This window comes from Waltera acetigignens (assembly GCF_025567015.1).
GTDB lineage: Bacteria > Bacillota > Clostridia > Lachnospirales > Lachnospiraceae > Acetatifactor > Acetatifactor acetigignens.
Genome location: NZ_JAOQJO010000002.1, coordinates 173015 through 288357 on the forward strand (window position 1 = coordinate 173015; position 115343 = coordinate 288357).

A 115343-nucleotide genomic window follows, 5' to 3' on the forward strand; every position below is an offset into this window, starting at 1 on the left:
AGTATCATATCTATAGATTTTATCCAAATGCCTGTCCAAGGTATTGGTATTAAGGCTGTCCAAATTTAATGCTTCGATTATAGTCACAGACAAACCGTCTTCTTCAATTAAAATATCAACTTCTCCAGCACTTTTTCCAATAGCTGATATTCCTCTTCTGGTTTGATCTTTCACATCATGCTTCTCTGTTTTTAGTAAATCTCTTATGTAATCATTTCTTTGATTTTCAGACGCATCGAAATACATTGAATTTGACTGCAGATTGACACATGCTGTTAATAAATCCTGCAATATTGTTACTTTACTATTCTTTCTTCTTTTTCTTCCCCTTTCCTTCATTACGCTTTCTAAATCATTCCATATTGAATTAAATTCATTTTCAATATCATGTTCTTTTCTTTTCAACTCCAAATAATTCTTTTTACTAGCATCATCTTTTTCAAAGGAATTAAAATATTGCCTTTTCCATTGCCCAATCCTCTTCAAATCCTTTTTTATTTCAGAGTCGCAAATATCCTCTTTAACTTCCTTATATGATTGTGCCTCGCCAAGTACTCTCCGAATAGCTACACATTGTTTTGAATTTCCCTTTTCCGCCTCACTTTCCAGTTTTTCATATAAGCAATAATATTGCTCAATATTTCTATACTTTTCTAACTGCTCTCCAATATTTTCTCTGTCTTTTTTGTATTCCGCTATCTCCTCAACCATAGCCTTTATCATTGCATAAATGTCCGTATCTTTTCCTACAGGTATTACCTTGTATCTGTTTTGCATTAGGTCATACAAAAACAAACACGGAATTTCTTCCTCTGATATATTATAATTCATAGCAAAGTCCGTAATTGTCTGTGAATGTTTTTGTTTCCAATTAATTTTATCATAGCCATCATATAGATATTCAAATGGGCCATTATTTTGCTCTACATTTCTGCCATCCAGCAACTCGACAAATGGACACATTACTCCTTCATAGGGTTCTTTTCCCGGCATATGAAAAAAGGATGCTCTTTTTCTGACTTTCGGTGTAGAAAACACAAATAGGATTTTATCACCGGTTAGATCATTCAGCGATGCCCAATCTTTTTCTAATTTTTCATAAAGATCTTGTGCATCAGAATACCTTGCAATTAAGGATATAATAAACAAATACCCTTCTCTTTTTGCTTGCGGAATACATCTTTCAAAATATTCACTTAACCCTATATACGTAACTTGCATAAGTTTTCCCTGCCATCTCATTACTGCTATTTTTCCCAAAACGGTATGCAATAATTTTCCCAAAATCCTTCCACTTTCTCTGCATCGATCGCCCAATACAATGCCTGTCCTGCTTTGGTAAAAAGAACATTTCCTACTTGCAGATCTCTTTTATCCTTTAGTTCTTTTTCCATATCATAATATATAATCTTGTTAGGAAGTGGATCAATTTCCATCTTATATCCCGCCGAAACTGCTGCCAAATCAGTCTCTATCAGTCCTAATGCTGTAAGACTGACTATTTTATCAAAGGTAATACCTACCAGTTCTTCATACTCTGCAAATCTCTCCCTAATTACAATGGGCGAAGCATCTTTTTCTACACTTACTGAAATTCTGCATAACGCAGTAAATGCTTCTGCATCCTCCCTATCCATTTTTTCCAATGTATACAGCAATGCCGGCGGTATACTTCCCGGTTCATTGCATTCTCTTGCAAGGATCTTCCCCCATATCCATTGAAATTCTTCTGATGATACCAATTGTGCTTTGTCCATAAAGCGTGCCAGCCAATCATCCTCAAGCTTTTGAGGATCTGCATTGTTTTGCAGAGAAGACCTTGCGATTTCGACAATGTTACTCTGATTATAATATCCTTTAATAATTTTCTTTGCATTACTGATTAAGGCGGCCTTCGTTACAGGATCATAATTTTTCTCCTGTATTTCCTTAATGTATGTGTTTATCGCTATTTTTTCAGGTGTTTCTTTGTTTGCAATCCACCCAACAGCAGTGGCTAGTTTATCATTTAAGTCAATCAGTACATCTTTTAATCCATTACCATCAATATTAATCAGTGATTGCATCGTCATCGTCATCTTCTCCTTCATCTTCCTGTTCCCATTTTTCCAACAGTTCTTCCAGGTCATAACCATGCGCTTTTGCAATACCTCTTGCCGCATCTTCATTTCCACACTTATATATCATATATATAGCAAAACTTACCCTGCTCTCATATATCTCCCGATCAACTATTCCACAGTCATACTCTCTGTTGGCCTTTTCCAGTTCATAACGCCATTCTTTCCATCCCATAGTTCGTACCTCCCTATATAGTCTCTTTTTTCATCAGTGCCTCTTCCATTTTTGCATAATTAGTTACTGATATTAAAGGTATAGGCTGCTTTTGGCGCCTACATATATCCCTCTACTTACTATATGACATTAATCGACAATATCTTACAAACTTTTATTGGAGGACTTTTATAGGCGTCAGACCCTATTTAAGTAACTCCCGCAAGCCGGGCGACATCACATCCTCTATGTTTTCCAGCATTCCGCACACCACCGCCTTATTGTGGATATATTCCTGCCATCTATCACGCTCTGTGGATTGCTCAAGCATTTCCAGGAACTGATTCATTACGTTTTTATCCTTAGGGAATCGTAAAAGCAAAACATATGCCCTTTCTACAATCTCCCGTGGAACATCTTTCTTATATCGTACTTCGTAGACAGTTTTCCATAACTGAATTGCTTTTTCTGCCAGAATAGCGTTATCCGGATATCTGTCCAAAAGTGGTTCTGTCTCTCCGAGATACCCTTGTATCATCTCATCCGTTACGGTATCATCATATCTCACTTTCAATGCCCTGGTCCCCACAAGCAATCCGGCAAAATCAGATATCATCATATTGCCTTTCAACTCATCAAGCAGTGCATCAATATGTCCGATCCCGTAAGAGTCCATTCCCGCTATGGCTGCTGCCATTGCAGTAGCCGCAGTACTGAAATATTTCGCATGGAGATAGTAATAATGCGATTTATCATTAAAATAGATGTTACGTTTTCCGCTGGCATAATCCACTGCGTAATCTTGAAGCCAATTTGTAAACATCAGCAATTTGCCGCCCAGTTCCATGGTCTCCCAACATTTTTGAGCTCCGGAAAACACAATATAGGCATACTGCTCAGACTGATGTTCCTTTTTCCAGTCAACTTTCCGGAATATTTTCCGATGTCGTCTCCTGATGTCCCACCATTTTTTATAGTAAACATCCGAAACAATAATTTCCCGCTGCAAACTTAGCCCTAATTCTTTCTTTTCCTCGCCTTCGGCTACTTCTCGCAAAGCCTTCTCCGTCTTTTTAATAATGTCCTGCGCTGAATCTATGCAGTTTTTTTCCACCAGATAGTGAATTGTCTCCAGAAGATATTGTACTTTTCTGGCTGACAGATCCCTGTTCACCGGAAAAAAAGCGATCCGGTCTATCGCCTCATAAAAATTTTTATGAGACCATCCCAACATCTGCCGGACACACAAATACATGCTCTGGAGATAAATTGCCTGAAGCTCATTGGTGACAGGCATGCTTTTCCAATATTCATATTCCTCCAGATCTCTGTTCAGAAAGTACAGGCCATCCTCTTTCGTGCTAATAACCTTAAATGCCAGCAAAGCCTGTCTCACTATCATTGCATTAGCATTCGTATAGTCCGCAGAAGCCTCCCTGATGACCCGAACCAGGGACTCCTTCCGCTGAAAATCTGTCAGGCACCGGCTCAGAAAAGCATTATACTCAGCGGGACAGCTTCTCCATAGCAATCCGGATACCTCCCGAATATCCTCTTCCTCAAAGTAATACAAAAACATATATTCTTTAACAATATCCGGGTATAACACATGCAGAACTTCAGTGCCCTCCAGAATATCCTGTGACGCATCCTTTAACAAGCCTGTCAAAAAATCTTTTCTCTGCGTTCCTGTTATCGTATGTGTCTTCGTAAAATTACGTACCGTTTCCCACTCTGCCGGATGTTGCATCGCCAGTTCTCTCACAGATATCCCTTCTGCCACTCCTGCACATATGATCATGCGGATCAAAGCATTGAATACATCCATCCTGTGATCGACCACCTGCAAAATGCGTTCCTGCTCTCTGCTTACCACATTTTTCAACAGGCTTTTATAATCATCATATTCTACAGCCATGCATCCATTGGCAATCCAGGCTTCTACAAACATCTGTAAAAACAAAGGTCGGAACTTCAGCTGTTCAAACTTCCTGCCGTACTCTTCCTTCAGTCGGCGATCCCGGTAGCGGTCTGCGGGCAGTCCGTTTTTCTCGCAGATAGCGCCGATCAGTTCCTCCACTGCAGCCCCGTCCAGATCATCCAGGTATAAAAATCTGTGGTTTTTCGTGCTTAATTCCAGATTATATTCCGCATCATTGCATTCCTGCCTGTAATAAGGCGCCATCGCCGTTATCAGATCGTGGTGCCAGGATCCGAACTCTGTTGTATTTTCTCTCTCCAATAGCAGAATCCGTAATTTATATGGCCCGGATGAAAATTTATCTATTAATATTGCAAAAATAACTGCTATTTCTGCCTCATTTCCTTTAACATAATCCACTATCGCCACGGTATCATTGAACGGTTTGAAACGACGTACTTCCTCCGGATCCACAGCATAGTTCAGAAAAAAGCCAAAGAAATCCCGATGGCTTCTTTTCAAAAATTCCAGTGCCAGTCGGCTTTTTCCGGCGCCTCCCTGCCCGGTAACAGCCCACCATAGGAACATCCTGTCTGCCTCCACAAAATTCTGTAACTGTGCCAGTTCCATTCTGCGCCCACAAAATTTTAAATATTGTTGGGAATAATGATACTCTGCTAATCCGTAAGCATCCATAGTGTTCTTTGTGTATGCTGTCCTGGTAACCATCGGATTGCTCTCTATCTTCGCATATAACCGCAATTGCGCCATATCCTCGAGGAATTCCGGGAGGTCACTATACTTCTCTCCGTAAGGGATCGCCCGAATAAAATCCGGCAATCCCTCCGGTTCTTCCCCCTGCCGATACAGATAATAATACTCTCTGTCAATGTGCAGATAGTCCCGGGCGAACCGGATAAACTGGGCAATATTGGCATCTTCCGTAGTCTGTCCGCAGCCAACAAATATCAGTGTCCTCGTTCCCAGTATCTGCTGAAGGAACTGCGCACCCTTGTCATTGAGGATCGTACGATACTGTTCTTCGTCCGCAATGATATTATCGATGCCCCGTATGGAATCATATTCTCCGTGTATATGCAGTACGGCATTACTTTTTCGCTGATCCAGCATATAGAATGCCTGTTGGGTATCTGCGTAAGACAACGCAGCCAATCCCGTTGTCTGCTCCAATAAATGATCATAATTCGTGGTAGCGAAAACATCCTGGGTAATTAAAAGTTTTTTTAAGGTCTCTGCCAGATTCTGATTTGTTACTCTGTTTACCTCAAAAGATCTGTGCATCCACTGATCATATTTTCTTTCCTGTTTTGTCACCGCTAGAACTGTTTTCACGGCATTCAAAAGATTCTTCGTAGACGAATCCTTCTGAAGACTCTCCGCAATATCATCCGCTGCCTTTCTATCCGAAAAATAGCCTGTCCCGTCCAGAATCCATTTCTTCCAGGAATAATTCTTCCCTGTCAGAGCTGCCGAAATACCGGTGCCGAAGAGGTAGACCAATTCGTTTTGCCGGACAACCTTGCGGAAATCCGGGTAATTTTCAATTATACTTTTCAATTCCGTCCCCCCACCGATAGCCTATTTCAGCGTAGTGTTATTTCGATAAATCATTCCAAGCAAGAAATCCGAAATAACATTCAGTTCCTGAAATAATAAATTTTTTCGTTTCTTTTTCCTTGATGATATGTCCACTTAGTATCCTCTCCAATATAATACCATCCGTAACCACAAACGGCACCATAGGTAAACTACTCTGATTTTGTAACATCTATAATTCATCTCTAATAATTTCTTTCATAATAATTATATATTGTAATTTTCCATAGCATCTGATAGAATTCATATTATCATATTTTAAAGAATATCGCAATAATATTGTCAAGGAGATACCTTACTGCATGAAGCCGAATCCCTATATCAACATTTCTGAAACAGAACTGATTAAAAAATATAATTCCTTCTCTGCCCCTTGCGAAGAATCAAAATCTATCCTCACCTATTTGTGGAATAATTATCAGTCATTTATTGTCAAACAATGCAGACAATATTTTTCTACAAGTTCTTATATTGACTTTGAGGACATCCTACAAACATGTTTTATTACCTTTTGTGAAGTCATCCAAACATATGATTCCAAGCTTGGAAAATTGACAACTGCTTTGTCTCGTCCCCTGCAGCACACCTTCACTCTTTATATTGCAGATGCCCACGGCTTCACGCAGCATGAGAACCTAATGGTAACCCGCTATGCTACGATTTTAAAAGAGAACGACCTCTCTGGCAACGAAGATATTCATCTGTTAACGGCTCTCTACAATAAAAATTATGGCAAGACTCCTATTACCACAAAATCCATGATGCGTTATCGTGACTACTATCTCATGCAGGACATGGTACGTCTTGATCAATACCCTATCGATATTTCGAAACCGAATATCTCACAATCAACAGACTCCGTATGGCAGGGTATCGCTGATCTCAGTACCTACACTACCGTCCGAAATTATATACAAAAAACAGAAGGAAACGATCGTCTCCTCCTGCTCTTTCTGTTCGGCTTTATTCCCTCCATAGAAATTGAAGGGCATCTTTATTCTGTTCATGAAAAACCGCATCCAATCAAGCCTCTGCGGAAAGCCTATGACAGGATTTTTCCGGAACTGTCCCGGTACTTATACGAAAGCGCCTGTATTCCTGACACAAATCCAAAATCACTGATGACTTTCCTTTGCAATTTTGTCGCACTTAAGTTTTAGGGATATCAGGCTTCAATCATCCGTATCCAGTATCTCTTTTACAATATACTGCGGTCGCTGTTTTACCTCGAAATTAATCTTACCTATATACAATGCCATGATTGCCAGATTAAACACAATAATGTCCGTAAATAAAAATCCCCAAAATGCAATGATCATGGTTTCAGTCCGGAAGATTGCCGCCAATATACCAAAAACTATGGCAAAGAGAAACAGAACAACCGCCTCCACCCAGAAAACATCTAACGGTTTACTGCTAAATGCCGTAATTCCATCCGTCGCTAATCGAAGCATTTTAGATAGATTATATTTTGATTTTCCCGCCACTCTTTCATGTACCTCAAAATGCACATAATCATGTCGAAACCCCATAGACGGAAAAATGCCACGCAAAAAAATGCTTTGCTCTCTATACTTGCGCAGCTCCCTCATCACCGTGTTGGATACCAATCTATAGTCCGCATGATTAGGTATCGTCATGCACCCAAGCTTCGTCATAAGTTGATAAAAGAAACCTGCTGACCACTTCTTGAAAAAACCATCTGTCTTACGAGTAGTCCTGACTCCATACACAATCTGATTGCCAGTCTCAAACTTCTCGATAAATTCATCTATCGCTTCAATGTCATGCTGCAAATCTGCATCCAGTGAAATAGCTGCATCACACTTGTCACAAGCATAATGATATCCTGCCAATACCGCTATCTGATGCCCTCTGTTTGCAGAAAAGCTGATTCCCTTTATACGATCCGGCCTTTCTTTATGTAGCCTTGTAATGATTTCCCATGTCCCGTCTGTAGATCCATCATCCACAAAGACCATGCAACTCTTCCTGTCTATTTTCTCTTTCCTGATCAGTTGCTCTATTTTCTCTCCAAGCTTACCTGCTGTTGTAGCAATTGCTTCCTCTTCATTATAGCAAGGCAGTATAAAATAAATTATGCTATTACTCATTTTGTACTTCTTTCGTAATCTTTTTCGATTCACGGAGTCATTCGCAATATATCTGTCCGTAAATCACTTTTTTACCATGACCATGTAATTTCCAAATGTGTAGAAATCAAAATCATTCTCTGTTACACCGTCCATCAGCGACAATACATAGACCTGCGCATAGCTGTAACAAGTCACCACTTTCACATCTTCCCATGAACACTCACCTGTTAAAGCATCTGTTAACTGGACTGTATTTTTCCATTCACCGTTCACATTGGAATATGCCTGAGATCTGTCATGAACTTCCAACCAGCATTCCGTTGCCAGATCTAACTCCTCATCTCCGAAAGCACCCACAATCCGATCTGTCTCTCCCGCGTTATCCAGAATACATTGAAAATATTCCCGGATCCACTCACCATCCTTCGCATAATCTCTTGCTTCTCTCACCGCTCCCGGCACTGTCAGAATCAACAATACCAGCAATACAGCCTGATAAATGCTGTTTCGAAACCTGTCTTTTCTGAAAATATAATTTCCCAGCAGCACAAACAGCAGTGCATAGGCAATAATATACGGGAACAAATATCTGCCCCACATTTCACTTTTTGCGTGAGCCACCAGTTGTATTCCCATGGTACAAAACAAAATTATACATAGACTCACATATCTCCATATATTGTATTTTTCTACTAACTGATAGCATAAAAGTATCATAAAAATCAGCTGTCCTGCTATCACAGTGTTCCATTTCATATTCACAAACAGGCTGTCACTGATTCCATGCAAATATTGGTTCAGACCGGTATCCTGATGAAAACCGGCATAACTGATCCGATCAACTCCTACACGAAACAAAATCATATAAATATTAATCAGAAATGCTGCCAGAATACAAAGATATACCGCCAGATTCTCCTTAACCAACCGGAGCAGTCGCCCTTTTCTACGTGTTCCCAGCCAGGTTTCATCGCATCCATCCCAGTATTCCAGCCAAAGCTTCAACATCGGGAACACCGGCATAAACAAAGTAAAGCTTTCTTTTGCAAATCCGGATAAGATAACCAGAATAACAATAGGGATATTATATACCGGGCTTGTATACCTGCCATGAGCATATTGTGCCGCTATCAGGCAAAGTATCGCTGCGCATAGTAATAATCCGGTACTCTCCTGGTTGGCACTACGATACCAGGGAGTAAACTGCGTTCCCAACATAATTACCATGGGGAAAATAAGGCTTACCGTTCTGCCTGCTTTTACATATCTGGCACTCAGATATAACAGAGCAAATGCTAAAATCCCCTTTACAGCTGTCCATATGTTCCATAGCATCAGGTTGCTTCCCATCAAGTAACTACCTGTCACTCTTTCGATCCAATAAAGAGGGCGGAATCGCTGGTTCATATCGTTTTTTATCCATGCCCTTAAGAGATCATGCAGCGACATCCCCTGTGAAAAACTCTGTTCCATGCGAATCAACTCATGATCGTCCAAAAAGTGATACCCTGACCATATCGTCCGGGCAACACAGAGAATGCCTGCCACAATAATAGTTCCAAACAATATTGCTATCACGGCATCCTGCCACACTACTTTGTTTCTTCTTACCGTTCTTTTACCCATTGCCTGCATAACTCACTTCCTTCTCACATCCCTAATATACTTCTCTATATTATTATGAAAGAACAGTTGCATTTTTCATTTGGTTTTTCTTATTCTATTAATGCATATGCTAGTATATCATCTTGCGGGGATTTTTATTTACCAGAATCTCTTTTTGCTTAGCAAGGTTCACGTGGGTGTATATTTCCGTGGTCTTTATAGAGCTGTGCCCTAATAACTCCTGAATGCAGCGAATGTCCACATCCTGATTCACCAGAAAAGTAGCAAAGGAATGTCTGAACATGTGTGGGGTAAGATGAAGAGGAATCGATGCCTCTCCGGCAATCCGGTTGATCATGTTGCGAACGGACTGATCCGTCAGGCGCCGTCCGCAGTTATTAATAAAAAAGAAGCCGGTGTCCTGAATCTCCTGTGAAAAAGACTTGAAATATTCATTTAATGCAGATATTGTGACAGGTTCCGTCAGCTGAATAATGCGTTCCTTGTTACCCTTACCGCGGATACGGATTTCATTTTCTGCCAGATTCACCGCATCGGTAGTAAGCTCATAGAGTTCCGATATTCGTAGTCCCGAAGCAATCAACAGCTCCATCACCGCTATATCACGCAAAGCGCATTTTTTCTTAAAAGCAGACTGACGCTCAGAGTTATTTCCATATAGTGTAACATAGAAATCTCTCAACATATGAGTCGGAATATAACGGGGAAGCTGTGACGGAAGCCGGAAAGTCAGATCCAACCGGTAGAACGGATCCGATTCCACCAGTTCTTCATAGACAAGATAACGATAGAAAGCATGCAGACTGGCAATTTTACGTTTGACGGTACGAGGAGATTTGTTTTTGTGCAAATCGTTCACATAAGCGGAAATAGAATGTTTATCCAGAAAATCGACATCCTGATCCACTATATACGTAGTGAACTCATTCAAGTCAGAACGATATGCCCGTAGGGTTTTAACATCCAAGTGTTTTCGATAACGACAGTCATTCAGATAATTAGTTATCCAGTGGTCAAGTGTAGCCATAATAGCATCTCCTTTTGTATTATAATATTTATAATCATTGGTGATTACTATTATGGCATAAATATACGAACGGGGAGTTATTATATTATTGTTCCTTATTGAATAATGTGCATTCTTCGAAAGAAATCAACTAAACTTTTTCGGTTTAAATATCAGTATTTTACTAATCACATAATTCAACACAATTACTACTACTTGGGCTATTACTTTCACAAATACGCTAGAGAAGCCAAGCCAGGTGATAAATACTAACAATATTACCTCTTCTACCATCAATGTTATTACTCTACCTGCATAAAATAAAAACAGTTGCTTCACAAATTCTCCTGTGCCATTCGTTCTTGATTGGAATACCCATATTCTATTCGTAAAAAAAGCAAACAGTACTGTAATAATCCAGGAAAAAATATTGGCTATTAACTCATTCATCCCCCAGGATACATTAAACAATACATATGTGCCGATGCTCACCAAAAATGCAAGCCCTCCAAAGAACAAATATAAAAGCACCTCTTTGTTCTTTTTATAGAATCTTTCAGTCTTCCTTAATCCCGGCAAATGCATAATCTTGTCAAATATATCTTCCTGTGCCATCACTATTGTCGTTATCCTTTCACACTTTTCTTGAATTCGTATTTAAATCCTAATTAATCTAAATTTACTCTTTATCATTTTAATAAATAAACTTACTAACATTGAAATTACAAAAGTGATTACAAAAATAAATAACGGATACAACACACTATAAATTGTATCGCCAATAATGTTTAATCTCTGAGAACACAGTTGAATAAATTTACCCTGAAGTCCCATTGAACTGCACTTGAAATAGACAATTACATGGAACAGATAAATGATAAATGTTCTATCACTTATGAATTTTATCATTTTCTTCGTTCTTATACTGATATTATCAAAATTCCATGAATAAAGAAAACAAAACGCTGCCGTTGCACATAGAATTCCGAATATGCTATCCCAATTTAAATAAGTGCTATTATTTGTATCAATAAAATATAAATTTTCCTGTGCTACTAACCGAGCAAAATTAATGGCTATAAATGTAAGCAAACTCACAAAACGAATAACCAAATTACCTTTTATTGAATTTCTTTTGCAGCTTATCTCAAAACCTATTATTCCCAAAAGAATGGATGTATCAAAAAAAGAATAAGTGTTTAGTGAAATATTATACAATAGTTTTGCATTGCTAACGAGAACTGAAATAAGCTGTAAAATAATAAGCAACCGCCTACATAAGTTCTGTTCTTTTCCTTCCTGACAAATCCATTTCAACAAAGGATAAAATAATATCCATTTTATATAGGCAAAAATATACCAAAAATGAAAGCACCCCTGAAGATTCCCTGCGTTTTGTTGTAATATTGAAACGTTTATTTCATTCCAAGGAATGTAAAATGTTATCCCTCCCCATAATGAACTAGAAGAAATCCATGGATAAATAATTTGTGTCACAATAGCTACTAAAAACGCTGGCAACACAATAGATAAAACGCATTTTTTAAACCTATTCCCAAAAGTAGTGCCATTAAACATAAAAAAACCTGAAAGAATAAAAAATATAGAAACGCCATCACCAAATAAACATGCAAAGAATAATCTTGTACTGATTATATGATCATCTTCCCAAAATCCTAACTTTACATGAGTTGCCACAACAATATATGTAGCCAGTATTCTTATCAAATCACATGCATAGTCTCTTTCCTTTTTAGTTTCCATATAACCATAACCCTCTCATATTTTTTCCAGTATAACAGCTATAAACGATTTCACTATATCATTAATCCTTATTTTTTATATTTCAAAGTCTTTTGATCTATAAGTTCCAAAATTCTTAAAAATCAATCAGATATATACCACCTTTGTGCCTTGGTTCCATTTGATTCATACAACTGAACATTGGAACCATTTTCCGCCTGTGCACCACTTAAATCTATGCACATATTCTGGTCTAATGCTGATATGAATTCGAAACTTCCATCTGATTGTTTCACGGCAATCCATTTTTGAGCAGAGGTCTGGTTAAAACTGTATTGATGTATATTGGTTCCATTCGCGGTACCTCCACCACTTACATCAAGGACTTTTCCGCTTCCTTCGTTCGCAATAATCACATATCCCTTTTCATCATGACTGATTATCCAACTCTGGGCTTTCGAGCCATTCTCTGAATATATCTGTACATTAGCCTCATTTTCTGATGAGCCTCCACTTACATCTAATCGGAATTTATGGTTAATTGCGGACTTGATAACATATGTACCATCATCTATATCATTTCTATGGTCCTGTGCGATATTATCTATTGTTAGTTCTTTTTCTATCACCCACCTTTGTGCCTTGGTTCCATTTGATTCATACAACTGAACATTGGAACCATTTTCTGTCTGTGCACCACTTAAATCTATGCACATATTCTGGTCTAACGCTGATATGAGTTCGAAACTTCCATCTGATTGTTTCACGGCAATCCATTTTTGAGCAGAGGTCTGGTTAAAACTGTATTGATGTATATTTGTTCCATTTGCGGTATCTCCACCCCTTACATCAAGGACTTTTCCGCTTCCTTCGTTCGCAATAATCACATATCCCTTTTCATCATGACTGATTATCCAGTTCTGGGCTTTCGAGCCATTCTCTGAGTATATCTGTACATTTGCCTCATTTTCTGACGAGCCACCACTTACATCTAATCGGAATTTATGGTTAATTGCGGACTTGATAACATATGTACCATCATCTATATCATTTCTATGGTCCTGTGCGATATTATCTATTGTTAGTTCTTTTTCTATCACCCACCTTTGTGCCTTGGTTCCATTTGATTCATACAACTGAACATTGGAACCATTTTCTGTCTGTGCACCACTTAAATCTATGCACATATTCTGGTCTAATGCTGATATGAGTTCAAAACTTCCATCTGATTGTTTCACGGCAATCCATTTTTGAGCGGAGGTCTGGTTAAAACTGTATTGATGTATATTTGTTCCATTTGCGGTACCTCCACCCCTTACATTAAGGACTTTTCCGCTTCCTTCGTTCGCAATAATCACATATCCCTTTTCATCATGACTGATTATCCAGCTCTGGGCTTTCGAGCCATTTTCTGAATATATCTGTACATTAGCCTCGTTTTCTGATGAGCCTCCGCTTACATCTAATCTGAATTTATGGTTAATTGCGGACTTGATAACATACCTCCCGTCCTTTATTGCTCCGATATTCTCTGCGGCCAGTTTATCAAGTTCAGATATATCATCATCTTTTTGATCTATTTTAGAATACGTTACCACAAATAAAAAGCTCTTTGGCTCACCTGTTACGTGCAATAATACATTCTGGTTTGCAGTTTCCCATACCTTTTGATTTAAAGCATACGCAATAATCCCATTTTGAATTCCAGAAATACTTGACGGATAGCTTGCATTATCTGTATCAATCACAAATTCTGTTTCCATTGCATCTAAGTGGGTTTGTATTCTATCTTTATAAGTTTCTGCCCAATTTTCAGCATCTCCACTTTTCACAAAATAATTATCTGCTAAATCTGTAGAGCGGGTAGCATATCCATCTGCAGTATAAATATTGGCATGTCCCGGATGCGCTATAGCCATCAATTCATCTGTCAGACCAAAATACAAATGTCTTTGATCAAAATTGTACCAATTGTCATTAGAATCATCCCATGTACAATCCACCTGATACCATTGTCCATCAAGTTTCATTGCATTCCACGTATGGCCATCATAGGTATCCCTTGTTTCGCTATTTTCAATACCTGCAGCAGTTAGCAGCTTTGAATAGGCGCTTTCGTATGCCTGACAAGTACCTAAACCTCGCGTTAATGCACTTTCTGACGAGGACCATTTCAATGAATTATCATATTCTAGCTGATCCAGGAGCCAATCATGCAGCCATAATGCCTTTTGATAATCAGATCCATCTGTTTGAGCATTGCACTGTGAAACAGCTGAATGAACTATACTATTAACACTTGGATATTTTTCATCCGTCACTTGAATATTTGTATTAACTCGGAGATAGTAGACGCCTGCTGTCTTATCCATGATATAAAATTTGAAATTATAAGTACCAGATGCAGTCATTGTAAAATTATAATCGTAAGAGCTGCAGGAATCTGTATAATTTATCCATTCTCCACGGCTCGGATCAGCCACTGATTCAAAGGCCCATTCATCGGGATTGGAATAACTGGGGGCATCCATTCTGAATAAATAGGTACCACTTCCGCCGGTTGCAGAAACATGGAATGTAGTAGCTTGTCCTAACACAGGGTCATTCCATTCCACGGAAAAAGTAAGTCCATTAGATGACGCTGTCTCCTTATAGCTATAAATAGTATTTGTACATATCCCCCGTCTTCAATATTTTGGCTTTCCCGGCCTTCTTCCTTGAAAAAATCTATACCCTCTAAGGCGTCAATATTTATCGAATTAGTCTCCTCAGTTTCACTACTAGTATTTTCATTTGCTTCTACAAACGTAATATTATTGCCATCATAGTCAATTCCTGCAGCCAAAGCGTATATGTTCTGACTGACAATCATGATACATGTAAAAAAAATGAATGCTATTTTCTTCTTCATTATTATCCTCTCATTGCTTTTCCTAGCAATTATATGAATTTTACGACTTTTTACCCATATCTGTTACACTTTTTAATTGCATTTCCGATGTAACCCGATATAATTCCATTTCAAAATCCTGTCTATTCTTTTGATATATTGTTTTCAACACCAACCCTGCAAATAACGACTGAATCGCTGCAATCATGACAAAACCACATACAATCAAAGTTGGGAGTTGCGGTACTAATCCGGTTCTGGAATATGTGATAAGAATAGGTACAAAGAAGATTATGGCTATTAAAGCCAGAATACTAGCAATTACTCCAAAGAATCCTCCCGGTCTGTAAGTTCTAAACAAACGCATAATAGTCATCAGAACTTTAATACCATCAGAATATGTATTTAGTTTAGATTCTGATCCTTCTGGCCTATCTCGATAATCAATAATCACGTTCTCAACAAACATATTTTTATCAACAGCATGAATGCTCATTTCTGTTTCAATTTCAAATCCTTTTGATAAAACCGGAAATGTCTTTACAAATCTATAACTAAAAGCTCTATATCCAGTCATAATATCCTTGATATCATTTTTAAATAATGTATTAATGCTCCACCGGACTATAGAATTTCCAAAATTGTGAAATGGACGTTTGTTTTCTTCGAAATAGGTAGATGAAAGTCTATCGCCAACTATCATATCTGCTTTATCATTCAGAATCTTATCCACCATTTGCGAAGCTGCTTCTGCCGGATATGTATCATCTCCATCAACCATTAAATAACATTCTGCATCAATTTCTGAAAACATTCTTCTGATAACATTTCCCTTTCCCTGTTGATGCTCATATCTAACAATTGCTCCCGCATTTTTTGCAATTTTATCCGTACCATCTTTCGAATTATTATCATATACATAAATAGTTGCTTCTGGTAATGCCTTTTTAAAATCTCTTACAACCTTATCAATTGTTTTGCTTTCATTATAACATGGTATCAAAACTGCAATCTTGTCCATAATTTTGCTCCTTTTCTATTAACATACATACAATTATTACTGGTAAAATTAAAAATACAAAATAAACATATCTTGTTTCACAATAAGATGGTGCCGCTATTAGTAAAGAGACCCATCCCAATATCGCTGGTAAAAACATGAATATCAAGTTATAAAATTCCTGTCCAACACATAATAGTAACAATATAAGCAAAAACATTACTGCCAAACCCGGACTCCAAAAAGCAGATTCAAATATATTCTGACGAACATCTGCAGTTAAAAAATGTTTATATAATGTATTGACAGAATAATGTTCTATTCCAAGCTGATCAAAGAATTGTGTTCTCGTATCATAATTATAACTAATACAGCCTTTGTCGACCCCTGGATACCAATATCCAATAGTTAAATTTAAGCTTGCCTCAAGATAATCTTTAGGATATTTAACAAATAAGCCTACCCATAGTTTCAAATATTCGACCTTATTTTCCTCTATCACGCTTCCATTAAATTTTGAATTGAATTTTAAAGGATCCGAATATCTTACATTGTATGTTTCTTTTATTGTATCAAGAGACATGACATTTTCTATTAAGGTTTTTTCTTGCTCAGTCAGACTTTCATTATGGTTAACTACATTAGCTACTTGATTAATTGGTATGCCAAGTGCTTCAACCAATTCTGTTTGAGGAATCTTAGCTGCATTTAAAATTGGTATTTGTATAATCCAAGCTGTTAAAGCAATTCCTAATATAATATGTAGCTTTTTCAATTTCCTTTTATATATAATTGCCAAAATGAGTGTTCCAACCACTATGATAAAACCATTACTTCTAAAACATATAATAAGTACAGCTATGACAGATTCTGCTATTATTGATTTTATCCTGCCATCATTGTCCTTTTTTATATTGCCATCATACTCCTTAATATCTCTGTAAAGCAAAAAACTCCATAGGAAGCAACATGCGGAAAAAATTATATCCTTTGTCATATATATGCTAAATAATGAATTCATTGGAAATAATACATACCATAATCCGCTTATAATCAAAATTCTTTTTACATATCTTGAACACATCACTGCTTGCTCGGCTATTTGCTTCAAAACATATCCAATAATTCCCGACAGTATAATCATTTGTAAAATACTGTTTATCAAAACAGCCGTTTCTGCAGAAATCTGTCCACAAACAACACCACTCAGCCATTGTGAAAAACGAATTATCATTGTATGAATAACCGGATGATGATTTGTCATTTCACTTTGACCCAACGCCTGAAAATATTGCCATGTATAATCGGATATGATAATCCCTGGATAATTAATCACCAATACTGGTAACCAACACACAAATATGAATATTGATATTAATATCCATTTGCTTTTCTTTATTTTTTCTCTTTTATAAAATCCGATATTATTTCTTGTTTCGCATGCATTCAACTTATTTAATATATATATAAGAATAATCCAAATAAAAGGAACACCACATATAGAAATAAGCAGATTCTTTAATGTAAGAAAACCATCCGGACTTATTTATAAAAAGCGAAAGAAATATATATCGAAATTGCAAGAGCCAATAAACTGTAAAGTTTTTTCCCATTCTTTATTTCTAAACAAATTTTAGAATTAACAATCACTCCCCCTAAAAATATAATCCAAAATAATTCTTTCTCAGATAGTTGAATCAAATTACAAATGTATATCGTTTCTAAAAAAGTAATAAGAAAAGCTATAACATTTTTTATCCTTTTATCAATTATTATCCCCATTTTAATCACTATCCCTTTTCTCCAACACAGTGTTCAAAACAAAGACTTTATTTATCTCTTCATCGGCAATTTCATTTCCGTCTTGATCAACTGCTTTCATAATAATCAAATCTCCTTTGTCTAAATAGCACATTAGTTCGAAGTTATCAATGTCATTATTATCCACTTTTATTTCATTAATCAATGTTTCTGTCACACCATCTGATTTAAATACTTTGATTTTCACCTGTGGTGAATCTTCCCAGTCATAATAGCGACCAGATATAAATGACAAAGTATATTTCCCAGACTCTTCACAAGGTTTTAAACTCAATACTTTTTGCGCAGATATCCACACAGAATTGCCATTTTCACTCTCAGCATCAACCATAACAAGTTCATATATACCAGCCCCAACCTCAACTGTTTTAAATGAATTGACGTACAGTTTATTATTGTTTAACTGCTGAACATATTCCTCTATATCTGCAATATCTCTCTTATGAATATCATAAATAGTATCTGCGTTATTTATTTTATCAATATAATAGTCCTTTGGATCAATACCCTCTTTGTTAGGATAGTTTATATTTATCATATAACATGAATCATCAATAAGTTCCGCAACCCCCATAGTAGAATTGTCTGTTAATATATATGCATCTGCATCTATTCCATAGTCAGTCTTTATATCATTGTCGCTGAATACATTTCTGATCTGCTGGCAAAATGTTCTCCATGAGACTCCTGACCATGACCAGTTTCTTCCTAATGCAGCAGAATAAATATTTATAGTAAAACAAACAACAATTCCTATGAACGCAGCCATTGAAAGCACATACCCTATAGCATTGCGATACCTTTTCACCATAAATAACACAAAAATAAATGCCAATATTCCCCACAAAATTTTTCCAAATATAAAATATCTACTGTATCCTGTAGTAACTGCCCATAATATTGATGAACTAATCGCCAATGAAAGTAATATAATATATTCTGTAGAGACTTGAGTCTTTTTTTCCCTTAAAAAATTAATACCTAATAAAATCGTTATAATAGCAGTACCAACCAAGCCCACTATTAATGTACCTGGAGCAAAATCAAATATCTCACTTTGCCTATAAGATGGTCTAAACGCTGCATATACAATCCAAAAAATTTTTTCTAATAAATTAGTTCCACCCCATCTAACATCTTTAAAATTATTAGCCGAAAAATATACTGATTTAAATATTGAATTGTAATAGGGAAATACCGGATTTCCTGTACACACATAGTTAAATATCAGATACATTCCGAAAGGATATATTCCTCCCAAGACAGCACAAAACCAATCTTTTATTCTTAGCTCTTTAATATGAAAAAATAAATATATAAGTACACAAGGAATTACATATATAATATTAGTCAGTTTTAATCCTACCCATGCGCCATTTAATATTGCAAAATATGCAACGTCCAACGTTGATTGATTTTTATCATAAGCAAGTAGTTGATATAAAATCTCTATTGCTATCGGTACGGCAACAATATCCACATAATACGTTCCACACATAAACATTGCATCCAGTGGTAATAAAATTGCCAATGCCCATATTGTTCTGTTACATACCACTTTATATATAAATTTTTCTTTGTCTATCACTGCTTTTTGAAAGAAAAAATCTATCAATTCATATAGTTCAATAAAAGAAATAATCAGTACTATAGGATTTAATAATGTTCCTAATCGATAACCCAACAACCATCTAAAATAATAAAATAGACGATCCGATAATCTAAATCCCCATACTTGAAAATTTCCATATCCATAATCATCAGTAAAATAATTTTCGAAATGGGGATTTTGCGCAATAAGATGATAATTAAAGGTATCAAAAGACTGATCCGGATATACTGCCATGATGAATCCAAAAACAGCAATAATAAAAATTCCGATTAGCTTTTGATAATCCAAAGTCACTGGCGATATTTCAACTTTCTTTCTATTCATCCAAAAGACAACCAAACATATAATTAATGATATGCCTTCTGCGATACCTACATTTATCTCAACTCCACAAAAATATAAAATAAAATTAATCCATTCTGTTCCAATAATTGTCAGTATATATAATAAGAAAAATACAAAAAAAGAATTACCAATTTTTTGGGGGGAAATATTTTCTCTCATTCCGTTATCCTCTGCACAATAGAGCACTCAAAAATTCAAAGACCAAAAAACCTCTCTTCCAGCATTAAACACAAACAATGATAAACCGGCAGGTGCAATTCCTGAATCTTATAGGTCTCTGTTTCGTCTACCCGGATACATACATCTGCCATGTCCAACAATTTTCCGCCGGTGCATCCCGTCAATCCAATCACTTTAGCGCCTTTCGCTTTTGCAGTGATTGCCGCATACAGAATGTTTTTGGAGTTCCCGGATGTAGAGATTCCCAGGAACACATCCCCTGCTTCCGCATAGCCATTCACCTGCTGGGCATAGGTCATATATCCGTCTACATCATTCAGAAAAGCTGTATTCAATGCATTATGATTATCCAAGGCAATGGTAGGAAGTGCTTCCTGCAATTTTTCCGAGAGGTCTGCCCCCTGCTCGCGATCAATTTCAATCAGCTTCTTTTTCATTTCCTCTGACAGCGGTCTTCTGGAGCAGAATCCTTTCATTAATTCGCCTACGATATGGTTTGCATCAGAGCAGCTTCCTCCGTTTCCGGCGATCAGAAGCTTTCCACCGGCAGCATAGGATTGCTCCAAGGTTTCATATGCTTTTAAAATATCCTCAAAGCTTCCCGCCAGAACAGGATATCTTGTAATCAACTCATCTGCGTATTTCTTGATATTTTCTGCAAGCATTTTCTATTGCATCTCCTTCTGTATCATTGATTCAAAATCATTTTGACAGCGGAACTTAGTTCTGATGAATTCGTATTCACCTTAATAACTCTACATCCGGCAGCCTGACCCGCTTCGATATCATTGTCACTGTCACCGATCATCCAGGATTGTGTCAGATCAATGTTGTATTTTTCAGCGGCAGCTAACAGCATTCCGGGCTTGGGCTTACGGCACTCACATTCAATCTTGTATTCCGGTCTTTCTCCTTCATATCCTTTGTGTGGATGATGAGGGCAGTAGAAGATTGCATCCAGATAAGCTCCCTTCTGACCCAGCAGCGTTTCCATCTTATTATGAATCTCCTGAAGTTCTTCCGGACTGACTTCTCCCCGGGCGATCACCGGCTGGTTGCTGGCTACAATTGCCAGGTATCCGCTTTCATTGATCTGCCGGATTGCCTCCGCAACACCGTCTAGCAATTCAAATTCATCAATATTTGTGAGGAAACCTACATATTTATTAATCGTGCCGTCCCTGTCAAGGAAAATCGCTTTTTGCTTCCGTGCCAGATTTTTCGCAGCGACTTTTCCACTGTGAATATCCTCGATTACAGAATAGTACCGGTCCGGAGTCCCCATATCTTTGATATATTCCGGAGAATCATAGACACTGAGCTCGCGCTGTATAATCAGTGGCTTCAAGATGTCTCTGTCCAAATCCTTCTTCTGTAAATCAGAAAAAAACGAAAAAATTCTGGGAGAAAGCATGTGCAATCCTGCGTTTACGCGATTGCGATACCACAATCTGGGATCTTCCTTATGAAGCCAGTTCGTTGCCCTGCCGTCATTGTCGGCCACAATGATTCCACTGTCATATGGATGACTGTTCGGATGAGTCAGTATGGTAGCCATAGTTCCCTGCGCTTTGTGATATGCCAGGAAGCGTCGGATATCAACATCAAAAATGATGTCTCCGTTCAACAACAAAAAATCATCCTTTATTTGTTCCTTCAAATAGAAAAGTGCTCCCGCAGTTCCCAACGGTGTGTTTTCTTCTATATAGCTAATCTGTACATTCCACTTAGAGCCATCTTCGAAATAATCACGAATCACATGGCCCAAATGTCCGATAATTAAAATGATTTCACAATAGCCCTGTGCTGCAAGAGCATTGATCTGATATTCCAGAATAGGTTTCCCATCAATAGGAATCATAGGCTTAGGGACATCCGAATTGACAGATGCGATTCTGGTTCCCTTTCCTCCTGCCATGATTACAACTTTCATATGTGCCTCCAGCCCTAAGCATTTACAGGTTCATAGCTTTCCGGGGTATAATGAATAACCCGGGTTCCCCCGTTTTCGAATTCAAACGGAACATACAGCAGATTTTCCAGTGCTTTTCGCACATTTTCCTGTTTATCGGGATCTACATAGAACAGCAGAAATCCGCCGCCACCTGCACCTAACAATTTTCCGCCGGTAGCTCCTGCCTGAAGTGCTCTGGAATATACCGCATCTATGGAATCCGTAGACACTTTATCGGTAATTCCACGTTTCAACTGCCAGGTGTAATCCAATAAACGGCCAAACTCTTCCAAATCCGTCTTCGAAGTAAGGATCTTCTCCGCATCATCCACCAGACTTAACATCTCAAGCAACTGGTTCTGCTTACTCTTCAGATTTTTCTCCGCAGCAACCTGGATATCCGAAGAGAAACGGGAGAATCCGGTGAAAAACAACATCAGGTTGCGATTCAGCAGCTTCTTTCTCTCCGGTGATATGATCACCGGGTTCACGGTATAGCCTTCTGCATTAAAATTGATCCGATTCATGCCGCCAAAGGACGCGGCAATCTGATCCTGTACGCCACCGCTTTCATTACAAAGAACACGCTCCAGAAAAATAGCGTCATCGGCCAGCTTTCGTTTATCCGCATATTTACCTTTTAAAGCATAAAAAGCATTCAGCATACCTACTGCAAAAGAACTGCTGGTTCCCAGACCGGATCTTGCCGGGAGATCTGCTTCGTATGTAAGTCGAATCTCATGCATATCCAGATGTTTCATTGCTTCACGAATAGCCGGATGTTCTATATCTTCTACACGTTTTACACGTTCCGTTCTGGCATAGGACAATTCCGTACTGTAATCAAAAAAGCGCGGAAGATGCCGTACATTTACATAACAATATTTATCGAAAGTAGTAGAAATCACGGCTCCGCCATGCTCCCGGTAGAAATCAGGGAAATCTGTACCACCTCCGAAGAAAGACATACGAAACGGTGTCTGTGTAATAATCATGAGATATCTTCTCCTTCTAATAATTAAAATCTTTTGCAATAACACTCCATGCAGCATCGGTACTGAAATGATCGCAAATATATTTTTGACTCTTGTTATGCATTTCTATCAGCGCTGCTTGATTGTCATACAATTTTGTAATTGTTTCAATCAGAGCTTTCTCTTCATCCTGCACCGCCACAATATCATCCACGCCTTCAATACCTTCCGCTCCGACAGAAGTTGTCACAATCGGGATTCCATAATAAAGTGCCTCTACAACTTTTCCTTTTACACCGGCTCCATAGCGCAAAGGTACCACTGCCATACGACAGGAACTGTACAATTGCTGCAATTCTTCCTCAGACACAAAGCCTTTCACTACAACACCTTCTGTCGTCAGTTCAGTAATTTCCTTTGGCGCATTAGATCCGACGATATAAAATGGTGCATGCGTCGTCTGATATACTTCCGGATAAATCTTATCCAGGAACCACTGCACAGCATCCAGATTTGGCGTATGTCCAAAACCACCTACGAAAAGCAAACCGTCTCTTTTTTCCGGCATATATGCGATATTTTGGAACCGGTCATAAACATATGCCGTGATCGCCTTTACCGGAATCTCCGGATCGATCTTATGGATTTCCGTACACTCGACTTCAGAAGGATAGTAGTTCATATCCGCTTTATGCATGATATAGAGTTCCTGCTCCTTCCACTTTTCGGATTCCTCCAAGAGCTTTTTATCACCACTTAGTTCATATTCTCGATGAATACGGAGAAAATGCAGATCATGACCGTAGTAGATGATCCGTCCCGTTGCGTGTTCCTTAATCAAATCAATATATTTGATAGTGATATGTGGACGATTGAGATACACCACATCAAAATAGGGCAAATTCTCTATCAGCCATTCTTTGCAATTTTCCGCATATTTCGGACCGTACAGCACCAGAATTCCCATCTGTTGAAGTACAGAAGTATACGGCTGATGGGGATAGAAATTATCACCCAAGAAAGTAACCTGATATCCCTTCTTCACCAGCATCTTTAAATACATAAATGTCGTTTTGCTTCCGGCATCTTTGTCATATTGTGGAACATAATGGTCTATTACCAGCACATGCTTGCGATTACGGCTTCGTTCTCTTGCAAGAAATACATTGGTTCCGTTTTCAAAATGGTCTTTTTCTAATTCATTTTTCCATTTCTCCAGGAACTTTTGTTGATTGTCCACCTGATATTTCTTCTGTCCGGAAGCCAGATCCGTTCCGTTAGAGATACCCTCGAAGTGAACAACTACCGACTGTGGCTGATACATTACCTTGTATCCGTGTCTGCGTACTTCAAAAGCCAGATCGGAGTCCTCACAGTAAGCCGGCACAAAGCGCTGATCAAATCCTCCGATTTCTTTCCAAAGAGAAGCACGGATCATAATGGCAGCACCGGAAATATAATCTGCCTCGTGGACATAATTAAATTCCGAGTCTTCCGGATTCTGACGGTTTCCATAGTTCCACGCAGAGCCGTCTCTCCAGAGGATTCCTCCCGCTTCTTGCAAATATCCATCCGGGTACAGTAATTTCGATCCAACCATACCGATAGCAGAATCTTTTTCCATAAGCGAGATCAAAGGTCTTAACCACCCTGGTTGAACCTGTGTATCGTTATTCAGGAAAAGAATGTATTCACCCTTTGCATATTCCGCTGCATGATTGCAATTTAATAAGAAGCGTAAATTTTCCTTATTTGTAATCATGCGTACACCACTCACAATTTCTTCCAGGCGAGTAGTGAGATCCGTGGAACAGTCGTTGGCAATGATCACTTCATAGGTACAGTCTTCACTGTTTTTCAAAATAGATTCCAGACAGTGCCAGGTGTAATCAAACTGGTTATATACCGGAATGACTATACTGACCTGTGGCTTGTCCCACTGAGGAAATGTAAGAGACGCGTAATTCTCAAAGTTTAATTCCTTCTGTGAAACTTCTTCTACAGTCAGTGCTTCATTATTTAAAGGAACGGAACGCGATTTCTCATATTCTTCCACCAACTGATAATGGTGTTCTGCGCTTTCCACGCCTTCCGTTTTCAAAATGATTGCTGCATTCCGGATGCGCTTGGGATTGATCATCTTACACATAAGTAAAGGATGACGTAATCCCTTGAGAAAAGCTTTTGCAAAGAAACGACGCTTACTGTTTACCGGGAAGAACCAGAGGCTAATACTGCGGAATTTAAGCGCAAGACGATAAGTGCGGGAATGCTTTTCACGTTCATACTCTCGCTCTACCTCCAATAGTTGCTCGATGTGACCTTCCTTATTGAGAATGGTTTGATTTTTGTCAGCAAGCTGTTGTTCATAAAATTGCTCTTTATCAATAGGCTGTTTTTTGAAAGAAGTTTGTAACTTTTTATTCTCTTCAAGACAGATATTTAACTTAGATGTTGCATCTTCCAATTCTCTGCTATATGATGTTGACTGCTCTCTTAATTGTTCACAAAGTTGCTCAGATTTTGTACAAGATGCATTTAATTGTTTGATATTATCCTGTAAATCTTCAGTTTCTTTCTGCAATGAATTTATCTCACTTTGTAAAGCCGCTTTTTCCTGATTTAAACGAAGCACCTCGTCAGCCCGAACTGCATCCTGATATTCCAGTGTCAACGCGTCATGATACATTCCAGGATCAAACATATTACACTTCCGGACATCCATCATATTCTGAAGCATCATTGTTTCTGCGGAATCGTATTGTTCTACTTCTTCACGTGTAATACCTGCAAGATTTACAAGCAGTTCGAAATCCGAGTTGTTATTTACACAATATTTTAGAGCACGGTATACAATAAAGTTGAGCGGAACATCCTGAAAACGCCATTCCTGATCAAAAAAAGTAATTTGCTCCGCTATATAAAAGCTATTGACAAAAGTCATGTCTATATAGCCATCGATAAGAATTTCTTTTTCGTCATTAAATGAAAATTTATAATTAACCGGTGAACAAACACAACTTTTACTCAGATACATCATCGATGACATCCGTAATTGTTCTTTCAGTTCATCAATTAATAACGTAACTTTTTCAACATCTTGATGATTCAAAGCATCTTTTATAACCTGATCTACCCGTGGAGCTTCCTGCCATTCCTGGACAATCTGATTTTTATCACCGGCAAACGGGATCATTCTGATATTATGTTGTTCCAACGCATCTGCGTTATATTTAAATTTTTCTAAATGTGCTTGCGATTCATCAGTTAGGCACTTCTTTATAACTTTTTTTTGATTACTGATTAGAGTTGCAAGACGATATTCACTTTTATAATCGCGTTTTAATGAGGCATAAATAATTTCAGATTCAGGCATGTGCCCCTTATGTGCTTCCACAAGAAAGGAATTTGCAAAAAAAGGAAAAACCTGATTTCGAAACAGTTCAGGATATACTTTACGCTCATCTGCTACTAATCGTGATTCCTGCGGATAGCTGAATTTTATACCTCCAACATCGGCATTCCCCGGTAAATATTCATCTGAGAAAACCATTGTTGGAAATTTATAATCCGGCATCGGATAAAACCATTTGCTTTGCTGAAAACCACACTTTTCGAGATATTTCTTCAAAGTATCACGGCTGAATGTTTTTACCCCTGACTTGTGGTATCTGGTTGTATAGCTATTTTGTTGATAACCGCTAATACCGTCAAATGGAACACCGGTATGATCTTCTGCTGCACCACACCAATATTTAAGACCAAAACGGTTCTCGATAGCTAATAAAAGAATTCCGTTGGGCTTAAGTAATTGATTTATTTTAAGCAGAATTTCAGAATACGGATCAACCGATGTACTGTTGATTCCCATGTATTCCAGAACCCCAATGAGCATAATATAGTCATATTTTTGTTCGAAGTTATAGGATAAAACATCTCCGCATACGACATTAAGATTAGAATATTCCGGATATCTATATCTAATAATCTCAGCACGCTTGGGAGAATGTTCAAAAGCTGTTACTGAATCACACTTTTGGCATAAAAGTCCTGTCAATGCGCCCATTCCAGCCCCTATTTCAAGTACGGAAGCATCCTTTTCAAAAGGATACCAATTAATCAGATTTTCCCGTGCATCTGTAAAATTATGGAATACAGCACCACCGTTATAAGGAATATCAAAAACATCTTTCCCGGCTTTTAGCGTTTCGATTATTTTGTCCTCGATATCTCCATCTGAATAAAATTCTACTTTTGTTTCCACAGTTTTCCCTCACACATAAAATCAATTTTTGTATTTCTGACCATCCACATCCCAATCATGTGGCATAGTAAAAATTCCGCGTTCATTGTACGGTTTTGTATCTACTTTAAACATCATCAAACTATAAGCAGCGTCGTATTGAACACCTTCGGCTGACTCTATCCAAAGATCAAGAAAATAGTTTCCCTTTAAAAGATTATTTTGAAATGAAAAAACTACGGTTCCATCTTCCTTTAAGTCAGAAGGCTTTTCGTGATTCATATTCACGGAAGTTCCATAGCAGTAAGTTCCATCTTCACGTGTAATACCCATTACAAACTTTGTGTGCATGGATTCCTTCACTGCTTTATATTCGAGAACCAATCGGCAACGCTCACCAGTCATTATGAGATTTGTTTCTTTCCCATTGCTGTCTAGCAATTGCACATTCGTATACCGGATATCACCGTTTCCTTTTCGATGGGCACTGGGATGGGTATATTGGCAAACATCCTTCAGAGTAGCATTTTTCTCTAATTCTTTCTGCTTTTTTTCTAATTCTGCCAGTTCTTCTTTACGTCGTTTTTCTTCTTCCGCCACTCTCCTTTTTTCTTCTTCATGAAGTCGAAATTCTTCCTGACGTTTTTTCTCTTTTTCAGCTTCCTGCCGCAGTCGTTCCTGTTCCGCCGCTATCTTTTTCTCCAGTTCCTCACGTTCCAGCTTTTTCTCCAATTCAATTCGATCCAGACGACGTCCCTCCATGGCTGCAAGATATTCTTCGCCGATGACTCTGGGCAAACCTTCTTCCTTAATCAGTCCTTCTTCCAGCCAAATCAGGCGATCACAAATCTTGTATAGCTGGTCCATGGAATGAGACACAATTACGATTGTGGTTCCGTTCGCCTTGATCTCCTTTAATTTTTCAAAACATTTTTTCTGAAATGCCGAGTCCCCGACAGCCAATATCTCATCAATAAGCAGAATATCTGCGTCCACATTGATGGCAACCGCGAAAGCCAGACGCATATACATACCCGAAGAGTAAGTGCGAACCGGGCTGTCAATGTAATCCTCCAATTCGGAGAACCGAATGATATCATTCAGTCTCTGGTCAACCTCCTTACGGGTAATTCCAAAGATAGACGCATTCGTGTATATATTTTCACGCCCTGTCATGTCAGGGTGAAAACCTGCACCCAACTCAATCAGGCTGGATACACGTCCTTTCATATTGATTATCCCTTCATTCGGATAGAGAATCTTTGTTAACAGTTTTAATGTGGTACTTTTTCCGCATCCATTTTTACCGATAATTCCTATGGCTTCACCGCGCTTTACCTGAAAGCTGATGCCCTTTAGGACCATAACATCCTCATGTTTTCCGCGAGCGGGATTAATAAAACGCTCCTTAAATGAAGTAGCCTTATCCTGATAAGAACGGAATTTTTTCTTTACGTTTTGAACATCAATTACGACTGTGTCATCTGTATTTTGTAAATTAGTCACTATAATTCCTCCGCAAAATTACGATCCAACAAACCAAATACCACAAAGCCGATGACAAATACTGCTACACTTACCCCTGTAGCCAGAATCAGATAATTAGGTGTGGGAGTAATACGATAATAGAGAATCTGGTGATAAACCTCTACTATGGGTGTCATCGGATTCAGCACAATAAGCGAACGATATTTTTCAGGGACATAATCCATGTTGTACATAACGGGGGTTACATAGATCCAGGCCATCATGACAACTCCCATGATCTGTTCCATATCCCTAAAGTAAACAGTAATCGCCGATACAATAAAAGCTACTCCCAGACACAACAGGTATTGGATTACCATAATTAAAGGAAGGTATACCAACGTTCTCAGATGGAATCCGAATCCGGAGACCAGCACCGCCAAAAAGACAATGATAAAACTGAATAACATGTTGACAAATGCACTGGTAACATACGAAATGGGAATAACTTCCCTAGGGAAATATATCTTTTTGACCATATCCGATTGTGCTCGAATACATGTGGTTCCCCCTTGCACTGACGTACCAAAAAAGGTCCACGGCATCATACCAATGATTAGATAGAGGTAAAACTTTTCTATATTTACGCGGAAAATCACAGAGAATACCGCCGAGTATACGATAACCTGGCATAAAGGATTGACATATGTCCACAAAAATCCCAAAACAGATCCCTTGTAACGGCCGCGAAGTTCACGACGCACAAGGCTGTAAATCATATCACGATATTCATATATATTTTTAATTCTGCTAAACATTAAGAATCCAAAGCCTTTCTCGAGGGAGTATACTAACTAATTATCATTCATTGACAAAGTTTTTTCCTTCATCGATATACGACAATTAAGTCCACTTGTTATTGAAGTCTGAAAAAGTCTGATTTTATCAGCGATTCACGTCTTATATATATTAGACTTCTCTTTATCTTAGCATATTTCTATAGTATTTACAAACACAAAATATTTCATTCCTGTTTTAACACCTTATATAAATAATTTGTACATTCAATTGGCATTAGGAAAACCATCCACAACCTCAACTCAACTTGATGCAGTTCTTGATCATCATATAAATCAGGTTTTCGCCGATTTTCTGCTCCCCATGCGTTCAAAATTGTAGGAAATCCAGAGCAATATTATCACCTAGCCCTATCATTCCACTGTACTCCTTCTGAAAGATTTGTTTGATTTAAGTAATCCTTTTGAAATTTTCAGGCAACTATTAACGTGATAATATTATATACTTAATTTCACAAATACTATATAATATACTTAATTAACGCTACTGGGAGATAGGACTATGAGAACCTATTTAGTAACCGGCGGAGCCGGCTTCATCGGTTCCAACTACATTCATTACATGTTTAAGAAATACGACAATGAAATTCGCATCATCAACGTGGATGCACTGACGTATGCAGGCAATCTTGAGAACCTGAAGGATGTGGAAAAACGTGACAATTACACCTTCGTAAAAGCCAATATCTGCGACAAGGAAGTCATCAGCAAGATCTTCGCAGAGAACGATATCGACCGTGTGGTACATTTCGCAGCGGAAAGCCACGTGGACAGAAGTATCCGCAATCCGGAGATCTTCGTACAGACCAATGTACTGGGAACGGCTGTCATGCTGAACTGTGCCAAGGCAGCATGGGAGCTTCAAGACGGCAGCTTCAAGGAAGGCAAAAAGTTCCTGCATGTCTCCACGGACGAGGTATACGGTTCTCTTCCCGATGATGACAATGCATTCTTCTATGAGACGACACCTTATGATCCCCACAGCCCTTACTCTGCAAGTAAGGCAAGTTCGGACATGCTGGTAAAGGCATATATGGATACCTATCATTTCCCGGCCAACATTACCAACTGCTCCAACAACTACGGACCTTATCAGTTCCCTGAGAAGCTGATTCCACTGATCATCAACAATGCATTGCACGGCAAAAAGCTTCCAGTATACGGTGACGGTAAGAATGTCCGTGACTGGTTATACGTAGAGGATCATGCCAAGGCAATCGATATGGTACAGGAGCAGGGAAGACTGTTCCAGACTTACAACATCGGCGGACATAACGAGAAGCAGAATATCGAAATCATTCATATTATCATCGAAACACTGCAGGAGATGCTGCCGGATTCCGATCCCCGCAAGGCACATATAGGTAATGATCTGATCACCTATGTAGAGGACCGTAAGGGTCATGACAGAAGATATGCCATTGCTCCGGATAAGATCAAGGCAGAGATCGGCTGGTATCCTGAGACCATGTTCAAAGAGGGTATCCGCAAGACGATCGCCTGGTATTTCGAGCATGAAGACTGGATGAACAACGTAACTAGCGGCGATTACCAGAAATATTACGATGATATGTACAATAACAAATAGAAAACTGGAGATTTCAAAATCATGGGTAAAATCACAGTAACAGAAGATTGTAACGGAATTAAAGGTCTGAAGGTAATTGAGCCCACCGTATTCGGTGATGCCAGAGGTTATTTCATGGAAACCTACAATTATAATGATTTCAAAGAAGCCGGTATTGACTGTACTTTCGTGCAGGATAACCAGTCTGCTTCCAAGAAGGGAGTTTTAAGGGGTCTACATTTCCAGATTAACTCTCCACAGGACAAGCTGGTTCGCGTTATCCGGGGAGAAGTATATGACGTAGCGGTAGACTTAAGAGAAGGTTCCGATACTTTTGGCAAATGGTTCGGTGTAAGACTTTCCGAGGACAATAAAAAGCAGTTCTTCATTCCCAAGGGATTTGCACATGGTTTTGTAGTACTCTCCGACTATGCCGAATTCTGCTATAAGGTAACGGATTTTTATCATCCGAATGATGAAGGTGGTCTGTTATGGAAAGATCCTGAGATTGGTGTCGACTGGCCTATGCCGGAGGGAATGACAGAGGACGATCTTATTTTATCCGATAAAGATAAAGTATGGGACGGCATCGCAGACTATAAGGAAAAAAGGGGGATTTAAAATGAAAGGAATTATTCTTGCCGGAGGCTCCGGTACTCGTCTCTATCCTTTAACCAAAGCAATCAGCAAGCAGATTATGCCGGTATATGATAAGCCGATGATCTATTATCCGCTTTCTACGCTGATGCTGGCTGATATCAAAGATATACTGATTATCTCAACTCCGAGAGATCTTCCTGTTTTCAAGGAGCTGCTTGGCGATGGAAGTCAGCTGGGCATGCATCTGGAGTATGCTGTACAGGATCAACCGAGAGGTCTGGCTGACGCATTTATCATTGGCGCGGATTTTATCGGTGATGATCGTGTTGCGTTGGTTCTGGGTGATAATATTTTCTACGGTCAGAGTTTCTCTAAGGTGCTTCGTGCTGCTGCCGCAAGAGAAAAGGGTGCTACTATTTTCGGATATTATGTGCGTGACCCCAGAGAATACGGTGTGGTGGAATTCGACGAGAACGGCAGGGCACTTTCCATCGAAGAAAAGCCGAAGCATCCCAGGAGCAATTATGCGGTTCCCGGACTGTATTTCTATGACAACGATGTCGTTGAGATTGCAAAGAATGTAAAATCCTCCGCAAGAGGAGAAATCGAGATTACCAGCATTAACAACGAGTATTTGAATCGTGGAACTTTGCAGGTGGAAACATTGGGACGCGGATTTGCCTGGCTGGATACCGGCAATCACGACGCCCTGTTGGATGCTGCGGATTTCGTAGCTGCTTTCCAGAAGAGACAGGGCTTATATATCTCCTGCATTGAAGAGATTGCCTATAAGCGCGGTTTCATCAACAAGGAACAGCTTCTGAAGCTTGCAGAGCCATTACTGAAGACCAATTACGGTAAATATCTGGTAGAGATAACCGAAGGACTGTAAAAGCAAGGGAGAGAGGATTACCTCTCTCCCTTGCTTTTTACGATTTATTTTTCAAGCATTTTGTTTATATTAAATATCGGAAGAACAACACTATCTGTATCCGGCTGTGCCGTCAATAGCGTAAGTTCACTTCTAAGATAGGGCATTAATATTGCAACCGCATTTTTATTGATCAGATTTTGAAGCAATTGGTCTTCCAGCTGATCCTGATTTTCTATTTCAAAGAACCCCGATAACCCAATAACAATATCATACTCTTCCGCTTTGGTTCCGTTTAAAACAAGCGTCACCTTATACATACCATCTTCCGCTAAGCCTACTTGAACCTGCAGTTTGAAAGTTAATTCATTTTCATTTTTGAAACCTTTTCTGGTGAATTCTATCTTGTCAAACACCATTTTCTGTAAAATCAAAGAGCTGTTATACTTTGCCATCTTCTCTCCTTTATGCTGCATATGCAGATATTTCACTGTTCTCCTTTTCTATTTCCACACTTACTTTTTCTGTATCAGAAGTGACTTTACTACTAAATATCGGCTTAAACTTGCTCTGGTTTATATAATTTCCAACCTTTACAGCAATATCAGTACATAACTTTCCCGATATCTCCACGGTTTTGAACATTTCACCCGGTATCGTACCGATAATTGATGAAAGCGCCGTGATTGAATCCAATAAGGGGTCTATTGTGTTGCCGATTGTACTCAGCTCTTTTATGATAATTTTATAATACTCTTCATTATACTCTACATGTTCAATCGAGGTAAAATAGGCAATTTCTTCATCAAATTCTCCCCCTTCGGCATCAATGTAGGCATCTTTCTTCGGTAAATAATCACTCTCTTCATTCCAATCGGAATTATTATATGCAATAGCATATTCCTGGTTTTTATAATCTACCGATATTTTTTCGGTACAACAATCCAGCAATAATTGACGAATTGTTATTTCATTTTGAAGCATTCTCACAATGAATGAACCGTTGGTTCTTCCGACTAACCACTTACATCCATTTTCATTGCATTGGCAGCACACGCATATAAAAATATCATTATTTTCATTTTTACAGGTAAATATAATCGGAAAATATGTTTCAAATAATATTTTATCGATGTATAATTCACCATATTTATTTAAAGTAATAAATTTTTTCACTTTCTATCATCTCTTTCCTGATTGTAATCTTGAAGATATTTTTCAAAATCAGCTATCAAAGAAAACTCTTCATACGGCGTTGCATCTCTATACAACCACCAGTCTACATGAGAAGTCTTCTTTTTGGTTCTTTCCCTAGTTCTCTGTACCACACCATGTCTTGGATTTGTCTCCCCTACTGCTATCTGATAGGGAACTTTCATATCTGACATAACACCTGCATATCTTTTTACGTCTTTCGGCTTTTCAAAAGAAGATAATGAATATTGTCCCGGATCTTTCCCATCCGCCAATGGATTCAACACAAAATTATTTTGTTCATAGGATGGCAAAAAAGATGCTTTATCGCATTTCCCACTTCTACATGCCCTGTAGACTTTGATTGCTTCACTCCTTGCACCTTCCGGTAATTCAAATCTGTCAAAATAGTCCGGAAATATTTTCGCAATCTGCCTTATTGCTCCCTGTTTTTCCAACGTATTCCCCTCTTTTACAAACAACTGTGACAATCGTATTATCTCATATGCCTTCTCCCTTTGTCCAGTCTATATTGCATATCTGCTTCTAAATTCTATGTGAATTATTTCCGCATATTCCATATTTATACTATCGTTGCTTCACTATTATTACATCGCACACAGCAGTCGCAAGTCTTACATATTTTCTGTTTTTCCATGCATTTTTTATAACTGCACTTATTCTCCCGGATTGTAATGCTGCTTCTCTTTGTTGCATGACGGTTGTTTTCCGGTTCAGTAACAGTTTCGCTGTATGTGTCGCCAGTACCTCTTCTTTTAGAAACTGTTGAAGTATCTGCAGATAATCCCGGATTTCTTTTAATTTGCGGTCTCTATTCAGTAATTTGCGAATATGATGTTCTTCTCCTCCGGTATTGTGGTCGTGTCGTCTGTGATATGCCAATGTCTCATCCAACTGAAAGAATCCTCCCTCCTCTGCTGCTCTTGCCGCAATCAGGAAGTCGTGGGGAATCTGATAATTCCCTTTTGTCCAGCTTTCATACCAGTCTCTGCGATAAGCCATGACCATTCCCGGCCATTGACATTTATAAAAAATTTCCTCTACCGGGACGTTACGTACTTCCCCGGTTTCATGTGCATGTGTCGGTGCCATAATACTGTGAATTTCCTGTTCTTTTTCATCCATGAGATTGAATTTACAACAAACACTTTTGGCTCCGGGATTTTTCTCCATAACACGACACATTTTCTCTATTTTATCGTTTTTCCAGATGTCATCCTGATCTGCAAGGAACACGATTTCCTCATTACACAGACTGCATGCATAGTAGAAATTGGAAGGATATCCTTTGTTTATCTTATTCCGATATAATTTCCATTTACCATCCAAGCCATTCTTCCGAATGAACCGTTCTATGATGGAAACGGTGTTATCCGTAGATCCATCATCGCACAGAATCACTTCTTCCGGTGCTTTAGTCTGCCGGAGTATTGTGTTAAGCTGTTGTTCGATATATGTTTCTCCGTTATAGGTTCCCATGCACACCGATACGGTCATCGTTGCTGTTTCTCCTTCCGTTTTACACGAGTTGTTTGTACACCTTCCGATATTCTGCGATCATTTTTTCCACAGAATTTTCTTTTTGAATGATTTTCGCCAATTCTTCACCCTGCAATAGTTTTCCATCCTGCTGTTTCACACTGTTTAGAGCCAGTCGCACAGCTTCCGTAAATGACTCCTGATCCCCCGTTTTTACCGCAATACCCTTTGAATCTTTCAATTGTTCCGCAATTCCTCCCGCATCAAATCCTACCACAGGGGTTCCGCAAGCCATAGACTCCAGGGATGTCGTGGCATAATTCTCCGCAATTGAAGGTAGTACGAACACATCTGCCATGCTGTAATACTCTGCCAGTATTTCTGTGCTTTGTATGTTGGGAAGCGGAATAACATTGGTAAGTCCGTCCAACATGGAATCATTCTCTTTATTCCATCCGATCAATATGACTTTTGCTTCCTTTTCAAGAGTCTTCGCCATACGCAGAATATATTTTGCCCCTTTTCTGGGATCTCGATATCCTACCGCAATTCCCAACACCAATTTATCTTGTGAAGAATAACCATATTTTTTTCTGCAAGTTCCCTTATTTCTAGGATAAAAAGTATGCGTCACATCAATTCCGTTGTGAATAGTGATACATGGGTATTTTCCGAAGAATGATTTTTCAGTTTCGGCTGTCAACCAGGCAGACGGTGTTACGATCACTTTCCGTTCTCCCACTGTAAACCAGTTCTTTTTGTATTTCCACATATAATGGGTAAAATCAAAGAATTGACTGGTGGGATAATTATGCAGATAAGGGCAGTTGCCACATCCTGTCTTCCATTTTTCACAATCAAAAAAATACCCACAGTTTCCTACGAACGCGTGGCAGTCGTGAAAAGTCCATACGCAAGGAATAGCATGTTCGTTGATGTAATGGAACAGCATCGGAAAATTCAGATAATATCCATGAAGTGCATGCATATGAATAATATCCGGTTGCGTGCTTTCGATATAGGCAATCAGTCGTCTCGTTGCGATTCGGTTCCACCACCCATTCAACCCAACAAGCCGGCTAAGAAAAGCAGACGCATATATCTCCGGAAGTCTGTCAAACTGATATACATTGGGATCATCTGATTTGTTCCCTCTTCCGTAAGCAACGTACGATTCTATTCCTTCTGCCAGAAGCTGTCTGTGAATGCATGCTACGATTCGGGCAGCTCCCCCTTGATCATAATGACTGTTGATCTGTAATATTTTCATATTTCCCTCTACCCCAGCAAATATTTTGCCACCTCGATTACCACACACTCAATCAGATACCATCTGCTGTAGCCATTGATCCGATAGCAATAACGGTATCGATCCATGATACGTTTTCCGGCTGCCTTCAGCTCCTTGTGGTTGCTGGCGCCGCCCATATGAAAATTAGCCAGTACTTTGTCCACGGTGACGATCTTTTTCCCCAGTTTTCGCATCTGTAGGAAAAATCCGTAGTCGTCATGGATGCCCAGCTGGCGGAAGGGGTAGGTCTTGTAGCACTCCGCTTTCACGAAGGTAGTCGGGTGGTTCCAGTCCCTGGAGGTCTGGAATCTACGGCTTCTGGCTGTCTTGACAAAGGTGCTGCCATCCGCCTTGTGCATACGGATATTGGCATACATAAGGTCGCAGCCTGTCATGTGGAAGGTATCGACCGCCGTCTCCACAGCCTCCGGCTCATACCAGTCATCGCTGTTGATAATGCCGATAATTTCTCCGGTTGCCTTACGGATTCCTTTATTCATAGCATCGTAGATGCCGCCGTCCGGTTCACTTAGGATATAATAGTGGATGCCTTTATTCTCCATCTGCACCCGGTAGGATTCTGCGATCTCAACAGTACGATCCCTGCTGTCACCATCAATAATCCAATATTCGATATTATCATAGGTCTGGGTCAATACAGATTCTATCGTGTGGCATATGGTTTTTTCACTGTTGAACGCCACTGTAATGATACTGACCAACGGACTGTTGCTCATGCTATTGTCCTCTTTTCGTAGTAAAGTCAAAAAGTCCCATTATCATTCCCCATGATAATATAGGACTTTCTGATCCCTATTCTGAATAAATCATGTTCATAACTGTCTGAAAATCCGATACATCTATCGTAATTACCTGATCGTATAGCAGTCCCTTTACACGTTGTAATTTGAATTTTAAAGGATAAGAATCCAACGCTGTTACCTTGGAAAACTGCTTCAATTTCTGTGTGATTCCATCCAGACTTTTACTGCTTGCTATATCTGATGTAGCTTCTTCTGCTCCCTTGCCATCATTATACACTACAACCAGCCTTGTCTCTTTGGCAAGGTTATCCAAGCTGTTTTGATAATTCAAATATATTGCCAATTGTCCCAAGCTGTCGAAAGCTTTTTCATGTAATTCGACCATCTCGTTTCCTTTACGCAGATCCGCGGATTTTCTATTCTTAAACTCAATGAGATTATAGTATTTCCCGCTTCGATATAACGCATCGCAGGATCTTGGCTTATGTCCCATACGTACTTTTGCAGCTATCTGTTTTGATATCTCATCAAAATTTTCTGCGGTATGCGGATCCTCCACCAGATACACTACATTACTTAGATCAGAATCGTCTATAGATGTTTCTTTCAAGGTACTTTCTATTTTACTTTTATCATATTGTATATTCATAAGCACTTACAGTCCTTCCAGTGGCTTATACATTGTCCGGTATACAATTTCTGTTTTTCCTGTGACATCCTCTGCGACGAATCTACGAGGAGATACTTCCTTCATAAAGTAATATCTGCCCATATCAGCAAGTTCCTGTTCTGCCAGTTTGGTCTCTATTGCCCTCATGAAATACGGACTATGGGTATTCAGTATAATCCGGATTCCCAATTCTTTATACAAAAGCACCAGAATCTCCGCAAATTTCACCTGCCATTCCGGATGCAGATTCACTTCCGGTTCATCAATTAAGAGTAATGAGTTCGAATTTAAATATCCGTTGTCCAATAATTTCTGTATCGTAAGAATATTTTTTAACCCTGATGCAATATTGGGGCACAGAATCGGATCCTGTAAATCTTCTTCATGATAAGTAATCTCTCTGTTCGTTGTAGAAGATACTAATTCTCCGTGAGTCACCTCATTCATAATCCGGGAGCATATTTCTCGCACTTTGTTTAATTCGTTGTATTTCTCAAGTGTCATTACACCTGTCGCAGACTTATACAACGCAGAAAACGGGATTTTCCCATTGGATGCCGATAGCCTTCTTCTATACTGATTGTTGATTACCATATCCAGCGAGCTGCCGGTCTCTATGTATACCGGCTTATTCATCAGGATCTGTGTTGCTGTGCTTTCAGTCAATTTATTGTTCTGAAAGGCTGCTCTTGCCACCGACTTCCCATACTCAAATTGTATTTCCGCCTGTGTATCCTGTCCCAACGTGTTAAGTTGTCCGCTAAAGCATTGAGAAAACGCCCTTTCAATCACAAAATGTGCATCATCTTCAAAAGGTCTTTTTCGTATTCTACCCAATTCACTGAGCAAATCTTCGTAACCGTCCTCTTCCGGATCAATTCCGGCTCTCTGCAACAGCTTCGGCAGATCCTCATCCGTCAAGTCTTCTAACGACAGCTTCATCTGTTCCAGTAAATTGAAGAAGTTATCACTGCATTCTTCCCAAAATGGATCAGAATCAGTGCGTGATTTGCTTTCCCATTCATCAATGCTGTTTTTAATACTGTTTTCTCTGCTTTGCAGCACTCTCTTATTCAATCGGCCAAATGCCTGACTTGTTGCATACAGTGCTTTGCACACCGTACTTTTTCCGGTACCATTATAGCCGGATATTACTGAAATTCCCTTGATCTCCACTTCTGCGTGCTGCACTCTGGCGACATTGTTTAATATGATCTTCATTCTTTGTCTTATCCTTCCATCTATTCGGATACTACACTACTTTTCATTATACCCAATATTATCAACAGTTTCAATGAATTCGTTAGAAACCATCCGCAGTTTCACCTATATTTCATCCATTTTTCTTATTCATCAGTTTGTTTGAAAAGGAATATACTGCGATATGCAAGACTTTTAAACAAGATATGAATTAATATATTTCATTCATACCATATTTCTCGTCCGTTTTCAAGTCTTTTTGTCTTTCAATCGTCAATGTTCCAAATGCTTTCCTTGCAAGCTTTCCCGGTTTTCCCGGGAGAAAGAATGCCAGCCGGACAAAAGGATTCAGCCACGCTGCCGGAAGGATATGTTTTCCTGCTTTTTCCGCAAGTTCAAAAATCATGTCCGGTGTACTCCGATATGTTTCATCTTGTGGCCAGAAAAGCCCTTCTTCACCGCTGTCCACCAGCATTCTCAGATATTCCGCAAGATGTTCTATCTGAAGGACACTGCGCTCATTATGATAAGTAGGGAACAGTGGCAGCTTTTGTGCCATTTTCTGCAGTGTCCTGTAGTTGCCTTTACAGCCGGGCCCGTAGATCATGGGAAGACGTAAGATTGCCAGACGGGTATCTGCCGTCTGCTTCTGTGCAAACAGTTCCTGTAACTTTTGTTCCGCCTGCCATTTGCTGTCCCCATAGAAATTCGAAGGTGCCGGTTTCGTCTTCGCCGTAATGTGCACTGGTTTCTTGCTGTTGCTGCTGTCACCGTAGACAATAATACTACTCAGATAAATATACTGCTTTGCACCGTCTGCTATGGCTTTTTCTGCGGCCTCCCGTGCAAGATCACAGTTTACGGCATAATATTCCTGTTTCTGTTCCTCCGTAAGACTACTGATGTCCGCATGGGCTTTGCCGGTGACATTCAGGATGCTTTCATAACCGGACCAGTCCATGCGTCTCCATGCGTCTCCACGCAGGCTGCCCGTATCCACAATATATTGTTCCGGATATTCTGTTGTCAGATACTTACGAAAAGAGGTGCCAATATAGCTATTGGCACCTAAAATCAATATTTTTTTCATTTTTCCTCGGAATTCTCCCTATTCTGCATGCTTCCTGTTCCACCTTCCACGACACCGTCTTGTCGCAACACGCTTAAAAAAGTGCCAAAAAAGCACCGTAGATCCATGCTAAATCCATATTTGGCAATATATTCCCCATCCAATTTTGCTTTTACCGGAATCTCCAGTTCATCTCTACCGTTGATCTGTGCCCAGCCGGTCAGTCCGGGAAGGACATCATTGGCACCATACTTATCTCTTTCCGCGATCAGATCATACTGGTTCCACAATGCAGGTCTGGGACCTACAATGCTCATATCTCCTTTGAAGATATTAAAGATCTGAGGAAGTTCATCCAAGCTGGTCTTACGCAGGAATTTTCCTGTTCTGGTAATATATTGTTCCGGGTTGCTCAGCATATGTGTCGGCATATCCTTGGGAGTATCTGTACGCATGGTTCGGAATTTATAGATCATAAAATGCTTCTTATGAATTCCCACCCGTTTTTGCTTGAACAAAATGGGACCGGGAGAATCCAATTTGATCGCAATGCACAGCACAAGCAATAACGGAGACAATACAATGATCCCCACACCACTCAGTACAATATCAATTATGCGTTTGATAGGAGTATACATAATTTATTCCTCCGTCGGATGATACGTAGGTACGATTTTCATAACTTCTTTGCGAATATCTCCGTCTTCATTGACAGCTTCCTGTTCCAACAGATCCAGCTGTCTCCGGAATTCTTCTTCATCAAATTCAATGGGTTTTCCAATAAAGATCATTTTATTGGCAGTTTCCTTCAGACCCTCTTCATTCATGAGAAGTTCCTCGTACATCTTTTCTCCGGGGCGTAATCCGGTGAATTTGATTTCGATATCTTCTCCCGGTTTATAACCGGACAGTTTAATCAGGTTTGTTGCCAGATCCAGAATTTTAACCGGTTCACCCATGTTCAATACAAAAATTTCACCACCTCTGGCATAAGCACCTGCCTGTAACACCAAAGAGACAGCTTCCGGTATTGTCATAAAATAACGGATAATATTCGGATCTGTAACCGTGACCGGGCCTCCCGCCGCAATCTGCTGTTTGAACAGAGGAATCACGCTGCCGTTACTTCCCAATACATTTCCAAAACGCACTGCCACAAAATTTGTGTCTGTTGTATGATTCATCATCTGAATCACCATTTCGCAGATTCTCTTGGAAGCACCCATGATATTTGTGGGATTTACCGCTTTATCCGTAGATATTAATACGAATTTCTTTACACCGTATTTGGCTGCTGCCTGTGCAGTCTTATACGTGCCGAATACATTGTTTTTAATAGCTTCATTGGGACTCGTCTCCATGAGCGGCACATGTTTATGTGCTGCTGCATGATATACAATATCCGGACGGTATGTCTCAAAAATCTTCTCTATACGAGCAGTATTTCGTACCGATGCTATCAGCACAACCTGATTGAGTTCAGGATACTTCCGCAACAGTTCCTGCTGAATCTCGTAAACACTATTCTCATAGATATCCAGGATAATCAGCTGCTTCGGATGATGTGCTGCAATCTGTCTGCACAACTCGCTTCCGATAGATCCTCCTCCACCGGTGACCAGAATCACCTTGTTGTGTACCGAATTCAGTACCTCCTCGGTATTGATCTGAATCGGATCTCTTCCCAGAAGATCCTCGATTTCTACTTCTTTCAGCTTAGATACCGATACATCTCCGTTGATCAGCTGGTAAATCCCGGGTAATGTACGAAGTTTACATCCTGTCTCCTTACAGATATCCAATATTTCCTTACGTACTTTATTGCTGGCAGAGGGAATTGCAAAAATAATCTCATCAATGCTGTACTGTCCCACCGCATCAGCGATTTTCTCTCTTCCGCCTACAATAGGCACACCTCTCAGGAACTTTCCGTGACAGCCGGGATTATCATCAATGATACATTTGATATTCATGGATACGAACTGACTGGATTCCGCTTCTTTCAGGATAGCGTTCGCTGCAGCGCCTCCACCGATCAGCATGACATTATTGCCCGTCTTCTTCTGTGCGATCTCAGTGCGTTTCATGTTAATAATGCGTAGAATACGATAACTGAAACGGATACCACAGGTCATTGCAAACAGCAGGAACAAATAGATAATATAATAGCTCCTGGGCATTTTCTGGTTCGTAAGCTGGCAGAGTACAAATTGGGCAACTGATGCACAACAGGTGGCGAACACAATATTCAGCATTTCTGTTGCACTTGCATAACGCCATACACTTTTATACAATTTCCAGATTACGAAAAACAATATCGTGAATCCAATATTAAACGGTAGAATATATTCGAACTTCGCCATATATTCTTTTGGTATCGCATTGAATTGAAAATCGAAGCGGATATAAATTGCTGCAAACGATGCTATCACTATGGACATGGTGTCCATGATCAGCAACGCAATAATTCTGTTAATCGGTATTTTCAAAAAATTATTTTTCATTTTCATATACTAATGTTTGTCTCCAACACAGGAATAAAAGTATCATGGTGAGAGCACTGCTGCCCCAGGAATACTCTAACATTCCAAATAAAAGAGGAACCAGCATAACAAAAATGCTGACTGCTGCCACTACCGGTCTCCCTTTTTGATAATAGCATTTTACTAATTTCACAATACTGACTAAGCATAAAATAATCAGGCATACTGCGGCCGGTATGCCAAAGTCTGTTGCAAACTGCAAATAAATATTATGCGCATGCCCAATCCAGTAAGCATACGTCAATTGAAATCCCTGATCACTCTGTGTATGTCCTACGAGATTCAAATTGGCAAGATAGTGACTGTATATCGTCTTTCGTACTAGAAATGGATCTGTGTATTCTTCCTCTGTCTTTAAAACAGCCATTTCCTGCAGTTGTTCTTCCTGCGAGGCCGTTTCTTGCAGTTCTGCCGCAAATGCCTTTATTGTAAAAGGATTTGCTCCAAAAATCCCATTTGTGATTTCTGTCGTTCTTCCGACAGCAGTCTCTAACAGTTCATCTATATCTACATATTTCTCGGAATTCCATGGGTCCCAGGAATGCACCTTGTCTTCGCTCCATTCCCCCCAGAACCACACCGGATGATGGAATACCGCCGGCAGATACCTTGTCATGCTAAACGTAAGCGGAAACATCACACATACACACAATACCAACAGCAGACCATTTCTGATATACTGCTTTTTTCGTTTTTCACTCTGGTAGAATCCAAGGAATATCAGTCCTAATACAAAGGAAACCATCCATGCGGTTCGTCCAATCGTCATAAAGAGAAAGGAATACACCACTCCTGCACCGAGCCAGTAATATACTCTCCAGAATTTATGCTTATTTTCCTTCGTCACATACAATATTTTTCCAAATATCGCTGCCAATACCTCCAGATAAAACAAGCCATTCAGATTGCAGTTATTGTAAATGCCTATATATCTTACCTGATCATAGGGTCGAAATACGCAGCAATATCCCTGGAATGCAAAAAAAGCAAGGATAACGCCATTCATGATTCCCTGATACATGTCCTCCTGCTCTTCTGCCGTAAAGTCCGTGAGATAAAAACAGCCAAACATGATAAAATAGCACCACGGCCATATATAATCGCTTTTGGAAAAAATCATCAGGAGCATCATAACTGCCCACAGGCCAAGCATTCGTTTATTCAGCTTCGGATACTTTTTTTCTATCAATACGCTGATCACCGTATGAATCGCCACATAGCCAAATAATAATACATCAAGGCCGACCATCACACGTCCGTTAACATAATATGCTAAGGGCTGCCCTAAAGCAATAAAGAGAATTCCCGCTGTAAGACCTATCACCGTCCAGATCACATACGGAATCTTGTGAGCCATCACTTCTTCCCATTTGTAGTGCGACATGATGATAACAGCCATCAATACTCCCACCATATTTCGGAAAGTCTCTATCGCCCCATCCAATCCGGAACCGGTCTTCGTTCTCTGGTCGATCAGACAGAATAGGAAAAAGCAGATGGTATATAATATCCGCTTCTTTGACCATATGCAGAACGACTTCCCTTTTATAGCAAATTCCATGTCATTATCCTCAATTCTGTTTCCTATTAGAATTTCTATATTTTCCTTTCTATTCTAATCAATTTAAGCTACAAGTACAAGCTTTTATTTATTATCATATAATTTCTTAAAAAAAAATGAAGGAGAGTCTACTTCCTCTTCCGTTTCTCCTATTGTTTCTAATTGCGATATATCATAGTTTGTAACTATTCAGAGCCATGCAAAGCTGGATTCTGCGAATAAAGGCACCGATATTCCACCGATGCCTTCCCTACAACGCAATATGTATCTTCTTCTCCACTATTTTCCGGGCCGCCTCTGCACAGTCCAATGTAATCTCCCGATTGTCTATATCGTAGATTTCAGCTCCAAGGATTTTGATGATTCCATTGTTGCCGGTATCTCCGGTTCACCCGTCTGAAAGCGGCATCTATTTTACCTGCGGCGCCTTTATCATCTGTAATTACGCAAAATTTTCCCTCTTCTTCCGGCAATTTCACAAGAACATGCAGGCATACCGCAAGCATTTCTTCCCCAAGGTTGTCTCCTGTTTCCTTATTTTTTCGCACCCCGGAGAAAAAACACGTATAAAAGTCCTGCGTGTTTTTACTCTTCTCCTCCACAATATTTCGAAGGCCCTCATCTTCAAGAAGCGTCTTTGCAATCGTGCTCACAGGATGGTTGACCATTCTGATTGCCCAGATCAGATAATTATTCACCCGTTGTCTGGAAGCGAAGCAGCTTTCCATAATATCCTGTAATTATTCTCCCGCCATCCCGGCTACCACCGTCACAGATTCCTTCCCATAATACTCCGCGCAGGCCATATTTACCCACACATAGCCATTCTCGGGCTGCAGATCGGTATACATGAGCAGTTCCACATAATTCAGCGGTCGGAATACCGGATTTTTCACGGAATCATCCTTCAGCACCGCGATCCGCTCTTCCCAGCCGGCGCCGTAGGCCTGTGCCCAGCCGTTTCTCCACATGCGGTAGGCACGGTAACTGGTGGTGCTCTGGACATTGCCAAACAGAACGACTGCTGCCAGAAGTGCCCCCGTCACTGCAAAATAACGCAGGAGGTATTTCTGTGCCAACAGGTCTGCCTTTTCGCTCTTTTCCGCTTTCAGAACCCGCTTTGCGATCCAGCCGCACCAGTACAGTACATTGGCCACCATCCACAGCACATAAAAATACCACAGGATAGCGCCCTGCCTTCCGCCGCCCATGGTACCGTCCACGTAGATCGTTGCAGTAGCCTGGGAGGCGTATACTCCGAAAGTCAGCGCAGTAAACAGGCCGGGGAAGCGAAACTCATAGTTCATTTTTCTGACCGCTTTCCAGAAGAAAGGGATCAGCAGAACCAGTAACAGCAGGACCTTCAGATTCGTCCAGCTGATAATATTCAGAAAAGTTCTCTCCAGGGACAGCCAGATGGCCATCAACGGGGAATTGGCTGTGCTGCCGCCAAAATTGCCGTTGAGTCTGGTGGCTGTCAGCGGAGAAGTCACACACATCAATACGCTGAGTGTCTCTAACAGTGTCACGATCCAGGTCCGGCGGAAAGCATCTTTACGGCAGATCAGGAATAAGATCTGCAGACAGATCAACAGGCACATGGTGGATACGCTGGTGGAAAAATTGTTGCCACCCACCAGAATCGCCAGCAGGCAGGCCAGCACGGTAAGCACGACCCGCTTTGCCTTGCCGGTCTCGCGAAGCGCAATTTCCAGATACAGTGTCAGCAGGACCAGTGACAAGCTATACACAAAAGTGTAATTCACCGAACCGTTATACCAATAAAAGCTTTCCTCCGGATAGGGGCAGTAAAGCACCTGGAGAATTGCCATGGGAATACCGATGGGCAGGATCAGCCAGCGGTTCTCCTTTGCCTGGCCCGCAATGCATTCTCTGAGCAGCAGGAACTGGGACAGGATCACGGAACCGATCATCAGATAGGGGGTGATCCGGTAAAAATGTTCTCCAAATGCCGCAGGCTGCAAAGCCGACAGAATCAGTATGGAAAATCTGGCTTCCCACACATTTTGTGCCAATGTCTGGTATATCGCATGAAATACACCGGCGATTCCTTCTCCGGCCTGCATTGCCCGGTACATATATTTTCCGAAAGACCAGTCATCTGCAGAGGGATAATCGTATTTTGCGATCGTAAACAGCGGCCACAGGATCACCGCCAGTGCCAGGATCCACGCGATGTGGATCAATATCATTTTCTTTCGTTCTGTCAGTTTCATTGGTATAAAATATCCTTTCTTACAATAGATCCGGTGTCCAGTCCATATCTACATCACTTCCGCCGCTGTCTCCACCGGAACTGCCGCTGTCACTGCTTCCGCTATCGTTGCTGCCAGAATCACTACTGCCGGAATCACTGCTGCCGCTGTCATCATCGTCGTCATCGTCATCATCCTGCGCAGGTTCCGGGGTCGGAGCCGGTGTGGGCGCAGGGGTCGGAGTGACTGCAGGCTTTGTCGCAGCAGGTTTGGTCGTTGGCTTTGGCGTGGTGCCGGGATTCTGGGTGGCTGCAGGTTTCTGAATACTTCCACCGGTCTTGTCTCCCGACACGGTTCCGCTGCCGGTGATCGTCTGCCCATCGTTACCGGCTGTACTGTTGCCATCTGCACTGCCGGTGATTTTGCCGGTAATGCTTCCTGTGATGCTTCCGGATGCAGTGGTATCATGTTTTTCTTCATAAGCCGCAAAAGGATCCTGTTTTGCCATTTCTCTGACCGCACCGGCGCTGACCCAGTATTTTCCGTCAAACCATTGTACTTCTCCGTCAAAAATACGGATCTGCGGGGTATCACTGTCTATGGCACCCGTGGTGTTGTCCGCTGCGTTGCCTTTCTCTCCGCCGTCCGTGGCGGCACCGGTTCCCTCTGCTGTATTTGCATTGTCCTCTGCTGTCATATCTTCTGTCACCTCATAGGACGTGTATTCCGGACGGGTCTCCAGTCCGATCATTTCCCCGCAAAAACGATACTCCTCTGCGGTAATATCCCCGCCGATTCCCTGCCACAGGCAGTTCTCACCGGTAGCATCATAGGCATAGAGGATCAGATCCGTATAATCTGTTCCCTCCAGCAGTTTTTTCTTGATTTCTTCGGAGGGCTGCTCTGTCAGGATCTTTCCTTCGGAATCAAAACTTCCCGTGTAAGTGATATATTCCATACCCTCCCGGTTGCTCCAGAGGGAATAGACATCCAGCGCACCTTCTCCGGTATGGACATCACAGGTATAGTCTCCCGTGAGCACACCGCCCTGCATGGTTCCCTGTTCATGGGTAATGCTCCCGGTAGCGCTGTCCACGCTCCAGGCTTCGAAGGTACCGTTCCAGTCCTTCATGGTTTCCGGTGTATCTGCCAGAGGCGCTGTTGTATCCGAAATCTCTGTCGTTGTATTTTCCCGGGCTCTGGCTTCTGTGGTTCCCGTTTCCTGTGTGGCATCGGGATTCTCAGTTTCTGCCGGATCCGCGATGTTCTCGTCCGCACCGGCCGCTGTCACTGTTACCAGCCGGATCGTTGCACCCTCCTGGCTCAGAAAACGTTTCGTGTCACTTCCGGTATACCACACCCTGGAGAAGCATTGTCCCTCTTCCGTATAGCCGGTCTCTACATAAAGCAGAGGCTGACTGTCTCTTTCCAGATAGTAGTTTCGCTGTCCTTCTTTCAGTTTGGGCATCATGGTGGTGAACCAGTCCTCGCTGTCGATGAGATTCACGCTCTCACTCAGATACTCGGTCAGCTCCAGATCATTTTGCATTTCCTGTGCACGGCTGCGGATCCCCTCTGTCTCTTCCTCCAGATTCACGCTGAGCTCCTGTAGAGCAGCAAATGCTTCCTCATCCGCATAGAGCCGGTAATCCTGTTCCAGCATATCCCGCTGTTTGCGGATGTATCCCGCTCTGTTGTAGGCATCGGCCAATGACAGATAATCCTCCTGGGTAAACTCTCCTTTATTATATTTTGTCTCCAGATTGAGAATCTCCAGCTCCAGCTCTGAGAGCATCGGCTGTGCCTCTACGGGAGTAACGGCATCCTTCGCATTTTCATCACTGCCATCTCCGCAGGCCGTCAGGGATGTTACCAGAACAGCGCTCATGGCCAGTGCCAGAAATCTTGTTGCTTTTCTTTTCATCTTTTTGTCCTATCTGTTTTTCATTCTTAACTATTGTGCATCACTGATCAGTTTTCGCAGGAAAGCATCCGCCTCCGAGCCCTGTGCATAGGTTCCCATGTTCAGGACCTGCTGTGCCAGAGCATAGATGCTGCGGGCCTGCACCGGACCGTAAATGGTAATGTCCTTGCCATCCTTGTTCAGGATGATGTATCCGCGGAATGCATATTCCACCTTATACTGGTTTGCCGGAAGGCCGACCAGTACGGAAGTGAACCGGTATCTGCCACTCACGGTCTCATAAATACTATCCTGATGGGTGCCGTTGGCATTCGTACCGTAAGCCAGTCCGCTGATGACTTTTTCGCCGCCTTTGATCATGGGATAGCTTGTCCGGTTGGCATTGTTCATGACCAGTGTTCCGTATTCCTTGAGATGATAGCCGTTCACACCATTTCCCAGCAGTTGTGCTCTGAGGTCCGTACTGATACCGGTCTTAAAGCGGATTCCCGCTTTTCCGGTAATCCGGATGGAAAATCCATGGTAGGTCAGCAGATCCGTAAGTCCCGGCTGTTCTGTGGCCACATAGGCATTGTTACGATATTCCAGGGTCCAGACATACATGCCGATAGGCGCTCCATTCTCATTATACCGGTACACGACCGCCGACTGGGCATTTCCGTTCGGCAGTTTGACGATACGGCGGTTATTCCGCACCTGTGGTGTATAGGCAATACCGTCCACGTAGATCGTGGAAGCATCGTAACCCGACGGTACCTGCAATACCACATTGGTAGAGGAAGTCGGCATCGGGCAGGGGCTGGCCGGCATATTTTCATAGACCGGAATCTTGAAGACAAAGGTATTCTCCAGCGCTCCCGCACTTTCATACAGTTTCTTCATGCTCAGTGCCTCACTGGTGGGTGCTGAGATGTTCTGCATATACTGATGGGTATATACCGGATTGCTGGCAGTGGGGGATACATTGAATTTCTGTAAATACAGGGTATCCTGGCCCTTACGTATGTAGCTTGCGGAGATTACTTCCGCTCCTCCAAGGATCGAGTAGTAGGCTCCATGCCAGTCATGATCTTTGGCATAATTCAATCCATTGCGGATCACTTCTTCATTGGTACTGCCGGAAGCTCCCACATTGAAATAATTGTAATAATGTTCATAACCGGGATAGGTGCCGGAGATCAGCGGGGATGTCCCCTCTCCCTGCTCCTGCAGTACTCTGGCTGCCAGATGGAACGGGCTGACCTGCCGGTTCTCCTCCGCACCGATGGACCAGAAAATATGGTAGAATTTCATTGAGGTCTCCGGTGCGTTCTGACTGCTGTTCATGAAGGTTCCCTCGAGGAAATTCTTTACCGCTTCTTCCGTATGATAGCTTGCGTTGTAGGTCAGCTGTTCAAACTGGAAAATAGCATTCTCCTGCAGGGAATTTCTGGGGTCCATGTATAATTTCAGTACATCTTCCGAAGCGAAATACCAGTTTGGGCTGTGCTGTCCTTCCTTGCAATAATCCCCGTAACTCTTATAGACCAGACTTTTTCCGCCCTGCAGTTCGTTGTTGACTGCGGTCTGGAAATCCAGTCCGGTATTCTGTCGTACAAAAGTCCAGTTGGGATGTTTCTGTTTCAAAGCCTGCAATGCCGGCCGGTAGCTCTCCGGGAACTGCTCGATGTCCGCATAGACACCGGTGGCATTTTCCTCTGCCAGCATAACCGCCGCTCCGGGATTCATGCCGTACAGTTCTTCCCATTCCAGAAAACGTTCATCCGAGCATGCCAGATAATCCCGGGGGATATATCCCTCGTAGACCTTGCCCTTTACCTCGGCGGATACTTTTTCCCAGACCTGATAGTCTTCATCCATCGTCACATCCCGGATCTCCACCATCTGTCCACTGGGCACGGTGACCACTTTTGTGCTGTCTTCCGCCGCTTCCGCACGGATCGTCAGATCATCGCACAGATAGACCAGTGCCATGACCTCCCGGTCTTCTACGATATTCTGCAAAGCCCCTCGTGCTTCTTCGATCCATGCCTGATCTTCTTCATCCAATGCATGCGTCTGATAGGTATTGCCCTCGTAGGTGAATATAAATGCCGCCAGGAGAATTGCTCCCAGAAATGCCAATTTTCTCTTCATATAACGTGACTCATTCCTTATTTTATGGTTGCTGTGTTGCCCGTTCTATCCTGCCTCTACGTCGGGCATCACTCTATGTGCTTCAGTTTCTTATGCAGTACCCGGATTCCCTTCGGTGCAATGGCAAACAGTGTATGATAACACTTGTTCTTTTTGGTAAGCCAGGGATTTTTCATGGCTCTCCACCAGCCGTGACGCAAGTCACGCACCACCCTGCGGTAGAATGCGTTGTCCCCGGTCATCTGGGCGATAGGGATGTGCAGCAGATAATCCAGCCGCTGGAAGATCCCGAACCGGAATGCGATTTCCGACAGCTCCGGATATTTTTTATAAACCAGTGCAAGCACCATGTCCGCATTGTCGATATTGTCGGCGAATACTCTGGAGAACCGGTTCTTGTCTCTGGTATTGCTGTCCGGACGATAAAATACATGATACGCCTGTCCGGGAATGCATGCAATCCCCGGAACCGCACTTTCCTCCCGGGTCAGCATTTTTACTAATAAATGAAAATCTTCATTCAGTGCCCCCACCGGAAATTGTTCTATGGTAAACAGGTCCTTCCGCAAAAGCTTGGTACAGAAGGAGCAGTCTCCGCGGTGCATCAGAAGTTCCTTCAGAAAACCTTCTGCCGGGATCACCTGTTCCGTTGCCACCGGCTCGCAGATATTCGGTAAAATATTGCCGTCTTTGTCGATTTCATCTCTGCCGACCTGCGCTACGGGCATCCCGGTCTTTTCGATTGCCCCGTACAGCCGCTCATACATATCCGCATCCACGTAGTCATCGCTGTCCACAAAGCCCACATATTCTCCCCCGGCCTGCTGTAATCCGAAATTCCGGGCGGAAGAAGGCCCGCCGTTCTTTTTATGGAAGACGCGGATTCTCTCATCCTCCGTTGCCAGCCGGTCACATAATGCCGGTGTCTCGTCCGTGGAACCGTCATCGATCAGCAGGATCTCCAGATTTTCGTAAGTCTGTGTCCGCAGGCTTTCCACGCAGCGGGGCAGATACGGTATGATATTGTACACCGGCACGATCACGCTGATCAGCGGTTGCTTGGTTACACTACTGTTCACTGTTTATTCTCCTATACATAGACCGCTCCGGGATTACAGGGGCCGGAGAACAGGGGCCGTCATTCCATAATTGTGGAATCACCGGGGCAGGTGTTGTGATGTCCTGCATCACATCCTGGCCGGCATCCGGCATTTCCTGTTCTTCTGACATTTCTGGCAAGAACTTCATTTTCCGGCACAGTTCGATCAATCTTTCCGCAGCCGTCCGGGCATTCCATTCCCCGACAATGGTCTGCTGTGCGTTTTCTCCCAGTCTGCGGCACTCTCCGGGATCCCTGAGAAGCCGTTCCACGGTCCGAAATAATTCCTGTTCCTCACCGTCCCGGTACATCCTGCCGTTTTCTCCCTGACGGATCAGCCAGGGAGCCGCTCCGATCATATGATCTGCCACCACAGCACAGCCGCTGTTCATGGCTTCATTCACCACTGCCCCCCAGCCTTCTTTGCGGTCACTGGTGACCAGATAGATTTCTGATTTTTCCATGGCCGCCCGGACTTCTTCCGGGCCTTGAAAACCGGGAAAGGTGATCACGTCGGTCACTCCGAGTTCCTCTGCCAGGCGATGCGTCTCTTCCTCCAGTTCCCCTCCGCCGATCATGGTAATATGAAACGTATTTTCTTCCAGATGTTCTTTTAAATAAGATGCTGTTTTCACCACCAGCTCCGGATGCTTCCAGTCGATCATCCGGGCCGCCCACAGGATACTGCCCGGTTCTTTGCGATCGAAGGGCTGCCCTGCCTCGTAATGCCTGGTCTCCGGGAAATAGCCGAAGCGCAGCATTTTGCCGGGGTAGGCATGGATCAGGTGATAATCGCAGGGCACATAAGCTCCTGCGCACAGGAAATACACCGGTGCCTTACGGTATCTGGTGTGATCCTTGTATTTTTGCAACAGGCCTCTCGGAGAAACAGCCTTCCATTGCCCTTCCTTATATAAGCGTTCATTATAACGGAAGATCGGTTTTCCGGCAGTCAGTCTCTCCTGAATATAGCTTTCTTCATCGCATCCGCCGAAGATCACCACATCCGCGGTAAACAATAGTTTCTCAAACTCTTCCGCATCTGTGACGGCGTTGCTGTTCGACTCAGAGCCGGGCGTTTTCTCCACCCCAGACTTATGTGCACACGAATTCTTCGCAGCGTAGCGCACGTAGGGACGTTCCTCGGCCTGCCAGCCCATCTTCACCCGCTCTTCTTCCATGGGCTGTGTCTGCAGGAAACAGAAATCTCCCTCCAGCAATTCATACAGAGCATCACAGAAGGGCAATTGATGATGATTAAAATAGTTTGAGACAAATATCAGCTTCATTCCTTCCTCCCTGCTATGTTTGCATAGATTTCCTGCAGTTTTGCGAAATTTTGCTCTTTATTATGGGTTTTTCTTGCATGTTCTCTTGCATTTTTTGAGTATTCCAGCATTTTCTCCGGAGAACTCCACATTTCGATAATAGAATTTGCCATGGAATTTACAATATTTTCCAATTCTTCTGTTTTTGTCGTTTTATAATTTCGCATGTTATTTTTACTTTCAGAAGCATCTGACGCATATTTGTCATTTTCAGCCACTTCCGACAGCTGATGTCCCCGGCACCACAGGCCGTCCCTTCCGCCATCAAACAGGCTGGGGATTCCCCCTACCTCCGTGCTGATGCAGGGAACTCCCAGAAGCATGGCCTCTCCCAGTGAATTCGGTGAATTTTCCAGAGAGGAACAACACAGGAACAGATGACTTTTCAGAAATCTTTCCTTCATTTCTTCTCCGGTCAGTTTTCCGAGGAAGTGTACCCTGTCCTCCAGCTGTCCTTCCCGGATCAGTCTGCGCAGGTAACGGCCATATGCCGATATTTTCAGCTTTTCCTTTGACGTCCGGTATGCCGTCAGATCATTTCCTGCCACATACACCTGTACCCGGGGATATTTCTCCCGGATCTGTGGCAAGGCCTGCAGCAGATAGTGCAGTCCTTTCAGAGGATAATCCGCCTGACTGACGAAAATGGAATAGGGTTCACAGTGCTCCGGCTGCCATTGTCCTTCATAAAAGGAAGCCCGCAGGGTCTCATTCATCGTATAATAATGTGCCTTGGGATTCCACGCGGTAGTCACTGCCCTGTCCCAGGCGGTTCTTCCGGTGATATTGCCGGCAAGTCCTATTGCTTCCCTCTCCATTACACCTCTGCGGGCAAATTTTTCCTGCTGGCTGCGCAGGGTATCCTTCTTCACCAGATCCCGGAAAGTGGTCTTGTGGATCTCCGATTCCGGCATATCGGCAAAATATGCCTCCGCACACAACGTACAGATTCCCTGAATTCCCACCAGTATCTTCTCCTTGTGGGGAAACACCCGGCATACTGCCAGTGTGTGTGGATATTCCGTGCCGAAGCAGTGGATCACATCCGGTGCAAAGTCTTCCGTGATCCGATGCAGTTCTTCTTCCAGTAACGGCTGATATCTGTCGGGGTGTACGGTGTCTTCGCGGAATCCATAACATGTGATATTATATGTTTCAGCATCTGCACTTGTCTGTAAATGCTCCCGGTCTTCTTTTTCCCGTGGCATTGCTATCTGCAGTCTCCAGGGCACCTCCGTATCTGCCGGCACCGGGAATGCCACAGCCAGCTCCAGGTCACTGGAATTCTCCGCGGCTACCTGCTCCAACAGACCGGACAGCCAGCCCTCTTTATTCGAAGCTTCTTTATGCAATGCTTCGGCTATGACCGGAAGCATGATATTGCAGACCCACAGCACTTTCATAAATTAAATCCTCTTTTAATTAAAGATCCAGTTTAGATACGGAAGCAGCCGTATCTCCACATCATACATTCCCCGCAACAGCATTACGAAATACAATAGATATGCTGCAACAACGCCAATAATACACAGGGTTCGGAACCATCCCTTTTTGGCATCCTTCAGCACACCCGGAATCAGGAAAATCTGGCTTTGGATCAGGTAATATGCTACTCGGGATACTTCCGGGATAAAGGAGCCGCAGGAATAGAGCACCAGTCCCGCCAGATTCAGGTAGAAGTAATAACGGTTTCTGCGATTTTCCTGAACGCTGTCCTTCCAATAGATCAGGCACAGTATCAGCACTGCCAGGCATTTGGCGATGTTGACATAGGATAACTGTCCGTTGTCGAACATGGAATCCTTGTAATATGGATAGAACCGGAAGATAATATTCCGGTACACATCCTGTCCGAAGATCAGAGATAAGATCAGTAATACGCCAACCGCATAGTGCCACTTTTTCAGCTGGATCCGGGACAAGAGATCTATCACAATATATGCCGGGATGACCAGCAGTACCGATTTGTGGATCGTACAGCCCAGCAGCACCCAGAGAAGAAACTTCCCATATTCTCCCCGCAGCACATATTTCTGCGCATACATGACCAGCGCCAGTGCGAAATAGTAACGTACCGAATTCATACTATTAAAGTAAAATCCCTGTGTCAATAACAGAAACAGGGAAAATACATACCAGTCCGCCTGATCATGCAGTGCCTTCAGGAAAAAGAAGACCGTAATCAGGGAAAAGAAGCCAAAGATCGGAAGATAAGATCCTTCTCCGAAAATCAGATGGAAAAATTTCACCAGATACACAAAACCGGTTTCGTAGGAGACATGCCTTCCCTGATCGATCAGCTGAAATTTCAGCCAGTAGACCCAGTAATCACCGCCCACAGCAATGCGGCAGGCAGAAACCCCGGCCAGGAGACAGAAGATGGCGAATTCCGCCACAGCATTGCACGCCTGCTGTCTGTCCGGCCCGGCCGCCATCAGATCCCCGGAGGTATTCCCACGAAAGGAGCGTCTGCCGGACAGATATTCTGTCGTATAGTCACGATTTTTTACCAGAAAACCGAATGCTACGGTAACAGCTGTCAATATGATATACACCAGTGCGCTCTTCTCCATGGAGACCTCCTTTCCTCTTACCATTTTCCCGAAAACAACCATAAGCAAATGCCTTACCGCCGTGATCCGTGTTCCTTTGCTTCTTGGATACCTTCCCGCATCCACTGTCTGGCCTGCTGCAGGCTTACCTCTGTGCACAACATGCCCTTATGCGCATATAAAAACCTCAGCGCCAGCGGCCATTCCAACCATCCATACAGATAATGATACAATACTCCTCTGTCATGGAAAAATTTTTCATTATAGCCATGAAACCAGGTGGATTCCCCGGCTTCCTCTCTGCCGATGGTCACCGGTGCAGTATATACCCGGTAGCCTTTTTTCATAAACTCCGTTAAAAACAGGCTGTCTTCTCCATTGCTGTATTTTGCTCCACCGCCAAACAGCAGGGAGAACGTAATACCAGATTGCAGCAGGCTTTCTCTGCGTACAGCAAAGCTGACTGCTCCATACCGCCCGCAATTATACCAGCGTACCGGTTTCCGTTCCGTAATATGGTAGGTGCGGCGTTCTTCCTCCACCTCGATATTGAAAATGATCATATCGGCCCGGGTATTCCGTTCAAACTCCGCAAGAACAGCCGCCTCATAACCATCTTCATACACAATATCCGCATCCGAAAAAAGGCAGATGTCTCCTTCCGCCCGAAGGATGGCCTCATTGCGGCTTCTGCCGATGCCACGATCGGGAAAACTGCAGAAACGGATTCTTCCGTTCCCCGGAGATATCTGCATTTCCTCCTGCCCCAGCCGGTCGCACTGATTGATGATCACCGCATCCGATTGCAGGTTCATATGTTGTACGGTCTCCGGAAGAGAAGCATTCATTACCGATGCCAGAACTTCTACCTTCATGCCTGCTCTCCTCCGTGTTCTGTATTCTGTGTCTGCATGGCTCCCGGCAGAAAATAATAGCTGCGGATCAGCTGTTCATCCGCATTCCACAGGAAGGCTCCGTCCACAGAGCAGTCCTGGGTATGCAGATACTCTAATACCGCTTCCAGTCTCTTTCCTACCCGTTCTCCGGCCGGCACCGCCAGCAGAAATGCATCTGCCTTACGAAGTGTCTCTCCACTCTCCGGGCATAACAACGGACTGGGAACCGCTACATATTCCACCGGTATTCCCTTCCGGATCTTACCTGTCTTAGCCAGCTTCTGCAAATCCTCCACGACTTCCTTCGGATCCGCTTCCGGCAGTGCCACACATACTGCCACACGGCAGATTTCCGCATTTTCGGACTCCTTTGCCTGCTTTTTATCGTACACTTTCTCCAGCGTATACATCAGATTTTCCGCAAATCCCACACTGCGCACCGTTCCCAGACTGTTCAGTCCGTAGCGTCTGCGAAGTGTTGCCGGCAGCCAGATGCTGTCCTGCGAGATCTCCACCAGCAAAAAGAGGACTACTGCAAAAAACAGAGACAATACCGCCGCCAGAATGACTGCCCGCACCGGGCGCACATCCGGTACCACGACTTCTGCAAAATCTCCGTGATCCAGCACTTTGATCCGGTCGATCTCCACGATACTCTCTGCAAATTCGTCACACATGGTATCCTCCACTGCATGGGCCAGAGCAATACTCATCTCCGGATCCTGAGTTGCCGCCTGTGTCACCGGAACACTGAAATCCGAGGGAAGTGTTGCCGAGAGGTCTGCGATCCACTGATCTCTGCCCAGAGACAGTGCTTCCGAAGCTCCATTGTCTCCCCGTTCCACAGCCTCCTGCAGATGCTTCTCCACACCATCCAGGAATTCTCCCGTATGGATCATAGTGTTCCATGTAGCCTCGTTAATGTAGTACGCACCCGCCGCATTGGGGTTCTCTTTATATTCTACCTTATAAGTGGAAGAAGCCGCATACCCTGGATCGGGCTGCAGCACCACATTTTTTACATAATAACCGCCACCGAACAGTAATGTTCCCACTACTGTCACAGCCAGTATTTTCCACAGATTGCGGCATAGCCGCAGACACATAAGTCTCAGGTCGAAGGGCTCTTTTCCGTAGCTTACTTCCATGCGTCTACCTCCTGCCTTCTCAGTCGTCATCCTTCTCGGCACGACCATCGTAGGTTGCCTTGAAAGCCGTTACCTGTTCGCTCTCCACACCCTCGGTACTGTCCGGCCAGAACAATACCTTCAGTGTCAGAAGCATCAATTTAAGATCCAGCCACACAGAATAATTCTCGATATATGTTAAATCCAGTTTTAATTTATCATACGGAGAAGTATTGTACTTTCCGTATACCTGTGCGAAACCGGCCAGTCCCGCTTTCACCTTCATACGGAATGCGAACTCCGGCATGACTTCCATGTACTGTGCAATAATCTCCGGGCGCTCCGGTCTGGGGCCGATGAAAGACATATCTCCCCGCAGAATATTGATCAGCTGGGGCAGTTCATCCAGTCGGCATTTGCGGATCACCTTACCCACGGGAGTGATACGCTTATCCCCTTTCTGTGCCAGACGTGCCACGCCGTCCTTCTCGGCATCAGTGCGCATACTGCGGAACTTCATAATATAGAATTCCCTCTGTCCTGTGGTGCAGCGCACCTGCTTGTACAATACAGGTCCGCCGTCATAAAGCTTGATGGCAAGCGCTGTCAGAAGCATCAGCGGTGAAGTCACCACCAACAGGATCAACGAGCAGATCACATCGATAGATCGCTTGATGAACCGCTGCTCCATGCTCAGGGAGTACTCTCTGGTCAGCAGGATAGGCGTGTCAAATACATGCAGTTCCTCGGAGCCAACTAAAATAACATCTGATATTTTAGGCATGACATAGACACGGATGGAATGGGCATAGCAGAATTTCAGAATAATATTACGATCCTTTTCATTAATATCCCAGATTACTACCGCATTGATCTCACCGTTCCGGTAATTGTCCAGAATCTCCCGACACAGTTCTGTCGTACCTTTTTTAATGTGCTCACATTTTGTGATCTTATATTTGTCCTTACGGCTTTCAAATTTGTTGACAATGTCTTCGATGGGACGATCACCGTGGATCAGCAGAAGCTCTCTGGGCGGGAATGCTGTACGATAGATCTTGTTGGCAATATTGGCATAGATGATCACCGCTATGATCTGTAAAAATACCATCAACAGGAACATATCCGCCGGAAAAATGCTACGGGCCATCATACACAGTTCCGCATAGATCAGCACATCCGCCATCAGGGTTGCAAACACCTGGGAGAAAATAATCTCCGTGTTTTTCATGTATCCCAGACGCATGCCGCCGTAGGTCACGGAGAAAAATATCAGGATTGCACTGTAGATACCGTTTTCCAGCAGAAAGCCACGATACCAGATCTTCTGCAGGGGATCTACCAGCTGGAACTGGAAATGGAACTGCCACATGTAGGCAAACAGGCTGATCTCCAGCAACAGACAGATCATCGACAACCCTATATTGATCAGACGCTTAAAGGATTCCCTTTTCCGCAGTCGGTTTTCATAATAATTACCGTTTGTATTCAAAACAAACTCCTCCTATACTCTGCGTTTTACGGCGCGTACCGCCCAGAAGCAGAAATGCCAGGCACTGTTCGGCACTGACATGCCTTCCGCCTTACGGTACAGATTCCAGATCCTCCGCAAAGCTTCCAGCTTATTCGATGACAGGGATTTCCCTGCTCTCCGATATTTTACCAAATTTTGATCCAAACCACAAGCTACATAACCCTCCCGCAGTATTCTCCACCACAGGGCAGTGTCCTCACTCTTGATCTGGGGCATCTGCAGTTGTTCTTTCGACAGCTGTTCCATATCGAACATCACGGTACTGGTAAAAATTGTGGTATTTTTCAAAGCTTCTTTATAAGTAATCGTGGCCGGCACACGGACAATCTTTCCGGTGCCCTTGCCATTCTCATCGGCGAATTCATAGCCGGTAAACACAAAGGCTGCCTGTTTCTCTTTCAGAAAAGCCAGCTCTTTTTCCAGCTTGTCCGGTGTCCACAGGTCATCTGCATCCAGATAGGCCAGATACCGGCCTTTTGCTTCGTTGACTCCCAGATTACGTGCTCTCGCCGCCCCCAGATTCGTAGAGTAAGTCAGCATGCGGATTCTCGTATCTCCGGTTCTCTGAATATATTGTTCTATGATCTCCCTGCTGCGGTCCGGGCCGCAATCCTCCACCAGCAGCAGTTCCCAGTGTGGATACGTCTGTGCCCGGACGCAGTCCATCGTTTCTTCTATATAACGTTCTGCCCGGTACACCGGCACCACAATACTGATCAGTTCCTGTTCCATTTTGCTTTCCTGTTCCTAATTCTTACAAATCGTTATAGTTTTCCCTATCTTTCCGCAAGATGCCTACTTACATCACGATCAGGAAATATCCGCCAAAGGACCGCAGTCTGCCGTCCGCAGCCTCTTGCAATTCCTTCTGTACATCCTCCGACAGGTCCTCCGGCAATAAAATGTAGTCTATACCGGCCTTCCCGGCGCTGTCAAGGCACGCAGCAAAATCTATTTTCCTGCCACCGGCTTCTGTCGTGGTATTTTCATCTGTCCGCAGATATTCCGTCTCCCCGGTAGTCTCCAGGTGGCCCATCCACAGATACATATCTTCCTGCCAGGTCTCATAGGTATCATAGGAGTAGCTGCCCAGCGATGCATCCCAGATGCTTCTGCCGTATACCGGGTGGATCTCAGCGCTGTAGGCTCTGGCAGCCTCCATGACCTCCTTCGGCGCCCACAGACTGTATTCCCGTGAGTTTCCTTTTTCCGCATTGTATACAGAAAGCTGCTCCAGAATTTCCCTGGCGGGAGTTCCCTGTTGCTGTCCGGGCATTCCCGTCAGTGCCGGTATCTGCGTTGTCTGTGCCACGGTCCATTCCGACACCGGGTTTCCACCCAGGAACAGGATGCCCAGCAGGATCAGCGCAGCCATCCCGTTTCGCAGGCTTTTCTCTTTTAATAAGTTACACAGAAAGTCCGTTGCCGCCCATGCGATCAATGCTGTCTGGGGCACCGCCGCCCAGATCCATACATAAGAGTAAAAGGCGGTCTGGTATTTTAACAGGATCAGTGCCGTTACGGGACAGATACAGCCAAATGTCACCAGCGCTCCGTAAAGATACAGCCGTTTCCGTGCTTTTTCCGCCCCAGATGCATTGGCTTCTTTTCCGGAACCATAGAGGACAAATCCCAGATACAGGATCGCCAGCAGCAAAAGTGCCGCAAATTTTCCATGTTGTGTATAGTCGGTCCAGCCTGTCAGGGCGGACTGCAGAAGTGTCATCATTCTGTAGCCTCCTCTCCTGACCTGCCATGTGCATCAGTCATTTTCCGTTTTTCCCATCGTTTCCGGAACTGGGAAACCAACGCTCCAAGTATCAGCCATGCCACAGTAACAAGCAGGCAGACTCCCGCGCCATACAGGGTCCAGACTATGCAGGCCTCCGACAGGATACAAAGGATCACGCCCGTATATTTTCTGTCCATCAGACAGGACAGCAGATACGGAAGCAACACCGCCGCCCGGATCGTCACACCGCGGAATCCTCCGTAAAACACATCAAATCCATCCACTCCGGGCATATAGGCCCCTGTACTGAACAGTATTCCCACGATCAGCAAAAACGTCCGTCTTTTCACAGAATTTTCCGGAAAAAGTGCTTTCCCCAGACTTCCGTAAGCTACATAAGACAACAGCAGCGTAATGCAGGGGATCAGACGATACACCACGTCTACGGGTGCCATACCCGTAAAACGGCTGATGGCCCCGTACAGAGTGGGCAGGCACAATATTTTCAGCCGTAAGGACATCCCCATCGAATATGCCGTCCCCGTGAGAGGATTCACGGTATAAACAGCATTTTCCCTGAGAAATGTGTTCACGGTCTCCACCGTCATATCTCCGGTCAGCCACATGCGGTTCCCCGTCAGTATCCGCAGGATCTGCAGCAGGATCAGAAATGCCAGGATGCCTGTGAGAATCTGTGTACTTTTTTCCTTTGCCGTGTCTGTCCCGCTGTTTTGATCCGCAACCGGATCATTTTTACCGGCTGTGGCCCGTTTTCGTGTCTGTCTGGATATTACAGACAATAATATCGCCGCCAGCAGAACGATTCCCACCTCTGCCAGCAGCAGATCCGTTACAGTCAAAAAAGACCACCCTAACAGGCAGCCTGCCAAATGGGCGATCTCTGTCAGCCCGATAATGATCAGGCTCCCCCTGATCAAAATATCCGATGTCCGAAAAGTCATTTCATCTCCCATACCCGCCTTTTTCTTACACGGGCTTTTGTACATCTTACCATATTTATATGGACTTGACAAATATAACAGCATTTCCCTGCAACAAAAAACCGCGTACCGGAAACTTCCCCATTCCGATACGCGGTCTTTCTCAGTCTGCAGAGGAGAATACTGCATCTGCTTAATTAACAAACTCTCCCTGTTCCAAATAATTAAAATTAATATGTTACATAGCCTTATAATCCAGTCGGATGTTGTCGGCGATACGTGCGATGTACTCGCTGTTCGTAGGTCTTGTCCTTCCGGAGGCTACAGAATAGCCAAAAATCTTTTCGAATGTCTCCACATTTCCTCTGGACCAGGACACTTCAATGGCGTTCCTGATCGCGCGTTCCACTTTCTGATCTGTGGTCTTGAAATGTTTCGCGATGGTGGGATATAACAGCTTGGTAACGCTGCTTACTACCTCCATGTCTTTCCCTGACAAAATGATTGCATCACGCAAATAGTGATAACCCTTCAAATGCGCCGGCACCCCTATCTCCAACATGATTTTGGTTACATATCTCTCTAACTCTGAATCTTTTACTGCAACAATATCCAAAACAAGTCCCCCTTTTTACTTGTCGAGTATTGCTCCTCTGCAGTGACTGATAGAGAAATCATATCATAGCTGTCGATATTTGAAAAGACATTTTTCCGTTAAAATATAGTTAAGAAACTAAAAATGTTACATTTTACCCCTATTTTGTAACATTTTTACGTACATAAAAAACGGATATTTATGCGGTTTTTCTTAAATTTCCTCTTTTACCAGGTAAATCGGACGGCGTTTTACTTCCATGTATGCCTTTGCCAGATACTGCCCCAGAATACCCGTACAGAAAAACTGTACGCCGCTGGTCATCAGGATGATGCACACCAGAGAAGGCCAGCCGGACACCGGATCTCCGAAGATCAGCTTCCGCACGATGATAAATATGATCATCAAAAAAGCGATGATACAGAACAGCACACCCACAAAGGAAGCGATCAGAAGCGGTGCCGTGGAAAATGCGGTGATACCGTCAAGGGAATATACCAGAAGCTTCCAGAAATTCCACTTGGTCTCGCCCTTGGCACGCTCTACATTCTCATATTCCAGCCATTTGGTCTTAAAACCGACCCAGCCGAAGATTCCCTTGGTAAAACGATTATATTCCCTCATGGACAGAATAGCATCCACCATCTGTCTGGTCATCAGGCGGTAATCTCTCGCTCCGTCCATCATTTCCGTCTGGGAAATCTTCTTCATCAGATGGTAAAATCTTCTGGCAAAAAAGCTGCGGATCGGCGGTTCGCCCTTGCGGGTCACGCGGCGGGTTGCTACAGAATCAAACCCCTGCCAGATCCATTCAAACATCTCCGGCAGCAAGGAAGGCGGATCCTGCAGATCCACATCCATCATAACCACGTAATCGCCCTTCGACTTTTCCAGTCCGGCAAACATCGCCGCTTCCTTTCCGAAATTTCTGGAGAAAGAGACAATATGCACACGGGAATCCTGTTCGATCAGCTTTTTCACTTCTCTCACAGTGCCGTCTTTGGAACCGTCATCAATATAGAGAAGCTCCAGTTCTATTTCCTTTTCCTTGAAAAAGGGATCATTTTTCGTCAATTCCTGATAAAACAGGGCAACGCTTTCTTCTTCATTATAGCAGGGAACGATCACGCTCAATAAGCTCATTTTGTAATCTCCTTATGTTTTCCTGTCGCTTTTTCAGGCTTATCTGCGCCACTGTGCGACAGATAACAGCTATATTATACTATCCTTCGATGCATCATTTCAAGGTCAACACTGTACTTTTTCCGCTTTTTGGATTATACTGGATTTATATATGTCTGTTCTGCAAACTACAGCATATAGGAAACGAGGTTATTTATGACTTTTTTTGAACAGTTTTTCAGCAATACCATTTTCCTGACTGCAGCCTTCGGCTGGCTGGTGGCACAGATTCTGAAGACGCTGATCCATTTGATTGTCTCCAAGAAATTCGTTGCGGAGCGTCTGGTCGGCAGCGGCGGTATGCCCAGTTCTCACTCTGCTACCGTATGTGCCCTGGTAACAGCGGTCTGCTACGAATACGGTGCGGGAAGCTTTGAATTTGCCATTTCCCTGATTCTGGCGATCATTGTAATGTATGATGCTATGGGAGTACGCAGAGAGACCGGTATTCAGGCACAGGTATTGAACGAAATGCTGAAGGTCTTCGAAGATATGGGCCGCAGTGAGATTTCCGCCCATGATAAATTAAAGGAATTCGTGGGACATACTCCCCTGCAGGTGTTGATGGGTGCGCTGTTAGGCATTTTATGCGGCGTGGTCATTTACAGCTTCTTACTCTGATAACCGATCGAGGTGTGATTATATGTGTAAATATAAATTTCGACGGCAGTTTCTGCAGACTGCGGTGCCTCTTCTGCTGACTGTCTCCATGATGCTTACCGGATGTGGACAGACGGGTAACTCCGATTCCCCGGTCCGTCCGATCCTCCCGGATAACAGCCCGGATTCCTCCACGGTTTCTTCCGGGGAAAAGCTTCCGGATCCCGTAACGATCGTTGTAGAGGATGATTCCACTCCTCCCGCTGAGGGCATGGTCCGCAGCCGTCTTACGAACGAATGGGTGGATGCCGATGTGGCTGCCACACGCCCCATTGCTGTAATGATCCCCAATGAGGCATCTGCAATTCCACAATACAGTCTGTCCGATGCTTCTATTATTTATGAGGCGAATGTTGAAAACCGTATGACCCGGATGATGGCAATCTACGAAGACTGGCAGAATCTGGACAAAATCGGCAATATACGCAGTCTTCGTGATTATTATGCTTACTGGGCATTCGAATGGGATGCTTTTATCGTACATTTCGGCGGTCCGTTTTTCATCAATGAGCTGCTGGCGCAGCCGGATACTCAGGATGTGGACGGTACCTCCGGGAGTGATGAGGCTGCCTTTTTCCGTACTACCGACCGCAACAAGCCCCACAATGCTTATGCTTCCGGTGAAGGGCTGCAAAAGGTGATCGAGAAAAAGGGCTACAGCCTGGAATACCGCGGACTCAGCGATGAGAATCACTTCCGGTTTGCCACCAAGGCGGAACCGAACACCCTTGGGCAGTACGGTGCCAAAGCAAAGGATGCCACCTATATCGATATGTCCGGGTGTTATCCGCTGACAAGGTGTTATTTTGAATTTAACGAGGATGACGGCCTCTATTACCGTTCCCAGCATCTGTCCGGCAGCACAGACGGCCCTCATATAGATGCCGCCACCGGAGAGCAGCTGACTTTCAAAAATATTCTGGTACAGAATACGTTTCACGAGGAACTGGGCGAGGGGTATCTGGCTTTTCAGTGTCATGACACCACCCGGGACGGCTGGTTTTTCACCAATGGCAGAGGAATACATGTGAATTGGGAGAAGACTTCCGATTACAGTGCCACCAGATATTACGATGACAACGGGGACGAGATCATCCTCAATACCGGCAAGACCATGATCTGTATTATCGAAGATGGAGATTCCTTTACGTTCCATTAATGTAAATGGAAAGTTAGTTAAATACATTGGCAAAATCCACGAACTCCCGGAGCATGCGATACACATGTCTCGATGTAAGGTCTCCGGATGTGAATTTTCTACGAAAAGTGATGAGTAGTTCTCGTCATGACGGGGCCGCCTACAGTCGACATCCATGTCGACAATCGGCTGACGCGTACATCGTGTCCGCTTTCCCCCTGCCTTTCAGCACTTTTCTAGAAAATATCAACATCCTCCGACAAACATCTTCGACATGGCACCGCATACGCCGGGAGTTCTGCGTTTTGGAAAGCTTTCAAAAAAACCAGTAGCCCCGGCTGGGTATAAGAATAAGCAGTGCCGTAAGCAGACGTCGGTACCATAGCGTCCCAAGGGACGCATTGCGGTCGTATTGTGACCGCTTATGTACCGCTACGCTCTGCGACAGGAGCGCATCGTACTAAAGTACGAGCGTGCCGCGTTTCTTATACCTTGCCAAGGGCTACGGGGATTTGATAGCATTTCTTTACTAACTTTCCAGTTACAATATAATTACATTCGCGCATTTCACATCATTGGCGAGGTCGTACACTTTGCCGGTGGTGAGACCCAGAACTTTGGGGCGCAGCACCGCATTGGGAACGTTCTCCACAATACGGGCGGTCTCTCCGTTGCTCAATGCCACATCTGTGCCTACCGGATAGAGAATAACGCTCTCCAGGAAGCACCGCATAACTGTAATATCCAGCTCTTCCGTCATGGACATGATCATTTCCACGGCATCTCTGGGAGAAAACGGCTTCTTATACGGCCGCTCCGTCACCAATGCATCATAAATATCCGACACAGAGATCAGTCTGGCAAACAGGTCGATCTTGTCCCCTGTGATCCCCATAGGATATCCTTTTCCGTTCATTTTCTCATGATGCTGTAACACACCCAGCTTGATCTCCATGGACAGATCTTCCTTAGACTGCAGAATACGATATCCGTACACGGAATGCTGCTTCATAATGGCAAACTCTTCATCCGTCAGCCGCGCCGCCTTATTCAGGATCTCATTGGGTACTTTTGATTTTCCGATATCATGTAAAAGTCCTGCGATTCCGATCTCGTAGACCTGCTTGTCATCCAGTCCGTATTTCTGCGCCACGATCATGGACATCGTTGCCACATCCACACTATGTTTGAAAGTGTACTCATCACTGATCTTCAATGCACCGATATCCACTGCTACTGCATCATTATCCTCAATAGCCCGCAGCAGGTCATCCGTAATACTCCGGGAAGCATTGGTAAAATCCGGTGACTGCGTATCCTGATACAAATACTGCACTCCCTGTGCCACGCGGCTTCGCACGCTCTCTGAGATCTGTACCTTGGCAGGATCCTTCACCTTCACCTGTTCATATTTTTTCTGTAATGGTTCCGGCAGTTCCTGCGGCTTGTCCGCATCCGCCGGCTTCACATCCTCTGTACCCTCACAGGTATAGATTCCTGTAACCCCCATTTTCTTCAGCGCATCGATATGGAAATCCTCCAGTCGGGTACGTCTGGCGATCAGTACACGGCCTGCACGGTCTATGATTGCCTGATCGATCATCATCCCCGACTGCACAATGCGCAGTGGAACATATTTTCTCCTGATCATCGGTCCCTTCCCCTTTCCGAATGATTTTGGTCCATGCTTTATTGTAACATATCTTCATGAATTCTTAAAGATATCTGTCAAAAAGCTTAAAACTGCTTAAAAGACTTTTTATGGGACAATCCTTTATACTCTTCTATAGAAAAGACGGTTATTTTGTCAAAAAGGTTCTAACGGGAGGGATTTCTATGAATACAAATGCAGCTTATCAGGTTCCGGTGCAACAACGCCGCCGCAGAATTTCCAGGCAGGAGATGCTCCGCAGGAAGCGGGCGATCCGCAGAAGAAAACGCATAGTCTGCTTCCTCCGGGTCTCATTTGCCATCGTGTTGCTCCTGACCGCAGTCTCTTTCTGGCAGGATTACGGCCATGAGATTCTTCCTGCCGTCAATCATCTGTATTATCAGCTGACTGCCCGGTATGATCTGCCGGTTGTCCAATATGATTTTGCTGCACTGCGGGAAGAAAATGAATCTGACGCTGCCGGAAGTCTCTCTACCACCGCAGATACCGTAAACATCACGGAAGCACTGGCCGAGCTTGCCCAAAATAATGCCGAAGCCGCAGATTTCGTGGCAGACTACCCCAACAGACAAAATTATCTGGGACAGTCCATCGATCTTGCTTCCGATGTTCTCATTGGACAGGTGCCTCTGCTCCTGCAATGGGACAAGCGTTGGGGCTACGAGTCCTACGGTGATAGCATCATCGGTCTCGCCGGCTGTGGTCCCACCTGTCTGTCCATGGTCTATGTCTATTTCACCCACGATTTGAACGGCACCCCGAGAGAGATTGCCTCCTACTGTGAAAAGAACGGTTATTATACGGAAAATGGCACCAGCTGGTCCCTGTGGACCGAAGGGCTTCCTGCCCTCGGCCTGTCCGGCAAGGAACTTCCCCTGGGTGAAAACAGCATGAAAACAGCCCTGGATCAGGGCAAACTTATCGTATGCAGCATGCGGCCGGGGGATTTCACCACCTCCGGCCACTATATCCTGCTCTATGATTATGATGACACGGGCTTTTGCGTCAAAGATCCCAATCGGGTAAGCAATTCTTCCCGCACCTGGGATTATGACACGCTGTCTCCGCAGATCAAAAATCTGTGGACCATCAGCCCCACTGGTTTTTAACAATGTCTGCCAGAATCTTTGCTGTGCCGTCGATGCCGAACCGGCTGCTGTCGATCATGAGATCCTTATGGTCGAAAACGCTCTGCCAGCCGGGAATATAGGCTTTGTGGTAACGGTTTCTGGCAGCATCCACATCCCGCATCATTTTCTTTGCCGTCTGGAGATCCATCTGCAGGTTCTCCACACAGTTTTTCAGCTTTGCCTCATCGGGGGCATAGACATACACATTCAGATGATTCGGGATATCCTCCAGAATATAGTCCGCACAGCGTCCCACAATGATGCAGGATCCCTTGGCTGCGAAATCCCGGATGATATTTTTCTGGGTAAGAAAGATCTCATCCTTGAGGCTGGACATTCCCATTCCGAGCGGATACTGCCTCCGGAAGAAAGTAGACTTCATACTCTCTTCTTCATCGCTGATGACAGATACCGGAAGGCCCATGCGCTTCGCCGTAGCCTCCACAATATCTCTGTCCAGGAATTCTATTCCCAGTATTTCGGACAGTTCCCTGGCAATGGAACGTCCCATACTTCCGAATTGTCTTGAAATCGTGATCACATACTGTTCCATGGATATCCTCTTTTCTTTTCTCGTTTAATCTGCGGTCACATGTACCGGTCTCTTCCGCCGTTTCTGCATGGTACGTACCACGCAGGACAGTGTGTAGTTGATGATAAAATAGATCAATGCAGCTACACCAAACAGCACAAATACATCCGATACGTTTACATTGCCAGTACCATTGTAACGGCTGGCTGCGGAAAGCAGCTGTTTGGTCCGGGCCATCAGTTCGATAGTCGCCACATTTGCCAGATAGGAAGAGTCCTTGATGGTGGTGATCACCTGACTCAACAGGGTAGGAATGACATTCCGGTAAGCCTGCGGCAGAATAATATAGATCATGACCTGTACTACATTGAATCCCTGTGCGTGGCCGGCTTCAAACTGTCCATGTGCGATGGAATTCAGTCCTCCGCGGATGATCTCCGCAATAACGGAAGAGGTAAACAGGATCAGAGCAACTGCTGCCTTGAACAACAGCTTGGTCTCTACTGTGGTCAGCCCGAACAGTTTCCGGTTGAACAGCTCCGGGCAGGGGCAGAATACCAGGCATATGAAAATCCACAGCAGCAACGGTGTATTTCGAAATACTTCTATGTATACGGTGGCAATCATGCCAAATATTTTCGTCTTTTTGCTTGTGCAGTAGTTTCTGCACAGGGCCAGTACCGAACCGATGACGATTCCCAGCACAACAGCGATCAGGGCAATGATCAGAGTGAATACCGTACCTTTGAGAATGTAGGCCATAACACCTTTCTGTCCCAGTATGGAAAAGCTTGCTTCCAGGTTACTCATTGTCCGTCACCGTCCCTTCTGTTCTCTGAAATGTCACCCGCTGGTCTCTTTTCTTCAGATGGATCTCCCAGACACTGGCTGTCTTGGAGAGTGGATAACATATAACGAAAAATAACAGTCCACTGACCAGATAGGCCGGAGCATAGGCTCCACCGGTATTTTCACCGGTGACAAAGCTGTAAGTCAGCGAGATCAGATCCGCTCCGCCGATAATATACAGGCAGGAGGTATTTTTGATCAGGTTTACGATCTGGTTCACCATGGGCGGCAGAATGATCTTGATGCTCTGGGGCAGGATAATATAATACATCCGCTCCACATAAGTGAATCCCTGGGACACAGCCGCCTCGAACTGTCCCTTAGGGACGGCCTCGATGCCCGCGCGCACCACCTCGGCCATATAGGCTCCGGTGTATACGCCCAGTGCAACGATACCTGTCGGCAGGATTCCGATACTGTGACCGGAAAAAGCCAGCGCATAGTAGAAGAAACACAGCTGAAGCAAAATCGGTGTATTCTGCATGATCTCCACATAGACTCTGCTGATGATCTGCAATACCTTTTTTCCGCTGGTAGCCATCAGGCCAAAGATCACACCCAGTGCCAGCGATAACAGGATCGCAAAAAATGCTGTCTCCACAGTATTCAGAAGTCCTAACAGGAATGTGCTCCTGTACGCCCAGACCTTGCCCCAGGCTCTTGCTGAAATAATACCAGACATAGTGTTTCCTCCCAGTTACTTTTTTCTTTTTTACTCTAATCCGTTCTCTGTGATCAGACTGTCAATGGTACCGTCTGCCAGCCAGCCCTGTACCAGTTCATCCACGTATGCAGAGAAGCCGGAACCCTTGGTGGTAGCCACGCCATATTCCTGAGGGGAGAACTTGTCGTCGATGTAGGAACGTCCGTCAGTCTTGTAAATAGCCAGAATGGACTTATCTACACAGAAGGCATCTACTTCACCGGCACTCAGTGCGGTGGAGATTGCAGGGTAGTCATCATACTGCTGGAAAGAGATTCCGGTAGTCCACAGTGCGGGATCAAAGGTATCTGCATCAAAGCCGCTGCCATCGATCAGGCCTGCATCGATCATAGCCTTTACCAGTGCCTTTGCGGAAGTGGATCCGGAGGATACACCGACCTTCTTGTCTACCAGGTCTGCCAGGGAGCTGATGCCGCTCTTATCCTCTACCAGTACGGTTACATAGTCTGTAAAATAAGGAGTGGAGAAATCCCAGCTCTGCTTTCTCTCATCGGTGATGGTGAAAGTAGCCAGCACACAGTCAATATCGCCGGAATCCAGAAGCTCGGTTCTGGTAGCTGCGGTTACGGCGGTGAACTCTACATCCACGCCAAGGCTCTCTGCGATCTTCTCAGCCAGGCTGATCTCCAGTCCGGAATACTCACCGGTCAGGGTATCCTGGAAGCCAAAGCCTACTACTGCATTTTTAACGCCGACTCTCAATACACCACGGTCTACGATTGCCTGTACGTCTGCTGCCAGCTCGCCGTCTGCTGCAGGAGCTTCCGTTCCTGTTTCTGTGGTTGCTGCTGCGGTACTTTCCGCTGCAGGTGCTGTTGCCTCGGAAGCGGGGGCATCAGTGCTGCCGCATCCGGTAAATAAAGTTGCAGTCATTGCCATGACTGCTGCCAATGCAGTCCATTTTCTTAGATTTTTCATAACGTTTTCCTCCTTTAATTCCCTTTACTTATATATCTAAACACGAAGCCTTCTGACTGACATGCTGTAAATATGACTTCGTGGATAGACCTGCTGTTATGTAATGCTGCGGCCTAACGGATGATCTTGCCCAGGAACTGTTTTACACGTTCGTTGGAAGGATTGTCGAAGAAATGATCCGGCGTACCTTCCTCAATGATCTGTCCGTCTGCCATGAATACGATACGGTCCGCCACCTGTCTGGCAAATCCCATCTCGTGGGTAACCACTACCATGGTGATGTTTTCCTTAGCCAGCTTGATCATGACATCCAGTACTTCCTGGATTGTCTCCGGATCCAGTGCGGAAGTCGGCTCATCGAAAAGAATGATCTTCGTCTGTGCACACAGGGCTCTCGCTATGGCGATTCTCTGCTGCTGTCCGCCGGAAAGTGTTGTGGGATACACATGAGCCTTATCCCTGAGTCCTACCACATCCAGATAATGATAAGCCAGATCCTCGGCTTCCTTTTTGCTCTTGTGATGCAGCTTCATGGGTGCTATGGTCAGGTTCTTCAATACCGTCATATGCGGATACAGGTTGAACTGCTGGAATACCATGGAGATGGACTCCCGGATGATCTTGGTCTTGTTCGCATGGGTCAGCTTCTGTCCATCAATATATACTTGACCACTTGTAGGCTCCTCCAGGAAATTCATGCATCGCACGGTGGTGGATTTACCGGAACCGGAGGGTCCGATGATAACCAGCTTCTCGCCTTCTTTTACTTCCAGATTTACATTTTTCAGTACCTGGAGATCTCCGAAATTCTTACATACATTTTCCAGTCTGATCATTTTGCTCCTCCATTCTACGTTCCGGGCAGGAATTTTTAATAATAGAAAAAGGCGCTTTTACCGATCCGGTAAAAACGCCTTTGTTTTTATGGGTTACATATTATACAGTTTTGTGCGCTTTGTCAAGACTTTTATTTCATTAATTCTTTCAGGACCTCTTTTGCCTTCTCCAGCTGATTGTCCACCGGATCATCACTGTTGTAGTATGCTTCCGCGTCAAACTCGCATTCCACATCCGGTTCTATACCGGTTCCGTGGATATTGCGGCCATTGGGAGTATAGTAAGCGCTGATGGTGATCTTGATGGCGGATCCGTCGGTGAAGGGCATGATCTGCTGTACGATTCCTTTACCGAAGGTCGTGGTACCTACCAGGGTTCCAACGCCGTAGTCCTGGATTGCTCCGGCCAGAATCTCGGAGGCGCTGGCACTGTTCATATCCACCAGTACCACCAGAGGTACTTCCAGAGGAGTCTTGCCGTCACAGGTATACTCTGTGCGCTTGCCTGCCTTGTCCTCGGTATATACGATCATGCCTTCCGGGAGCAGCTTTCTGGCAATTTTAACCACTGCATCCAGACTTCCACCGGGATTGCCCCGCAGATCCAGGATCAGGCCTTCCATGCCGGAGCCCTTCACGGTTGCCAGCGCATCGGTAAACTGGTCTATGGTCACATCGTCGAATTCCACGATCTGGATATATGCCATATCGTCATCCAACATTTCGTATTTTACGGTGGGACTCTCTACCTTGGCTCTCTCCACGGTGACGTGCAGATAATCCCCGGCGCCCTGTCTGACAATGGTCAGATCCACTGTGGTCCCGGCTTCTCCGCGGATCATATTCACCGCTTCCGTCAACGTCTTACCTGCAGTGGAGACACCGTCCACTTCATAGATAATATCGTTGGCACGCAGATCCACATCAGCTGCCGGTGCTCCTTCGATCACGCCGCTGATCTTGGGCAGATTGGTCTCGGAATCCATGCTGACATAGGCACCGATGCCAAAGTAAATGCCCTGTGTCTGTTCCGTCAGTTCATTCAGCTCCTCTGCGGTATAGTACTCGGAATACGGGTCATCCAGAGAGTCCATCAGGCCACGGAACATACCGTCTTCCAGCTGTTCATTGGTGACCTCACTCAGATAAAAGTTCTCCTTCACAGTGTCTTCCAGCAATTGCAGTTTTTTAATGGTCTGTGCATTGACCGCGGAATCTTCTCCATAGGATACCTGTGCTGCCACATCATCCTTCATGGTCATGATGTTGTGGATCTGAAAAGCGATAAAGATACCGCCCACGATCAGCAACGTGGCCGCAAAGCCAACGATAAGGCCACTGAGAAATAAGCCTTTTTTCTCGCCATCATTTGCCGCCGGAGTTACAGAAGCCTGTTCTTCGGTGGTGGTTTCTAGTTCCTTATTTTCCTCCATAAATGCTCTCCTTTATTTCCAAGATATTGTCGCAACACGTCGCGCTTCTTGCCGCAACACGTCGTGCTTCTTGTCGCAACACGCATTTCTCCGTGCTCCGCACTCCCGAAATGCTGCATACATTCGCATTCCGGGCTATCGACGCTTCTCCACATTGGTTTGTCGCAACACGTCGTGCTTCTTGTCGCAACACGCATTTCTCCGTGCTCCGCACTCCCGAAATGCTGCATACATTCGCATTCCGGGCTATCGACGCTTCTCCACATTGGTTTGTCGCAACACGCATTTCTACGTGCTCCGCACTCCCGAAATGCTGCATACATTCGCATTCCGGGCTATCGCCCTACTTGCTCATGTATGTTTGTTCTGTTAATCGCCAGAGCACTTTGCCTGCAAGCAGTCACGTGCCCTGCGATTACAGAACTATTGCGACAAGTAGTTCCAGGGGGATGTGTAAGCTCCATCCTTACGCACGCTGAAGTGCAGATGGTTGCCGGTGGAACGTCCGGTGGAGCCCACTGCGGCTATCGTCTCTCCTCTGGCCACAATATCGTCCTTGGATACATATAATGCCGAGGCATGCATATAGATCGTATACAGTCCACCACCATGGTCGAGCATCACGTAGTTGCCCATGGTGTTGCTGTAAGTGGCTGCCACCACCTGTCCGTCATAGGCCGCATAAATAGCCGTGCCCTTGGGCGCCGCGAAATCCACGCCGTTGTGGAACTGTTCGATTCCCAGTGTCGGATGGATACGGTTGCCGTAATCATCCGAGATCCGGGTATAGGTTGCCAGCGGGAACTTAAAGGTACCGCCATCGTAAGTCAGCACAGTACCACTGGCCTCCAGGATCTTTTTTTTCTCTGCGGCAATGGCAGCCTCCAGGGCTGCAATCTCCGCATCCTGATCCGCAATGGACTGCTTGTATTCCTTGATGGCCTGTTCCTTGTTGGTAATATCGGATTCGTAAGCGGTGATATCCCGGTTCTTCTGGTCAATCAGAGCCTCCATATTGGCCTGCTCCTGTTCCACGCCGGCCTTGGCCTCATCCAGAATGGCTTTCTCCTCTTCCAGTTCCTCTTTGCAGAGTTCAATATATTTACGGTTCTCCATGAAGTCTTTCCATTGCTGTCTGTCATAAGCCATGATCAGATCCATGAAATCCGCACGGTTCAGGAAATCACTGAAGCTTTCTGCTTTCAACATCATATCGAGGATGTAGGAATCCCCTTTCTCATACATAATTCTTATGCGGCGGATCATGGCATCTTTCTGATTTTCTTCTCTCTCCAGTGCCGCATCCAGTTCCGCCTGGGTCTTTGCAATTTCTTCTTCTTTTGCTGTGATCTTATTTTTCAGATCCGCAATATTCTGTTCGATCTGGCTCAGATTCTGATCCAGCTGGGTTACATAATTTTTCAGATTGGTCTTCTGTGTCTCCAGGTCTTTCTTGATCTGCTCCAAATTGCTCAGATTGCTTTTCATCTGTTCACGTTCTTTTTCCGCCTGTTTGATCTGATCCTGTTTGTCCCGGATACTGTCAGAGGTAATGGATGACATATTGGTCGCATTTACCCGCAATCCCTGCATGCCGAAGGAAACCGTCAGGATCAGGCACAGTGCCAGGCACAGGAAGCCTTTTTTCTTTTTATTCAATTTGATTTAGTCTCCATTCTTAAAATGTCATGATGCAGTGCAGAGCCACACTCCGCACACATCATGACAAATAGGATCCGGGTTATCTGCTGGAATTATATTTACACGTGCAGATGCTTTCTTACAGTAGCGATACTTCCCAGGAAACCGATACCCACACCGACACCCAGAGATACCGGGATCAGGAAATGGAATATCTCGTCCACAGACAGGAAATTCAGGAAGCCGCTGAGTACCGTAAAACGGTTGATCACATAGTTCAACGCATAATTGTAAAGGGAATAGATCAGTCCCAGCGGTACTGCCGCACCGATCAGACCGATCAGCATACCTTCCAGCACAAAGGGCGCACGCACGAAAAAGTCGGTAGCGCCGATATATTTCATAATATTGATCTCCGCAGAACGGACAGAAATACCGATAGCTACGGTATTGCTGATCAGGAAGATGCTGACTGCCAGCAGGATCACGATGATTCCCATGGACACGTAGGCGATCAGAAGGTTCAGACCGCTCAGTGTGTTGGCTGTCATTTCGGAATAGTTGACCTTGCGCACCTCCGGAATGGACTGCAGCCAGGTCACCAGTGCATCCTGCATGGAGACATCACTCAGGAAAATCTCATAAGTATCCTCTCCTGCCAGTGGATTCTCGGGGAATCCTTCTGCATAATCCTCACCGAAATAATCCGGTCCGAAGGTTGCCCATGCATCATCTGCAGACTGGAACTGTACCTCGGATACCTCTGCACGCTTGGCAATCTCCTGTCCGATCTCTTCCAGGCGCTGTTCGGACGGGATCTGTCCGTCTACATGACTCTCACAGTTATCCATATCACTGTGGAAAAATACCGTAACGGATACACCTTCTTCTGCAGTCTTCAGGATATTCTGAAAGTTGGCCACGATGCAATAGAACAGTCCAAACAGAAACAGACATGCGGATATCGTGGCAATGGATGCCAGAGAATACCATTTATTCCGGAAAATATTGGCAAATCCCTGCTTGATCGTATAAAAAAGTGTACTAATCTTCATCGATATACCCACCCTTCTCTTCGTCACTGATGATCACACCTTTTTTCATGGTAATCACTCGTTTCTGCATGGCATTGACGATTTCGCGGTTATGGGTGACCACGACTACCGTGGTGCCGCTCTCATTGATCTCCTCCAGCAATTTCATGATCTCCCAGGAATTATTGGGATCCAGATTACCGGTGGGCTCATCTGCCAGCAGTACGGAAGGATTGTTCACCAGCGCTCTGGCCAGTGCAACACGCTGCTGCTCACCGCCGGAGAGCTGTTTGGTCTTGGCCTTATATTTGCCTGCCAGTCCCACAGTTGCCAGAATCGCAGGAACATTTCTGCGGATCTCACTGACGGGAGTCTCTACGATACGCTGTGCGAATGCTACATTTTCATAGACATTGCGGTCATTCAGCAGTCGGAAATCCTGAAATACGACACCCAGGTTACGACGAAAACGGGGGATCTGCCTGTGCTTTAATTTCGCCAGATCATTTCCCATAACATAAACACTGCCGCTGGTCGCTGTAAGCTCCCGCAGCAGTAATTTGATCAACGTGGATTTACCGGATCCGCTGTCACCTACAATAAATACAAATTCCCCTCTTCCGATGCTTAACGACACACCATTCAGTGCCGGAGAACCTGAGGAATAAGACTTGCTGACGTTGTCCAGGAAAATGATTCCGTTTTCCTCAATGATCCGCTCTCTTTTCAGCCTTTGTGTTTCTTTTCTTGTCATTTTATGATCATGCCTTTCTATTGCCCGTAAGATCCCACCCTGCGGACAGTTGCTGCCTTTGTGCTACCATATTGATCCCTATTCAGAGCCTCATTCGCAAAATCGCATCTACGATGCTCTTCTAAACAACAAGTTAACTTGTTGTTTGCTCATTTGAGGCTTTCTCGCCAAAGAAATAACGTCAAATGTTCTTACGAATGCAAGCATTCGACGCACACTTTCCGTTATTTCATGGCTCCGCAAGAAATCAATACTCATAAGTTTCCATATACTTCATGTATTTTACGACCATCAGTGCGATCTTGAAGGTGATGGCATCTTCAAATACCCGCAGATCCAGCCCTGTGCTCTTCTGTAACTTATCCAGACGATATACCAGCGTATTTCTGTGAATAAACAGCTGTCTGGAGGTCTCTGACACATTCAGGCTATTCTCGAAGAACTTGTAAATGGTCGTCAGGGTCTCCTCATCAAAATCATCCGGGCTCTTGCCTCCGAATATCTCACGGATAAACATTTTGCACAGAGGAATGGGCAGCTGATAGATCAGACGGCCGATTCCCAGTTCACTGTATGCGATAATATCTCTCTCGTCAAAGAAGATCTTGCCTACATCCAGAGCCATCTTTGCTTCCTTGTAGGAACGGCTGACTTCTTTGATCTCATGTACAATGGTACCGTATGCAATACGGATCTCACGGATACCTTCCTTCAGGAGAGCCGCTTCCAGTGCTCTTGCCGATTTTTCAATTTCTTTGCCGGTATCGGTCTCTGCGAATTCCTTCACCACGATCACGTTGCTCTCATCTACCGCTGTGATGAAATCCTTGCTGTTGCTGCCAAAATGAGTTCTGGCCAGTTCCAGGACATTATTATCCTTGCCTCCCGCAGATTCCACGATCATGACCACTCTGGGCACGTCTGTCTGAATATGCAGCTTCTTGGAACGGCTGTAAATATCCACCAACAGCAGATTATCCAGCAGCAGATTCTTGATGAAATTGTCCTTATCAAATCTCTCCTTATAGGCCACCAGCAGATTCTGGATCTGAAACGCAACCATTTTGCCGATCATATAGACATCCTCACCGGTACCTCCGGCTACGAGAATATACTCCAGCTGCTGCTCATCATAGATCTTGAAATACTGATATCCCTGGATCTCCTGGGAGTCCGCCGGTGATGCCGCGAATTCCACCGCGGGCTTGGAACAGTTGCCCATATCCATGGTGGCTGCTACTTCCTTGCCATCCACATCCATGACACACAATTCCACTCTGGCGATTCCTTTCAATCCTTCAATGGTGTTCTGTAAAATCTGATTTGATATCATCTTCTGCTCCTTCAGTCCCCAAACATACTTCTCTTTTGCTATAACCCCAAAAAATGATATGAGAGTCCATATCATATATAAATTTACAGAAAAACTGGTAAAAATGCAATAGTTTTTTATGCATTTTTTAGTAAAAATGCCTTTTTCTTTTAAATATGCGCAAAAAAAGAATTCGGAAAACTAATATTCCGAACTCTTTTTGTCTTAGCGTTTATTATGTATTATTTCTGCGCTAAATCCGCAGATCGATATTCGCACCAAGTTCCGGTGTTACGCTGCGTTCCATAGCAGCGGAATCAATCATCTGGACGATTCCCTGTCCCAGTGCTTCGTTCGTATCCATCGCCTTGCTCAGCACAGCCGTTCCGATTTTCGTCTGCAGATTATTTGAAGCCATTGACATTGATAATCCTGCGATATCCATGATAACACCTCCTGTATCTGTTCATATCTCTCAGATTACGTTCTTACTATAGCACACTTTTTTTGTTTTTTCCACACTATCCACGCACCCTGCGAATATTTTTCTCCGTGATCTGGATCTTGCCTTCTTTTAACAGATGTCCTACCGCGCGCTTGAACTCGTTCTTGCTCATGCCGGTCTCATGGGCAATGACCTCCGGCGCCGCCTTATCATTAAACGGCAGAGAACCTTCATAGCTGTCCAGCAGTCTCTCGATCTTCTCCGCATCCTTCTGAATCTGCAGATAGGCTTTTTCCCGGACACTCAGTGTCAGCTTACCGTCTTCCAACACTTTTACCACTCTGGCAGTGACCTGATCGCCAATCCTAAGCTCAGTATCTCCGAACAGTTCTTTTTTCGGGATCAGTCCGGAAAAGCAGTTATCCACTGCCACAAACGCACCGAAATTCTTGCTGATCTCATAGATCCGGCCGGTTACCTTATCGTCTTTTTTGTACGGGCTGTCCGTGCGCAGATGTTCATAGACATTCATGGTCGCACACAGTCTGCCGCTCTTGTCGATATAGAGGGCTGCCAACACCTGTTCTCCGGTCTTTACCTTGCGGGTCTGCTGCTTAAAGGGCAGGAGCAGATCCTTCTCCAGTCCCCAGTCCAGGAAGGCACCTACTTTCCCTACCTGTACTACAGTGAGCAGAGCCACCTGTCCCATACACAGCTTCGGGGTTCTCGTCGTAGAGATCAGACGGTCATTGGAATCCCGGTACAGGAATACTTCCAGTTCATCTCCGACCTTTGCTCCTTCCGGCACCTGCTTCGCCGGCAGCAGCACTTTGTCCTCCGGTGCTTCCTTCGTTGCCAGATACACTCCGAATTCTACTTTTTTCACTATTACCAGCGTCTGTTTTTCGCCTAATCTCAATTCCACGTTCTCTCCTGTTCTGACAGCATAGGATTACTGTCCCTGAAATTCCACTGATACATAAGGTTTCCCGGCTTCGTCCTGCAGGCAGATGACGTAGTCATTCTCTGTAGACACTACATACGGATGCAATACATCATCCAGGAATGCCTGTTTCTTGTATTCCGCCCGCATCTGACGGATCACAAAATCATCCGGCAGATACTCCATGGCAATATTTACATACTGCCCATTGTTTACATGATGGTTGGTGTCCAGATGGTGTTTTTTCACCACGATGGGTTCCAACAGTTCTCCACCTTCCGGCACGGCAATTTTGCGGGGGGCATACTCCATGTCCAGCTTTTCGTCTATTTCGTAGCCCTTATGCATGGCTTCGTTCACCATTACCGGTTTGCCGGTGCCGACATCCAGCAGACTCCATAAGGAGTTGGCTTTCGCCAGATATTCTCCCTGTTCATCCAGCATGGCAAAATTACGGTATCCCAAAAATACTTTTAGCTCATAGGGCAGCGTCACGATCTTTACTTTTTCCCCTAATTTCGGATAACGGTTCACCACGATCTGCCAGGAGGAAAGGACCCAGACCTGACCAATCTCCTTCATATAACCGATTCCCAGCCCCACATCCTCCGAATGGAAGGTGGAACAATCCTGAAAATAATTCAGTAATGCGTCCAGCGTAAGATACCCTTCACTGTCTGTCTCGCTGTAACGTATTCTACTGTCAAATGCGTACATAACTTCCGATCTCCTTTGCGGCGATGTTCTGCCACAGCCGTTCTTTTTACAGATTTCCCGTAATTGCCGTAACAATCTCCGGGAACATCTGGATAATGATCATGGCGATCCAGAAAATACAGTAGCATATCATTCCCGGATTGCCGATCACGGTCTTGAATCTCCGTCCCTTTGCAATCTGTCCCGGCTCTAATTTCAGCTTCTTACGATATACAATGAACAATACGATTCCCGTAACCAATACTGCCAGAATAAACAATACATAGATCATATAGCCGATCCAGCCCGGCAGGTACTTCATCATGTAGTCCATGACAGCCTGTGAATCTGCCCCGTTCATAATGACTTCCTGGTATTCCTCCAGATGGATTGCTTTCAATAACAGTACACTGACTACGGCACCCATAAAATTAATGCACATATGCAAGCCGATGGTCACTTTCAGTTCTCCGGTCTTCACATACAGAAATGCCAGAAACATTCCCAGTAAAAATGCGTAGGCAAACTGATTCAGGTTGCCATGGAACAATCCGAACATCAGACCGGACAGAACAACAGCTACTCCCTGTCCGTATTTTACGGTACGATCCACGATCAGTTTCCGGAAAATATATTCCTCAAGGATCGGCGCGCAGATCACCATATAGAGAAATGTCACGATCATATTGGATCCGGTGGCATAGGTCATCAGTGCATTGTCCACTGCGGAGCCTTTTAATACCCCTACGACAGTGGTGATCAGCGTTCCCACCAGATTACCACAATACATCAGTGCAAAACACATGATCAGCGCCAGAACAAACTGTCCCGGTGTAATGCTTTTCTTCGCGGGTGCTTCCCCGGGCATCCGCTTTACCACAGCGATCAGAACCGGCATACCCACAAGATACAGTGGTAATACTGCCAGGATCAGGCTTATGGTGGTGTCCTGCAGCCATTCCGGCTTCACCACACCTACGATGGTCATTACTCCCATCTGCACTGCGTAGATGACCAGTGTTCCGATCAGGAATCGGAAACCTAAGCTGGAAAAACTTTTCTTCATGCTTTTTTCTTCCATTTAATTTTCTCTCCCTCATGTACTATAAACTATTCAGAATCACATTTTCTAAATCCGCTCTGAATAGTTACAGCATAGCATAAATCCTTTGAGTATGAAACTATTTTTTCCATGGCTTAAGACAGTTCCATAGGAAAAGGCTGCGCATCTTCAATATGCACAGCCTCTGTAATGTTCCTCTATGACGATCCTGTTATTCTCCCAGACCGTTCTCTACGGCTTCTACCAGGGTCTTCAGGGCTTCTGCCTCATCCTCACCCTCACATACGAATTCAATCTCATCCCCACATTTTACGCAAGCACCCAATACACTGAGTACGCTCTTGGCATTTGCAGTATTTTCACGAAATTTGAAGGTGATCAATGACTTGAACTGCATTGCCTCCTTGCACAGAATTCCGGCGGGACGCAGATGCAGGCCCGTGGGATTCTTGATTACGACTTTCTGACTTACCATATAACAAACCCTCCAATATCTATATTATTCTGCATTATTTTCTCTAGTGTTTATGATTTTACTTTTCATTTACATTTCTATCATAGCATGAATGAAAAGCATTCACAAGGGCTTTTACCAGACAACTTTCGGAATCTGTCTGCTAGAACATGATATCCTGTATCAGGTTGGCAAGCTTCCGTGCTTCTTCCTGGATCACCTGCTGATCCTTTCCTTCGATCATGACTCTTACCAGCGGTTCGGTTCCGGAAGGACGGATCAGGACACGGCCCTCTCCGGCGAATTTTTCTTCCAGTTTCCCAATGGCTGTTGCGATCTCCGGATATTCCATATATTTCTCTTTTTTGTGATTGGCCACTTTGGCATTTACCAGTGCCTGGGGCAGTACTTCCATCACCTTAGCCAGTTCTGACAGAGGCTTTCCGGTATCCACCATGACCTGCAGCAGATGCAGTGCACTGAGTAGTCCGTCTCCGGTGGTATTCTCATCCAGGAAAATAATGTGACCGGACTGTTCGCCGCCGAGGCTGGCGCCGATCTCCTTCATGCGCTCCAGTACATAGCGGTCACCCACCTTGGTCTTCTCCATATGGATGGCATTCTTCTCTGCCATCAGGAAGAATCCCAGATTACTCATAACGGTTGCCACGATGGTATCCTTCTTCAGAGTACCCTTGCTCTTCATGTAGTTGCCTACGATTGCCATGATCTGGTCACCATCGACGATATTACCGTTCTCATCCACAGCCAGCAGTCTGTCTGCGTCTCCATCGAAGGCCAGACCGACATTGGCCTTTTCATAGACCACTCTGGCCTGCAGTTCTTCCATATGGGTGGAACCACAGTTGGCATTGATATTGGTACCGTCCGGATTGTTGTGAATGGCCACCACGCTGCCGCCCAGTTCTTTCAGGCATTCTACGGATGTATAGAAAGAGGCACCCTCTGCACAATCCACCACGATCTTCAGTCCGGTCAGATCCACATTGACCGCTCTCATGGCATGATTGATGTACTCTTCTCTGGCATCGGTACGGTACTTGATCTTGCCGACTCCGGGACCGATGGGAAATTTGATACTGGGCATATTGTTACGGATCAATGCCTCGATCTCATCTTCCATGGCATCGGGAAGCTTATAGCCGTTACCGTCAAAGAATTTAATACCATTGAACTCTACCGGATTGTGGGATGCGGAGATCACAACGCCGGCATCTACTTTGTATTTCTTGGTCAGATAAGCAACCGCAGGAGTGGGAATCACACCTACGTAGACACAGTTGGCTCCTACGGAGCAGGCTCCTGCCATCAACGCATTCGCCAGCATATCTCCGGAAATTCTGGTATCACAACCCACCATGATCGTGGGTTTGTGCTCATTTTCCTTCGTAAGTACATAGGCTCCTGCCTGCCCCAGTTGCATGGCAAGCAACGGAGTCAGTTCCTCGTTGGCAATTCCTCGTACACCATCTGTTCCAAACATTCTAGCCATGATAAAAAACCTCTCATTCTATCTTTTAATTATTTGTATCCTGATTCTTCAGTCGGATGTGGATATTGACATCATTTTCTACCATGATATCCTCCGACAGGTTAAACGTCACAGGGATCGTGTAATTTCCCGGTGTCAGTTCTTCTACATTGTTGTCATTCATCCATTTCTCCAGATCCAGTACTCCCGTCACCGTATCATCCCGCAGAATACTGATATCTCTGTCCAGGCCGGATACCGTGATATCATAAGTCTCCGCCTCTGTAGTGATCTCTGCCTCCATTCCCTCCGGCACACCGCTGATCGTAATGTTCTCTGCCGGTACGGACAGGTCCTTGGTCGCGATCGGTTCAATGTATACCGTTGCAGTGATCTTGCCGTCAAAGCTCTTATCCGCCAGTCTGACGTTAGCGGGCAGGTACTCCTTCAGATTAATGATATCCACCAGATCGCTGGACTGTCCGGTAATATTCATACGATCCTCCGGTACGGTAATGGCAGATACTCCCAACAGTGCTGATGCCGTTCCGGCGATCTTCACTGTAGACCTGCTACTCTCTACTTCACCGGTAGCCATATAACCGTCCTCAGGTACACCCATATATTCAATCTCTACCGGTACTTCCTTCGTTGCCAGCACTTCTACTGTCATATGCGCAGAATCCACGTTTTTCTTGACAGTTTCCAGAGATAGTTCATTGTCGTCCGCATCATACAGCTTAATGTCCACATTAGCCGACAGACTGCTGGTGGAATCTGCTACATTGATGTCCACTCCGGCATGATCGATCTGTGAGATCGCTGATTTAGGTCCGGTTACTTCGATGTTGGTCTGATCCAACGTTACATTGCCGATCATATAACCGGATGCCACCTCTCCCAGCGTGGTGCTCTCCAGTTTGATCCATTTGCTGGTCTTGTCTTCCACATTCAGGCGCACGGAATCGTGATTACCCCTGATCTCCACGGAATCGTTGCTGATATTCTCACAATAATAAGTGATGGCGATCGTATTGATATCTGTCAGTTTGCTCATATCCGCTTCCGCTACAATATCGTTTCTGCGCAATTCGGATTTTACAATACTCTGGGGGCCTGTTACCGTTACTCTTACCAGATTACTGTTGTCCAGCACCTCATATACTTTTCCTTCTTGCTCCAGCAGATCTGTGTTAATCAGTCTGACCTGGATATTATTGAAGGTTACCGTGTCCTTCGGATCATAGATCTGTGCCACCAGAAACCACAATACAAAGGCCAGCACCAGAGAAGCAAGCTTCAGTCCAAGATTACGTGTCAGTAATTTTTTCATTTCTTCTCACGGCTCCTTCCCTTCCAGATTCGCAGATTTTTGTGTTCCTCTCCGGTATTGTTCAGGATCTTATGCATTCTGTCGCGAAGAGTCTCCGCATCCAGATTCCGCTCCAGCTTTCCTTCGTATGCAACGCTGATCTTACCCGTCTCTTCGGATACGATCACCGTCAGGGAATCTGTCACCTCCGAGATACCCACACCGGCACGATGTCTGGTACCCAGTTCCTTGCTCAGTCCCAGGTTATCCGACAGCGGCAGATAACAGGTGGCAGAGGCTACCCGGTTCCCCTGTACGATCACAGCACCGTCATGCAGCGGGGTGTTGTGCTCGAAAATATTGATCAGCAGCTGGCTGGTCACGATACCATCCACATCGATTCCCGTTCTCTCATAATCCCGCAGGGAAACCTTCTGTTCGATAACGATCAGGGCACCGGTCTTGACCTTGCCCATCTCCACACAGGCTTTGGTGATCTCATTAATGGTCTTCTCGGAAAATCCCTCGTCCACACGATGATTGTTGTCAAAAGGTAATACAGAACTGATAATATTCTTCTTGCCCAGTTCCTCCAATGCCTTTCTCAATTCCGGCTGTAGCACCACTATGAGGGCTGTCACCGCAAATCCCAGAACATTCTGGGCCATCCACAGGATGGTAGTCATACGGAAAAAATAAGCCAACAGCAAAAAAATGAGGATGACAACCAGACCCTTGAGCAATACCCATGCCCGGGTCGTCTTCATCCACACTAACGCATAATACAGTAGTACCGCAATGATCAGGATCTCGGCCACATCGCCGAAATCCATGGTTGTGCGGTAACTGCTGAAATTTTTAATATATTCTGCCAGCTTATCCCCTAATTGCATTTTCCATTAATCCCTTCAGAACAATTCTTCATAATCATCGGAGTCATCCTGAGGATTCGTGTGATTGCCGCCTATGGTGACACTTCTGCCACCGGACATCTCGTGTCCGCGGTAACCGCCCTGCTGTCCGTAAGGAACTCCGTTTCTGGCGGGGGTACGTTCTGTCACAACACTTCGGCCTGTTCCTTCTGAGGGCCTGCCGGTATGTGCCGTACTTCTGTAGGTCTGGCCTGCAGATCTCGTACCCTGTCCGGAGGTTCTGGTCTGCTGACCTGCCGGACGTCGCTGTGTATTGATTTTCTTCACTGTATTGGTGGGCGCCGCAACTGTCATTTTGGGCACTGCCTTTACATAGTAATAATACTCGTCATCTTCAAACTGTACTTTCTCCGTTCTGCTATAGTCCAGACAGAATCGGAAAAATTCTATGATCTTGCAGGCGATCAGCGTAACAACGGCACCTAACAGTGCGCTGACGATGGAGAGATTGGTATCGTACATCAGATCTCCCACCAGCAGGATCATCACTTCGATCATAACGCCGGCAACCATGGCAATGGTCCAGGAGTGATCCACACTCATTCTCCGGATCAGATACACCACGATCACGGTAATGGCAAATGCTGCGATCGTCACCAGCATTGCCTTGTTCCCCAGCATTCCGTCAATCAGCAGGCGCAGTTTGGCAGTGGCTTCCTCTGCTCCCATGGAGTTGATGGTCGGAGCATTGGTGATCACCGTCTGGAGCAGATAATACACCACAACACCGCAGCCTACAGATACGCAGGACGCCGGGGTTCCGATCAGTCCCATTGCCACAGGCATCACATAGGGCAGCTTCAGCATACAAAGCACCGGGGTCAGTACCACTACCAGTGCTTCCTTCGCGGTAAATCTGAGAAACAGCAGATACAGCAACAGGAAAACAACCAGCCCAACCGCCGCGGTTTCAATAGAGAGTGCATACATATGAAGCACTGCAAACATCATTGCAAAAAAAGCCATAAATCCGGTGGGCAGGAAAGAACACAGCAACGATACGATCAGCACGATGGCCATGTTATCCAGCTTTGTCATATATCCCATTTTGCCGTTTATGATGCTCAGCACGATAAAGCTGAGTAAAAACTTGATCACCGGCAGAATAAAAGCTTCATTTCTGCTGTAGATCTTCTTGAGATTCTCTCTTAATTCCAGTAAAGCAGTCATATTTCCTCCAGGTCAATTTGTGTAGGCCGTTTACTCATTGTAAATGGAATTCAACTTCTTCAGATTGTTATAATAGCATTTCAGGCTCTTTTTCGCCCGTGCATAGCGCAGAGAGCAGATCAGATAAGATGCCACTCCATACACTACAACCGTTATTCCATAGTACAGCAGAACATTTTTTCCAAAACCGATCAGGTCCATCTTGTAAATATCCTGCATGAAATTCTCAAAATCATAGAACACAAACAACGCAAAGCAGACTCCATACGCGATCGTCGCGCACAGAATGGACTTCAACACCTGTATGGCAATGTAGTCACTGCGGAAATAACGGCCGATGGCCATATTCTTTTTGCCTTCATTCTCTTCATAAGATGCCATTTGCGTCATCAGTATGACTTTTTCTTCGTTCAGCATAATTCCTCCGCTTACAAATGCTTACAGATAACGCATTCTTTCTCCGTCTCTGGATGTTCTGGGGCTCTGCTGGGGCGCAGTCTGCTTCTTCGGCAGTACACTCTGCAGATCCATGGCCATATCATATTTGCACTTTTCGCAAAATCTTCCGCTGCGGATCGGTGCTCCGCATTTCTCACAGTTCAGCAGAATACTGGATCCTTCTGTCAGTTCCAGTCTCTCTTCTCTCAGCCACTGCTGGATCTGGGACGGCTCCACGTCACAGTTCTCCGATACATCCTGAATACTTACACCGGGGTTATTACGGATGTATTCCTTTACCTCCTGGAACTTGGCTTCCATCTTCTCACGGCAATGCGGGCACAGAAACGGTCCTGCCACATAGTTAAAAATATGTCCGCACATTCTGCAATTTCTTATATTCATAGTATCTCACACCTTCCTGATCATACACCAGACCCACAGGCCAATGTCACGCAATACACTTTTGACACTCCGTGCTCTTTTAACAGTGCTGCGATCTCATCCAGGGTCGTACCTGTTGTATAAATATCATCCACCAGAATAATCCGGTCATATAATTTTACATCATTTCTGCCTATAATAAAAGCCTTTTTCAAATTATTTTGCCGTTCTGTGGGATTTAAATGCTTCATCGGTGCTGTATTTCTCACCCGTTTTACCAGTTTCTCATCCACCGGCAGTTCCAGGCTTCTGCCCAAAGCCCTTGCCAGACATGCTGCCTGGTTATATCCTCTTTTCCGCAGTTTCCCACGGTACAGCGGCACCGGAACTATAACGTCCGGACGCACCCGGCCGATAAAATCTCCCAACAGACGCGCCATTTCTTCTCCGAAAAAATCGCCGTATTCCTGCCGTCCACTATACTTAAAACGATAGATTGACGGAGCCACATCCCTGTATTCGTATAAAGTTCTGGCTCTGTCGTATTTATGTTCCCGGTGCATACAATCACCGCAATACTCCCGTTCCTCCGCCAGTTTCTTTCCGCAACGCATGCACCACGGAGCCGTCACCGGCTTTAATTTAGGCAGACATTCCGGGCAGATTTTCCTGCCAAAAGGACGGACGATCCCGTCACAGACCGGGCATCTTCCGGGAAACAGCAGCTGTAATCCCGTTTCCTTTATTTTGCTTATGGTTTTTCTGATCTCTTTCTGCAATCTCAGGCTCCCGTTTTGTTTTCCGTCTACGGTGTATCATTTTCCGGCAGGCAGCAGATCTCCCGGATCCGCTGCTCCAATCCCGTATATCTGCGATTCTCGCTGACATTCTCGATCATGTTCCGCACGGTCTCACTGCTTCCCAGAATGGTGACACAGTTCCTGGCACGGGTAATTCCGGTGTACAGAAGGTTGCGGTTGAACAGCATTCTGGGGCCGCCCAACAGTGGCAGGATCACCGCAGGATATTCGCTTCCCTGGGACTTATGGATCGTAATGGCATAAGAGAGTTCCAGTTCCTCCAATGCCGAGAAAGGATAGTTGACCCGTCTCCCGTCATCGAATTCCACCAGCAGTGTGGACATGGTATCATTGATTTCCTTAACCCTTCCCATATCTCCGTTGAATACGCCCATTCCCTTGTCGATGGGAATATTGTATCTCCCGACGATCTCCCATTCGATCTGGTAATTGTTTTTGATCTGCATGACCTTATCGCCTTCCCGGAAAACGGTATTGCCATAGGCATGCTCCTTTTTATGAGGATCCGCTGGATTCAGATAACGCTGTAAGATCTCATTCAACGTCTCACAGCCCAGACTTCCCTTCCTCATAGGGGTCAGTACCTGAATATCAAAGGAGGTGGCTCCCACATATCTGGGCAGCATATCCTGAATCAGCTGGATCATGTGCTTATATATGACATTTACGTCATTTCTTTCCAGTAAAAAGAAATCCTTTGACTTATTGTCCAGAGTGATCTGCTCTCCTCTGTTAATCCGATGGGCATTGACGACAATGTCACTTTGTCCGGCCTGCCGGAAGATCTTCTCCAGAGTTACCGTGGAGAACGCCCGGCTGTTCATGAGGTCCCGCAATACCTGTCCGGGTCCCACACTGGGCAGCTGATCCACATCTCCCACCAGGATCAGTCGTGTTCCCGGAAGAATTGCTTTCAGAAGCGCCTGAAACAGTTGAATATCCACCATGGACATTTCATCAATGATCACCACATCCGCCTCTAAGGGGTTCTCCTGGTTCCGCTCGAAATTTGCCTTTCTGGTGTCGTCTTCCGACAGGGCACTGTTCAGTTCCAACAGACGATGAATGGTCTTCGCCTCAAATCCGGTGGCTTCCGTCATTCTCTTGGCTGCTCTGCCCGTAGGTGCTGCCAGAAAAATGTCCATGCCTTCCGATTCAAAGAATCGGATGATCATATTAATGGTGGTGGTTTTTCCGGTGCCGGGACCTCCGGACAGGATAAACAGGCCATTTTTGATACTTTCCTCCACCGCTTTCAGCTGCAGTTCATCCAGTTCCATGGACAGATTTTCCGCCATGCGTTCCAGACGTTTGCGGATCGCTGCATCCTGGGAGGGAAGATTTTCTGCCTCCACCATAGGGATATTCAGATTCCTGAGCATATTGGCACAATTCAACTCCGCATAGTAATAAGAGGAAGCAAATACTGCTTCTCCCTTTGCCACAAGCTTTCGGTCCATGATAAGGTTATCCACCTGAGGACGGATATTTTCCTCTGATACCCCCAATAGTTCGGAAGCTCTGCGCAGCAGAAGATCCAACGGCAGATAACAATGACCTTCTCCCACCGCCTGCAGCAGGGTATACAGAATGCCACTGCGGATGCGGTAATCCGAGTCGGTATGAATGCCGATCTTCCCTGCGATCTCGTCCGCGATACGGAATCCCACACCACTGACATCCTCTGCCAGGCGATAGGGATTCTCCCGCATAACGCTGTACATTTCCATACCATAGGTATTATATATTTTTACGGCAAGAGTATTACTGATTCCGTATTGCTGTAAATAGACCAGTGCTTCCCGGAGATCCTTTTTTTCTTCCATCTGGATAGCGATCTCCTGTGCCTTGCGTTCGCTGATCCCCTTTACCTCAGCCAGACGCTCCGGCTCCTCCTCGATGATGCGGAAAGTATCGTCTCCGAATTTTTTTACGATTCTGGCTGCCAGTGCCTCACCGACTCCCCGGATTGCTCCGGAACCCAGATACCGTTCCATTCCCACGCGGTCGGTCGGTGTTACGGTCTCGTAGCTCTGGATCTTGAACTGTCGGCCGTATACGGGATGTTCTATGTATTCTCCCTCTGCGGAAATATTTTCTCCCTGGGTCAGTCCTTTGCACATACCGACACAGGTCATCTCTTCCCCTTCTGTCGACAGGATCATTACCGTATATCCGTTTTCACTGTTTTGAAACACAATATGGTCTACAAAACCTGTAATCGTCTCCATTTTTATTCCTCATACTATCTGTCTGTTGATTTGTGGGTTTCAAGGCTGTTCTCTCCGAATTGGGAAGAGGTCACCGCGGTGGCGGCGTAAGATAAAAAAGATCAGGGCTGCCAGAAATGGCAGCCCGAAGTCGCTACTCAAGATTGTAATTACGCTTCATCTGCTCATATAGCATCTGTGCCAGTCCCAGACTGTTCTGCTCCGTAGAGTCGGATGCGATCTGCTGTACCATCTCATCCTTATAGTAATCCATAAGCTGGGAGTTGGAAGAAGAAGTCTCATCGCTCTCAGGGATGGTCTTCATCATTTCCTTGAACATCTGCTCCAGGAAATAAGCCTCGAACTGCTTGCAGGCATCCATCAGTTCATCGTCTGTTGCTTTGGTGTAATCCGAACCGTTTAACTGGTTCTGCAATTTGGAAGCCGTCTGGTTCGCCGCATTGGTGTATGCGGTGCTGTCCAGAGCGGAACTGCCGTATATAGAAGAGATATCCATAATTTATCCTTTCTAAATTCCACGGTAATGCGACGGGCATTCGCCCTATCAAACCGCAATCTGACGTTTCCGCCTGCAAGCAGGCGAATCGTCCCTACGGTAATGAGCAATGCATCTCGTAAACGCTTCGCGTTTCCTTCGATGTCGGGCATTCGCCCTATCAAACCGCAATCTGACGTTTCCGCCTGCAAGCAGGCGAATCGTCCCTACGGTAATGCGACGGGCATCCCTGCAAGACGAGCTTGCAGGGATGTCGGGCATTCGCCCTATCAAACCGCAATCTGACGTTTCCGCCTGCAAGCAGGCGAATCGCCCCTACGGTAATGAGCAATGCATCTCGTAAACGCTTCGCGTTTCCTTCGATGTCGGGCATTCGCCCTATCAAACCGCAATCTGACGTTTCCGCCTGCAAGCAGGCGAATCGCCCCTACGGTAATGAGCAATGCATCTCGTAAACGCTTCGCGTTTCCTTCGATGTCGGGCATTCGCCCTATCAAACCGCAATCTGACGTTTCCGCCTGCAAGCAGGCGAATCGTCATCTTACGGTTTGACATTTCTCATTACCTACGCAGGTTGTTGGCCTGCTGTAGCATCTCATCGGATGCTGTGATGGCTTTGGAGTTGAGTTCGTAGGCACGCTGTGCAACGATCATGTTGACCATCTCGTCTACGACCTGTACATTGGAGCTTTCCAGATATCCCTGGATAATACTGCTCTTTTCTACATTATTATTTCTTGCTTCGTTGATAGCCTGTCCGCTGGCTGCGGTCTGCTGATACAGGCTGTCTGCCAGTCTTTCCAGTCCGTTCGGATTATTGAACTGGAAAACACCTATTGTGATGCCGATAGGCTGAGGATTGTTCTTTGCATCGGGATAACACAGACTTCCGTCCTTGCTGACTGTAATATTGCTCATCACATAATTGCTGCCCAGAACAATTGCTTTACCCTGTGTATCCAGTACCGGAAGTCCATCAGAAGTAGCCAGCATATTGCCGCCGTTGGCTGCAAGTGTAAACTTCAGATTACCGTTTCTGGTGTAGTAGGTATTGCCGTCCGCTCCTCTTACTGCAAAGAAACCCTTGCCATCAATTGCAAATGCGGTGTCGCTGTCGGATGCTGTCAGACTTCCTTCCTTAAATACGGAACTGATGGAAGCATTTCTTACACCGAGACCTACCTGCGCACTGCCGGGCTTGGTATCTCCGTTTGCGGAAGTTGTCTTCGTCTGGATGTTCTGGTATAACAGGCTCTTGAATTCATTCACCTGTGTTTTGTAACCTGTGGTGTTTACGTTTGCCAGATTGTTGGCAATCGTATCCACATTTGTCTGCTGTGCGATCATGCCGGTCGCTGCTGTCCATAAGCTTCTGACCATATGTAGTCTCCTCTCACAATGTCCCTTATGTCATCCATGACCTGATTTTTATCCTGAAAATATTCTATAATCAGTTATCGGCTGTCCCAGCCGAATTCATTACTACAGTTTACCAATCTGGTTCGCTGCTACATCCAGAGTGCCATCAATGGTCTGGACCACCTTCTGGTTGGATTCATATGCTCTGGTAATGGAGATCAGATTTACCATCTCGGATACAATCTGTACATTTGCCATCTCCAGATAGCCTGACTTCACCTGTGCATCTGCCGTAGTCGTTTTGGCCCCTTCAATGGGCTGATAATAGGTCTCTCCATATTTTTCCAGGTAATCATAATCTTCAAAGTCCGTCACCTGAATTCTGGCAACTGCCTGATCGTTCTGATAAATCGTACCGTCATCGGTGATCTTGGAATCCAGCAGTGTGTTCAGGCGGATCCTCCTGTTCTGGGTATCCAGAACATAGTCACCCTCTTCCGTTACCAGATATCCATCCTTATTCAGTGTAAACTGTCCTGCACGGGTGTATTTGGTGTCGGTCTCTCCTGCCTTATTGGTAAATTCAATGGCAAAAAAGCCATCTCCAGCTAATGCCAGATCATAGGTATTATCCGTAATGCGGAAAGATCCCTGGGTATAATCGGTATAATTCTCTCCGATCTTCACTCCGGGATTTTTGATACCGATCTTCTGGACATTTCTCATGCCTACCGACTGGTCCTTGATCTTGACCGTCAGCACATCATTAAAGGACTGGCTGGTGGATCCTTCCTTTTTATATCCGACGGTAGATGCATTGGCCAGATTGTTGGTCATGATATCCATTCTGTTCTGTTCGTTTACCATACCGGTGTAAGCGGTATACAAGCCTTTAACCATTCATATCCTCCATTTGCGGCTGCGATCCTTCGACAAATGTACGGCATCCTGCCTTAGTCTATCTTTTCCGGTTCCCCGGAGCTGTCTGTGTTACTCTCTGTAGCCTGCCAGGAACTCTACGTATTTACCGGTTCCAATGGCCACTGCTGTCATGGGATCCTCTGCTGTCATGGTGTTGATACCTGTCTTGGCAGAGATCAGATCTTCCAGACCGCGCAGCAGGCTTCCACCTCCGGTCAGTACGATTCCTCTGTCTGCAATATCGGCTGCCAGCTCAGGGGGAGTCTTCTCCAGTACGCTGTGAATGGTCTCCACGATCTGTGCGGTAGTCTCGCGCAATGCCTCCTCGGTCTCCTCGGAAGACACCTTAACAGTCTTGGGCAGACCGGTCACGAGGTTACGTCCTCTGACATCCATATAATCCACTTCCGCTCTCTTGTAGCAGGAACCGATCTTGATCTTCAGATCCTCTGCGGTTCTCTCACCGATGAGCAGATTATGTTTTTTACGCATATAACGCACAATGGCTTCATCAAAATCATCGCCTGCGATCTTAATGGAAGCACTGACTACAGTACCTCCCAGAGATATGACTGCGATATCGGAAGTACCGCCGCCGATATCTACGATCATATTACCGCAAGGCTTGGAAATATCAATACCCGCACCGATAGCAGCTGCGATGGGTTCCTCAATAATGGAAACCTCTCTGGCACCTGCCTGGTAGGTAGCATCTTCTACTGCCTTCTTCTCTACCTCTGTAACGCCGCTGGGAACACAGACAGCGATACGAGGCTTACGGAAAGTTCTCTTCCCCAGCGCTTTCTGGATAAAGTATTTCATCATTTTCTCGGTTACGGTATAATCAGAGATAACGCCCTGACGTAACGGTCTTACGGCTACGATGTTGCCGGGAGTTCTTCCCAGCATCAGTCTTGCATCCTCACCGATGGCTTTAATCTTATTTGTATCTCTATCAAAAGCTACAACAGAGGGCTCCTTTAATACAACGCCCTTTCCTCTGATGTATACCAGAATGCTGGCGGTACCTAAATCAATTCCGATATCTGTGCACTGCATCTTTTTTATTACCCCTTTCCGATGGTATCTATCTATAAGTCTTGACTCTACACGCTATTTTAGTCATATACATCATATTATAACTGAATTTTTTCCATTTTCATAGAGGGTAATTCTTAAAATTTGATAACTATTCAGAATCAGGGAGCCATGAAAGAGCGTTTTGCGAATGGGGGTCTGAATAGTTATCGTAGTTTCTTGTCCTTCTCCAGCATCTTTTTCACATAGTAACCGGTGTAGGATTTTTTCACCTTGACGATTTCTTCCGGGGTTCCCTTGGCGATCACTGTACCACCGCGGTCTCCGCCTTCCGGTCCCATATCGATGATATAATCCGCGGTCTTGATCACATCCAGATTATGCTCGATGACAACCACCGTGTTGCCGCCGTCCGCCAGTCTGTGCAGGATCTCCACCAGCTTATGGACATCCTCAAAATGCAGTCCTGTGGTAGGCTCATCCAGGATATAGATGGTCCTGCCGGTACTTCTTCTGGAAAGCTCCGTGGCCAGCTTGATACGCTGTGCCTCACCACCGGACAGGGTAGTGGAAGGCTGTCCCAGCTTTACATAGGAAAGTCCCACATCATACAGGGTCTCGATCTTTCTGCGGATAAACGGTACATTTTCGAAGAAAGGCAATGCTTCTTCCACCGTCATATCCAACACATCAAAAATACTCTTGCCTTTGTATTTTACATCCAGTGTCTCACGGTTGTATCTCTTACCGCCGCAGACCTCACAGGGCACATAGACATCCGGCAGGAAATGCATCTCGATCTTGATGATACCATCGCCACCGCAGGCTTCACATCTTCCGCCCTTGACATTGAAGCTGAATCGTCCCTTGCTGTAACCCTTGGCCTTTGCGTCCGCCGTAGAAGCAAACAGATCGCGGATCAGATCAAATACTCCGGTATAAGTAGCGGGGTTGGATCTGGGAGTCCGTCCGATGGGAGACTGGTCAATGTTGATGACTTTGTCCAGCTGTTCCACACCTTCGATACCCTTGTGTCTGCCGGGAATGCAGCGGGCACGGTTCAATTCTCTCGCCAGATGCTTGTAGAGGATCTCATTCACCAGTGAACTTTTTCCGGAACCGGAGACACCGGTGACACAGGTCATCACACCCAGAGGAATTTCTACATCTACGTTTTTCAGGTTGTTTTCCTGAGCTCCCAGTACTTTGATCCAGCCGGTGGGAGTCCTTCTGGTTTCCGGTACGGGAATCCGCTTTTTGCCGCTGAGGTACTGTCCCGTAATGGATTCCGGAATCTTCATGATCTCTTCTGCTGTGCCGCAGGCAATGACCTCTCCGCCGTGGGAACCGGCTCCCGGACCAATGTCCACGATATAATCCGCTGCCAGCATGGTGTCTTCATCATGCTCTACCACTACCAGAGTGTTCCCCAGATCCCGCAGGTTCTTCAGAGTATTCAACAGTTTGTCATTATCTCTCTGGTGCAGGCCGATGCTGGGCTCGTCCAGAATATAGCATACACCCACCAGTCCGGAACCGATCTGGGTAGCCAGACGGATACGCTGTGCTTCACCGCCGGACAGGGTAGCCGTAGCTCTGGCCAGGGACAAATATTCCAGTCCCACATCCACCAGAAATCCTACTCTTGCACGGATCTCTTTCAACACACGTTCGCCGATGAACTGCTGCTGTTTCGTCAGCGTCATGGTGTCCAGAAATTTCTGCAGATCGCGGATGGACATGGATGTGATCTCATAAATATTCTTGTCGCATACGGTAACCGCCAGAGATTCTTTTTTCAGGCGCATGCCCTTACATTCCTTACAGGGTGTGATGCGCATGAAGGTCTCGTATTCCTGCTTACTGCTCTCGGAAGCCGTCTCACGATAGCGGCGCTCCACATTTTTGATCAGGCCTTCAAAGGCTACGGGATACACGCCGCTGCCGCGCTGGCCGGTATAATGCACCATGACTTCTTTGCCGTTGGTGCCGTGGATCAGGATATCATGGATCTTCTGAGGATAATCCTCGAAAGGGGTATCCAGATCAAAATTGTATTCCTTCGCCAGTGCCCGCAGAATAGCATTGGTAAAGCTGGACTTGTCCGCACAGGACTGCCAGCCCATGACCGTGATGGCTCCCTCATTGATGCTGAGTCTCTTGTCCGGGATCATCAGATCCTCGTCGAATTCCATCTTATATCCCAGGCCGAAGCATACCGGGCAGGCACCGAAAGGATTGTTGAAGGAAAAGCTTCTGGGTTCCACTTCGCTGACACTGATACCACAGTCCGGACAGGAAAAGCTCTGGCTGAAATTCACCGGTTCGCCGCCGATCACATCCACCACCAGCAGCCCCTCTGCCAGTTCCAGTACGTTTTCAATAGAGTCTGTCAGACGGCGCTGAATACCATCCTTTACCACCAGACGATCTACCACGATGTCGATATTGTGCTTGATATTTTTATCCAGTTTGATCTCTTCCGTCAGTTCATACATGCTGCCGTCGATCCGTACCCGGACATAACCGCTTCTCTTGGCACGCTCCAGCACCTTGGCATGCTCGCCCTTGCGGCCTCTGACCACAGGGGCCAGCAACTGGATCTTCGTGCCTTCTCCCATGTTCATGATCTGATCCACCATCTGATCTACAGTCTGCTTGGCAATCTCTCTGCCACACTTCGGGCAGTGGGGAATACCGATTCTCGCATACAGCAGACGGAAATAGTCATAAATCTCTGTTACCGTACCGACGGTAGAACGAGGGTTACGGTTGGTGGATTTCTGGTCAATGGAGATAGCGGGGGACAGTCCTTCGATGCTTTCCACATTGGGCTTCTCCATCTGGCCCAGGAACTGTCTCGCATAGGAGGACAGGGATTCCATGTAGCGTCTCTGTCCCTCTGCATAGATCGTGTCGAATGCCAGAGAGGACTTACCGGAACCGGACATACCGGTCAATACCACCAGCTCGTTTCTGGGAATGTCCACATTAATGTTTTTCAGGTTATGTTCATTGGCACCCCGGATCTTAATGTACTCCCGGGGATGCATCTTCTTTGCTTCTTCCATTGTCTTGCCTTTCTTAAATAAAATATCGTTCTCCAATTATTCAGAGCTCCATTCGCAAAATCGCATCTTTGATGCTTTACTTTTATTCCATATCATTTAATTGTTTCTTTAATTCAAGCATTTTATCTCTAAGTTCTGCTGCCGCTTCGAAATTCAGGTCTGCCGCTGCTTTCTGCATCTTCTTCTGGATCTCGCCGATCAGCTTCTCCAGTTCCTTCTTCGTCATGGATTCGGGATCCTTCTCAAAGCGTACCTCTTCCTTGGCGATTACCTTGGAGATGCTGATAAGATCACGCACCGCCTTTTTAATAGTCTGGGGGGTGATACCATGTTCTTCATTATATTTCATCTGGATCTCACGACGTCTGTTGGTCTCATCCAGTGCTTCCCGCATGGAGTCCGTGATGGTGTCCGCATACATGATGACATGGCCTTCCGCATTACGGGCCGCACGGCCGATGGTCTGGATCAGGGAAGTCGCACTTCTAAGGAATCCTTCCTTATCTGCATCCAGAATGGCCACCAGAGTGATCTCCGGAATATCCAGACCCTCTCGCAACAGGTTGATACCTACCAGTACATCGAACACATCCAGACGCATATCCCGGATGATCTGGGCACGCTCCAGCGTATCAATGTCAGAATGCAGATATTTCACCCGAATACCGACTTCCTTCATATAATCCGTAAGATCCTCTGCCATCCGCTTGGTCAGTGTGGTGATCAGTACCTTATGATGCTGTGCGATCTCCTTGTTGACCTCTCCGATCAGGTCATCGATCTGTCCCTCTACCGGGCGCACCTGTACTTCCGGATCCAGCAGACCTGTGGGACGAATGATCTGTTCTGTCCGCAGCAGTTCATGCTCCTTCTCATAATCGGAAGGAGTGGCGGATACGAACATCATCTGGTCGATATACGCCTCGAATTCCTCAAAGTTCAACGGTCTATTATCCAGTGCCGAGGGCAGACGGAAACCGTAGTCCACCAGTGTCTGCTTTCGCGAGCGGTCCCCGGCATACATACCGCGGATCTGTGGGATCGTCATATGGGACTCGTCCACGATGATCAGGAAATCATCCGGAAAAAAGTCCAACAGCGTCATGGGCGGTGCTCCCGCAGGAAGTCCGTTCAGATGTCTGGAATAGTTCTCGATACCGGAACAGAAACCGGTCTCCCGGAGCATCTCAATATCGAAATTCGTCCGTTCCGCAATCCGCTGGGCCTCGATCAGCTTGTCTTCGCCCTTGAAAAACTGTACCCGTTCCTTCATCTCTTCTTCGATATTGTCACAGGCTGCCTTGATCTTCTCCTGAGATACCACATAATGGGATGCCGGGAAGATCGCCACATGATTCAGCTCTGCATGAATTTTCCCTGTAAGAGGCTCTACCTCTGCGATCCGGTCGATCTCATCCCCGAAAAATTCGATACGGATGAGATAATCGCCGCCCTGTGCCGGATATACTTCCACCACATCTCCCCTGACACGGAAAGTGGCACGCTGAATATCCATATCGTTGCGGTTGTACTGAATATCGATCAGTTCCCGCAATACCTCGTCACGATCCTTCACCATGCCGGGACGCAGGGATACGATCAGATCCTGATATTCGTCGGGGCTTCCCAGACCATAGATACAGGACACGCTGGCCACTACCACCACATCCCTGCGTTCCGCCAGGGATGCTGTCGCTGACAGACGCAGTTTATCGATCTCATCATTGATGGAAGAATCCTTGGCAATATAAGTGTCCGAAGACGGCACGTAAGCCTCCGGCTGATAATAATCGTAATAGGAGACAAAATATTCCACGGCATTTTCCGGGAAAAATTCCTTCATTTCCCCGTAAAGCTGCCCCGCCAGTGTCTTGTTGTGGGCAATGATCAGCGTCGGCTTATTCAATGCCTGGATCACATTGGCCATGGTAAAGGTCTTACCGGAACCGGTAACACCCAGCAATGTCTCAAACTGATTGCCCTGCCGGAAGCCTTCCACCAGCTCCGCAATGGCCTGCGGCTGGTCTCCGGTAGGCTGATATTCGGAATGTAATTTGAATTGTGAGGGTTCGTTCGATGGATTCATGATGCCTCTCCGTGCAAATATGTTACTGGAATAACACAGTTCGTGAACGTATTCGGTTCTAAAATCATACAGACATGATCCTGTTCCCGGATACGTTCACGGCTGAACTGTTATCTATTTTTTCACGTTACGCACAGATTATAGCAGAATTTTTTTGAAAAGTACAGATGAATTCGAAAATATGTTCGGTTTGCTGTTTCCTCTCCACATCACAGCGCACAGACGTTTTCCGGCTTTCCGTCCAAATAAGCGTACACGTTGGAAAACTCAATCTTCGCTCTGCGTACCATGGCTTCCTCCGACAGGAATGCCACGTGTGGTGTCAACAATGTATTTTTCGCATGAAGCAACGGTTCCTCTGCGGGAATGGGCGGCTCACAGTCAAATACATCCACCGCAGCTCCTGCGATCCGTCCTTCGTTCAAAGCCTGTGCCAGTGCCTTGCTGTCTACGATAGGGCCTCTTGCACAGTTGATAAAAATGGCTGATTTCTTCATCAGTGCGATCTTCTCCGCACTGATCATTCCTCTGGTCTCCTTGTTGTTCGGCGTATGCAGGGAAATAATATCACACTCTCTCAATGTCAGGATCCGCACACATGACTGCGGAAAGTAATGCTTTGGTGTAGAAATGTCTTGGATTGGTGTAGATTTCTTCGCTGTCCGCTATCTCTACAATGGAGCCAAGATACATAACCGCTACCCGGTCACACATATACCGCACAACACTAAGGTCATGAGAGATGAACATCATGGTCAGTCCCAATTCTTCCTTCAGTCTGCACAGAAGGTTGATGATCTGTGACTGGATCGATACATCCAATGCCGATATCGGTTCGTCGCAGATGAGAAGTTCCGGTTCGATGGCAAGTGCTCTGGCAATACAGATCCTCTGTCTCTGGCCTCCGGAAAATTCATGGGGATAACGATTCATCATTTCCTCCGGAAGTCCTACCATGCGGAACAGCTCTGCCGTACGCTCCTTTTCTTTTCCGGGACATATTCTGTGTTCCTTTAAACCCCGCATGATTGCTTTTCCTGCGGTATGTCTGGGATTCAGGGAAGAATACGGATCCTGAAATACGACCTGCACCTTTTTGCAATATTCTTTTCTTTCTTTGTGCGTCAGCCGGTGTTTCCTGTAATCAGCTCCTGCCACCCATTTTCCATCGTAAAGGATCTCTCCATTAGTGGGCTGGTTGATCTTGAGGATTTCTTTTCCCAGAGTGGATTTTCCACATCCGGATTCTCCTACAATGCCTAACGCTTCTCCGGCATAGATGTCTAAATTAATGCCGTTTAATGAATGTACTGTTTTTCCGCTTCCAATATCAAAATATTGTCGAAGATCTTTGATCTGTACCAGTGCTTGTCTTTTCTCCATAGCTTTATTCCTCATCCCACAGTAAATGGCAGCTTGCTTTATGCTGTCCTTCGATCACTTTCTCCTTCGGCTGCTCATTTCTGCACTTCTCCGTACAATAGCTGCATCTGTCTGCAAAAGCACATCCCTTTGGAGGATTCAACAGGCTGGGAGGCATTCCCTCGATACATACCAGCTTCTCTCCCTTGGTCTGGTCTGTTGTAGGTTTTGCTGCCAACAGCGCTTTTGTATACGGGTGCATCGGCATCTTCATCACCTGTCTGCAGGTGCCGGTCTCCACGATCTTGCCCGCATACATTACAGCTACTTTATCTGCCATATTGGCAACGACTCCAAGGTCATGCGTGATCAGCAGAACGGAAATTCCTTTTTCCTGCTGGATCTGCTTGATCAACTCCAGGATCTGTGCCTGGATCGTTACATCCAGAGCAGTTGTCGGTTCATCTGCAATCAAAAGCTGTGGATCACAGGCAAGTCCCATAGCGATCATAACTCTCTGCCGCATTCCTCCGGAAAACTCATGTGGATATTGGAGCATTCTTTCTTCCGGTCCCGGGACACCGACTTTTTCCAGCATCGATATTGCCCTTTGTCTGGCCTCCTGTTCACTTACTGTTTCGTGAACTCTTACCGCTTCCTCGATCTGCTTTCCGATCCTCTGCGTAGGATTCAGGCTTGTCATAGGATCCTGGAAGATCATGCTGATCTCTCTTCCCCGGATACTTTTCATCTCATGCTTGTTCATGGGAACAATGTCTTTCCCGTTGAGAAGGATTTCACCGTTTTTAATCATTGTCGGCGGTGAAGGATTCAGCTTCATCAATGTCTGTGCTGTCACACTTTTTCCGCATCCGGACTCTCCCACGATACAGAACACTTCACCTTTTTCTATGGAAAAACTGACATCTCTTACTGCCTGTACCTCTCCTCTGTATGTTTTGATGGAGACCTGTAAATTTTTAACTTCCAGTAATTTATTATCCATAGCCGGGTTCCTCCCACAAAAAAACAAACAAAAAAAGCATTCGTATCGCTACAAATGCTTCTTTGCATGAATGATAATATTTTTTGTTTATTTCTTGTTTTGGCTTATATTATCACTAAACTTTTTACTTTTCAAGTGCTTTTTGCACAATTTTATATTTTTCTTCCTGTGCATGATGCACATTCTCTACACGATAAAGTGTTCCACATTTTGCTGAAGTTTGTCCGCAGCAATTCTTGCAGCCTCCGCTTTTTCCTTGATCTCGTTGGCTCTTTCTACGATTACCCCCGTCTTATCCGCAATATCCGTAGTTCCCGAAGCCCCTTCGGTAGCTGCCTTGCTGACTTCGTTGATTGCCTCCATGACACCGCTGATAGATGCCAGCAGTTCTTCGGAGGAGGCAGAGAAATCCGTTACCAGTCCATCGATCTGACCGGCATCATTACTGTAAGAATCCGCCATACCGGAAAATGTTGCAAAGCTGTCCACCACATCTGTTCCGACAAATCCCAACAGCTTCTGTGTTCCTTCTGCCAGATTGTTTACAGCATCCATCACATTGTTGGTCACATCCTGGATATGAGAGACGGCTGCCTTGGACTGTTCTGCCAGCACACGGATTTCCTCCGCCACCACAGCAAATCCTTTTCCGGCTTCTCCCGCACGTGCTGCCTCAATGGATGCATTCAGTGCCAACAGATTCGTCTGTCCCGTGATCTGCATAATAGATTCTGCCAGAACTCCAATCTGGTTGACTACTTTAATTTCCTCCAGTGCCCTGGTCAGTCCTTCGTTGATCTCTTCATGAATGGCTTTGGTACGCTGATCATTTTGTGTAATATCCTTCTTAATTCCTACCGCACGTTCACGGATCGCATCTGCTTCGGTGGCACCATCCTGAGAACGTGTCGCAATATTCTTCGCTGCACTCTCAATCTCATGAGACATAGCATTGATCTCTTCAGAAGATGCCGCTGTCTCTTCCATTCCGGCTGCCAGTTCCTCTGTAGTAGCGGACACATCCTCGATCTGTTCATCCAGAGCCTGAATACTGTTATCAATATTCTGTACCATATTGTTGATCTCTGCAGCCTGCTCTTTGACTTCACCGATCAGTCCACTCATCTCTGTCCTCATAGACTCCAGAGAGACTGCCAGCCGTCCGAAATCATCACGGCGTTTTAAAAGCTTATCTCCCATAGTTTTTGAGAAATCTCCCTGTTCCATCACGCCGATGGATGCCACACATTTTTTGAGCGGCTGGACGATGCTGATAATAATGAAAACCAGAAGGACGATCACGATTGCACCTTCTATAAGTGTCGATGCAATGAACATCGTCAGTCTTCCTGTCACATAACCGGAAAATTCATCACCTACCGTGACAATCTTATCATCAATATAGTCGGTGTAATTTCCTGTGCCGATGACCCACTGGAACGGTTCAAACGCTTTGCTGTAGGAACGTTTGGGAGAGGATTCCGTCTCTCCTTCCTTTGGGAACACATAATCTACATAACCACCATCCGGCTCCTGTCCCATGCGGATGATTTCCTTTACCATCTGGTACCCGTTAGCATCCTTGGTCTCCATACGGTTTGTACCTTCTGTTGCACTTCCCAGCAGTACCACATTGGTTCCGTCATACTGATCCACCCAGAAATATCCCGAATCTCCGTAGCGAAGCTGGCGGATTTCATCCGCCGCAAGTTTCCTGGCCTCTGCTTCGGTATAGACACCAGCCTGATACTGATCATAAATGGTCTGGCAGAGCGAGATCACATTATCTACCTGCTGCTTGATCTGTTCATCGTAGGCTTCCCGCTCATCCGTCTCCATGGTATCTAATGCTTTGGACTGCAATTCTTTCATGCTTTGTGCTGAAAAGATAGTACACAACAACAGTGCAGCCATCGTTGCCAGTATTACTATGATCATTTTCGTCTGTACTTTTATATTGTTCATAAGATTCCCCTTTTCTGTTTGTCCGTTTTTGCAGATCTCCTACTTTAATTTTATGTTTATCTTATCACATTTTATAATTCTCTTCAACTTTATGTGGTTTTTTTGTGTATTATTGCCAACTTTTATTCATAATCAGGAAAATATCACCATGAATATCTGAGATATTTCCGGACAACAAAAAACCTCAGTAGATTTCTCTACTGAGGTTCCTATTCGCAGGTCAACCCCTGCTTCGCAGGGCTACAAGGATTCGAACCTTGAAATGACGGAGTCAGAGTCCGTTGCCTTACCGTTTGGCGATAGCCCTATGTCGTTTACTTGATGAAGTATACACTATCTGTTCCTTTTTTGCAATACCTAATTTAAAAAAATTTTAAAAAAATATATGAAATTGGAACAATTTCCGTAAAATCATCGCATAAACACCGTGATATAGGGGTAATCCTTCCTCTCTGCAGGCTTAAAATCCTCCATCAACCAGTTCCAGATAAAGCTGTTCTCTCCTTCCTGGGCAATATCTCCATAACAGCTTTCAAATACCACCACATCCGGATATCTGTCCGGATTGATCTTCCAGTAGTCCAACAGACGCTCATCATAGATCATAGAGCAGATCGTATCGGGGGATGCCTGCTTATGTTCTCCGAGCATACAATAGAACTGGGACGGTCCCACATAAAGTACGGTACTGCCGTCCGGCACGGCCTCCGGCCATACAGCCAGATTATTGTTGTAACGGTATGCAGTCATATAATCCGTGAGGATTCCGGCGCGTAATCCCTCTCTGTTGATGCCACGCACATTTTGAATCACATAGGCATGATATTCCTGGGATCCCAGAATCAACCAGGTATAGGAAAATGCATTCCCAAGCACAAGGATCAGGCACAGGATCTGAATTGCCTTCTTTCCTGCGGTGTTTTCCTTCTGCCAGTAGTCTCCCAGACATACCAGTCCGGCCACTGCTCCCATAATGAGATAGGTGACCAGCAGCATCGGTCCCCAGTTAGACAACAGAAGTACCGAAAAATAATTGACAAATGCCAGCAGGATCAGTTCATAGAACAGCTTTTCCGTCTTGTCTCTGCGCAGATAGGTATAACATCCCGTCAGGGATACTGCCATCAGCAAAAGCTGCGGGTAAATTGCATTAAAGGAACTGAACAGCCAGAACCAGATCTGGATCAGAAATACAATTACGAAAAACAGCATGCCCGGAAGCTGTAGCAGTCCGGGAAGTTTTTTCTTCCACACTTTCTCTATAAACCATCGGATTCCCAGAGACACCAGCAGGGCACACAGAAGGATCATGGCCATCTCGCCCAGGCTTGACCCCCATCCCAACAATTTTTCTCCCACAGTAGTCTGATGGGACCCCTCTCCCAGAATCTCGCCTGCCATCTCCAACATTTTCTGCGGTGTCATATAACTCAGAAGATATGTAAACATTACTGCCGCACTTGCCACACAGGGCAGTACATAAGCACAGAGTTCTTTCCATTTTTTCTCTGATCTGCGCACCAGCAGAAATACCAGGCAGCACAAAAATACCAGTACCATACTGGGATAAGCCAGCACATCACAGGTCATGAATATACCTGCCAGCACCAGCCACCGCATCTCTCCTGCTGTCTGTCTGCCCTCGGAGTCCTTCGCTCCGAAGTATCTCAGAAGGCACAGCACCATAAGTGCAAAGAACCAGTTATGAAGATTGGAATACTCCGGAATAAAAATGGACTTGGGTGTTGTCACATAGTAGAGAAGCCCCATCAGTGCTGCCACATTCTCATCCATCTGCGGCACCGTCCTGCGGATCGTCTTATACAGAAAGACGCTGACGCACGCCTGGATTGGGAAAAATACGAGCCGTAAAAATAGATTCAGATAATTCACTCCACCGGTCAGCATCACAAACAGCCTGATAAAAACTGCCGTAAAAATGGCGGAAGTCTGGTGTGGCTCCCACATTTCAAGCAGCAGCCGGTCTCCCATGGCAAGACGATAGCCCACCATAATACCATAGCCTTCGTCCGTATCAGCACCAATAAATAAATTTTTTGCTGTATATGCAATGATTGCAAGAATACAGATAATTTTCCAGAATTTCTTATTTTTCAGTATATTTTTCATCATGCAGTTATCATAACACAGGATTTTCCCCATAGCAATGACAAGAAACATACATAACTGCAAAACGAGGCCCACCGTCCTGCGGCAAGCCCCGTTTTTATTCAACACAATGAGAGAAACGTATGATGGTATTTTACAATGCTGTTTATACTTCAAAGATCAGATCACCATAGGCAGGTACTGGCCATACCTTCTTGTCAACCATCATCTCCAGTTCATCTACGGGAGTTCTCAGGTCATCCATTGCGGTATGTACCACATCTTTATAGAAGAAAGCAAGCTTCTTGGGATCTTCGATGCCTGCTGCCTCAGCCAGCTTATCCTCCAGAGCAGTCTCTGCAGCCTGTGCCTCAGCCAGCTTCTCGGAAATGCTCTTCAGTACAGTGGTCTGTACGGTTGCATCCGCACCTGCACTCTTAACAGCCAGTACGGTATCCGCCAGAGTCCTGGTATACCCCATAACTGCGGGAATGTACTGCTTCTTCGCCATATCTACCATGGTCAGAGCTTCGATGTTGATGGTCTTGGAGTAGGTCTCATACAGAACCTCCTCGCGGGATTCCAGCTCAGCTTTGGTGAAGATACCGAACTTCTCGAACAGTTTGATAGACTTCTCGGTGGTCAGGGTCTCGGAAGCCTCTACCATGGACTTGATGTTGGGAAGTCCTCTTCTGGCTGCCTCTTCTACCCACTCCTCAGAATAGCCGTTGCCGTTGAAGATGATTCTCTGATGCTCGGTCAGGTACTTCTTGATCAGATCGTGTACGGCAATATCGAAATCGTCTGCTTTCTCCAGAATGTCTGCTGCCTCGCAGAAAGCTTCTGCAACGATAGCGTTCAGAGTGGTGTTGGGGCTGGCGATGGAGTCTGCACTACCTACCATACGGAACTCAAACTTGTTGCCGGTGAAAGCAAACGGTGAAGTTCTGTTACGGTCGGTGGCATCCTTATCCAGATCCGGCAGAGTGGATACGCCGGTCAACAGTTTACCGCCCTGGATGGAATGAGTAGCATCACCGGTCTCAACCAGCTGCTTTACCACATCCTCCAGCTGCTCGCCCAGGAATACGGAAATGATGGCAGGGGGTGCCTCGTTAGCTCCCAGTCTGTGATCGTTGCCGACATCGGATGCACTCTGACGAAGCAGATCTGCATGGGTATCTACGGCTTTCAGGATACATGCCAGTACTAACAGGAACTGGATGTTCTCGTTAGGAGTATCGCCGGGATCCAACAGGTTGACACCGTTATCGGTTCCCAGGGACCAGTTGTTATGCTTACCGGAACCGTTCACTCCGGCGAAAGGCTTCTCGTGCAGCAGGCAGGTCATACCGTGACGTCCTGCTACTTTCTTCATGGTCTCCATAACCAGCTGGTTATGATCTACCGCAATGTTGGCGGTCTCATAAATAGGAGCCAGCTCGTGCTGTGCGGGAGCCACTTCGTTATGCTGTGTCTTGGCGGTTACGCCCAGCTTCCACAGTTCAATGTTCAGATCCTTCATGAAGGAACCGATTCTCTCGCGGATAGTACCGAAGTAATGATCCTCCAGCTCCTGTCCCTTGGGTGCGGGTGCACCGAACAGGGTACGTCCTGCGAAGATCAGGTCTTCACGCTTTAAGTATTTGTCTCTGTCTACCAGGAAATATTCCTGCTCCGGTCCCACGCTAGCTACGACCTTGGTAGCTTCGGTATTGCCGAACAGTCTTACGATACGCAGTGCCTGTGTGCTGACTGCTTCCATGGAACGAAGAAGCGGTGTCTTCTTATCCAGTGCCTCACCCTTGTAAGAACAGAATGCAGTGGGAATGCAGAGGATCACGCCGGTTGCATCCTCTTTCAGGAATGCGGGAGAGGTGATATCCCATGCAGTATAGCCTCTTGCCTCGAAGGTAGCTCGTAAGCCTCCGGAGGGGAAGGAAGATGCATCGGGCTCGCCCTTGATCAGCTCCTTACCGGAGAACTCCATGATCATCTTGCCGTACTCATCGGGATGGGTTACGAATGCATCGTGCTTCTCTGCGGTGATTCCGGTCAGAGGCTGGAACCAGTGGGTATAATGGGTGGCACCGTTCTCGATGGCCCAATCCTTCATTGCCTTTGCTACAACATCAGCGGTGGCCAGAGACAGCTCTCCGCCGTGATCAATGATCTTCTTCACTTCTTTGTATACGCTCTTGGGTAATCTTTCCCTCATCTTACCCAGAGTGAATACCTTACTGCCAAAGATTTCTTCCACGTTTAATACTTCACTCATCTTCGTTTCCTCCTTATTCTTGCTATTTTCCATGCTTCCTGCGACTTACTTGCACAGTTGCTATTCAGAACTTACATGCGCAAAATCGCATCTTCGATGCTTTCCTTTTGCTTATGTAAGTTACTTCGCCGAATAACTATCGTTACATCTTCTTGCGCATGCAAGCATTCGCCGAAGATGTACGATAGTTACGGCTCTGAATAGCAACAAAAAAAGGCGCTACACTTCCTAGTGTAAACGCCTTCGTTTCGCATTGAAAAATATTAACTTGTGAGGATCGCTCCTCTATGGCTCATTACTATACAACAGATTTTTTTTGAATGCAATACCTTTTTTGAAAAAATTGTAACTATTCAGAACTCCATTCGCAAAATCGCCTCTACGAGGCTTTACTTTTGCATCCGAAGCGATCTCTGAAGTGCTCTATACCTCAAACAACAGATCCGCATAGGTCGGGAACGGCCAGTACTTCTTGTCTACCAGCTTTTCCAGTTCATCCGCAGGTTTTCTCAGTGCGTTCATTGCCACCATGACTTCATCATGATAACAGAATGCCTGCTCCTTGCCTCTCTCCATGGCGGATGCCTTTTTCTCCACCTCGAGAAGTGCCTCGGATGCCTTTTCCATCTCTGTCAGCTTCTGTGTGATCTGCTGCAACATACGGGTAGGCACATAGGTGTCTCCGCCAGCTTCCGTAATAGCAATAACAGCATCTGCCAGCGACTTGCTGTATTTCATGACTGCAGGAATGATCTGCTTGTTTGCCATATCCACCATAGTCAGTGCCTCGATATTGATGGTCTTTGCATAGGTCTCGTACAGTACCTCCGCGCGGGAACGCAGCTCTGCCTCGGTGAAAATACCGAACTTTTCAAACAGATGGATAGCCTTGGGAGTAGTCAGAGTATCTACTGCTGCTACCATGGAAGGAATATTGGGCAATCCTCTTCTGGCTGCTTCCTCTTCCCATTCCCTGGCATAACCGTTGCCATTGAAAATAATACGCTGGTGCTCCGTCATATATTCCTTGATCAGATCATGGACTGCCATATCGAAATCTTTCGCGCCTTCCAGACGGTCTGCAGCTTCGCAGAACGCCTCTGCCACAATGGCATTCAGGGTGGTGTTGGGGCTTCCGATGGAATCCTCGCTTCCCACCATACGGAATTCGAATTTATTTCCTGTAAAGGCAAACGGTGAAGTACGGTTTCTGTCGGTAGCATCCTTTACAAAATCCGGCAATGTGGATACACCGGTGCGAAGTACACCGCCTTCTTTCAGATTGTCTGCTTTACCGGTCTCCACCAGCTGTGCCACCACATCCTCCAGCTGTTCGCCCAGGAAGATCGAAATAATGGCAGGGGGTGCCTCGTAACCGCCCAGTCTATGATCGTTACCTACATTGGACGCACTCTGACGCAGCAGATCCGCATGGGTATCTACAGCTTTCATGATACATGCCAGTACCAGCAGGAACTGAATATTTTCATTGGGGGTCTGGCCGGGCTCCAGAAGGTTTACACCATTGTCCGTAGTGATGGACCAGTTGTTATGCTTACCGGAACCGTTTACTCCGGCAAAAGGCTTCTCATGCAGCATGCAGCGCAGACCGTGCTTGCCTGCCACACGCTTCAGAGTCTCCATTACCAGCTGGTTGTGATCCACTGCCACATTGGCAGACTCGTAGATGGGCGCCACTTCATGCTGTGCGGGAGCCGCCTCATTATGCTGGGTCTTGGATGTTACACCCAGCTTCCACAGCTCGATATTGACATCATGCATGAAACCACCGATACGCTCACGGATAACACCGAAATAGTGGTCATCCATCTCCTGTCCCTTGGGGGCGGGAGCACCGAACAGGGTTCGTCCGGCGAAAATAATATCTTCACGCTGCAAAGCCTTGGCAGAATCTACCAGGAAATATTCCTGCTCCGCGCCAACGGAAGGCAGTACTTTGGTAGCTTCTGTATTGCCGAACAGGCGGACGATACGGATCGCCTGCTTGCTCAGAGCCTCCATGGAACGAAGTAACGGTGTCTTCTTATCCAGTGCTTCGCCTTTATAAGAACAGAATGCTGTAGGGATACAAAGGGTCGGACCGGTAGCGGTCTCTTTGATAAATGCGGGGGAGGTGATGTCCCATGTAGTGTAACCTCTTGCCTCAAAGGTAGCACGTAAGCCTCCGGAAGGGAAAGAAGATGCATCGGGCTCTCCCTTGATCAGTTCTTTGCCGGAAAATTCCATGATCATCCGGCCATCCTCATCAGGATGTGTCACAAAAGCATCATGTTTCTCTGCGGTAATGCCGGTCAACGGCTGGAACCAGTGGGTATAATGAGTGGCACCGTTCTCGATGGCCCAATCCTTCATGGCACTTGCCACTACATCCGCAGTTGCCAGGGAAAGTTCTCCTCCCTGATCCATGACCTTCTTCACTTCTTTGTAAGTACTCTTGGGGAGCCTCTCTTTCATCTTGCCCAGGGTAAACACCTTGCTGGCAAAAAGCTCCTCTACATTCAATTCTTCGCGCATGTCCCTACTTCCCTTCGGTATACAATAGAATAATATCGAATACAGTGTACAACATGTGCGTTATAATGGTCAATTATTATTTTCGAGGTTTTAGTGATAAGTTTTTCCAAAAATACTCTATACTCAGAACACTTCCCAGCAGGATTCCGGGCATCTGATTGTACATCTGTCTTCCACTGGCTTCCCAGAACATTAAAAAAACAACGATACCGACAAATCCCAACTGACAGATCATCAACATTACAGGTGGTTCCTGATCTCTGATAATATTGCGAAGGCTGAGGATCATTCCGATCAGTAACAGCACATACATGGACACCAGATAGCAGAAACAATACTGACAGGTGCGCCAGTAATATTTTCCCCAGGGCGAAAACATTTCCCAGAGCAGGGTTCCATCGCTGTACTCCACGTTCAAAAATGCACTGGCCCCCAGATTTCCGTTGGCAAAATTATAGCTTGCCTTTTTGCGCAAATGTACGGGATTCCAGAATTCCGATCTGTTTTCGCGAATATATTCCATACTGTATTGCTGTTTTTCCTGTCTGGTGGAAAACTCATACATATGATCCACAAACTCTGTGTTGTTGGTCCAGGAACCGTCTTCCTTCATTCCCAGTGCCACCCAGCTGATCACAGGATTGGCTGTTTCAGATGCTTCCTTTGTGATCTCGTAGGAATTGGCCCAGAGCTGCAGAGCCACTCCCAGAATCACGACAAAACCTCCAAACAGCAATGTCACTCGACGGTCCACCAACACTCTCTGCCACAAGAGGATCACAGCGCATGCGATCAGCGGTATAATCACTGTGATCTTCCATGTGCCTGCCAGTACTGCCATACCGGCCGCAAGCAGCGCCCACAGGATCTGCCGGCGCTTCCCCCTGGATGCTGCCGCCAATTTCAGGAAAGCCAGTCCCAGGATTCCCATACCGAAGCTCATGGAATCCGTATAAAACACGGCAGTCATCTCCCACATCGGAAGCAGAAATACAAAGGCAAGCAGGATTGGAAATCTCCAGCAAGTATCCCCATTCCGTTCCGCAAGATAACCACAGGCACATGCCACCAGCATCACCAGAATTACATTCCGCAGCAAAACAAAATAAAACGGGGACACATCCATCAGCAATGCCATCCGAAACAGAACGGAAAGCAAAAGCATCGGCTTCAGATTATTCGAATAGGTCAAAAAATAATTGGTGTCTTCCAGTTCTCTCCCGTTCGCCAGATTCAGGGCATCCCGATAGACATAGGTGTAATCCAGCAGAGTATTCTCATTCCCCTGCCGGCTCAATGAAACCACATAAAGCAGCACCCCAAACAATACCAGCGCTACGGCATACAGCGAATTTCTCCGGCCTGTCACCGTATATATTTTATTCCATGCCGCACCGGCCGCCAGCAGCAACACTGTAGCAGCCGCCACCCCCAGAGCCATCTGCCATGGGATCAGATGATTCCCCGGATACCTGAGTACTGTCCACAACAGCAACAGCATAAAAGCGATGAGAATACTATAGGCACCTATGGACACTCCTTTATGAATTCTGCCTTCCCTTTTCATAAGGCGTTACCTCCGGTCACTCTTTCTCAATCAGCATTTTTCTGACGCAGCAAATCAAATGCCTGCGGCGGCATGGATAACTTTATCCACAGCACCTGCTTGGGATGGGGTGCACTGTCCACACTTTCTCCCTCCTCGGTGTACATAGCTTCCACCGTGACCGGTACATTGGTGCCGTCAGGCTTCATGATTTCTATGGAATCGCCCACGCAGAATTTGTTCCGCTGCTCGATCCGGCACAGAGAATCCTTTACTGCCTCCACAATTCCCAGATAAATATATTCGTTCACGTAAGTGTTATTATCATAGATCTGCGTATTTTCATCCGGCTTGCCGAAATAGAACCCCGTCGTAAACTGACGATAGGTGCACTTGGAGATCTCTGCCTTATACCAGTCCATATTTTTCTCGTACAGCTCCGGATCGGCAAAATAATCATCAATGGCCTTCCGGTAGGTTCTGGCTACCGTTGCCACATACAATGCGGTCTTCATACGCCCCTCGATCTTGAGACTGTCGATTCCTGCCTCCACCAGCTCCGGAATATGTTCGATCATGCACAGATCCTTGGAGTTGAAAATATATGTCCCCCGCTCATTCTCGTAGACCGGCAGATATTCTCCGGGACGAGTCTCCTCCACCACCGCATATTTCCAGCGGCAGGGATGTGTGCAGGCACCTCTGTTGGCATCTCTTCCGGTAAAGAAATTGCTCAGCAGACATCTGCCGGAATAAGAGATACACATTGCCCCGTGCACAAAACTCTCAATCTCCATTTCCGTAGGAATCTTCTCCCGGATTCCCTTGATCTCTACCAGTGACAGTTCTCTGGCAGACACCACTCTTTTGGCTCCCAGCTTCCACCAGAACAGATATGTCTCATAATTGGTATTGTTGGCCTGCGTGGAAATATGCACCTCCACCTGGGGCCAGACTTCTTTGGCGATCATGAACATTCCCGGATCGGAAATGATCAGCGCATCCGGCTGCTCCGGCTTCATATCCCGCAGCTCGGCAAAATATTTTCTGGCTCCCTCGAGATCATAATTGTGCGCCAGAATATTGGCCGTCACATAAACCTTCACTCCATGTGCATGGGCGAATGCAACTCCTTCCGCCATTTCTTCACTGCTGAAATTTTTTGCCTTGGCCCGCAGTCCAAAAGCTTCTCCGCCGATATAAACAGCATCCGCGCCAAAAATAACAGCCGTTTTTAATACTTCCAGGCTGCTGGCCGGGATTAAAAGTTCCGGTTTTTTATATGTCATTTTATTTCTCCTCTTTTTCTGCAACAGATTCTCTTTCCTGATAAGCACACCATGTCAGATTTAGCGGAAGCATTATCATCACCGGCAGCATATAGCGCAGTTCTCCGTTGACCGGGGAAAGAATGCATACCGCAAACACCAGCAGTGTGGGTACTATCAGCAAAATCCGCTTTCCCTTTTTCGATCCCAGCAGATACACCACATATCCCAGCAGCAGGTATCCGTGAAATCCCGCATTATACAACAGGGAGATCAGCGGGAATTGTGTTACAAAATGTATCATGCCGATCAGAAATTCTCTCATGCCTTTCAGCTGTGGAGGAAATCCTATTTCCATATAGAACTCTTCCATCGAAAGCTGCTCTCTGCCAACCGTAGTCTCTATGATCGGCGTTCCCAGTCTGTCCTTCCGGTCCATATAAAAATATCCGTAAGTCTGGTTAAAAAATGCCTGGAAATAAGTATCCGGATGCTTGCAGAACTGTGCAAACCAGACTTTAAAATAATTCTTCAGTTGTTCCTTCGTGGGATGGGATATCATCTGGTCTTTGGCCGCATCGGATATCTCCGGTGAATAATGTGCCGTTCCCATCTGATCATAGTCATCAAACAATTCCGACAGAATCGCCCGTTCTTCCTCCGTGACCTCTGCTCCGTGATCCCTCTGGTATCTTGCCGTCTGTTGAATAGGGGCCGATAGTCCTTCCGCCAGTCTCCCCTCTTCAATATCATGTGCCGGCATATATATCTGCTCTATATAGAACAGGATCATAAAACCGGTTACTGCTGTAAACAAGTATAATTTCCACTGCTTTTTATGATAGAAAAACAGACAGATCAGCGCACCCACCAAAAGGTATCTGCCTTCTTTTCTGCAGAGTGTCATACCGCAAGAAGCACAGAGAAATACGATCTGTTTCCACCATTTTTTCTTTTCCGTTCCATCTACCAGGATATCCGCAAATGACACTCCAAAATACAACAGGCTGATATAGTACTGTGCATCCTTCACCATAGTAAATCCCCACATGGGAAATAGCGGAAACACAGTAAGAAACAGAAGTCCGAACCAACGGATCCAGACCGGAGCTTTCATTTTTTTCATAACGCAGACTAGATATGAGATTCCAACTGCCTGCAATATGGACTGTATCAAAGTATAGGTAAAAATTCCAAGATTGTCGGATCCCAGTACGACTCTTCCGAAAGCCAGACATCTTCCCATGATTGCCGTGGATACCACCGGGTGTTTATTGCTGTTTTCAATAATTCCCATGTACTTCCACACCTGTTCAAATGCATCCGCCTGAATCGGTCCCGGGAAAAAACTTATCATATAGGGCAGCGCACACAGCATTGCTATGGCAAAAGTACTCCAGAAGGGATGGGCTTGGAAAATAAAATTCTCTATTTTCCCCTTTATTTCTCTCCTGCGCACTCCTTCCCAATGTTCCGACACATAGGCTCCCAACGCAATGAGACTCTCATACAGGTTGTAATAACCGGCCATCACCACCAGCGCCAACAGGAACTGAGCAAAGTTTCCAAAC

94 protein-coding genes, 1 tRNA gene and 1 pseudogene (2 of these 96 running past the window's edge) are annotated in these 115343 nt (G+C 45.1%); 7 read left to right on the top strand and 89 right to left on the bottom strand.

What is annotated here, in order from left to right:
* The 4 genes from OCV96_RS03420 to OCV96_RS03435 form a co-directional block, all read right to left on the bottom strand.
* Positions 1-1284: the 5' portion of a hypothetical protein gene (locus OCV96_RS03420; RefSeq protein ID WP_262593512.1), read on the bottom strand. It extends 237 nt beyond the left edge of the window; 1284 of the gene's 1521 nt are visible here — the first part of the coding sequence; the start codon lies at positions 1282-1284; its stop codon lies off the left edge, out of view.
* Complete coding sequence (locus OCV96_RS03425; RefSeq protein ID WP_262593513.1) at positions 1248-2072, bottom strand: DUF2806 domain-containing protein; 825 nt, start codon at positions 2070-2072, stop codon at positions 1248-1250. The genes OCV96_RS03420 and OCV96_RS03425 overlap by 37 nt, the downstream gene beginning before the upstream one ends.
* Positions 2050-2295 (bottom strand): hypothetical protein, encoded by a 246-nt coding sequence (locus OCV96_RS03430; RefSeq protein WP_262593514.1) that lies wholly within the window; start codon positions 2293-2295, stop codon positions 2050-2052. Before OCV96_RS03430 ends, OCV96_RS03425 begins: the two co-directional genes overlap by 23 nt.
* 184 nt (positions 2296-2479) lie before the next feature.
* Positions 2480-5773 carry an SIR2 family protein gene (locus tag OCV96_RS03435; protein ID WP_262593515.1) on the bottom strand — a complete coding sequence of 1098 codons (3294 nt, stop codon included), beginning with the start codon at positions 5771-5773 and terminating at the stop codon, positions 2480-2482.
* Between the two features lie 341 nt (positions 5774-6114).
* Here OCV96_RS03435 and OCV96_RS03440 point away from each other — a divergent pair, with 341 nt between their 5' ends.
* Entirely contained in the window at positions 6115-6972 is an 858-nt protein-coding gene (locus tag OCV96_RS03440; RefSeq protein ID WP_262593516.1) for a hypothetical protein, read from the top strand.
* Between the two features lie 12 nt (positions 6973-6984).
* Here OCV96_RS03440 and OCV96_RS03445 read toward each other — a convergent pair whose 3' ends face one another.
* From OCV96_RS03445 to OCV96_RS03520, 16 genes are all read right to left on the bottom strand, one after another.
* Positions 6985-7959 carry a glycosyltransferase family 2 protein gene (locus OCV96_RS03445; protein ID WP_262593517.1) on the bottom strand — a complete coding sequence of 325 codons (975 nt, stop codon included), beginning with the start codon at positions 7957-7959 and terminating at the stop codon, positions 6985-6987.
* 30 nt (positions 7960-7989) lie between these two features.
* Positions 7990-9543, bottom strand: a complete 1554-nt coding sequence (locus tag OCV96_RS03450; RefSeq protein WP_262593518.1) for a hypothetical protein — start codon at positions 9541-9543, stop codon at positions 7990-7992.
* Positions 9544-9643: 100 nt separating this feature from the next.
* Positions 9644-10561: a tyrosine-type recombinase/integrase gene (locus OCV96_RS03455; RefSeq protein ID WP_262593519.1), complete on the bottom strand. Its 918-nt coding sequence runs from the start codon at positions 10559-10561 to the stop codon at positions 9644-9646.
* Between the two features lie 126 nt (positions 10562-10687).
* Positions 10688-11155, bottom strand: a complete 468-nt coding sequence (locus tag OCV96_RS03460) for a GtrA family protein (RefSeq protein ID WP_330672116.1) — start codon at positions 11153-11155, stop codon at positions 10688-10690.
* A gap of 42 nt (positions 11156-11197) precedes the next feature.
* The gene (locus OCV96_RS03465; RefSeq protein ID WP_262593520.1) at positions 11198-12304 is read right to left on the bottom strand and encodes an acyltransferase; all 1107 of its coding nucleotides are present in this window, start codon (positions 12302-12304) and stop codon (positions 11198-11200) included.
* 122 nt (positions 12305-12426) lie between these two features.
* On the bottom strand, positions 12427-14880 hold the full coding sequence (locus OCV96_RS03470; RefSeq protein ID WP_262593521.1) for an RICIN domain-containing protein: 2454 nt from the start codon (positions 14878-14880) through the stop codon (positions 12427-12429).
* A complete protein-coding gene (locus OCV96_RS03475) occupies positions 14874-15194 on the bottom strand; it encodes a hypothetical protein (protein WP_262593522.1) in 321 nt (106 codons plus the stop codon). Before OCV96_RS03475 ends, OCV96_RS03470 begins: the two co-directional genes overlap by 7 nt.
* 40 nt (positions 15195-15234) lie before the next feature.
* Positions 15235-16194 (bottom strand): glycosyltransferase family 2 protein, encoded by a 960-nt coding sequence (locus OCV96_RS03480; protein WP_262593523.1) that lies wholly within the window; start codon positions 16192-16194, stop codon positions 15235-15237.
* On the bottom strand, positions 16160-17437 hold the full coding sequence (locus tag OCV96_RS03485) for a DUF6020 family protein (RefSeq protein ID WP_262593524.1): 1278 nt from the start codon (positions 17435-17437) through the stop codon (positions 16160-16162). Before OCV96_RS03485 ends, OCV96_RS03480 begins: the two co-directional genes overlap by 35 nt.
* A gap of 519 nt (positions 17438-17956) precedes the next feature.
* Complete coding sequence (locus OCV96_RS03490) at positions 17957-20110, bottom strand: hypothetical protein (RefSeq protein ID WP_262593526.1); 2154 nt, start codon at positions 20108-20110, stop codon at positions 17957-17959.
* Between the two features lie 35 nt (positions 20111-20145).
* A complete protein-coding gene (locus OCV96_RS03495) occupies positions 20146-20796 on the bottom strand; it encodes a D-sedoheptulose-7-phosphate isomerase (RefSeq protein WP_262593527.1) in 651 nt (216 codons plus the stop codon).
* A 23-nt stretch (positions 20797-20819) separates the two neighbouring features.
* On the bottom strand, positions 20820-22064 hold the full coding sequence (locus OCV96_RS03500) for an HAD-IIIA family hydrolase (RefSeq protein WP_262593528.1): 1245 nt from the start codon (positions 22062-22064) through the stop codon (positions 20820-20822).
* A gap of 14 nt (positions 22065-22078) precedes the next feature.
* Complete coding sequence (locus OCV96_RS03505) at positions 22079-23080, bottom strand: GHMP family kinase ATP-binding protein (RefSeq protein WP_262593529.1); 1002 nt, start codon at positions 23078-23080, stop codon at positions 22079-22081.
* Between the two features lie 16 nt (positions 23081-23096).
* Positions 23097-27323 (bottom strand): glycosyltransferase, encoded by a 4227-nt coding sequence (locus OCV96_RS03510; protein WP_262593530.1) that lies wholly within the window; start codon positions 27321-27323, stop codon positions 23097-23099.
* 21 nt (positions 27324-27344) lie between these two features.
* Positions 27345-28808, bottom strand: a complete 1464-nt coding sequence (locus tag OCV96_RS03515) for a Wzt carbohydrate-binding domain-containing protein (RefSeq protein ID WP_262593531.1) — start codon at positions 28806-28808, stop codon at positions 27345-27347.
* Positions 28808-29587 (bottom strand): ABC transporter permease, encoded by a 780-nt coding sequence (locus tag OCV96_RS03520; protein ID WP_262593532.1) that lies wholly within the window; start codon positions 29585-29587, stop codon positions 28808-28810. The genes OCV96_RS03515 and OCV96_RS03520 overlap by 1 nt, the downstream gene beginning before the upstream one ends.
* 541 nt (positions 29588-30128) lie before the next feature.
* Here OCV96_RS03520 and rfbB point away from each other — a divergent pair.
* Genes rfbB through rfbA form a run of 3 tightly spaced genes read left to right on the top strand, consistent with a single transcriptional unit; the run spans position 30129 to position 32685 of the window.
* On the top strand, positions 30129-31214 hold the full coding sequence (rfbB, locus tag OCV96_RS03525; protein ID WP_262593533.1) for a dTDP-glucose 4,6-dehydratase: 1086 nt from the start codon (positions 30129-30131) through the stop codon (positions 31212-31214).
* A 21-nt stretch (positions 31215-31235) separates the two neighbouring features.
* A complete protein-coding gene (rfbC, locus tag OCV96_RS03530) occupies positions 31236-31814 on the top strand; it encodes a dTDP-4-dehydrorhamnose 3,5-epimerase (RefSeq protein ID WP_262593534.1) in 579 nt (192 codons plus the stop codon).
* A gap of 1 nt (position 31815) precedes the next feature.
* The gene (gene rfbA / locus OCV96_RS03535; protein WP_262593535.1) at positions 31816-32685 is read left to right on the top strand and encodes a glucose-1-phosphate thymidylyltransferase RfbA; all 870 of its coding nucleotides are present in this window, start codon (positions 31816-31818) and stop codon (positions 32683-32685) included.
* Between the two features lie 44 nt (positions 32686-32729).
* Here the strand turns inward: rfbA and OCV96_RS03540 are convergent, their stop codons facing one another.
* The 28 genes from OCV96_RS03540 to OCV96_RS03675 form a co-directional block, all read right to left on the bottom strand.
* Entirely contained in the window at positions 32730-33119 is a 390-nt protein-coding gene (locus OCV96_RS03540; protein WP_262593536.1) for a protein-export chaperone SecB, read from the bottom strand.
* Between the two features lie 10 nt (positions 33120-33129).
* Positions 33130-33840 (bottom strand): hypothetical protein, encoded by a 711-nt coding sequence (locus OCV96_RS03545; protein WP_262593538.1) that lies wholly within the window; start codon positions 33838-33840, stop codon positions 33130-33132.
* The gene (locus tag OCV96_RS03550) at positions 33837-34316 is read right to left on the bottom strand and encodes a hypothetical protein (RefSeq protein ID WP_262593539.1); all 480 of its coding nucleotides are present in this window, start codon (positions 34314-34316) and stop codon (positions 33837-33839) included. Before OCV96_RS03550 ends, OCV96_RS03545 begins: the two co-directional genes overlap by 4 nt.
* 130 nt (positions 34317-34446) lie before the next feature.
* The gene (locus OCV96_RS03555) at positions 34447-35376 is read right to left on the bottom strand and encodes a glycosyltransferase (protein ID WP_262593540.1); all 930 of its coding nucleotides are present in this window, start codon (positions 35374-35376) and stop codon (positions 34447-34449) included.
* Positions 35377-35398: 22 nt separating this feature from the next.
* Positions 35399-36628, bottom strand: a complete 1230-nt coding sequence (locus OCV96_RS03560; protein ID WP_262593541.1) for a glycosyltransferase — start codon at positions 36626-36628, stop codon at positions 35399-35401.
* Between the two features lie 8 nt (positions 36629-36636).
* Positions 36637-37386 carry a glycosyltransferase family 2 protein gene (locus OCV96_RS03565; RefSeq protein ID WP_262593542.1) on the bottom strand — a complete coding sequence of 250 codons (750 nt, stop codon included), beginning with the start codon at positions 37384-37386 and terminating at the stop codon, positions 36637-36639.
* 76 nt (positions 37387-37462) lie between these two features.
* Positions 37463-38062, bottom strand: a complete 600-nt coding sequence (locus OCV96_RS03570) for a hypothetical protein (RefSeq protein WP_262593543.1) — start codon at positions 38060-38062, stop codon at positions 37463-37465.
* 6 nt (positions 38063-38068) lie between these two features.
* Positions 38069-39304, bottom strand: coding sequence for an ATP-binding protein (locus OCV96_RS03575; RefSeq protein WP_262593545.1), 1236 nt, complete (start codon positions 39302-39304; stop codon positions 38069-38071).
* A 190-nt stretch (positions 39305-39494) separates the two neighbouring features.
* Positions 39495-40373: an NAD-dependent epimerase/dehydratase family protein gene (locus OCV96_RS03580; RefSeq protein WP_262593546.1), complete on the bottom strand. Its 879-nt coding sequence runs from the start codon at positions 40371-40373 to the stop codon at positions 39495-39497.
* The gene (locus OCV96_RS03585; RefSeq protein WP_262593547.1) at positions 40370-40990 is read right to left on the bottom strand and encodes a sugar transferase; all 621 of its coding nucleotides are present in this window, start codon (positions 40988-40990) and stop codon (positions 40370-40372) included. The genes OCV96_RS03580 and OCV96_RS03585 overlap by 4 nt, the downstream gene beginning before the upstream one ends.
* A 3-nt stretch (positions 40991-40993) precedes the next feature.
* Complete coding sequence (locus tag OCV96_RS03590; protein ID WP_330672117.1) at positions 40994-42862, bottom strand: polysaccharide biosynthesis protein; 1869 nt, start codon at positions 42860-42862, stop codon at positions 40994-40996.
* Positions 42846-44456, bottom strand: a complete 1611-nt coding sequence (locus tag OCV96_RS03595) for an O-antigen ligase family protein (protein WP_262593548.1) — start codon at positions 44454-44456, stop codon at positions 42846-42848. Before OCV96_RS03595 ends, OCV96_RS03590 begins: the two co-directional genes overlap by 17 nt.
* Before the next feature lie 341 nt (positions 44457-44797).
* Entirely contained in the window at positions 44798-45184 is a 387-nt protein-coding gene (locus tag OCV96_RS03600; protein WP_262593549.1) for a PIN domain-containing protein, read from the bottom strand.
* 12 nt (positions 45185-45196) lie between these two features.
* Positions 45197-46693, bottom strand: a complete 1497-nt coding sequence (locus OCV96_RS03605; protein ID WP_262593550.1) for a DUF6056 family protein — start codon at positions 46691-46693, stop codon at positions 45197-45199.
* 19 nt (positions 46694-46712) lie between these two features.
* Positions 46713-48596 carry a hypothetical protein gene (locus OCV96_RS03610; protein WP_262593551.1) on the bottom strand — a complete coding sequence of 628 codons (1884 nt, stop codon included), beginning with the start codon at positions 48594-48596 and terminating at the stop codon, positions 46713-46715.
* A gap of 30 nt (positions 48597-48626) precedes the next feature.
* Entirely contained in the window at positions 48627-50732 is a 2106-nt protein-coding gene (locus OCV96_RS03615) for a hypothetical protein (protein WP_262593552.1), read from the bottom strand.
* Between the two features lie 68 nt (positions 50733-50800).
* The gene (locus OCV96_RS03620) at positions 50801-51811 is read right to left on the bottom strand and encodes a glycosyltransferase family 2 protein (protein WP_262593553.1); all 1011 of its coding nucleotides are present in this window, start codon (positions 51809-51811) and stop codon (positions 50801-50803) included.
* A complete protein-coding gene (locus OCV96_RS03625; protein WP_262593554.1) occupies positions 51801-53120 on the bottom strand; it encodes a glycosyltransferase family 4 protein in 1320 nt (439 codons plus the stop codon). The genes OCV96_RS03620 and OCV96_RS03625 overlap by 11 nt, the downstream gene beginning before the upstream one ends.
* On the bottom strand, positions 53117-54562 hold the full coding sequence (locus OCV96_RS03630; RefSeq protein WP_262593555.1) for a glycosyltransferase family 4 protein: 1446 nt from the start codon (positions 54560-54562) through the stop codon (positions 53117-53119). Before OCV96_RS03630 ends, OCV96_RS03625 begins: the two co-directional genes overlap by 4 nt.
* A 15-nt stretch (positions 54563-54577) precedes the next feature.
* Complete coding sequence (locus tag OCV96_RS03635) at positions 54578-55732, bottom strand: EpsG family protein (protein WP_262593556.1); 1155 nt, start codon at positions 55730-55732, stop codon at positions 54578-54580.
* Between the two features lie 53 nt (positions 55733-55785).
* Positions 55786-56586, bottom strand: coding sequence for a glycosyltransferase family 2 protein (locus OCV96_RS03640; RefSeq protein ID WP_262593557.1), 801 nt, complete (start codon positions 56584-56586; stop codon positions 55786-55788).
* Entirely contained in the window at positions 56583-57755 is a 1173-nt protein-coding gene (locus OCV96_RS03645) for a YveK family protein (protein WP_227061686.1), read from the bottom strand. Before OCV96_RS03645 ends, OCV96_RS03640 begins: the two co-directional genes overlap by 4 nt.
* Positions 57756-57774: 19 nt before the next feature.
* Positions 57775-59226, bottom strand: a complete 1452-nt coding sequence (locus tag OCV96_RS03650) for an exopolysaccharide biosynthesis polyprenyl glycosylphosphotransferase (protein WP_022311941.1) — start codon at positions 59224-59226, stop codon at positions 57775-57777.
* Positions 59227-59238: 12 nt separating this feature from the next.
* The gene (locus OCV96_RS03655) at positions 59239-60000 is read right to left on the bottom strand and encodes a glycosyltransferase family 2 protein (protein WP_022311940.1); all 762 of its coding nucleotides are present in this window, start codon (positions 59998-60000) and stop codon (positions 59239-59241) included.
* 67 nt (positions 60001-60067) lie between these two features.
* On the bottom strand, positions 60068-60997 hold the full coding sequence (locus OCV96_RS03660; RefSeq protein ID WP_022311939.1) for a hypothetical protein: 930 nt from the start codon (positions 60995-60997) through the stop codon (positions 60068-60070).
* A complete protein-coding gene (locus tag OCV96_RS03665) occupies positions 60994-62130 on the bottom strand; it encodes a DUF6077 domain-containing protein (protein WP_317239283.1) in 1137 nt (378 codons plus the stop codon). Before OCV96_RS03665 ends, OCV96_RS03660 begins: the two co-directional genes overlap by 4 nt.
* A gap of 49 nt (positions 62131-62179) precedes the next feature.
* Positions 62180-62557: a sporulation initiation factor Spo0A C-terminal domain-containing protein gene (locus tag OCV96_RS03670; protein WP_022311937.1), complete on the bottom strand. Its 378-nt coding sequence runs from the start codon at positions 62555-62557 to the stop codon at positions 62180-62182.
* 192 nt (positions 62558-62749) lie between these two features.
* Positions 62750-63679: a glycosyltransferase family 2 protein gene (locus tag OCV96_RS03675; RefSeq protein ID WP_262593558.1), complete on the bottom strand. Its 930-nt coding sequence runs from the start codon at positions 63677-63679 to the stop codon at positions 62750-62752.
* A 195-nt stretch (positions 63680-63874) separates the two neighbouring features.
* On the opposite strand from OCV96_RS03675, the gene OCV96_RS03680 reads away from it, so the two are divergent.
* Together OCV96_RS03680 and OCV96_RS03685 are read left to right on the top strand one after the other, a co-directional pair.
* Complete coding sequence (locus OCV96_RS03680; protein WP_262593559.1) at positions 63875-64339, top strand: divergent PAP2 family protein; 465 nt, start codon at positions 63875-63877, stop codon at positions 64337-64339.
* A gap of 22 nt (positions 64340-64361) precedes the next feature.
* Positions 64362-65537 (top strand): DUF3048 domain-containing protein, encoded by a 1176-nt coding sequence (locus tag OCV96_RS03685; protein WP_262593560.1) that lies wholly within the window; start codon positions 64362-64364, stop codon positions 65535-65537.
* A gap of 520 nt (positions 65538-66057) precedes the next feature.
* On the opposite strand, the gene OCV96_RS03690 is transcribed toward OCV96_RS03685, so the two are convergent.
* Entirely contained in the window at positions 66058-67167 is a 1110-nt protein-coding gene (locus OCV96_RS03690; protein ID WP_262593562.1) for an HD-GYP domain-containing protein, read from the bottom strand.
* Between the two features lie 185 nt (positions 67168-67352).
* On the opposite strand from OCV96_RS03690, the gene OCV96_RS03695 reads away from it, so the two are divergent.
* Positions 67353-68297, top strand: coding sequence for a C39 family peptidase (locus OCV96_RS03695; RefSeq protein ID WP_262593563.1), 945 nt, complete (start codon positions 67353-67355; stop codon positions 68295-68297).
* On the opposite strand, the gene OCV96_RS03700 is transcribed toward OCV96_RS03695, so the two are convergent.
* The 40 genes and pseudogenes from OCV96_RS03700 to OCV96_RS03895 all read right to left on the bottom strand — a co-directional run.
* Positions 68278-68871, bottom strand: coding sequence for a cytidylate kinase-like family protein (locus tag OCV96_RS03700; RefSeq protein ID WP_262593564.1), 594 nt, complete (start codon positions 68869-68871; stop codon positions 68278-68280). The two genes, OCV96_RS03695 and OCV96_RS03700, sit on opposite strands and share 20 nt — an antisense overlap.
* Before the next feature lie 24 nt (positions 68872-68895).
* Complete coding sequence (locus OCV96_RS03705) at positions 68896-69660, bottom strand: amino acid ABC transporter permease (RefSeq protein WP_262593565.1); 765 nt, start codon at positions 69658-69660, stop codon at positions 68896-68898.
* Positions 69653-70381: an amino acid ABC transporter permease gene (locus OCV96_RS03710; protein ID WP_022311910.1), complete on the bottom strand. Its 729-nt coding sequence runs from the start codon at positions 70379-70381 to the stop codon at positions 69653-69655. Before OCV96_RS03710 ends, OCV96_RS03705 begins: the two co-directional genes overlap by 8 nt.
* A 30-nt stretch (positions 70382-70411) precedes the next feature.
* Positions 70412-71341, bottom strand: coding sequence for a transporter substrate-binding domain-containing protein (locus OCV96_RS03715; protein ID WP_262593566.1), 930 nt, complete (start codon positions 71339-71341; stop codon positions 70412-70414).
* Between the two features lie 113 nt (positions 71342-71454).
* On the bottom strand, positions 71455-72177 hold the full coding sequence (locus tag OCV96_RS03720; RefSeq protein WP_022311912.1) for an amino acid ABC transporter ATP-binding protein: 723 nt from the start codon (positions 72175-72177) through the stop codon (positions 71455-71457).
* A 131-nt stretch (positions 72178-72308) separates the two neighbouring features.
* Positions 72309-73610: a S41 family peptidase gene (locus OCV96_RS03725; protein WP_262593567.1), complete on the bottom strand. Its 1302-nt coding sequence runs from the start codon at positions 73608-73610 to the stop codon at positions 72309-72311.
* Between the two features lie 423 nt (positions 73611-74033).
* A complete protein-coding gene (locus tag OCV96_RS03730) occupies positions 74034-75269 on the bottom strand; it encodes a murein hydrolase activator EnvC family protein (protein ID WP_022311859.1) in 1236 nt (411 codons plus the stop codon).
* Positions 75270-75370: 101 nt separating this feature from the next.
* Entirely contained in the window at positions 75371-76306 is a 936-nt protein-coding gene (gene ftsX, locus OCV96_RS03735) for a permease-like cell division protein FtsX (RefSeq protein ID WP_262593569.1), read from the bottom strand.
* A complete protein-coding gene (ftsE, locus tag OCV96_RS03740) occupies positions 76296-76982 on the bottom strand; it encodes a cell division ATP-binding protein FtsE (protein ID WP_117466002.1) in 687 nt (228 codons plus the stop codon). The genes ftsX and ftsE overlap by 11 nt, the downstream gene beginning before the upstream one ends.
* Positions 76983-77286: 304 nt before the next feature.
* Positions 77287-78372: a PucR family transcriptional regulator gene (locus OCV96_RS03745; protein ID WP_117465944.1), complete on the bottom strand. Its 1086-nt coding sequence runs from the start codon at positions 78370-78372 to the stop codon at positions 77287-77289.
* 232 nt (positions 78373-78604) lie between these two features.
* The gene (locus OCV96_RS03750; RefSeq protein WP_022311855.1) at positions 78605-78796 is read right to left on the bottom strand and encodes a YjfB family protein; all 192 of its coding nucleotides are present in this window, start codon (positions 78794-78796) and stop codon (positions 78605-78607) included.
* A 76-nt stretch (positions 78797-78872) separates the two neighbouring features.
* The gene (locus tag OCV96_RS03755; RefSeq protein ID WP_262593571.1) at positions 78873-79721 is read right to left on the bottom strand and encodes a CvfB family protein; all 849 of its coding nucleotides are present in this window, start codon (positions 79719-79721) and stop codon (positions 78873-78875) included.
* A gap of 27 nt (positions 79722-79748) precedes the next feature.
* The gene (locus OCV96_RS03760) at positions 79749-80456 is read right to left on the bottom strand and encodes an acyl-[acyl-carrier-protein] thioesterase (protein ID WP_022311853.1); all 708 of its coding nucleotides are present in this window, start codon (positions 80454-80456) and stop codon (positions 79749-79751) included.
* A 46-nt stretch (positions 80457-80502) separates the two neighbouring features.
* Positions 80503-81516 carry a CPBP family intramembrane glutamic endopeptidase gene (locus OCV96_RS03765; protein WP_262593572.1) on the bottom strand — a complete coding sequence of 338 codons (1014 nt, stop codon included), beginning with the start codon at positions 81514-81516 and terminating at the stop codon, positions 80503-80505.
* Positions 81517-81709: 193 nt separating this feature from the next.
* Complete coding sequence (locus OCV96_RS03770; protein WP_022311851.1) at positions 81710-81973, bottom strand: HPr family phosphocarrier protein; 264 nt, start codon at positions 81971-81973, stop codon at positions 81710-81712.
* Between the two features lie 142 nt (positions 81974-82115).
* On the bottom strand, positions 82116-83465 hold the full coding sequence (gene glmM, locus OCV96_RS03775) for a phosphoglucosamine mutase (RefSeq protein ID WP_262593573.1): 1350 nt from the start codon (positions 83463-83465) through the stop codon (positions 82116-82118).
* 25 nt (positions 83466-83490) lie between these two features.
* Positions 83491-84777, bottom strand: a complete 1287-nt coding sequence (locus OCV96_RS03780) for a CdaR family protein (protein WP_118668620.1) — start codon at positions 84775-84777, stop codon at positions 83491-83493.
* Positions 84774-85649 (bottom strand): diadenylate cyclase CdaA, encoded by an 876-nt coding sequence (gene cdaA / locus OCV96_RS03785; protein WP_022311848.1) that lies wholly within the window; start codon positions 85647-85649, stop codon positions 84774-84776. The genes OCV96_RS03780 and cdaA overlap by 4 nt, the downstream gene beginning before the upstream one ends.
* Positions 85650-85664: 15 nt before the next feature.
* On the bottom strand, positions 85665-86858 hold the full coding sequence (locus OCV96_RS03790; protein WP_227061709.1) for a hypothetical protein: 1194 nt from the start codon (positions 86856-86858) through the stop codon (positions 85665-85667).
* Positions 86859-86888: 30 nt separating this feature from the next.
* The gene (locus tag OCV96_RS03795) at positions 86889-87275 is read right to left on the bottom strand and encodes a hypothetical protein (RefSeq protein WP_022311846.1); all 387 of its coding nucleotides are present in this window, start codon (positions 87273-87275) and stop codon (positions 86889-86891) included.
* A 21-nt stretch (positions 87276-87296) separates the two neighbouring features.
* On the bottom strand, positions 87297-87701 hold the full coding sequence (locus OCV96_RS03800) for a flagellar protein (RefSeq protein ID WP_227732189.1): 405 nt from the start codon (positions 87699-87701) through the stop codon (positions 87297-87299).
* 20 nt (positions 87702-87721) lie between these two features.
* The gene (locus tag OCV96_RS03805; protein ID WP_022311844.1) at positions 87722-88459 is read right to left on the bottom strand and encodes a ComF family protein; all 738 of its coding nucleotides are present in this window, start codon (positions 88457-88459) and stop codon (positions 87722-87724) included.
* A 26-nt stretch (positions 88460-88485) separates the two neighbouring features.
* Positions 88486-90732: an SF1B family DNA helicase RecD2 gene (gene recD2 / locus OCV96_RS03810; protein WP_227061711.1), complete on the bottom strand. Its 2247-nt coding sequence runs from the start codon at positions 90730-90732 to the stop codon at positions 88486-88488.
* Positions 90733-90865: 133 nt separating this feature from the next.
* Positions 90866-91228, bottom strand: coding sequence for a rod-binding protein (locus OCV96_RS03815; RefSeq protein ID WP_022311842.1), 363 nt, complete (start codon positions 91226-91228; stop codon positions 90866-90868).
* Positions 91229-91789: 561 nt separating this feature from the next.
* A complete protein-coding gene (locus tag OCV96_RS03820) occupies positions 91790-92608 on the bottom strand; it encodes a flagellar hook-basal body protein (protein WP_119624122.1) in 819 nt (272 codons plus the stop codon).
* 102 nt (positions 92609-92710) lie between these two features.
* The gene (locus OCV96_RS03825; RefSeq protein WP_022312051.1) at positions 92711-93487 is read right to left on the bottom strand and encodes a flagellar hook-basal body protein; all 777 of its coding nucleotides are present in this window, start codon (positions 93485-93487) and stop codon (positions 92711-92713) included.
* Positions 93488-93577: 90 nt separating this feature from the next.
* Entirely contained in the window at positions 93578-94567 is a 990-nt protein-coding gene (gene mreB / locus OCV96_RS03830; protein WP_022312050.1) for a rod shape-determining protein, read from the bottom strand.
* A 185-nt stretch (positions 94568-94752) separates the two neighbouring features.
* On the bottom strand, positions 94753-97617 hold the full coding sequence (uvrA, locus tag OCV96_RS03835; protein WP_262593575.1) for an excinuclease ABC subunit UvrA: 2865 nt from the start codon (positions 97615-97617) through the stop codon (positions 94753-94755).
* A gap of 82 nt (positions 97618-97699) precedes the next feature.
* The gene (uvrB, locus tag OCV96_RS03840) at positions 97700-99703 is read right to left on the bottom strand and encodes an excinuclease ABC subunit UvrB (RefSeq protein ID WP_262593576.1); all 2004 of its coding nucleotides are present in this window, start codon (positions 99701-99703) and stop codon (positions 97700-97702) included.
* Positions 99704-99912: 209 nt separating this feature from the next.
* A pseudogene (locus OCV96_RS03845) lies at positions 99913-100284 on the bottom strand (NAD(P)-dependent oxidoreductase); the annotation flags it as partial.
* Positions 100271-101101, bottom strand: a complete 831-nt coding sequence (locus OCV96_RS03850; RefSeq protein WP_317239281.1) for an ABC transporter ATP-binding protein — start codon at positions 101099-101101, stop codon at positions 100271-100273. The gene OCV96_RS03850 and the pseudogene OCV96_RS03845, both read right to left, overlap by 14 nt.
* A complete protein-coding gene (locus OCV96_RS03855) occupies positions 101091-102071 on the bottom strand; it encodes an ABC transporter ATP-binding protein (protein WP_262593578.1) in 981 nt (326 codons plus the stop codon). The genes OCV96_RS03850 and OCV96_RS03855 overlap by 11 nt, the downstream gene beginning before the upstream one ends.
* A 186-nt stretch (positions 102072-102257) precedes the next feature.
* Entirely contained in the window at positions 102258-104036 is a 1779-nt protein-coding gene (locus OCV96_RS03860) for a methyl-accepting chemotaxis protein (RefSeq protein ID WP_118668619.1), read from the bottom strand.
* 235 nt (positions 104037-104271) lie between these two features.
* Positions 104272-104343: transfer RNA gene (locus OCV96_RS03865), tRNA-Gln, on the bottom strand.
* 104 nt (positions 104344-104447) lie between these two features.
* Entirely contained in the window at positions 104448-106229 is a 1782-nt protein-coding gene (locus tag OCV96_RS03870; protein WP_262593579.1) for a hypothetical protein, read from the bottom strand.
* Positions 106230-106311: 82 nt separating this feature from the next.
* Positions 106312-108423 (bottom strand): glutamine synthetase III family protein, encoded by a 2112-nt coding sequence (locus OCV96_RS03875; protein WP_117466007.1) that lies wholly within the window; start codon positions 108421-108423, stop codon positions 106312-106314.
* 423 nt (positions 108424-108846) lie between these two features.
* Positions 108847-110958, bottom strand: a complete 2112-nt coding sequence (locus tag OCV96_RS03880) for a glutamine synthetase III family protein (RefSeq protein ID WP_117465955.1) — start codon at positions 110956-110958, stop codon at positions 108847-108849.
* 76 nt (positions 110959-111034) lie between these two features.
* Positions 111035-112525, bottom strand: coding sequence for a hypothetical protein (locus tag OCV96_RS03885; protein ID WP_262593581.1), 1491 nt, complete (start codon positions 112523-112525; stop codon positions 111035-111037).
* Between the two features lie 26 nt (positions 112526-112551).
* Positions 112552-113793, bottom strand: a complete 1242-nt coding sequence (locus tag OCV96_RS03890) for a peptidase U32 family protein (protein WP_118668616.1) — start codon at positions 113791-113793, stop codon at positions 112552-112554.
* A 1-nt stretch (position 113794) separates the two neighbouring features.
* Positions 113795-115343, bottom strand: the 3' portion of a protein-coding gene (locus OCV96_RS03895; RefSeq protein ID WP_262593584.1) for a DUF6020 family protein. 290 nt of this gene lie beyond the right edge of the window; the window shows 1549 of its 1839 coding nt (coding positions 291-1839); the start codon falls outside the window, past its right edge; it ends in the stop codon at positions 113795-113797.

Bases quoted from the DNA above. Each gene is read 5' to 3' on its own strand.
- OCV96_RS03465 (WP_262593520.1), bottom strand. From the start codon at position 12,304: ATGGAAACTAAAAAGGAAAGAGACTATGCATGTGATTTGATAAGAATA.
- OCV96_RS03680 (WP_262593559.1), top strand. From the start codon at position 63,875: ATGACTTTTTTTGAACAGTTTTTCAGCAATACCATTTTCCTGACTGCA.
- glmM (WP_262593573.1), bottom strand. From the start codon at position 83,465: ATGGCTAGAATGTTTGGAACAGATGGTGTACGAGGAATTGCCAACGAG.
- OCV96_RS03430 (WP_262593514.1), bottom strand. From the start codon at position 2,295: ATGGGATGGAAAGAATGGCGTTATGAACTGGAAAAGGCCAACAGAGAG.
- OCV96_RS03460 (WP_330672116.1), bottom strand. From the start codon at position 11,155: ATGGCACAGGAAGATATATTTGACAAGATTATGCATTTGCCGGGATTA.
- OCV96_RS03710 (WP_022311910.1), bottom strand. From the start codon at position 70,381: ATGTCTGGTATTATTTCAGCAAGAGCCTGGGGCAAGGTCTGGGCGTAC.
- OCV96_RS03685 (WP_262593560.1), top strand. From the start codon at position 64,362: ATGTGTAAATATAAATTTCGACGGCAGTTTCTGCAGACTGCGGTGCCT.
- OCV96_RS03425 (WP_262593513.1), bottom strand. From the start codon at position 2,072: ATGACGATGCAATCACTGATTAATATTGATGGTAATGGATTAAAAGAT.
- uvrA (WP_262593575.1), bottom strand. From the start codon at position 97,617: ATGGAAGAAGCAAAGAAGATGCATCCCCGGGAGTACATTAAGATCCGG.
- OCV96_RS03765 (WP_262593572.1), bottom strand. From the start codon at position 81,516: ATGGAAGAAAAAAGCATGAAGAAAAGTTTTTCCAGCTTAGGTTTCCGA.
- OCV96_RS03615 (WP_262593552.1), bottom strand. From the start codon at position 50,732: ATGAAGAGAAAATTGGCATTTCTGGGAGCAATTCTCCTGGCGGCATTT.
- OCV96_RS03560 (WP_262593541.1), bottom strand. From the start codon at position 36,628: ATGAAAATATTACAGATCAACAGTCATTATGATCAAGGGGGAGCTGCC.
- OCV96_RS03720 (WP_022311912.1), bottom strand. From the start codon at position 72,177: ATGATCAGACTGGAAAATGTATGTAAGAATTTCGGAGATCTCCAGGTA.
- ftsX (WP_262593569.1), bottom strand. From the start codon at position 76,306: ATGAAGATTAGTACACTTTTTTATACGATCAAGCAGGGATTTGCCAAT.
- OCV96_RS03625 (WP_262593554.1), bottom strand. From the start codon at position 53,120: ATGAAGCTGATATTTGTCTCAAACTATTTTAATCATCATCAATTGCCC.
- OCV96_RS03795 (WP_022311846.1), bottom strand. From the start codon at position 87,275: ATGCTGAACGAAGAAAAAGTCATACTGATGACGCAAATGGCATCTTAT.
- OCV96_RS03660 (WP_022311939.1), bottom strand. From the start codon at position 60,997: ATGATGACACTTCTGCAGTCCGCCCTGACAGGCTGGACCGACTATACA.
- OCV96_RS03700 (WP_262593564.1), bottom strand. From the start codon at position 68,871: ATGGAACAGTATGTGATCACGATTTCAAGACAATTCGGAAGTATGGGA.
- OCV96_RS03770 (WP_022311851.1), bottom strand. From the start codon at position 81,973: ATGGTAAGTCAGAAAGTCGTAATCAAGAATCCCACGGGCCTGCATCTG.
- OCV96_RS03790 (WP_227061709.1), bottom strand. From the start codon at position 86,858: ATGACTGCTTTACTGGAATTAAGAGAGAATCTCAAGAAGATCTACAGC.
- OCV96_RS03890 (WP_118668616.1), bottom strand. From the start codon at position 113,793: ATGACATATAAAAAACCGGAACTTTTAATCCCGGCCAGCAGCCTGGAA.
- OCV96_RS03675 (WP_262593558.1), bottom strand. From the start codon at position 63,679: ATGAGCTTATTGAGCGTGATCGTTCCCTGCTATAATGAAGAAGAAAGC.
- rfbC (WP_262593534.1), top strand. From the start codon at position 31,236: ATGGGTAAAATCACAGTAACAGAAGATTGTAACGGAATTAAAGGTCTG.
- OCV96_RS03495 (WP_262593527.1), bottom strand. From the start codon at position 20,796: ATGCTTGCAGAAAATATCAAGAAATACGCAGATGAGTTGATTACAAGA.
- OCV96_RS03485 (WP_262593524.1), bottom strand. From the start codon at position 17,437: ATGACAAATCATCATCCGGTTATTCATACAATGATAATTCGTTTTTCA.
- OCV96_RS03725 (WP_262593567.1), bottom strand. From the start codon at position 73,610: ATGGAGGAAAATAAGGAACTAGAAACCACCACCGAAGAACAGGCTTCT.
- OCV96_RS03760 (WP_022311853.1), bottom strand. From the start codon at position 80,456: ATGTACGCATTTGACAGTAGAATACGTTACAGCGAGACAGACAGTGAA.
- OCV96_RS03855 (WP_262593578.1), bottom strand. From the start codon at position 102,071: ATGGATAATAAATTACTGGAAGTTAAAAATTTACAGGTCTCCATCAAA.
- OCV96_RS03850 (WP_317239281.1), bottom strand. From the start codon at position 101,101: ATGAGGAATAAAGCTATGGAGAAAAGACAAGCACTGGTACAGATCAAA.
- recD2 (WP_227061711.1), bottom strand. From the start codon at position 90,732: ATGGAGACGATTACAGGTTTTGTAGACCATATTGTGTTTCAAAACAGT.
- OCV96_RS03505 (WP_262593529.1), bottom strand. From the start codon at position 23,080: ATGATTATTACACAGACACCGTTTCGTATGTCTTTCTTCGGAGGTGGT.
- OCV96_RS03800 (WP_227732189.1), bottom strand. From the start codon at position 87,701: ATGAATATAAGAAATTGCAGAATGTGCGGACATATTTTTAACTATGTG.
- OCV96_RS03745 (WP_117465944.1), bottom strand. From the start codon at position 78,372: ATGATATCAAATCAGATTTTACAGAACACCATTGAAGGATTGAAAGGA.
- OCV96_RS03695 (WP_262593563.1), top strand. From the start codon at position 67,353: ATGAATACAAATGCAGCTTATCAGGTTCCGGTGCAACAACGCCGCCGC.
- OCV96_RS03875 (WP_117466007.1), bottom strand. From the start codon at position 108,423: ATGAGTGAAGTATTAAACGTGGAAGAAATCTTTGGCAGTAAGGTATTC.
- OCV96_RS03610 (WP_262593551.1), bottom strand. From the start codon at position 48,596: ATGAAAAGAAAAGCAACAAGATTTCTGGCACTGGCCATGAGCGCTGTT.
- OCV96_RS03540 (WP_262593536.1), bottom strand. From the start codon at position 33,119: ATGGCAAAGTATAACAGCTCTTTGATTTTACAGAAAATGGTGTTTGAC.
- OCV96_RS03555 (WP_262593540.1), bottom strand. From the start codon at position 35,376: ATGACCGTATCGGTGTGCATGGGAACCTATAACGGAGAAACATATATC.
- OCV96_RS03820 (WP_119624122.1), bottom strand. From the start codon at position 92,608: ATGGTCAGAAGCTTATGGACAGCAGCGACCGGCATGATCGCACAGCAG.
- OCV96_RS03860 (WP_118668619.1), bottom strand. From the start codon at position 104,036: ATGAACAATATAAAAGTACAGACGAAAATGATCATAGTAATACTGGCA.
- OCV96_RS03690 (WP_262593562.1), bottom strand. From the start codon at position 67,167: ATGATCAGGAGAAAATATGTTCCACTGCGCATTGTGCAGTCGGGGATG.
- cdaA (WP_022311848.1), bottom strand. From the start codon at position 85,649: ATGCAATTAGGGGATAAGCTGGCAGAATATATTAAAAATTTCAGCAGT.
- mreB (WP_022312050.1), bottom strand. From the start codon at position 94,567: ATGCAGTGCACAGATATCGGAATTGATTTAGGTACCGCCAGCATTCTG.
- OCV96_RS03490 (WP_262593526.1), bottom strand. From the start codon at position 20,110: ATGAGAGAAAATATTTCCCCCCAAAAAATTGGTAATTCTTTTTTTGTA.
- OCV96_RS03780 (WP_118668620.1), bottom strand. From the start codon at position 84,777: ATGAAAAAATTACTGACACGTAATCTTGGACTGAAGCTTGCTTCTCTG.
- rfbA (WP_262593535.1), top strand. From the start codon at position 31,816: ATGAAAGGAATTATTCTTGCCGGAGGCTCCGGTACTCGTCTCTATCCT.
- OCV96_RS03705 (WP_262593565.1), bottom strand. From the start codon at position 69,660: ATGAGTAACCTGGAAGCAAGCTTTTCCATACTGGGACAGAAAGGTGTT.
- OCV96_RS03455 (WP_262593519.1), bottom strand. From the start codon at position 10,561: ATGGCTACACTTGACCACTGGATAACTAATTATCTGAATGACTGTCGT.
- OCV96_RS03645 (WP_227061686.1), bottom strand. From the start codon at position 57,755: ATGGAAGTAAGCTACGGAAAAGAGCCCTTCGACCTGAGACTTATGTGT.
- OCV96_RS03580 (WP_262593546.1), bottom strand. From the start codon at position 40,373: ATGAAAAAAATATTGATTTTAGGTGCCAATAGCTATATTGGCACCTCT.
- OCV96_RS03520 (WP_262593532.1), bottom strand. From the start codon at position 29,587: ATGTTTAGCAGAATTAAAAATATATATGAATATCGTGATATGATTTAC.
- OCV96_RS03440 (WP_262593516.1), top strand. From the start codon at position 6,115: ATGAAGCCGAATCCCTATATCAACATTTCTGAAACAGAACTGATTAAA.
- uvrB (WP_262593576.1), bottom strand. From the start codon at position 99,703: ATGAATCCATCGAACGAACCCTCACAATTCAAATTACATTCCGAATAT.
- OCV96_RS03630 (WP_262593555.1), bottom strand. From the start codon at position 54,562: ATGAAAGTGCTGTGGGTCTGCAATATCATGCTTCCGGTCATAGCCGAA.
- OCV96_RS03450 (WP_262593518.1), bottom strand. From the start codon at position 9,543: ATGCAGGCAATGGGTAAAAGAACGGTAAGAAGAAACAAAGTAGTGTGG.
- OCV96_RS03715 (WP_262593566.1), bottom strand. From the start codon at position 71,341: ATGAAAAATCTAAGAAAATGGACTGCATTGGCAGCAGTCATGGCAATG.
- OCV96_RS03655 (WP_022311940.1), bottom strand. From the start codon at position 60,000: ATGGAACAGGAACTGATCAGTATTGTGGTGCCGGTGTACCGGGCAGAA.
- OCV96_RS03750 (WP_022311855.1), bottom strand. From the start codon at position 78,796: ATGGATATCGCAGGATTATCAATGTCAATGGCTTCAAATAATCTGCAG.
- OCV96_RS03880 (WP_117465955.1), bottom strand. From the start codon at position 110,958: ATGCGCGAAGAATTGAATGTAGAGGAGCTTTTTGCCAGCAAGGTGTTT.
- OCV96_RS03590 (WP_330672117.1), bottom strand. From the start codon at position 42,862: ATGAAAATGAAAAATAATTTTTTGAAAATACCGATTAACAGAATTATT.
- OCV96_RS03815 (WP_022311842.1), bottom strand. From the start codon at position 91,228: ATGGATATCTCTTCTATATACGGCAGTTCCGCTCTGGACAGCACCGCA.
- OCV96_RS03570 (WP_262593543.1), bottom strand. From the start codon at position 38,062: ATGAATATACAATATGATAAAAGTAAAATAGAAAGTACCTTGAAAGAA.
- OCV96_RS03595 (WP_262593548.1), bottom strand. From the start codon at position 44,456: ATGGAATTTGCTATAAAAGGGAAGTCGTTCTGCATATGGTCAAAGAAG.
- OCV96_RS03475 (WP_262593522.1), bottom strand. From the start codon at position 15,194: ATGAAGAAGAAAATAGCATTCATTTTTTTTACATGTATCATGATTGTC.
- OCV96_RS03565 (WP_262593542.1), bottom strand. From the start codon at position 37,386: ATGAGCAACAGTCCGTTGGTCAGTATCATTACAGTGGCGTTCAACAGT.
- OCV96_RS03585 (WP_262593547.1), bottom strand. From the start codon at position 40,990: ATGTATACTCCTATCAAACGCATAATTGATATTGTACTGAGTGGTGTG.
- OCV96_RS03575 (WP_262593545.1), bottom strand. From the start codon at position 39,304: ATGAAGATCATATTAAACAATGTCGCCAGAGTGCAGCACGCAGAAGTG.
- OCV96_RS03825 (WP_022312051.1), bottom strand. From the start codon at position 93,487: ATGGTTAAAGGCTTGTATACCGCTTACACCGGTATGGTAAACGAACAG.
- OCV96_RS03885 (WP_262593581.1), bottom strand. From the start codon at position 112,525: ATGAAAAGGGAAGGCAGAATTCATAAAGGAGTGTCCATAGGTGCCTAT.
- OCV96_RS03605 (WP_262593550.1), bottom strand. From the start codon at position 46,693: ATGAAACTGACAGAACGAAAGAAAATGATATTGATCCACATCGCGTGG.
- OCV96_RS03480 (WP_262593523.1), bottom strand. From the start codon at position 16,194: ATGGACAAGATTGCAGTTTTGATACCATGTTATAATGAAAGCAAAACA.
- OCV96_RS03500 (WP_262593528.1), bottom strand. From the start codon at position 22,064: ATGAAAGTTGTAATCATGGCAGGAGGAAAGGGAACCAGAATCGCATCT.
- OCV96_RS03600 (WP_262593549.1), bottom strand. From the start codon at position 45,184: ATGGAAAGCTGCTTCGCTTCCAGACAACGGGTGAATAATTATCTGATC.
- OCV96_RS03635 (WP_262593556.1), bottom strand. From the start codon at position 55,732: ATGGAGAAGAGCGCACTGGTGTATATCATATTGACAGCTGTTACCGTA.
- rfbB (WP_262593533.1), top strand. From the start codon at position 30,129: ATGAGAACCTATTTAGTAACCGGCGGAGCCGGCTTCATCGGTTCCAAC.
- OCV96_RS03665 (WP_317239283.1), bottom strand. From the start codon at position 62,130: ATGCAGTATTCTCCTCTGCAGACTGAGAAAGACCGCGTATCGGAATGG.
- OCV96_RS03640 (WP_262593557.1), bottom strand. From the start codon at position 56,586: ATGAAGGTAGAAGTTCTGGCATCGGTAATGAATGCTTCTCTTCCGGAG.